At 36.3% G+C, this 83,528-nt stretch carries 57 protein-coding genes; 23 read left to right on the top strand and 34 right to left on the bottom strand.

What is annotated here, in order from left to right; translation table 11 throughout:
- Nucleotides 1-224: 224 nt before the first annotated feature.
- From AC07N0_RS20205 to AC07N0_RS20230, 6 genes are all read right to left on the bottom strand, one after another.
- On the bottom strand, nt 225-1,136 hold the full coding sequence (locus AC07N0_RS20205; RefSeq protein ID WP_494590739.1) for a glycosyltransferase family 2 protein: 912 nt from the start codon (nt 1,134-1,136) through the stop codon (nt 225-227).
- Between the two features lie 15 nt (nt 1,137-1,151).
- Nucleotides 1,152-1,769 (bottom strand): acyltransferase, encoded by a 618-nt coding sequence (locus AC07N0_RS20210; protein ID WP_492804362.1) that lies wholly within the window; start codon nt 1,767-1,769, stop codon nt 1,152-1,154.
- An 8-nt stretch (nt 1,770-1,777) separates the two neighbouring features.
- Entirely contained in the window at nt 1,778-2,644 is an 867-nt protein-coding gene (locus tag AC07N0_RS20215; protein ID WP_492804360.1) for a glycosyltransferase family 2 protein, read from the bottom strand.
- A 45-nt stretch (nt 2,645-2,689) separates the two neighbouring features.
- Nucleotides 2,690-3,898, bottom strand: a complete 1,209-nt coding sequence (locus tag AC07N0_RS20220) for a glycosyltransferase family 2 protein (protein WP_494590740.1) — start codon at nt 3,896-3,898, stop codon at nt 2,690-2,692.
- Between the two features lie 70 nt (nt 3,899-3,968).
- A complete protein-coding gene (locus AC07N0_RS20225) occupies nt 3,969-5,159 on the bottom strand; it encodes a sugar transferase (RefSeq protein WP_492804356.1) in 1,191 nt (396 codons plus the stop codon).
- A gap of 128 nt (nt 5,160-5,287) precedes the next feature.
- Nucleotides 5,288-5,671, bottom strand: a complete 384-nt coding sequence (locus tag AC07N0_RS20230) for a response regulator transcription factor (protein ID WP_492804354.1) — start codon at nt 5,669-5,671, stop codon at nt 5,288-5,290.
- A gap of 545 nt (nt 5,672-6,216) precedes the next feature.
- Here AC07N0_RS20230 and AC07N0_RS20235 point away from each other — a divergent pair.
- The gene (locus AC07N0_RS20235) at nt 6,217-7,632 is read left to right on the top strand and encodes an aldehyde dehydrogenase family protein (RefSeq protein WP_494590741.1); all 1,416 of its coding nucleotides are present in this window, start codon (nt 6,217-6,219) and stop codon (nt 7,630-7,632) included.
- Nucleotides 7,633-7,677: 45 nt separating this feature from the next.
- On the opposite strand, the gene AC07N0_RS20240 is transcribed toward AC07N0_RS20235, so the two are convergent.
- Nucleotides 7,678-9,951 carry a GH92 family glycosyl hydrolase gene (locus tag AC07N0_RS20240; RefSeq protein WP_494590742.1) on the bottom strand — a complete coding sequence of 758 codons (2,274 nt, stop codon included), beginning with the start codon at nt 9,949-9,951 and terminating at the stop codon, nt 7,678-7,680.
- Nucleotides 9,952-10,372: 421 nt separating this feature from the next.
- Between AC07N0_RS20240 and AC07N0_RS20245 the strand changes: the two genes are divergently transcribed.
- Nucleotides 10,373-13,108 (top strand): PQQ-dependent sugar dehydrogenase, encoded by a 2,736-nt coding sequence (locus AC07N0_RS20245; RefSeq protein WP_494590743.1) that lies wholly within the window; start codon nt 10,373-10,375, stop codon nt 13,106-13,108.
- 66 nt (nt 13,109-13,174) lie between these two features.
- Here the strand turns inward: AC07N0_RS20245 and AC07N0_RS20250 are convergent, their stop codons facing one another.
- The 4 genes from AC07N0_RS20250 to AC07N0_RS20265 all read right to left on the bottom strand — a co-directional run bounded on the left by AC07N0_RS20250 (nt 13,175) and on the right by AC07N0_RS20265 (nt 21,762).
- Nucleotides 13,175-15,394: a TonB-dependent receptor gene (locus AC07N0_RS20250; protein WP_494590744.1), complete on the bottom strand. Its 2,220-nt coding sequence runs from the start codon at nt 15,392-15,394 to the stop codon at nt 13,175-13,177.
- A gap of 113 nt (nt 15,395-15,507) precedes the next feature.
- Nucleotides 15,508-16,809: a leucine-rich repeat-containing protein kinase family protein gene (locus AC07N0_RS20255; RefSeq protein WP_494590745.1), complete on the bottom strand. Its 1,302-nt coding sequence runs from the start codon at nt 16,807-16,809 to the stop codon at nt 15,508-15,510.
- 182 nt (nt 16,810-16,991) lie between these two features.
- Nucleotides 16,992-17,999, bottom strand: a complete 1,008-nt coding sequence (locus AC07N0_RS20260; RefSeq protein WP_494590747.1) for a sugar phosphate isomerase/epimerase family protein — start codon at nt 17,997-17,999, stop codon at nt 16,992-16,994.
- A 64-nt stretch (nt 18,000-18,063) separates the two neighbouring features.
- Nucleotides 18,064-21,762 carry a ThuA domain-containing protein gene (locus AC07N0_RS20265; RefSeq protein ID WP_494590816.1) on the bottom strand — a complete coding sequence of 1,233 codons (3,699 nt, stop codon included), beginning with the start codon at nt 21,760-21,762 and terminating at the stop codon, nt 18,064-18,066.
- A 263-nt stretch (nt 21,763-22,025) separates the two neighbouring features.
- Here AC07N0_RS20265 and AC07N0_RS20270 point away from each other — a divergent pair, with 263 nt between their 5' ends.
- The 5 genes from AC07N0_RS20270 (at nt 22,026) to AC07N0_RS20290 (ending at nt 28,773) form a co-directional block, all read left to right on the top strand.
- A complete protein-coding gene (locus AC07N0_RS20270; RefSeq protein ID WP_494590748.1) occupies nt 22,026-22,739 on the top strand; it encodes an NUDIX hydrolase in 714 nt (237 codons plus the stop codon).
- 108 nt (nt 22,740-22,847) lie between these two features.
- A complete protein-coding gene (locus AC07N0_RS20275) occupies nt 22,848-24,311 on the top strand; it encodes an aldehyde dehydrogenase (NADP(+)) (protein ID WP_494590749.1) in 1,464 nt (487 codons plus the stop codon).
- A gap of 466 nt (nt 24,312-24,777) precedes the next feature.
- Nucleotides 24,778-26,709: a glucosamine-6-phosphate deaminase gene (gene nagB / locus AC07N0_RS20280; protein ID WP_494590750.1), complete on the top strand. Its 1,932-nt coding sequence runs from the start codon at nt 24,778-24,780 to the stop codon at nt 26,707-26,709.
- 192 nt (nt 26,710-26,901) lie between these two features.
- The gene (locus tag AC07N0_RS20285) at nt 26,902-28,152 is read left to right on the top strand and encodes a sugar MFS transporter (RefSeq protein WP_492804338.1); all 1,251 of its coding nucleotides are present in this window, start codon (nt 26,902-26,904) and stop codon (nt 28,150-28,152) included.
- A gap of 216 nt (nt 28,153-28,368) precedes the next feature.
- Nucleotides 28,369-28,773: a DUF983 domain-containing protein gene (locus AC07N0_RS20290; protein ID WP_494590751.1), complete on the top strand. Its 405-nt coding sequence runs from the start codon at nt 28,369-28,371 to the stop codon at nt 28,771-28,773.
- Between the two features lie 129 nt (nt 28,774-28,902).
- Here AC07N0_RS20290 and AC07N0_RS20295 read toward each other — a convergent pair whose 3' ends face one another.
- Nucleotides 28,903-29,661 carry a DeoR/GlpR family DNA-binding transcription regulator gene (locus tag AC07N0_RS20295; protein WP_492804335.1) on the bottom strand — a complete coding sequence of 253 codons (759 nt, stop codon included), beginning with the start codon at nt 29,659-29,661 and terminating at the stop codon, nt 28,903-28,905.
- A 254-nt stretch (nt 29,662-29,915) separates the two neighbouring features.
- Here AC07N0_RS20295 and AC07N0_RS20300 point away from each other — a divergent pair, with 254 nt between their 5' ends.
- The 8 genes from AC07N0_RS20300 (at nt 29,916) to AC07N0_RS20335 (ending at nt 42,543) form a co-directional block, all read left to right on the top strand.
- Nucleotides 29,916-33,116 carry a SusC/RagA family TonB-linked outer membrane protein gene (locus tag AC07N0_RS20300; protein ID WP_494590752.1) on the top strand — a complete coding sequence of 1,067 codons (3,201 nt, stop codon included), beginning with the start codon at nt 29,916-29,918 and terminating at the stop codon, nt 33,114-33,116.
- A 14-nt stretch (nt 33,117-33,130) separates the two neighbouring features.
- Nucleotides 33,131-34,675, top strand: a complete 1,545-nt coding sequence (locus AC07N0_RS20305) for a SusD/RagB family nutrient-binding outer membrane lipoprotein (RefSeq protein WP_494590753.1) — start codon at nt 33,131-33,133, stop codon at nt 34,673-34,675.
- 188 nt (nt 34,676-34,863) lie between these two features.
- Nucleotides 34,864-36,177, top strand: coding sequence for an alpha-L-fucosidase (locus AC07N0_RS20310; RefSeq protein WP_494590754.1), 1,314 nt, complete (start codon nt 34,864-34,866; stop codon nt 36,175-36,177).
- 252 nt (nt 36,178-36,429) lie between these two features.
- Entirely contained in the window at nt 36,430-36,915 is a 486-nt protein-coding gene (locus AC07N0_RS20315) for a RidA family protein (RefSeq protein WP_309924478.1), read from the top strand.
- 3 nt (nt 36,916-36,918) lie between these two features.
- Nucleotides 36,919-38,037: a D-TA family PLP-dependent enzyme gene (locus AC07N0_RS20320; protein WP_494590755.1), complete on the top strand. Its 1,119-nt coding sequence runs from the start codon at nt 36,919-36,921 to the stop codon at nt 38,035-38,037.
- Between the two features lie 161 nt (nt 38,038-38,198).
- Nucleotides 38,199-39,272 carry a dipeptidase gene (locus AC07N0_RS20325; RefSeq protein WP_494590756.1) on the top strand — a complete coding sequence of 358 codons (1,074 nt, stop codon included), beginning with the start codon at nt 38,199-38,201 and terminating at the stop codon, nt 39,270-39,272.
- Between the two features lie 101 nt (nt 39,273-39,373).
- The gene (locus tag AC07N0_RS20330; protein ID WP_494590757.1) at nt 39,374-41,653 is read left to right on the top strand and encodes a beta-N-acetylhexosaminidase; all 2,280 of its coding nucleotides are present in this window, start codon (nt 39,374-39,376) and stop codon (nt 41,651-41,653) included.
- Between the two features lie 86 nt (nt 41,654-41,739).
- Nucleotides 41,740-42,543, top strand: a complete 804-nt coding sequence (locus tag AC07N0_RS20335) for an alpha/beta fold hydrolase (RefSeq protein WP_494590758.1) — start codon at nt 41,740-41,742, stop codon at nt 42,541-42,543.
- Nucleotides 42,544-42,670: 127 nt separating this feature from the next.
- Here AC07N0_RS20335 and AC07N0_RS20340 read toward each other — a convergent pair whose 3' ends face one another.
- From AC07N0_RS20340 to AC07N0_RS20360, 5 genes are all read right to left on the bottom strand, one after another.
- Nucleotides 42,671-43,942, bottom strand: a complete 1,272-nt coding sequence (locus tag AC07N0_RS20340; protein WP_494590759.1) for a T9SS type A sorting domain-containing protein — start codon at nt 43,940-43,942, stop codon at nt 42,671-42,673.
- A 345-nt stretch (nt 43,943-44,287) separates the two neighbouring features.
- Nucleotides 44,288-45,172, bottom strand: coding sequence for an AraC family transcriptional regulator (locus AC07N0_RS20345; RefSeq protein ID WP_492804323.1), 885 nt, complete (start codon nt 45,170-45,172; stop codon nt 44,288-44,290).
- 183 nt (nt 45,173-45,355) lie between these two features.
- Entirely contained in the window at nt 45,356-45,973 is a 618-nt protein-coding gene (locus AC07N0_RS20350) for a 3-keto-disaccharide hydrolase (protein WP_492804322.1), read from the bottom strand.
- A gap of 81 nt (nt 45,974-46,054) precedes the next feature.
- Complete coding sequence (locus tag AC07N0_RS20355) at nt 46,055-47,773, bottom strand: GMC oxidoreductase (RefSeq protein WP_494590760.1); 1,719 nt, start codon at nt 47,771-47,773, stop codon at nt 46,055-46,057.
- A gap of 94 nt (nt 47,774-47,867) precedes the next feature.
- Nucleotides 47,868-48,386, bottom strand: a complete 519-nt coding sequence (locus AC07N0_RS20360; protein WP_494590761.1) for a gluconate 2-dehydrogenase subunit 3 family protein — start codon at nt 48,384-48,386, stop codon at nt 47,868-47,870.
- Nucleotides 48,387-48,628: 242 nt separating this feature from the next.
- On the opposite strand from AC07N0_RS20360, the gene AC07N0_RS20365 reads away from it, so the two are divergent.
- Complete coding sequence (locus AC07N0_RS20365) at nt 48,629-49,711, top strand: Gfo/Idh/MocA family protein (protein ID WP_494590762.1); 1,083 nt, start codon at nt 48,629-48,631, stop codon at nt 49,709-49,711.
- Here the strand turns inward: AC07N0_RS20365 and AC07N0_RS20370 are convergent.
- From AC07N0_RS20370 to AC07N0_RS20425, 12 genes are all read right to left on the bottom strand, one after another.
- Nucleotides 49,706-50,539 carry a beta-1,6-N-acetylglucosaminyltransferase gene (locus tag AC07N0_RS20370; RefSeq protein ID WP_494590763.1) on the bottom strand — a complete coding sequence of 278 codons (834 nt, stop codon included), beginning with the start codon at nt 50,537-50,539 and terminating at the stop codon, nt 49,706-49,708. The genes AC07N0_RS20365 and AC07N0_RS20370 overlap by 6 nt on opposite strands.
- The gene (locus AC07N0_RS20375) at nt 50,539-51,900 is read right to left on the bottom strand and encodes an oligosaccharide flippase family protein (protein ID WP_492804316.1); all 1,362 of its coding nucleotides are present in this window, start codon (nt 51,898-51,900) and stop codon (nt 50,539-50,541) included. Before AC07N0_RS20375 ends, AC07N0_RS20370 begins: the two co-directional genes overlap by 1 nt.
- 80 nt (nt 51,901-51,980) lie before the next feature.
- Nucleotides 51,981-53,186 carry a glycosyltransferase gene (locus tag AC07N0_RS20380; protein WP_494590764.1) on the bottom strand — a complete coding sequence of 402 codons (1,206 nt, stop codon included), beginning with the start codon at nt 53,184-53,186 and terminating at the stop codon, nt 51,981-51,983.
- A gap of 97 nt (nt 53,187-53,283) precedes the next feature.
- The gene (locus AC07N0_RS20385) at nt 53,284-54,459 is read right to left on the bottom strand and encodes a glycosyltransferase family 2 protein (protein WP_494590765.1); all 1,176 of its coding nucleotides are present in this window, start codon (nt 54,457-54,459) and stop codon (nt 53,284-53,286) included.
- A gap of 26 nt (nt 54,460-54,485) precedes the next feature.
- Nucleotides 54,486-55,982, bottom strand: coding sequence for an O-antigen ligase family protein (locus AC07N0_RS20390; protein WP_494590766.1), 1,497 nt, complete (start codon nt 55,980-55,982; stop codon nt 54,486-54,488).
- 32 nt (nt 55,983-56,014) lie between these two features.
- On the bottom strand, nt 56,015-58,561 hold the full coding sequence (locus tag AC07N0_RS20395; RefSeq protein WP_494590768.1) for an SPOR domain-containing protein: 2,547 nt from the start codon (nt 58,559-58,561) through the stop codon (nt 56,015-56,017).
- 65 nt (nt 58,562-58,626) lie between these two features.
- Nucleotides 58,627-59,391 carry a TolC family protein gene (locus AC07N0_RS20400; protein ID WP_494590769.1) on the bottom strand — a complete coding sequence of 255 codons (765 nt, stop codon included), beginning with the start codon at nt 59,389-59,391 and terminating at the stop codon, nt 58,627-58,629.
- 135 nt (nt 59,392-59,526) lie between these two features.
- Nucleotides 59,527-59,898: an Hpt domain-containing protein gene (locus tag AC07N0_RS20405; RefSeq protein ID WP_309923882.1), complete on the bottom strand. Its 372-nt coding sequence runs from the start codon at nt 59,896-59,898 to the stop codon at nt 59,527-59,529.
- Between the two features lie 348 nt (nt 59,899-60,246).
- Nucleotides 60,247-61,320 (bottom strand): glycoside hydrolase family 2 TIM barrel-domain containing protein, encoded by a 1,074-nt coding sequence (locus AC07N0_RS20410; RefSeq protein ID WP_494590770.1) that lies wholly within the window; start codon nt 61,318-61,320, stop codon nt 60,247-60,249.
- A gap of 22 nt (nt 61,321-61,342) precedes the next feature.
- Nucleotides 61,343-62,401 (bottom strand): glycoside hydrolase family 43 protein, encoded by a 1,059-nt coding sequence (locus AC07N0_RS20415; RefSeq protein WP_494590771.1) that lies wholly within the window; start codon nt 62,399-62,401, stop codon nt 61,343-61,345.
- A gap of 22 nt (nt 62,402-62,423) precedes the next feature.
- Nucleotides 62,424-64,196 (bottom strand): sugar-binding protein, encoded by a 1,773-nt coding sequence (locus AC07N0_RS20420; protein WP_494590772.1) that lies wholly within the window; start codon nt 64,194-64,196, stop codon nt 62,424-62,426.
- 339 nt (nt 64,197-64,535) lie between these two features.
- Nucleotides 64,536-66,176, bottom strand: a complete 1,641-nt coding sequence (locus tag AC07N0_RS20425; RefSeq protein ID WP_494590773.1) for a carboxylesterase/lipase family protein — start codon at nt 66,174-66,176, stop codon at nt 64,536-64,538.
- Between the two features lie 248 nt (nt 66,177-66,424).
- Here AC07N0_RS20425 and AC07N0_RS20430 point away from each other — a divergent pair, with 248 nt between their 5' ends.
- The 4 genes from AC07N0_RS20430 to ppk1 all read left to right on the top strand — a co-directional run bounded on the left by AC07N0_RS20430 (nt 66,425) and on the right by ppk1 (nt 70,291).
- Nucleotides 66,425-66,661, top strand: a complete 237-nt coding sequence (locus tag AC07N0_RS20430; protein ID WP_494590774.1) for a hypothetical protein — start codon at nt 66,425-66,427, stop codon at nt 66,659-66,661.
- 4 nt (nt 66,662-66,665) lie between these two features.
- Complete coding sequence (locus AC07N0_RS20435) at nt 66,666-67,073, top strand: type II toxin-antitoxin system VapC family toxin (protein WP_494590775.1); 408 nt, start codon at nt 66,666-66,668, stop codon at nt 67,071-67,073.
- 106 nt (nt 67,074-67,179) lie between these two features.
- Complete coding sequence (locus AC07N0_RS20440; RefSeq protein WP_494590776.1) at nt 67,180-68,133, top strand: site-specific integrase; 954 nt, start codon at nt 67,180-67,182, stop codon at nt 68,131-68,133.
- A gap of 109 nt (nt 68,134-68,242) precedes the next feature.
- The gene (gene ppk1, locus AC07N0_RS20445) at nt 68,243-70,291 is read left to right on the top strand and encodes a polyphosphate kinase 1 (protein ID WP_494590777.1); all 2,049 of its coding nucleotides are present in this window, start codon (nt 68,243-68,245) and stop codon (nt 70,289-70,291) included.
- A 43-nt stretch (nt 70,292-70,334) separates the two neighbouring features.
- Here ppk1 and AC07N0_RS20450 read toward each other — a convergent pair whose 3' ends face one another.
- The 4 genes from AC07N0_RS20450 to AC07N0_RS20465 all read right to left on the bottom strand — a co-directional run bounded on the left by AC07N0_RS20450 (nt 70,335) and on the right by AC07N0_RS20465 (nt 77,535).
- The gene (locus AC07N0_RS20450) at nt 70,335-71,405 is read right to left on the bottom strand and encodes an alkaline phosphatase (RefSeq protein WP_494590778.1); all 1,071 of its coding nucleotides are present in this window, start codon (nt 71,403-71,405) and stop codon (nt 70,335-70,337) included.
- 239 nt (nt 71,406-71,644) lie between these two features.
- Nucleotides 71,645-74,803 (bottom strand): efflux RND transporter permease subunit, encoded by a 3,159-nt coding sequence (locus AC07N0_RS20455; protein WP_492804289.1) that lies wholly within the window; start codon nt 74,801-74,803, stop codon nt 71,645-71,647.
- Between the two features lie 130 nt (nt 74,804-74,933).
- The gene (locus tag AC07N0_RS20460; protein ID WP_494590779.1) at nt 74,934-76,064 is read right to left on the bottom strand and encodes an efflux RND transporter periplasmic adaptor subunit; all 1,131 of its coding nucleotides are present in this window, start codon (nt 76,062-76,064) and stop codon (nt 74,934-74,936) included.
- Between the two features lie 103 nt (nt 76,065-76,167).
- A complete protein-coding gene (locus AC07N0_RS20465) occupies nt 76,168-77,535 on the bottom strand; it encodes a TolC family protein (protein ID WP_494590780.1) in 1,368 nt (455 codons plus the stop codon).
- A 935-nt stretch (nt 77,536-78,470) separates the two neighbouring features.
- On the opposite strand from AC07N0_RS20465, the gene AC07N0_RS20470 reads away from it, so the two are divergent.
- Together AC07N0_RS20470 and AC07N0_RS20475 are read left to right on the top strand one after the other, a co-directional pair.
- The gene (locus AC07N0_RS20470; protein WP_492804284.1) at nt 78,471-79,973 is read left to right on the top strand and encodes a malate:quinone oxidoreductase; all 1,503 of its coding nucleotides are present in this window, start codon (nt 78,471-78,473) and stop codon (nt 79,971-79,973) included.
- Between the two features lie 155 nt (nt 79,974-80,128).
- A complete protein-coding gene (locus tag AC07N0_RS20475; protein WP_494590781.1) occupies nt 80,129-80,959 on the top strand; it encodes a ThuA domain-containing protein in 831 nt (276 codons plus the stop codon).
- A gap of 54 nt (nt 80,960-81,013) precedes the next feature.
- Here the strand turns inward: AC07N0_RS20475 and AC07N0_RS20480 are convergent, their stop codons facing one another.
- Nucleotides 81,014-82,258, bottom strand: a complete 1,245-nt coding sequence (locus AC07N0_RS20480) for an MFS transporter (RefSeq protein ID WP_494590782.1) — start codon at nt 82,256-82,258, stop codon at nt 81,014-81,016.
- A 551-nt stretch (nt 82,259-82,809) separates the two neighbouring features.
- On the opposite strand from AC07N0_RS20480, the gene AC07N0_RS20485 reads away from it, so the two are divergent.
- Nucleotides 82,810-83,528 (top strand): hypothetical protein (locus AC07N0_RS20485; RefSeq protein WP_494590783.1); only part of this gene is annotated, 719 nt, incomplete at its 3' end.

The raw sequence follows: 83,528 nt of genomic DNA on the forward strand, positions 1-83,528 counted from the left end.
AGGCTGTGACATGAGGAGACCAAAGCTCAGTTTGAAAGGCGATTTAACCCTATTTAAACCAATTTTATCAATAATTATATCTTCATTTCAACTTTTTTAAAAGATGTGGGTAATCAGTAGGACTTAAGTCATCCCCTAATAGGAAGGTTTCGTAAAAAAGACTTAAAAACTGTAAGAGTAAAACCTAGAGTCTTTAAGTCTTATAATCCTAAAGTCATACATCCTCAAGTCTTCAAGTCATGTTCATCCTTCGAAGAATTACTAAAATTCCAGATAAATCCTTGCCAAAAAGCTTTTAAATGAGGCCAATCTCGTTTTACTAAATATCCTAATAGATTTTTTGGAAGAGCAATAGCAGTATAATATATATACATCAGTATCTTTTGATACCCAAAAGTATTTCTTCGTAAATAAAGTAAGCGATTTCGACTATAATAATAGGTTTTAAGGGTTGAACCTTTGCCCGTACTCATAGACTCCTTATGCCAGACTTTACTGCTTGGCTCGTACCAAATTGTATAACCCGCTCTTTTGAATCTTTCGCAATAATCCATTTCCTCATAATACAAAAAGAATAATTCTGCCATGAATCCAACTTTTTCAAAAGCGACTTTTGAAAAAATCATTGCTGCTCCGTGTGCACGTGATGTCGGCATAGCCTTATCGTGCTGACCTGTATCTTTTTCTAAATAACCAATGCCAAAGCCTCGACCTGATATAGGATTAATAGGCGTATATCCTGCAAATTGTATAACGTCTGGTTCGTCAAAATATAAAATTTTAGGGCAAATTACCCCAATATTAGCATCCGTCTGAAAGCGTGCGATAAGAGGCTCAAGAAAACCTGCATCTACTTCTGTATCATTGTTCAAGAGCAAATAATATTCTCCTGTTGCTATTCTTAATCCTTTGTTATTTCCACCAGCAAAACCAAGGTTTTCTCCAGGTTCAAGATAAGTAATCCAAGGAAAATCTATTGGAAGTTGATAACCAAAATCTTTGGTGCTGTTATCAACGACAATTACTTCAATAGAAGGATAAGTTATTTTTTCTAACGAACGTAATAGCGCAGCAGTAACATCAGTACTGTTAAAATTTATGGTTATTATAGAAACTTTTGGTTGATGATTTGCCATCTTTGTTATTCGTTTTCAGCTTACTTTTTCCCATTGCCCTGATGTAGCATTGTATTGTTTAATTACTTTAGCAGGGTTGCCAACAGCAACGCTAAAAGGAGGAATACTTTTAGTAACAACAGCTCCCCCCGCAATTACACTATGTTTCCCGATAGTTACGCCCGCAGTAATCACCGCATTGGCACCAATCCAACAATCGTCTTCTATCGTGATTTGAGCTGTTGTAACGGGCTGTAAATCAATAGGAAGGGTAACATCAGTGTACACATGATTAAGACCACTCATTACGATATTTTGTGCAAAAATAACGTTATTACCCACTGTTACAGGGCCGATGATTACATTGCCAATACCGACTCTTGAATTATTGCCAATATGAACAGCCCCTACGCCATTATTAATGGTAGCAAAATCTTCTACTGTACTAAAATTGCCCAGTGTAAAAGGCTGAAAAGGCAAAACATCTACTCTTGTTCTTCTGCATATTACAGAGCCTTTCCCTTTTTTATGAAAGAAAGGATTAATAAACCATTTTACCCAAAGTCGCGGTCGTGCCTGATACTTTGGAATTAAACACCAATGCACAAATTTCTTTAAGGCAGGATTTGATTTGATGGTTTGAATAATAGACATAAGAAGAATTATTTTTTGAAAAGATGTTTTTTGATTCTAAATATAAGTGCCTTTTTTAAACCACCATCTATTTGTATTCGTCTATCGCTTGTCCAAACTTTTGCATCATCGCTATCTACCGCCTCAATTTTTCCTCCTGCTTCTTGCAAACGTAATGCCATCATTCCGTCTTCTGTAGCATGACCTGCATCATCAAAAGCAACTCCTCTGAAAGTTCTTTGTACTTCAATATCATAGCCGTTTATGTCGATACCTTTTTGTCTAATAAAGCCAGAATTATACCCTAATACATTCAGAAAAGGTTGTGTACGTTCTTTTTGTTTAATCACAAAACTGCTCAGCATTTCATAGAAAGCATATTGCCAACGTGGGGTAGAAGGAGAAGGAAGAAATGAATAACTACCATGTACACAATATACAGGAACAGGTTTGTCTTGTCCTTTTACTAGTGCATCAGTCATGGCCGTAATCCAACCTGCTGGATATAATGTATCACTATCGCAGGTTAACACATAAGTGCCTTTTGCTTTGTGCAAACCACAAGTTCTGGCATGACCAACGCCTTGCTTGGTCTCCAAAAAGTTTTTTACACCAATTGTATTTAAAAGATTGGCTGTGCCATCGGTTGAATTATTATCAATTACAATTAACTCAACAGGATATTTTGTATTAGTATTTGCCAGCGAAATTAAGGTATGTAAGATACTTTCTTCTTCGTTCCATGCAGGGATTACTACACTAACAATGGGGTTTTCGTTAGAAAATATAGATAATTTTTTCTTTAGCTCTTCAACTTCACTAGCGGTATATTTACTAATGAGTAATGGTTTGCTTAATATTTGCTCTACCCAAGTTGGTAACGAAAAATTAATCATAGTTTTTTCAATTTATGGAATAACAAATCTTTTTAAAGGCAACAATTATTCTGCTCTTTTTACTTTTTCCCAGATACCTGAAGTTAATCCATTCTTGTATCTAAAATACCCTTGGACGGCGCAATAATTCATGAAAGAAAAATAGAAGGGTACAAAAAGTATTTTTACCCTAATCTTCTTGTTTTCAAGGTAATAGCCAAGTAAAGCTAAAATGTAAAAGGCAATTTGAGCAAGCATCAAAAGATGATATATGAAATTATCTAATAATTCGGAACCTGTAAAAAGTAGGATAAAATTGATTAATACCAAAAGAGGAAGGCAAAATGGAGCCACTGCCCAACGCATAGCACGGTGTGAAACATATTGAAACGAAAGTAAGCCATAGCGGAAGATATTCCAAAGGAAACCTAAACGGGCTATTGCCTGAAAACCTCCTGCTGAAATCCTGATTTTCCGCTTCATTTCATCTTGAATAGAGAACGAAGGGCGTTCACTGGCATAAGCATCTGGTTCATAAATTACCCTAAAACCATTGGCAGCAATTCGTAAGGAAATAATGAAGTCATCCAGCAGTGTATCTTTTTCAACGTGTTCAAATAGATTGGTTCTTACAGCAAATAATTCACCTGCTGCCCCTACGACAGAATAAAGCTCAGTATCTAATTTTTTCAGAAAAGATTCATACTTCCAGTATAACCCTTCGCCAGCTCCAGCAGCGGCTTCTGATCCTTCTGTTTGAATACGTTTTTCACCTGCAACTGCCCCGACTACGGGGTCTTGGAAGTGCCTTACGATATTTTTAATAACAGCGTAATTGAGGGTTGTGTTAGCGTCTGTAAAAATAACAATAGGGGTATTGATGGTTTTCATAGCCATATTCATGGCTTCAATTTTACCTCTACGGGTATCGCCTGCAATCATTCTTAGATTACTATATTCTGATTGAAGAGATGCTATGTATTCTGACGTTCCATCATTTGAGCCTTCTGTGACGAAAAGAACTTCGAATTTATCCGATGGATAATCGAGCCCAAATGTATTAATAACCTTGGCTTCAATGCACGACATTTCATTGTAAGCGGGTACCACTAAAGTGACTTCTGGAAGAAAGGTAGGGTCGTTATACTTTTTAAAAGTATACCCAAATATTTTTCTGATTTTTACAAAAATCCAAGCAACTATACCGTAGCCAACATAAGTATAGGCTACTAGCCCTATACAAATCCAGAAACATAGTTCAAGTATGAGTTTCATAGTTTAATATTTTGAGAGATATTAATTTAATTAATACCACAGGGCTGAGCAGTTTTTCTGGGTTGGGTTTTTATACATTTTCAGATTGTAAGAGGGCAGGGAATGTCATAAAAAAGATTTTTAAATCATACTTGAAAGAAAAGTTACGAGCATACTCAATATCCAATTCTATTCTTTCTTGTTCGGTCATATCTTTTTTGCCTTTTCCTCTTTTGGTTACTTGCCAAAGGCCAGTAAGTCCACCCGGACCAGCAAAGCGTTCAATATAATCGTCTGTTGTTAATTTTTCAGCTTCGTATAGTGGCAAAGGTCTATTTCCAATCAGAGACATATCTCCCAAGAAGATATTAAACAATTGAGGTAGCTCATCGATACTACTATTTCTTAAGAAACGGCCTAGTTTTGTAATTCTTGGGTCATTTTGAAATTTCATAAAGGCTACTTTTTCTTTTTTCTTATTCAAGTAAACCTTTTCACAAGTTTCTTCACCATCAAGATATAATCGTTGCTGACAAGAACCAATTAGTGCACACTCATCACAAAGTCCATCTGTTTTGGCTTCAGTTGCTCCTTTGGTGTACATATTCAGCGATTCCATGTTTTTAATTAACTGGTCAGCATCAGTACGCATCGTTCTGAACTTATAAATTTCAAAAATCTTGTAGCCCGCACCCACACGTTTAGATTTATAGACGATAGGGCCTTTAGAATCTAATTTGATTAGGATAGAAATAATAATAAGCAGTGGAGACAGCAACAACAAAGCAAAACCAGTAGTGGAAACATCAATAAAGCGTTTCCAGAATGGAATTTTTACCTCTAAAATATTTGATTTTGTTTGTTGACTGGCAACATAATGACGACGTTTGATGAAGTATTCTAATCGAGTAACTAAATCACCAGAACTGAAATCTTTAGGATAGATATCATCTCCTTGTTTCTCAATGATTTCTTTAATCAGGCCAGGCGTTACATGGTCGCTGGTAAGGATAACAGGCAAATTTTTTGTCCAGTTATCTTTCCTGATTGTTTCTAAAAATTTGATTCCGCCTAGATTTCTAGCAATAATAATGGCATCAGGAGGATAGGTATTTTTCACAAACTCCAGACATTCGTCTAAGTTACTAATAACCTTTATGTGAAGTTTTTGTCCAAATTTTTTCAAAAAATTGACCACTACAAAATCTTCATTTTCAACCAAAATTACTTTAATAGGAAAATCATCCTTTGGTGATGATATAGTCTGTGGGATACTACTCATATTTTAGTGATTTTAATAATTCTATCTCAAGACATACACGATAAACTTTGACCTCATAAGCATTAAGGTAACAAATAATGAGTAAACCTCTTAATATGTTTTATAAAATAAATGGTTAATGGTGGTGTCTATTTTACTCTACGTAAAATAGCTTTTATTTTGGCATGTACTTCCATCGGATTGAATGGTTTTAGCATAAAATCGTCAGCCCCTAAGTTCAAGCATTCTATTCTTTCTTTACTTTCGTCAGTACCAGAAAGAATAATGATTGGTAGGTTACTGAATAAATTACTTGCACGTACTACTTTTACAAACTCTTTACCATCCAAGTTTGGCATGTTAAGGTCAGCAATGATAAAGTCTGTATCGTTTCCTGCATCTAACCAATTCATTCCTTCCATTCCATCGTTTTTAACTGTTACATCAAACTCTTTGTTCAAGAAATGTTCTAATACTTTTCTAGTACTTGCTTCATCATCAACTATTAGAAGTTTCAATTTACTGTTGCTCATTATTTTTAGTTATTGAATTTTTTAGGGCTATTGTGGAAACAATAAAAATATGGTTACTTAAGAAACACTTCCATTAACTGATGTAATGAAAAGCCTTTTTGTATTACTTTTTTTTATACAATAGTAATCAATAGTATAAAATAAATATTATAAAAAAAGATGCAGCAATAGATTAATATTAAAAATGTTATTTTTTTAATATCCTCTCTTAAAGTTACAATCAATTACCTTGCCAAACAAATGTTTTTATGCTTTTAAACAACCTAAACTATATTCAAGGCGGACTTTGTACAATAGAAATTTTGCACTCACATAAAGAATACTGCTATCCACATTTATGCAAACCTTAAATATAAATATATTGACAAAATATTGCTATTTTACAATAAACAAATTTCATTTATACTTTTTTTAGTAGCAACATAGATGTCTCCCTCATCTTTGGTGGCTGATATGTTTAGAATAAATCCTTATTATTTATTCTAATTTAAGGATAATTCTAATTTAATCTAATTTTGTTGGTGTTTGCTAATCATTTATTGATGATGGAAAATAAGGAATGGACTGATGCAATTGATGCTATTTTTAGTAAGCAAATAGAGAACCAATATAATATTGGTCATACAAATGCATTAGAAAGAAAAACTAAATTAAAAAAATTGCTTAAAACGATTCTTCAATATCGAGCAGAGATTCAAAAAGCAATGTTTGATGATTTCAGAAAAGCGCCTGCTGAAGTAGATTTAACGGAAATATACACGATTATTAATGAGCTAAACCACACAATCAAACACCTAAAGCATTGGATGAAGCCGAAGGTTGTGCCAAGTCCAATCTCTCTATTAGGCACTTCATCTTATATTCATTACGAACCAAAGGGTGTTGTATTAATCGTTTCTCCTTGGAATTTTCCGTTTAATTTAACGTTTGGACCATTGGTTTCTGCCATTGCTGCTGGAAACTGTGTCATCATAAAGCCTTCAGAGCATACTCCTCATTCGGCAACGTTGATGAAAAAAATAATAAGAGAAGTATTCTCTGAAAACGAAGTAGCAATATTTGAAGGAAATGCCGAAGTAGCAGCATACATCACCAAATTGCCCTTCAACCATATTTTCTTTACGGGAAGTCCTGCTTTAGGAAAGAAAGTTATGGCAGCAGCGGCTGAAAATTTATGTTCTGTTACGTTAGAATTGGGAGGTAAAACACCTGTCATTGTGGATGAATCCGCTGATTTGGTCAAAGCTGCTAGTAGAATAGCGTGGGCAAAATATTTGAATAATGGACAAGTATGCATCGCCCCAGATTATTTATACATCCAAGAAAGCATAAAGGATGATTTTGTAAAACTATTCAAAGAGCAAGTTTTGAATTTTTATGGAAAAAATCCTGAAGAGTCAAAAGATTATAATCGAATTGTAAATAAAGGGCATTTTAATCGTTTGAAGAGTTATATAGAAGAGGTTAAGGCAACAGGAGCCGTGATAGAAATGGGTGGAGAAACAGATGAAAGCCAAGCATTTATCGCTCCCACACTACTATCAAACGTCAGTAAAGACAGCAAGGTGATGCAAGAAGAAATTTTTGGACCAATCCTACCTTTGATTACTTTTAAGGAACTAGGCGAAGCTATTCAGCATATTCAACAACACGAAAAACCATTGGCTTTGTATATTTTTAGTAAGAATAAGGGCTCAATAAACAGCATAATTAGCCAGACAAGGGCAGGAGGGACGGTAATTAATCATAATACCTTACACTTTTTTAATAACGAATTACCTTTTGGAGGTTCAAATAATAGTGGCATTGGAAAGGGGCATGGGCATTATGGTTTCCTAGCATTTTCTAACCAAAGGGCAATTATGAAACAATGGTCGCCTTTTATTGCGTTAGATTTATTAATGCCTCCTTATACTGATTTTAAGCAGAAGCTAATAGATTTGACGATTAAGTATTTCTAAAAAAATCCCCCAAACAATTAACATTCGTTTGGGGGATTTTGATGATTATTTAGAAAAGGAATAAGGAAAATCTACTGTATTCGTGCCTCGTGCTTTGTTAGGAGAAGCAGACATCTTAAAATCAATCGTAGCACCCTGCATTAACTTCTGGTGACTCAACCAGTTTTTAGTATACGGTAAACCGTTGAATTTAAGGGTTTGTATATACTTGTTTTGTGTATTGTTTTCAGGAGCATTGATAGTAATCTTCTTGCCACTTTCAAGCGATAAAGTTACCTTTTTGAATAGCGGAGCCCCCAAAACGTATTGATCCGTAGCAGGAGCCACAGGATAAAAACCTAAAGAAGAAAATACGTACCAAGCAGAAGTTTGTCCATTATCTTCGTCACCACAGTAACCATCTGGCGTAGGCTGATACATTTTATTCATTACTTCTCTAATCCAATACTGGGTCTTCCATGGTTGTCCTGCATAATTATACAAGTATATCATGTGTTGAATAGGCTGGTTTCCATGGGCATAATTCCCCATATTCATAATTTGCATTTCACGGATTTCATGAATGACAAATCCATAATATGAATCATCAAAAACAGGAGGAACCACAAAGACAGAATCTAACATTTGACTAAAACCTTTATTACCACCCATTAAATTAGAAAGACCATTGATGTCATGAAAAACGCTCCATGTATAATGCCAGCTATTTCCTTCTGTAAAAGCATCTCCCCATTTAAAAGGATTGAATGGACTTTGGAAAGTGCCATCCTGATTTTTACCGCGCATCAATTTTGTACTAGGGTCGAATAAGTTTCTATAATTCTGTGAACGTTTTGCAAAGCGGTCAATTTCATCCTGTGGACGCTTCAAGGCTTTTGCTAATTGATAAATACAGAAATCGTCATAGGCATATTCCAACGTTCTGGCTGCATTTTCATTGATTTTTACATCATAAGGTACATAGCCTAATTGATTGTAATACTTTACGCCTAATCGTCCAACGGAACTCATCGGGCCTTCGTTTTCACTATTTTTCAATAAGGCTTCATACAGTTTATTAATATCAAACCCTCGTCCACCTTTCAAGTATGCATCGGCAATGATAGAAGCCGAGTTAGAACCTACCATACAATCACGATGCCCCGGACTAGCCCACTCAGGCAAGAAACCGCTCTCATCATAAGTATTTGCCAAGCCTTCCATAATTTGTGCATTCAACGAAGGGAACATCAAATTGAAGAAAGGGAAAACTGCTCTAAAAGTATCCCAAAATCCATTGTCAGTAAACATATAGCCAGGCAATGTTTTTCCATTATATGGGCTATAATGAACTACTTTCCCTTGAGCATCTAGCTCATAGAATTTCCTTGGAAACAGCATTGTGCGGTATAAACAAGAGTAAAAAGTACGTGTTTGTTGGTCAGTACCACCTTCAACCTTTAATCTGTTCAAGGATGCATTCCAGATTTTCTCACCTTTGCTTTTTACTTGTTGAAAATTGTCTTTTCCTACTTCTTTTAAATTGATTTCTGCTTGTTCAAAACTGATGAAGGACGAAGCCACTTTTGCTTGAACTTTTTCGCCTTTTTCGGTAGCAAAATCAATTACAGCACCTACATGGTTTTCTTTGATTTCTAACGTATTATCAACCAATTCTTTGCCGTTCCAAGTACTTGTACTGGCAAAAGCCTTATCGAAGATAATCACAAAGTAATTCTTGAAATTCTCAGGAACACCCCCACTATTTTTGGTTGTATAGCCAATGATTTTTCTTTCGCTTGGAATGATTTTGATGTATGAGCCTTTATCTAAAGCATCGATTACGATATGTGCTTTGTCGGTTTTTGGGAATGTAAAACGAAGTACAGCTGCTCTTTCTGTGGGCGTAATTTCGGTTGTTACGTCGTGGTCAGCTAAGTAAACACTGTAATAATGTGGCTTCGCTACTTCTGCTTTATGTGAAAACCAGCTTGCACGGTCATCTTCTTTGAAGACACGCTTGCCTGTAGTTGGCATAATTACAAATTGACCGTAGTCATTAATCCATGGACTTGGCTGGTGTGTCTGTTTAAACCCTCTGATTTTGTCAGCATCATAGGTATATGCCCAACCATCGCCCATTTTACCAGTTTGTGGCATCCAGAAATTCATTCCCCAAGGAAGGGCAATGGCAGGATACGTATTCCCAGCCGATAAACTTGGCTTTGAGGCCGTGCCCATCAATGTATTTACCAAATCAACGGGATGCTCACTTGATTGTGCAAGTGAAACTAAACTGATTGTGATAAAAAGTAAGCAGCAATAAAATCGTTTAATCATTTTTATAAAATTTTATGTTGGATAATCCTTTAAAGATAATGCTTTGATTTTTGTGTTCTGTTTGTATTTATAAGCCTAATTTAATCAGGAATACGCTTGTAATGTCTTCTTCGGAGAAAAATACATTGCCCTCTAAAATATACTCAGTAATGTTAGTAATAAGTTTTCTAAATAAATTTCTATTATACAAGGGTATATTTAAAAAAAAGAGGCCTCTTAGCAATATAAAGTACGATGAAATAACAAAATCGGTATTACCAATATGTCCCCTATTTTTGACGAAAAACAAGACTGATATTTCTATCCTGTCTAATAATTTTGTATTATTCAAATCAAGTCTTGAAGAAATACAACATACTTACTTAAATTTGGTATACTGTACTTTTATTTATCTCTATTATTTAAGTTTAATATACTCTCAATGTTTCATTCTATCGCAAAATACAGTTTGTATCTAGGAGCATTCCTAGGTTTAAGCTCTCTTACCCATGAATCTATGAACACACATACTACAGTCTCAAAGGCTAATGTGTGGGCAGATACCTTAAATCGACCTGAAGAAAATCGCTTTAAAAAAAGCGTACTTTCTAACGACCTTAACGAACCAATGGAATTGGCTGTTGCTCCAGACGGTCGTGTATTCTTCGTAGAAAGAGCAGGTAAATTTTATGTATACGACCCTGTTCAGAAAAAGACTAGATTACTCTATGATTTTCCTGCCAAAGCGGTTGATAAGTACTTAAATGGTTTGTTGGGGATGACCATAGACCCTCACTTTAGTCAGAATCATTATTTGTACTTTTTTTATACCGTACAAGATAAAGAACAAACTAAACAGAGAATTGCAAGATTCAAAGTAAATGATGACAGTACCCTTGATATTGAAAGCGAAAAAGCAATTATTGAGTTTCCTATAGACTTAGAAGTAAGTGCTCATACAGGAGGTTCTATGGCTTGGGATGCGCATGGAAACTTGTTTATCTCAACAGGGGATAATACTGTGCCTTTTGAATCGAATGGTCATGCACCGATAGACTCAAGAGAAGGAAGACCTATTTTTGATGCACAACGCTCGGCAGGTAATCCAAATGATTTACGAGGTAAAATTCTTCGTATTCATGTAGAGACTGATGGTTCTTATACGATTCCAGAAGGGAATTTGTTTCCTAAAGGAACAGTAGGTACTCGCCCAGAAATTTTTGTAATGGGTTGTCGTAACCCTTACCGTATTTCGGTTGACCCAGCAACATCATACCTTTATTGGGGTGAAATTGGTCCTGATGCTGGAACAGATGGTATTCAAGGACCACGTGGCTATGATGAATTTAATCAAGCGAAGAAAGCAGGTAACTATGGCTGGCCATATTTTGTAGGCGATAATAAACCATATTTTCAATATGACTTTGCTACGAAAAAAATAGGTTCTCTTTTTGACCCAAAAGCGCCTGAAAATACTTCTCCCTATAATACAGGGCTTAAAAACTTGCCTCCAGCACAAAAGGCAATGATTTGGTATCCTTATAACCAATCAGCGGAATTTCCTGCTTTAGGCGTAGGTGGTAGATGTGCCATGGGTGGGCCAGTATATCATTTTGATCCTTCAATCGCTAATCCAACAAAATTGCCTGCCTATTACGATAAAGCACTATTTGTATACGACTGGATGCGTAACTGGATTTATGCAGTACGTTTAGATGAGCAACAGAATTATCAATCAATGGAGGCGTTCATGCCAACAACAGGAGATTTCCGTCGCCCAGTAGATATGGAAATAGGGCCTGATGGCAGTGTTTATTTGCTTGAGTATGGCTCAGTTTATGGTATTGATAATGAAGATGCTCGTTTGGTAAAAATAGATTTCAATAGCGGAAACCGTGCCCCTGTAGCAGAAGCTGCTGCGGTAGATACTATTGGATTAGCTCCATTAAAAGTAGCTTTCAAAGGAGATAAAAGCTATGATTTTGACAAAGGAGATCAATTGACATATCAATGGAAATTTGAAGGCAAAGCTGTATCAACAGAAATAAATCCTACTTATACTTTTAGTAAAAATGGCATCTACAAAGTAGTATTAACGGTAAAAGACCAATTAGGAGCAAGCAACACGGATACTTTAAAAATAAAAGTAGGAAATACAACCCCTGAAGTTGCGATTGCTACGACGGATAATAGCACATTCTTTAAGCCTTCGCAAACTACTTTAAAGTATGTCGTAAGTGTAAAAGACAAAGAGGATAAAATAATTGACCCTAAGAAAGTAAAGGTTATCCTTAATTATATTCCTAAAGTGAGCAGAGAGCCATTGATGGGACATCAGCAATTAACATCAACCTTTAGTTTGGGTAAATCATTAATTGCGGGTTCAGACTGTAAGGCTTGTCACCAAGTAAATGCAAAATCTGTAGGACCATCGTTTACTGAAGTTGCCAAACGATATAGAGATGATAAAACAGCAATAGCTAAACTTGCCAATAAAATCATCATCGGTGGTGGTGGTATTTGGGATGAACGTGAGATGAGTGCCCATCCACAACTGTCGCGTGAAGAAACTACCGAAATGGTAAAATACATTTTATCATTAGGCAATGTACCTGTAGAGAATAGAATACCTCAACAAGGGAATTTAACGTTAAAAGAGCACGTAGGTAAGGAGCAAGAAGGACGCTATGTGTTGACGGCTTCTTATACAGACAAAGGGTCATTAGTAGCACCACAAGGCAAAACAAAGGCGGTACTAGCACTTAGTAAGAGTGACGTATTGGTGTTGCGTCCTACGAAAGTATTTGGTAGCGAAGCAGATGTGCTTAATAATATTAGCAGACAAGGAAAACGTTTAGGTAATATCCATAACGGCTCGTACTTTGTGTTGAAAAATATTGACTTAAAGAATATTGAACAACTTACTTATCGTTATTCTTCAAAAGACAAAGGAGCTAAAATTGAAGTACATGCTGATTCACCAACAGGTGAAATTATTAGTACTTTGACGTATGCACCAACAGGTAACTGGAATACTTATACAGAACAGAGTACGGCGATTCAAGCAATTGCAGGAAAACATGATTTGTATTTTGTCTTTATCAAAAACGAAACGCCAAACAAGGATTTGTTTAGTTTAGAATGGATAGATTTTGTATCTGCAAAAAGTCTAAAATAAAGAAAGGTTTAAAATAAAAAATGCCTCAGTTCAATAAAGAGCTGGGGCATTTTTTGTTGGTTTCAACTAAAAACTAATTCCTATTGTGCCTTTTAAAAAGAAAGGAAAACCTGGCGTAAAATGAATTTCAGTGACAGGTTCGCTTTCATTTTTCAATCTTGATTCTGTGGCAAACTGTGTTTCATTCCATTTTACATTCAATAGATTTTCTGCTATTAAACCAAAGTTTACCTTCTTGATTTTATAATTTACATTACAATCTGTAATAGTATAACCTTTGGCTACGATAGCATAATCTTCGTTGGCTGCTCGATTGCCTAAATGTCTAACGCGTAGTCCACCAGAAAACCCAGAAGGGTGAGTAATACTTAATCCGCCTGTTAAGGTAAAATCGGGAGCTAAGGGAATATAATCTGCCCCTTTGGGTTCGTCAATACTTCTGGCTATAGTATTCGTCATGTCGGCATTGAAAAACAGCCAATTGTTTAATTGATAGCGGATGCCTAAATCAATTCCTTTTCGCAATGATTTACCACTCGCTTCAATCACAGCTTCGTCGCCTACATACACAAACTCTTGGTCGAGGTGCAAAATCCACAAAGCAATGTTTAGGATTAAACGTGACTGAGGTTTCCAAATCATGCCTAAATCACTGCCATAAGCGGCTGGTAATACCTCTTTGCTATTACTTGCTAAACTACTTACACGCGTATCATTTGAATGAAAGCCTTTACCTACTTTAAAGAATAGCTGAATGTCGTGGTCTGGATTATAAATCACATTCAATTTCGGACTAGCAATAAATTTTGAAACAGCTTGAACTTGGTTGTTATTAAGCTTGTCGAGGTAATTAAAATTGAAGTAATCAAATCTGATGGCTGGATTAATCAGCCAATTACCACGGTGATATTCTATACCTGTAAATCCGAAAGCATTGGTTTCTTGTACATCTCCAAATTTTAACCTTTCCAAAATCGTCACACGGTTGAGCGTATGCGAAAGCTCAAGGTCGTTCACGGCATCATAACGAAGCCCTAAGCCCGACTGCCAAGATAAACTGCTCCCTGAAAGTGTATAATATTTATGAATTTCTGACTGAAATCCTAGTATATCTCTGGATTCCTTTTGCTTGATTTGGTCGCCATTGACTGAGTCGTTTAAGAAAAAAGTAAAGTTGGAATATAGTTCAAAATTATAGTGACTGTAATAAGCCATATTTTTAAACAGAAGCGATTTACCTACCTTTTTAGTATGCTGAATATTGATGTTTGTTCGGCTGGTATTTCCCCCTTCTTTATCATCAATTGCCCCGAAACGAGTAATCAAACCTTCATCAATGGCTCGCTGTGGTACTTGTCCCGAAGCATTCCATTTGCTGGTAAAATAGGCTACTGAAAAATTGATTTTATGCTGATTGGGCAACTCAAGGGCATATTTCCCCATCAGATTCAATCGATTGAATTTTTGTGGCGAAATAAAAGGGCCATCAGAATACAAATATTCACTGGCGATATAAGCTGATTGTTTTTCTTGTTGACCTAATAAATTGACCAAAGCCATCGCCCTGAAAGTATTAAACATGCCAGCACTTGCCGAAACCTGACTTTCCTTGATACGTTCCTTGGTTTGAAATTCAACATACCCCGCCGTTGTTAAATTGCCTTTATTGGCGAAGTAAGGACCTTTGCCATAATCAATTTTTTCAATGGTTTCTGGAATCAGAAAGTGTAAATCCGCATAGCCTTGTCCGTGTGCGTGTGAAACCATGTTTACGGGCATTCCATCCACGGAAATATTGATGTCTGTGCCGTGGTCTAAATCAAAGCCTCGCAAAAATAATTGTTCAGCCTTGCCACCGCCAGCATGCTGACCGATAAATAGCCCTGGTACTTTGCGTAAAATTTCTTGAGAAGAATTGACAGGATAAGTCTTTAAATCTATTTTAGAGATAATATTCTGGGCATTTACTTCTGGACTAATCGTTACTTCATTCAGCTGAAAAGTACTTTCTTCTAAAACGATTTTTAAAAAATGCTCTGCTGGTGTAAACACAATTTTCTGTGTTTTAAAACCCATGCACGAGATTTCTAAAGTATCGCCTTTGCTGACTTTCTCCAGAACAAAATATCCCAATTTGTTTGAATGTGAATGTTTGTCAATACGTCTGTTTAGAATAAAACTGCCTTCAATGGGGTTTTTGTTAGCATCTGTAATGGTTCCTTCAACTTTTTGGGCAAATAGATTTAGGTTGAAAAATAATAGAATAAATGTAATTGTTTGTTTCATGAATGTTTGATGATGGAAGGTTTATAAAGCTATCAGCTTTGAGCCGAGAGCAATAAGTTTTTTGTAAAATTAAATAGGTTTTGAGATAGAGTGTATAAGAAAGACTAGGTAGTTTAGCAAAGCAGTAAAATTTGCTGATGAATTTCTTTAAAACTTGGTCGTGCCAAAACGATTTCGTTCATACAAGCTTTTACCAAACTTTGAAGGATAACTACAGCCTCTTTTTCTGTTTCAGCAGGCTGAGTGTATCTTAGTAAATCATCTAACAAACAAGCAAAAGCCCTTACTTCTAAACGCTGAATAGCAGGAGCTTTGCTAGAATGTACATGGTAAGTACTGCCCGCACCGAAGTCTCCAAACAATGTATTCGCATTTTCATCTACCAACGTATTATGGGCATATAAGTCACCATGCGAAACACCTAAGGCATGCAAATGTTCGCCAACGCTAGCAATAGAAGAAGATATTTTAATGACTTCTGCCAAGGTAAAGACGGTGTCAGCAGGATAAGTATCTCTGGTACAAGTTTCAAAACTTGGTGGTCCACCAAGATTTCTAAATGTCGGAGGAATCAGTGCCATCAATAAACCATGCTTGTTGCTTGGATGGTTTTTGATTTTGCCTAGTACTGTTACCAAGTTCGGATGCGATCCTGCTGAAATACAAGCATTCATTTCGTCAGTTGGTAGGCCGTCGCTGGTTACTTCTCCTTTATATACTTTTACGGCAACTTCCTTATGATGAGTTTCCCAAACAGCTTTAGCAATAATGCCTGAAGCCCCTTCACCCAATTGCTCTTTAATGGTTAGTTCATCCCAAGAAAATTCCTCTAAGGCTACTTGTTCTTCAGTATTTTCTGAAAAAGGATTGCCTGCAAAAGCTAACCATGAAAGGCGAGGGAACGTTAATAATTCTTCGGGAAATTGTTCAATTTGATTGGCCGAAATGCGGAATAATTCTAGGTTTTTACAGCCTGCTAATTCCTGTGGCAAGGCTTTTAGCCGATTACCAGCCAACATCAACTTTTGCATACGAGTACATTTCCCAATAGAAGCAGGAATGCTTTCAATAGCATTATTCGTCAAAATTAACCAACGAGTATTGATAGGAATGGCATTTTCTGGAATCGTTTTGATAATATTGGCTTTGAAACCAATCATTTCTAAGGCAGGACAGTCAGCTAATACTGCTGGAAACACCGTAAAAAGGTTATCTGAAAAGAAGGCGATTTTTAGATTTTTTAGGATGCCAAAATCATCTGGGAGAGATGAAAGCTCATTGCCTGATAAATCTAAAATTTCTAAGGTATCAGCTAAAGTATAAATCTCCTTTGGAAAGGTCTTTAATCCACAAGATAATTTTAAACGAGTTGTTCCTAATAGTTCTCCTGAGTACAATTGTTGGAGTGTCTGCATGAATGGCAAAAGGTTTGTTTCTGACAAAGATAGTCAGCAATGGGTATTGAGCTTTCAGAGAGAAGCTTTTTTCCGCTAAAGAGAGAGTTCTGAGAAGTGATATAACACTGATGGCATGACTTCAAGTCATGCCATCAGTAGATTCTATAATAATAATTAATAAATACTCAATAGATTAACCCTTACATTCTATACTTTTCCAACAAAGCCTTAGTTGCTCTGATGCCCGCATCCTCGTCCAAATAGTTTTCTTTAGCTCCCATCATTTTCATAAATCCTCCTTCGTATTCAATGCCTACAAACCCTTTGAAATTTTTAGTAATCCCTTTATTGACTATCGGCATTATTTTAGCAAAATCTGTATCTGTGCAAGCTCCACTCTCATCAAAGAAATGCGTTTTAGCACTTACACCTTTGGCAAAAGGCATCAGTTTTTTTACGCCATCGTACTTATCATATTCATGAATTACTTTGGCATCTCTGAATCCCTCCATCGTCATGGCTTTAGGCTTTTCTCTTTGAATAAAATTGCCAAAATCAGGTAAACAACCTGCATAAGGATTATTAACTTGTTTCAGTAAACTTACTAACCAATCAGGATTGGTAGAAATGGTAATATGGTTTTCGATAATTACGCCAATACCTGCTTTTTGTCCATACTCTACCAATTTACCATAACCATCTACGCCTGCTTTCATGATTTCTTCGGGCGTACCGTCGCCATCCATGTTTACACGGATTGAATGACAGCCCAAAAATTTAGCAGCGTCTACCCATTTATAATGATTTTCAATGGCTTTCTGGCGAGCCGATGCATCACTCGCCCCTAAATCACCTTCGGAGTCTACCATAATCAATACATTCTGAACACCCAAATCAGCAGTCCTTTGTTTCAGCTCGTTTAAATAAGCTTGGTCTTTGGCTTTATCAGCCCAAAAAATCGAGACGTATTCCACGGCATTGATACCAAAATCATTTTTAGCTTTGGCAGGAAAATCCATGTTTTTCAGTTTACCACTGAATAATGACCCAGCCAACGAGAATTCAGCCAAAGAAATTTCAAAGTGTGGTTTTGCCGAAGCGAGTATTGTATCAGGAAGAAAACTTGCCGCTGTCAAAAGTCCCATTTGAGCCATAAATTGGCGACGGCTTGAATGATTTTGTTCCAGATTTTCTATGTTATTTTTCATTTGTTTTAAAGGTTTGAAAAAAGGGCAACAAAGTTTTCACCCTGTTGCCCTTCTGTTTTAATACTTATTCTTTTTTACCATCAAAAGCCATTCCCATTGCTTCTAATTTCATTTTAATGACGTTTCCAGTATCGTCTTTTACAAAACTAACCGTTCCTTTACCTCCTGCATCAAACTTGTCAGCAGTGTCGGTTGGAGTCAGTTCTCCTACGTTACCACCTGCATCAATGATTAATTTTCCGTCTTTTGCAGCAATTGAGATAAACTCAAACGGTAAGCCTGTCATTTTATACTTGCCTGCATAAACATTGTAATCTGTTTTAGTCTCAGGCGTCGCAACAGTGGCAGGAGCAGTATCACCTACTTCTGTTTTAAACTCAACACCCATCACTACCATCAACGAGCCTTCCGCTTTTGGGTTTTGGAAGACAACATATAAATCATGCGTTCCTTCGGTAGGAGCAATGTTGATGGCAACTGGTTTGCCCGCAAAGCTCATTTCTTCTGAAGGAGCAAGGAATGGAGATGCTCCTATTACTTTCCCCGTTGGTGAATCAAGGCGTATTTCAATAACTCCGCCTTGGGCATTCAACTGTGCTTTTGGTGTAACAGCTGAGAATGATATTTGCTTAATTTCTGCTAAATCTATCTGATTAAGAGTGACATAAGAACCTGATTTAGAAGGAATAATTAACTCGTTACCACCGAATGACATTTTTGAAACGGCTTCGTATGTATCAAATTTATGCGGACTCATTTTCGCATTACGAAGGGTATATGTTTTTTCAGAAGCTAATGAAGGTATTCCTTTCGAGCCTTGATCTTCGTAAGAAGCACGCAAAATATATACGCCTTGTCCTTTGTCGTTAGCAGGCAATTTAGCCGTATATGCTCCTTTTACAGGCAAAGTATTTGCTTTAGCTTTTTCTTGTGAGAGACTCAAAATATATTTTACCATATCAGATGCATCAGCGGCCGAAAGTTGTGGGTGACCACTCATTGGAACTTCTCCCCAAACGCCACTTCCACCAGAAATGACTTTCTTAGTAAGTCTTTCCAATGCCCCGCCATCGTTTTTGTATTTAGCCGCAACGTCTTTGTACATCGGTCCCACTGATTTTTTATCAATACTGTGGCAAGCCTTACAGTCGCTCGCTTCCATCAATTTTTTGCCTGACGCAAAACTTGCCGAAGCATCTGCTGAACGGTGCCCTTGTGCGATAGCAATTTTATCAAAACCTTCTGCCAGATAGTCAATATTCACAGCTACTTGGTCTGGTTTGATTTTTCCATCTGCCAAGCTTCCATCTTCTTTATCATTTACCCTTACTTCATAATTGAATGGTTTATTCGGGAAGTAAAACGTTTTATTGCTTTTTGGTAAATCAAAAGCCAATGCTGGCGGTTCATTTCCTGCCGTCAATTCCATCGATTGGCTATTGCTTTCGCCTTTACCATCTAAAACTGTAAGCGTTGCTTTATAAACCCCAGCTTTGGTTAATGTCAATGAAGCATCAGGCGTATTGATTACTTTGATAAACCCTTTCTTATCGGTAATTTTCCAAGTATATTTTAATACATCTCCATCAGCATCTACCGTACCTTTTGAACTAAGTGTTACTTTAAAAGGAATAGCGCCCCCCATTTTATCTGCCGCAATTTGTACAATTGGCTTACGATTCCCTCCGTTGTATTCTATGCGAATCAAACGGGCATCATCATTCGCCGTGAACCAGCCTGAGCCGTATTCCAACATATATAAATCACCATTTTCGGCAAATTCCATATCCATCGGATTACTAAATTTATAGCTTGGCATAAAGCGTTCCATCGACACATAATTACCTTCTTTGTCTAGCGTAACTGCCATAATCCAGCCACGCATCCATTCGTAAATCAATAATTTTCCATCATAATATTTCGGAAAAGCATGATTAGCATTTTTGAAAGCTTCACTATAAAATACTGGTCCAGCCATGGCGTTTCTACCGCCACTACCTACTAATGGGAATTCTGGAGATTCGGCATAAGGATACCATATAAATGCTTTTTGTGCTGGAGGTAATACTTTCAAACCTGTGTTGTTTGGGGAAGTATTCGTTGGTGCATTGGCATCCCACAATTCTAATGATTTATTATTAACAAAATCAAATTTATTGTAAGCCTTGTTATCACCTACAAAATGTGGCCAACCATAATTGCCTGCTTTGCGTGCTTGTCCTACTTCGTCATGTCCTGCTGGGCCACGGTCAGCAGCAGGTTTGTTGGCGTCTGGTCCAACTTCTCCCCAATATAAATTGCCATTTTTTTGGTCTACCGAAATACGGAATGGGTTACGATGTCCCATTGTATAAATTTCAGGACGCGTATTTGGTGTACCTTTTGCAAATAAGTTTCCCTCTGGAATAGTATAAGAACCATCAGCAGTAGGCTTAATTCTGATAATTTTACCTCTTAAGTCATTCGTATTAGCAGATGATTTTTGTGCATCCCAAGGACTACGATCTGGACGTTCGTCGCTTGGGCTATAACCACTAGAACCATGTGGGTTAGTATTATCGCCTGTTGAAAGGAAAAGGTTACCAGCTTTATCCCAAGCAATAGAGCCACCAGTGTGACAACATTGTTCTCTTTGTGTAGGGATTTCTAACAGTACCTTTTTAGAAGATAAAACCAATTCATCACCACGTAATTCATAACGCGTCAAGATATTTTTGGCATCATCTCCTGGAGGTGAATAGTACAAGTAAATCCAGTGATTTTGTGCAAAATTAGGGTCTTTGCTTAAGCCTAATAAACCATCTTCTGCTTCTGAAATTTTGCCTTCTTTATCTTTATACTTTGTACTTACAGGAATCGATGCAATCGTTTTCAATTGTTTCGTTTTAGTATTATACAAACGCACATCTCCACGACGCTCGATAAATAAAATACGTCCATCATTCAAGACGCTTAATTCCATTGGCTCGCTCAATTTTTCTTCTAACACTACTTTAGAAAAACGGTTTTCTTCTGGACGAGCTTTTGTGTAATCCAACGGTTTTGGAGCATCACCACCCATTACATAATTTAAGCCAGCCCAAAGGTGTGCCAAGAAAAGAGGCTCGCTATAAGTTTGGTCTGTATGTCCCATGGCTGTATAAAATGAACGCCCACCATCAAACTCGTGATACCAGCTAATTGGGTGATTGTCGCCATTTTTACCTCCTTGGTATGTTTTCTCATCGATTTTTACCAACACATTAATAGTTGGGTCTATTTTCTGAAAACTATAAAATTCATCTTCACGCTCAAACTCGTCAGGCAACATCTTTGTTCCCCAGTGGTTTTTCATCGTTACATAAAACTTCCCTTTTTGAACATTGCTCGGAGTACTTGGATGGTCTAAGAAAAATGCACCTGCCAAACGACCATACCAAGGCCAGTCGTATTCCGTATCTGTTGCCGCATGGATACCCAAGTAGCCACCGCCAGCTTGGATGTAGCGTTCAAATTCTACTTGTTGTTCAGGGTTTAATACATCCCCCGTTGTGCTTAAAAAAACAACAGCACGGTAGCGTTTAAGGTTTTCAGTATTGAATGCAGTTGCATCTTCTGTTAAGTCTACAACAAACCCTTTTTCCTTGGCCATTTTTTGAAAGGCTGCTTGTCCAGCTTCAATAGAAGTATGACGAAAGCTAGCCGTTTTGCTAAAGACCAATACTCTGGGTGCGTTTGTTTGTCCAATAAGTACCTTAGAACCCAATAAAAAAATACCCAACATCAACACAAGGGTATTTATTAAAGGGGGAAACTGGTAGTGTTTTTTGTTCATTTTGACTGATTGTTTTGAATTAGATAATAAAATTAAATGGCTGAAAACAAAGTAAATGGTAGGTAAACGCAAGGATAAATAATTAAAAAATTAAATATTTCATTGATTAAGTATTATCATTGTTTCATTATGGAACAATGATAATTCATTTTCTTGAATCCGCCAAGTTTTTGTATTATTTTTGTGGAAATTAGTATTAGAATAAGACAAGTATGGAATCCGATAAAATAGTGATTGACGAGAGCAAATACATTCAACAATTATCCATTGACTGTGTGATATTTGGGTTTCATGGAGAGCAACTAAAGGTATTATTACCGAAAGTAAAGCAATTAGAATTATGGTCGTTGCCAGGTGGTTATGTCATGAAAAGTGAAGATATTGAAGCCGCTGCACAAAGAATATTGGAAGAAAGAACAGGGCTACAAGACATTTATCTTGAACAATTTTACGTTTTTGGCAGAGCCAATCGTTCTACTGGTGAAACCCTCAAGAAAGTATTAATGGCGAATAGTATTCAAATAGCCGAAGATAGTTGGGTTTTCGAGCGTTTTATTTCAATAGGCTATTATGCATTGGTTGATTTTTCAAAGGTAAATACCAAAATCGGTATCTATGATGAAGCTTGCGAATGGCACGATATTCACCAGTTACCTAATTTAGCTTTTGACCATGCAGAAATAATTCAGAAAGCGTTAGAAACATTGAGATTTATGCTCGATGATAAATTAGTTGGACTTAATTTGTTACCTGAAACGTTTACTATGAAAGAGCTTCAGATTTTATATGAAACTATTCTGGATAAGCCTTTAAGAAGAGATAACTTTCAACGTAAAATATTAACAATGGGCATTTTAGAACGCATTGAAAAAAAATTTACAGGAGCAGCACACAAAGCACCCTATCTTTATAAGTTTGTAAAATAATCATTTATTGATTTTTAGTTTTTGTTCAATAGGTAATTTCTTCCTTTATTTACTTTATATAATATACATAATCAACAGCCTCATCATAAATCGCTGGAATTAAACGAAATGGATAATATTAATGAAATTATGCTTCAATCTGCTGAAGCGTTTAAACAATACCGTAAGGTTTCTGGAAAACAAAAAGCTGTATTTTTAAGAACGATTGCCGAAGAGATTGAAGCGTTGGGCTTGGAGCTCATTCATACTACGATGGAAGAGACCAATCTTCCAGAAGCCCGTTTGTTGGGCGAACGTGGACGTACAATTTTTCAGTTAAGAATGTTTGCTGATTTATTAGAGGAAGGTTCTTGGGTAGAAGCACGCATAGATACTGCTCAATTAGACCGCAAACCATTACCCAAAGTTGACCTTCGTAAAATGTCTGTGCCTCTTGGGACAGTAGTGGTTTTTGGGGCTAGTAATTTCCCTTATGCTTATTCAACCGCGGGTGGCGATACTGCTTCGGCTTTGGCTGCTGGTTGTCCAGTAGTATTAAAAGGTCATCCAGCGCATGCTCGTACTTCAGCTATGGTTGCAGATGCGGTATTACGTGCAGCAGAACGCACAGGAATGCCTAAAGGTACTTTTTCCCATGTAGATGGAGGCAACGGTTTTGAAATCGGGAAAGCCCTAGTAATGCACCCAGTAACTAAAGCGGTTGGTTTTACAGGTTCTTTTGCTGGCGGAAAAGCCTTGTTTGATATGGCGAATCAGCGTCCAGAACCGATTCCCGTATTTTCAGAAATGGGAAGTATCAATCCTGTAGTACTAATGCCTGAAAAAATGGCTGAAAGTGCTGAAAGCATTGCAAAAGAATATGCAGGTTCTATCACTTTAGGTGTTGGTCAGTTTTGTACTAATCCAGGGTTGATTTTAGGCGTTGATAATGCTGACTTGGAGCGTTTCATCAGCGTTCTTGCTACGGAAATAGAAAAAGTGGTCCCTGCAAAGATGCTTAATGCAGGTATTTACCAAAACTATGAAGGCAAAAAAACGGTAGCATTAGCACAAGAGGACGTAAAAACAGAAGCAGAATCGCTTGTTGAGAAAACGGATAGTATTCAAGGATTGGCTACTGTAGCTTCTGTTGATGCTGAGGTGTTTTTAGCAAATCCGACTTTACACCAAGAAGTATTTGGTCCTTTTTCTTTAGTGGTAAAATGTAAAGATGTAGCACAGCTAATAGCAGTGATACAGCATTTAGAAGGACAGCTAACAGCTACATTTATGGCTACCGAAGCTGAATTACAAGCGAATGACGACATATTAGAAGCACTTAGAAATATCAGTGGTCGATTGATTTTTAATGGTGTTCCTACAGGTGTTGAAGTGTGTTTTGCGATGCACCATGGCGGACCATTCCCATCATGTACTGACGCTCGTTTTACTTCAGTTGGACCAGATGCTATTAAACGTTTTGTTCGTCCTGCTAGTTATCAAAGCTTCCCAGATAGCCTTTTGCCAGAAGAATTACAAGAATCTAATCCATTGAATATTTGGAGAATGGTAGATAACGAATGGAAAAAATAATTAATAAATTTTGTTAATCGGAAATATATTTCCAGATGTGTGAAATTTATAATTTTATCAAAATTTCATCAAATGGGTTAAAATATGTCTTTTTAGCCCATTTGATGTTTTCAACGCTCTTCAAGAAATTCTATATCTCTTCTACTATCTCTTGTTTTTCCATTAATTCCTACTTGAATCCTCAATCAATATTGTATTTTACCCATTAAAAATAGGCTTTATGTGCTATTTAATGCATTTTTTGAAAAAATCAATATTTTATTTCCGATTTTTTATCTTTATTGTTCCTCTCTTTTCTAATTAACATTAGGTAATTTTTTAAATTCGGTAATATATTTCAGTAATAATTATTTTACTGTTTTGTATTTTTTATTTTAAAATTCATTGTGTAGTATAATTCTTTTGACATTAAGTTTGTGCTTCTTATTCCATCACTAAGAAATATTTACTCAAAATTGTCATTAAAATGATTGAAGCAACTGAAGCCATAGAATTAGAAAAAGAAGCAATCTCTTTGGAAAGAGTACCCACCAAAATTTATAAAGATGCCTCTGAAGCCTCTAAAGCGGTGGCACAAGAAATCGCAAAAATTATTCGTCACAAAAATGCTTTAGGCAAACCCGCAGTATTGGGCTTAGCCACAGGGTCAACACCTAAAAAAGTATATGCTGAACTTATTCGCCTGCATAAAACAGAAGGACTAAGTTTTGAAAATGTGATTACTTTCAATTTGGATGAATATTATCCGATGCAACCTGACGCCGTACAGAGTTATCATCGCTTTATGAAAGAACAATTGTTTAATCATATAAACATTGCTCCTGAAAACTGCCATATTCCAACAGGTACTTTGCCACTGGAAAAGCTTTCAATTTTTTGTAAAGAATATGAGGCTCAGATTGAAGAATTAGGCGGACTAGATATACAAATATTAGGTATCGGTAGAAACGGACATATTGGGTTTAACGAGCCAGGTTCGTTAGTTAATTCAAGAACCCGTCTAATGACACTTGATATTACTACCCGCATGGATGCTGCTGGCGACTTTGGTTCTTTGGTAAAAGTGCCACGCAGAGCAGTGACAATGGGAATAAAGGCAATCATGGAAGCCAAAAGAGTTGTTCTTTTAGCTTTTGGGGAGCATAAAGCAAAAGTAATCAAGGAGGCAATAGAAGGCCCTGTTTCTGAAAAAATACCAGCTTCGTATTTGCAAGGGCATCAAAATGTAAGGTTTATTTTAGACGAAGCAAGTGCTTCTGAATTGAGTAGCCGTAAAAAACCTTGGTTGTTTGATGAAGTAAATTGGGATAAGATGATGGTGAAAAAGGCCGTTACCAATTTAGCATTGAGTTTGGATAAACCTATCTTGAAATTAACCAATCGTGATTATAATGAAAACGGTTTGAGTGATTTACTAGCGAACTACGGACAGGCTTACGATATTAACTTACAGGTTTTCCAAAGCCTTCAACATACTATTACGGGTTGGCCAGGGGGCAAGTCGCTAGCGAGTGATGCCAACAGACCAGAAAGAGCTTTCCCTGCACAGAAAAGAGTATTGATTTTCAGTCCACACCCTGACGATGATATTATCTCGATGGGGGGAACATTCCAACGTTTAGTTGACCAAGGGCATGATGTGCACGTAGCTTATCAGACTTCTGGAAACATTGCTGTGGCAGACGATGAAGCCCTACGCTTTATCGATTTCTTAGACGATTTCAATAACACCTTCGATATCGAGAACAGAAAATACAATACTGTTTTTGAAGAAGCTCGTGCATTTTTAAGTACTAAAAAAGATAGTGAAATAGATATTCCTGCTGTGCGTTATGTAAAAGGTATTATTCGTCAAGGTGAAGCAAAAGCTACTTGTCGTTTTGTAGGCATTCCTGCTACTAACGTTCACTTTTTGAATATGCCTTTTTACGAAACAGGCGCTATTCAAAAAATGCCATTGGGCGAAGCAGACATCAAGATTGTATCGAATATCATTGCTGAAATAAAACCACATCAAATTTTTGCAGCAGGCGACTTGGCAGACCCACACGGAACGCACAAAGTATGCCTAGATGCTATTTTTGAATCGCTTGACCGTTTGAAAAAAGAAGAGTACATGAATGACTGTTGGGTGTGGTTGTATCGAGGAGCATGGGCAGAATGGGATATTCATGAAATTGAAATGGCTGTGCCAATGAGCCCAACGCAAGTATTGCAGAAGCGTCATGGTATTTTCAAACACCAATCTCAAAAAGATGGGGTAGTTTTTCAAGGGAACGATTCAAGAGAATTCTGGCAACGTGCCGAAGACAGAAATAGCGCTACCGCTGAATTGTACAATAAGTTAGGTTTTGCAGAATATGCAGCCATCGAGGCTTTTGTAAGATATCATTATTGATTTTAGGGTAAGTTTTTCCTTATTATCAATCAAAACAACAAGTATTTAGTTAGAACTGGTTATATATTAATAATGCTTGAACATTAGAATTCACTACGGGCTATGCCTGTAGTGAATTTATTTAATATGTGCCTTTCAAGATTGTCTTCAACTTACTTTATTTATACATTTTGCCCCAAACCAACCACCATTATGACTAAAAATAAATCTTTTCTATCGCCCATTGTTATCATCGGGATGCTGTTTTTCATCTTTGGTTTTATCACTTGGCTCAACGGAACGCTTATCCCATTTCTTAAAATTGCTTGTGAGCTTGAATATGCCGAGGCTCTTTTAGTAACCTTTGCTTTTTATATTGCCTATGTTTTTTTAGCGATTCCATCGTCTTTGATTTTGACAAAAGTAGGCTTTAAAAATGGCATGGCTTGGGGGTTGGTGATAATGGCGATAGGTGCCGTTGTATTTGTGCCTGCTGCCCAAAGTCGTTCTTTTGCTTTATTCCTTACAGGATTATTCATTCAAGGAGCAGGGATTTCTTTATTACAAACGGCATCCAATCCATATATCAGTATTTTAGGCCCGATTGAGAGTGCAGCTCAACGCATTAGTATCATGGGTGTTTGTAATAAAATTGCAGGAGCGTTAAGTCCGCTGATTTTAGGGGCAATCATTTTAGATGGTGCAAGCGACATCGAAAATCAATTAAAAACGAGCCTTGCCAGTGAAAAAGAAATATTATTAAACGAATTGGCTGGACGAGTTATCGTACCTTATATCGTAATGGCTATTGCATTATTGCTTTTGGCATTTATGATTTATAAATCTAGTTTGCCAGAGATTGACACAAGCAAGGATGAAAACGAAGCCGTTCAAGACACAAGTGGAAAAAGTATATTCCAACATGTAAATTTGGTATTAGGAATTTTAGCGATTTTCTGTTGTGTAGGCGTTGAAGTAATTGCTGGAGACACCATCGGGCAATACGGAAGTTCATTAGGCATTAGTTTAGATGTTGCTAAAAACTTTACTTCGCTAACGTTAATTGCTATGCTAGTTGGTTATTTTGTAGGTATCGTGGCTATTCCGAAATACATTCCGCAAAATAAGGCATTGATGTATTGTGGTATTATTGGCGTACTATTTACCATCGGTATCATCTTTACGTCTGGATTTACTTCTGTTGGTTTTGTGGCATTGTTGGGTTTAGCTAATTCTTTAATGTGGCCAGCTATTTTCCCTTTAGCGATTAAAGGATTGGGTAAAAAGACCGAATTTGGTTCTGCTCTATTGATTATGGGTATTGGTGGCGGTGCTATTTTACCATTTTTCTACGGAAAAATCGCTGAGTCAGTAGGTGTTCAACAAGCTTATCTGATATTAATTCCTTGCTATCTATACATACTATACTTCGCAACGATTGGACATAAAAAACAAACGTGGTAAAATAGTTGTGATTTAGTGAATTGTGAATGAGTGATACACTTTAAGATTTAAAACTATTCACAACTCACAATTCACTAACTCACAACTAAAACAAAATAAGTAAAAAGTCCTATAGACAGCTTATTAAATACCATTGGATTGGATGGCTTGGTAGTAGCTTTGTTGTATGATTATTAAATGATAAAAATCATTTAAAGATAATTAAACAATAAAGTTATGAGCCAGTATCAGACCTTGAAATTAGATAGAGAGCGTTCTAAATTTGAAGCCATTGTCGAACAAAGATGTCCACAATGTAGAGAAGGTAAAATGTTTAAATATTCATTCTTACGTGTAGATAAGTTTGATGAAATGCATACAAATTGTCCTGTTTGTAATTTACGTTACGAAGTAGAACCAGGCTTTTGGTATGGAGCGATGTTTGTAAGCTATGGGTTTTCCATATTAATATTAATTGTGTTGGGCGTAGTATTGTATTGGTTTTTTAATGACCCTCCGATTATGGGTTATATCATCCCAATCACAGTAGTATCACTTCTTTCGGTACCTTTTAATTTCAGAATGTCGAGATCTGTATTTTTACACCTCTTCGGCTTTGTAAAATATAAACCAGAGAGATAGTTGTGAATGAGTGAGTTGTGAGTTAGTGATTTTTTGAAAATATTGAGATTAAATGATTTTTAGGAAACTCTATTTGTGTGAATATCCTTCACTAACTCACAACTCACTAACTCACTAACTCACAATTAATTATAACACTTGCAATTTGCTATTTTGATAAGCAGATAATTCTGGAGAATGGGCGGGCAATTCAGTAATTAAGTAGTCGATTTCTTGTAGGTCGGCTACTTTCATTTTCATCACAGAATTTAATTTTTCTGAAATAGCCAATACGGCCACCTTGTCTGATGCCTTCATCATCGCCTTTTTTACTTGTACCGTTTCCCAATCAGAGTCGGTTAAACCTCCTTGAGCATCTAGCGCATTTGTACCCAAAATACATAAATCTGCTTTCATTTCTGAAAGGCGGTGATGTACTTCTCCACCAATAGACATTTGACTGTATCTTGATACTTGTCCACCAATCAGAATAATCTCAATATTAGGTTTATCCAATAATTCAACAGCCGTTAAAGGGTTGACTGTCATGAAGGTAGCCGTAAAATCCTCTGGAATTAGTTTTACAAATTCTCGGATAGTAGTACCCCCACCAATCAGCACTAACATTCCCTCTTTTAACAAAGAAAATGCTTTTTGTCCTATTTCTACTTTATGACTATGGGCATAGGTCTCCTTAAGATTAGAAGAGTGATGGTAAGCTTTTGACATAGCCCCGCCTCTAATCTTGATAATTTCGCCCTCTTCTGCTAATTCATTAATATCTCTTCGAATGGTGTCTTCAGATACACTCAACGCTTCTACTAATTCTCCTAAAGATATTCTTGTATGAACATTGATTTCCTTTAAAATCAAATCTTTACGTTCTTTCTTTAATAAGTTAATCGACATTATAATTATTAAAATTTATCAAATTGAATAGAACAAAGGTATAAAAAAACTGCAAATTATCAGAAGGTTTTAGGGTAAATTATATTGCAAATTTTGCAATTTTTAAGAAAAAATACTCATTTTTATTACAATTTGTTATTATTTTCTTAACAAATTGTTTTTTGTGTGCAAAAAATTTATATGTTTGTTGCAATAAGTGCAATATTTATTTGCGGTTATTGCAGAATCCAATTTACCATAAAAAACTTTTAAGCATGAAAAAAATTAGACTATTAAAAAGCCCTCAACGCTTCTTATGGCTTTCTCTTATTGGAAGTTTAGCAATAAGTGGCTATTCGCATGCTGATGTGAATAAAAATACCGTTACTTATCTTCGAAAACCATCAGAAAAGAGTGTAGCTAAAGAAATAGGGGGGAAAGTTGTTTCTGCAAAAGATGCAAGTCCAGTGATTGGTGCTGCGGTTTTTATCAAAGAAAGTCCAAGAGTTGGAACAAGTACAGATGCAGAAGGAAATTTCAAACTGAATTTGCCAGATAACATCGCTACTAAAAATATTACGTTAGTAGTAAGTAGCGTAGGCTTTGAAACATTTGAAGTAGCTCTTTCAGCAGGACAGACTTCTGTTTCAGTGACATTAAAAGAAAGTGTTCAGCAACTTGGAGAGATTGTCGTAACAGCTTTAGGTGTAAAGAAAGACAAGCGTGCACTTGCCTATTCAGTATCAGAAATAAATGGTGCGGAATTTACACAAGCACGTGAGAATAACGTAGCCAATGGTTTAACAGGAAAAATAGCTGGGGTAAATGCTACTGGTCTATCTACTGGCCCTGGTGGTTCAAGTCGTGTGGTTATTCGTGGTAATGGCTCATTGACAGGCAATAGCCAACCGTTATATGTAATCAACGGGATGCCAATAGATAACAGTGTTCCTGGTGGAAGTTCATTACCTAACGGCTTAGGAACTAAAGCTGGAACAGACCGTGGAGATGGTATTGCAGCCATCAATCCAGACGATATCGAGTCAATGACAGTACTAAAAGGTGGTGCTGCCGCGGCATTGTATGGTTCACGTGGTGCTAATGGGGTAATCTTGATTACTACCAAAAAAGGAAAGCAACAAAAAGGAATTGGCGTAGAATACAATGGTACGTATTCAATGGAAAATATCTCTGTATTTCCAGATTTTCAATATGAATACGGACAAGGAGATGGTGGTGTAAAACCAACAACACTGGCACAGGCACAAGGAACTGGTCGCCGTTCGTTTGGGTCAAAAATCGATGGTTCTACTGATTATGTAGCAGCTGATGGTAAAACTCACCCGTATGTAGCACAAAAGGATAACCTGAAGAATTTTTATCAGACAGGAACAACTTTCACCAACTCAATTGCTTTTTCAGGAGGTAACGACGCGATTTTATACCGTCTTTCTTTAGCAGATATGGATGCGAAAGGCATATTGCCTTCTAATACTTATAATCGTAAAACGGCTAGTTTAAATATTTCAGCTAAACTAAGCGACCGTCTTAGAGCAGAAGCAGTAGTACAGTATAATCTTGAAAAAGGTAATAATAGACCAGTGGCAGGGGATGCTTTGGGTAACCCCAACTGGATGCCATACGAAGTAGCCAATACAGTAGATGTACGTTGGTTGAATCCTGGATATGATACTAATGGTAATGAGATTTTTTGGAATGATGCAGGTATCGTAACCAATGGTTACTTCTTTATCAATAAGTTTAAGCAAACAGATACGAAAGACCGTTTTATTGGACAAGCTTCAATTTCGTATGATATATTAAAAAACCTGACCATAAAAGGTACTACGACACGCGATTTCTATAATTATAATTTCACGAGTATTCAGCCAACAGGCGGGCAGTATATCCCTCAAGGTCAGTACGATGGCATCAAGTCGGATGTATCAGAAACTAATAGCATGATTACGGTTGCTTACAATACCAAATTTGCAGAAACAATTGGATTGTCAGTATTAGCAGGAGGGAATACTCGTCAGTTTAAAAACAATCAATTTGATTTCTATGGACAGGGCTATACGATACCTTATTTCTATAGTTTTTCAAACTTGTCAACATCTACGGCTACTCCAGTTACTAGTAATATCAAAACAAACTCTGTATTTGGTTCAGCAGATTTAGATTATAAAGGAATCTGGTTTTTAACGCTAACAGGTCGTCAGGATTGGTTTTCAACGCTAAGTCCTAAAAACAATAATATCTTCTATCCAAGTGTTGGAACAAGTTTGATTTTATCAGATGTAATCAGAATGCCACAGGCATTTGATCAAGTAAAATTGCGTGGTTCATGGGCACAAGTAGGTGGGGGCGGTCCTGACCCTTATGCTATCAACTTAGCGTATAGTAATGTTCCAAGTGCGAGCTCAGTACCATTACAAAATGTAAGCTCTGCTTCGATTACTAACGCAGAATTAAAACCGTTTACGTCTACAACAGTTGAATTAGGATTAAGTACTCGCGTGTTTGGAGGTCGTTTAAATTTTGATGCCGCTTTATATGACAAAAAATCATCCAATGATATTGTAAGTGTGCCTATTTCAGGAGCATCAGGTTATACAAGTGCTATTTTGAACTCAGGCGAATTAAGTAATAAAGGGATAGAATTGTTGATAGAAGGTACGCCTATTAAATCTGCTGATTTCTCATGGAATACTAGCTTCAACTTCGCCTATAACAAAAGTGAAGTATTAAAGCTGGCTGATGGTATCAGTACGTTTTCAATCGGAACTTCTGCCAATGGTAACGCATTCATTAACAACCAAGTAGGAATGCCTTTTGGTGGAATTTATGGATACCGTAAAAAGACAGATGCTGCGGGAAGAATTATCTATGATACCAACTCTAACCTGCCTTTGCAAACTGATAACAACCAGTTTTTGGGCAATGGTGTTCCTCCTTATACAATGGGTTTAACGAACTCATTCAAATACAAAAACTTCTCATTAGATGTATTGGTTGATGGTAAGTTTGGTAGTAGTATCTTCTCAGTAATGGAAGTATATGCTACTCGTCTAGGATTGTTGAAATCTACCTTGCCAGGTCGTGAAAATGGTTTAGCATTAAGCGGTGTTACTGCTAACGGAGATGCCTATTCTTATACAGTGCCTGTGGCTAATTTACGTAGTGCATACTATAATAACTTAAACAGATATACTGAATTATTTGTGCATGATGCAAGTTTTGTGAAACTACGTCAGGTTATCATTTCTTACCGTCTACCTGCTGGTTTCTTGAAAGCATTGGGTATACAGTCGGCAAGCGTATCATTAGTAGGACGTAACCTTCTGATTCTGTATAAGAAAACAGACAATTTTGATCCAGAGCAAAGCTTGACCAATGGTGCAGCACAAGGTATCGAGTCGGTTGGCTTACCTCGTACTCGTTCATACGGTTTGAACCTGAATTTGAAATTCTAACAAAAAGCAAGACAATGAAACAGTTATTTTCAAGATATACATTCCCTTTACTCGCAGCATGTAGCATATTTCTTACATCCTGCGATGGAGATTTCGCTGAAATCAACACCAATCCCAATGCGGTATCTGTCCCTACTACTCCCTATATATTTAGCAAAGCCCTATACGATGGTGCAGCGAATAGTGGAAACAAGGGGAGCCTTTTGTTTGGGTTGATGCAATATACTACCAGCTATAATGACGTAGAAGGTTTTGGTTCTAAATATACAGCCTCACAAGTGAATGCTACAGGTGGTGTATTTACGAATTCTTATCCAAACCAGATTAATGAAATTGGTGAGGTAATTAAAGCTGTAAAAGATGACCCTACAAAGGTAAACTTGTATGCAACAGCACGTATTTGGCGAGTATATTGCTTCAGTCGCCTTACCGATTTATATGGCGATATTCCTTACTCACAGGCAGGACAAGGCTATAATCTTTCTGTATTTCAGCCTAAATATGATGCTCAGAGTACGATTTATGCAGATATGTTGAAAGAATTAGAGGCGGCAGCTACGGCCTTGACAACTTCTAATACTACTACTTTCGGTAATTCTGATTTGATTTACCAAGGAAATGTTACTCAATGGAAAAAGTTTGCCTATTCATTGATGTTGCGTTTAGGTATGCGTTTGACAAAAGTAGATGCAGCAGGTGCACAAAGCTGGGTGACTAAAGCCGTTGCTGGTGGAATAATCAGAGAGTATGCAGACATTGCCAAAATGAGCTATACCTCTGGGGGACAGAATATTAATAAAAATCCAGTAGCATGGCAGTTACTGAATGATAATTATTTACGTGCAGACGGCGTGAACAATACTGAAGGAGGTAAATATCAGCAAGTATTTATCAATTCATTAAAAGCTAATAATGACCCTCGCTTAGGTGTGCTTTCTGTGATATATGTAAATGGAGCTGCTAGTTCAGATGAAAGTATTCAGAAAGGGATGCCTGCTACGATTAATGGAACCAAGCCTTCTGACTTTGTTACTTATTCAGAGCCAAAGCAAACAACAGTATTAAAAGTAGATGCCCCTTTATTATTATTTACAGCAGCAGAATCTAATTTCTTATTGGCAGAAGCTGCTTTAAGAGGTTGGTATAGTGCCGAAACGGCTACTAGTTTATACGAAGCTGGTATTCGTGCATCGATGAGACAGTGGGATTTGATTAGTGGGACTACCAACGTGATTGACAAAACTCGTATCGATAGTTATGTGGCGGCTCATGCTTTAAAGACTACTGGTTCAGTAGCTACTCAGACGGAACAGATTTACAATGAGGTTTGGGTTGGTCTTTTCCCAGATGCTCAGGAAGTATATAACAACTACCGTCGTACGGGTTATCCAGCTTTGACGCCAAACGTATATCCTGGTAATGCAACAGGTGGTAAAATATTCCGTCGATTCTTATATCCTGTGTTAGAACAGACGCTTAACAGAGCTTCATATAATGATGCTGTACAAAGACAAGGTGTTGACGATTTATTAACCCGAGTTTGGTGGGATAAACAATAGACTATTATCCAATTTTATATAAACACTTCATCCGTATTGACGAACGCCTCGATGTTCGTCAATACGGGGTGAAGTACTTAAAATCAATAAACTTTTGTAATTTCATAAATTGCTCAATCACAATCGTTTATAATAAGATTATGTTTTTAAAAAAGATAGTAATATTCTTGATTTGCATTTGTTTTACGATGCAAATTCAGGCACAAAAAGTACAAGTAAATAATAAGCCAGAACGCATAAATTGGTTTCAAGATTTAGCTTTTGGGATGTTTATTCATTGGAATGTAGATGTCTCTTTAGGAGCAGTTATCAGTCATTCCTTGGCAGGAGCTTCAAACGAATATGTTGAAAAATACATCAACGAATTACCTAAATACTTTAATCCTAACAAATTTAACCCTACTGATTGGGCAAAGAGTGCCAAATTAGCAGGCATGAAGTATGTAGTTTTTACGGCGAAACATCATTCTGGTTTTTGTATGTTTAATACCCAAACTACACCCTTCAATGTGATGAATACTCCTTATGGAAAAGACCTTACCAAAGAAATTATTGATGCTTTCAGAAAAGAAGGAATTGCCATTGGAATTTATTTCTCGCCAGAAGACTTTAACTATTTTCATAAAAACAATATTCAGATAGGTCGTTTACAATTGCCAGAACATTTTCCTGCTAATAATAAAGGGTTGATGGATTATGATAAAAAGCAATTGAAGGAATTATTGACTAATTACGGAAAGGTAGACATTCTTTTTATTGATGGCCCAGGTGATGGATTGCGTGAATATGCTTGGAGTTTGAACCCTGAATTGGTGATTACGCGTGATATCATGACAACGCCTGAGCAAAACACACCCGACGAACCGATGGCGCGTCCTTGGGAGGCTTGTTATACCATGGGCACAGATTGGCAGTACAAACCAACGAATGACCCTCATAAATCTGGGACAGAAATCATCAATATGCTCGTTGAAATTAGGGCAAAAGGGGGCAACTTTTTGTTGAATGTTGGCCCTAAGCAAGATGGTGAGTTGCAAATAGAACAACAAGCACTTTTACAAGAAATAGCCCTTTGGAATTTTGCTAATGCCGAAGCAATTCATGCCGTAAAACCACTTTCTGTCGTGCGTGAAGATAATATTTGGTACACGCAGTCGAACGATGAAAATTACATTTATGCGATTGTGCAAAGAAGTGGATTTGAAGACTGGAGATATGGAACACGCAAAAACTTTGTGCTGACACACATAGAAGGGAATGCCAATACCAAAGTGAGTATTCTAGGCTATAAAAGCGAATTGGTAGAATACAAAAAAGATTTTGATGCTAAAATCTACAATGCTCCTACCACCATTGGGTTAGTTGTAAGTGCCGTCAATGGTCAACGCTTTTACACTAATAATCAATGGAAAAATGCGGTAGTACTGAAAATTGAAAATGCAAAATTCAGAAAAATCAATACCCCCAAAGCAACCCAAAGTTCGATAGACGGTGCGAAGTAGGACGTCAGCATATTATTACTTTCAATCCGTTATTGACAGGATAAAAATTTGTGAAAATAATTTTCTTAATTAATCCTGTAAGATGTTCATTTATAGTAAATTAATAAAATAATTCACGGATTTGCTTCATAGAAAACGTCAGGATTGATAAGGGCAACACTTATATTACTTTTTTAAACCTTGCAAAATGCATGATGAAGGTTTTATGAAAAGCTTCATCAACACAAATTTGAAACAAAAACAATTACTATTATGAACGTTATTGAATTACTTAGTCCAGAACAGTCTTTTGAAACTCTCGGATTATCCCTACCTCCAGCACCGCTTCCTTTGGGTGTTTATAAACCTTATTTAATAGATGGCAAATACCTGTACCTATCTGGACATGGCCCTGTAAGAGACGATAAAAGCTTGATTATTGGCAGAATTGGTAAAGACTTAGATATAGAAGAAGGAAAATTAGCGGCTTGTCAAGTAGGCTTAACCATGCTTTCAACCATCAAAACACATCTTGGTAGTTTAGATAGAGTAAAGCGTGTCATCAAAATTTTAGGCATGGTGAATTGCGTGTCAGAATTTGAACGCCATCCTTATGTTATCAATGGATGTAGTGAGCTTTTTGCCAAAGTATGGGGAACCGAAAATGGCATTGGTGTAAGAAGTGCAGTAGGGATGGGAACACTTCCAGATAATATTCCTGTAGAAATTGAGGCGATGTTTGAACTTCATGAAGACTAGGCCATGAGTAATAACACTACTGGGTACAACATTGAAAATATTCATACGCTTGATACGCCTGCATTGGTAGTTTTCCCAGACATCGTACAGCGTAATATCCAAAAGCTTGTTGCTTCTATTGATGATGTCAGTCGTTTGAGGCCACACATCAAAACACATAAAACCTTAGAAGTGATAAAGTTATTGCAAGAAGCTGGTATCCAGAAATTTAAATGTGCTACCATTGCAGAAACAGAACTCTTGGCAATTGCTAAAGCCAAGGATGTACTCTTGGCATATCAGCCAGTAGGGGCTAAATTGTTACGTTTGATTGAAATCATCAAACACTTTCCTGAAACGAAATTTTCGTGTTTAGTTGATTCTCTGGCGGTAGCAAAAGAGATGGCGAAAGTCGCTCAAGAAAACAACCTTACTTTATCGCTTTATATTGATTTGAATGTTGGTATGAATCGCACAGGGATTTTACCAGAAAATGCGCTTGAATTAATCCTTTCTTTACAAGATATGGAGGCCTTATCAGTTAAAGGCTTTCATATTTATGATGGTAACATCAAAGATGTTGACCTTCAAGTTCGTACTCAACAATGTAATACGGCTTTTCAAGCTGTAAATGATTTAGTAGAAAAACTAACTGAAAAAGGCATTCAAAACCTTACTATTGTAGCGGGAGGAACACCAACGTTTCCGATTCATGCGAAAAGGGATAAGGTAGAATGTAGCCCCGGTACTTTTGTGTATTGGGATAAGGGTTATTTAGATTCTTTCCCTGAGCAAGATTTTGAACCAGCAGCTTTAGTGATAAGTCGGGTAATTTCTTTGCCTGATAAAGATAAAATTTGCTTGGATTTAGGACACAAGTCTGTAGCAGCAGAGAACCCTTTGGATAGAAGAGTATTTTTCTTGAATGCTCCTGACGTAACTTTTATCGGACAAAGTGAAGAACACTTAGTCTTGGGTGTTCCCGAAAACCATACTTATCAAATTGGAGATGTTTTTTATGGGTTACCCATTCATATCTGCCCAACATGTGCTTTGTACGAAAAAGCAAATATTGTAGCGCATGAGGTATTGACAGGTGAAAAATGGAAAATTGTTGCCAGAGACAGACAAATCAATTATTGAGGGCGATTAGTGAATGTTGTTTTATATCATTAAATAATGCTTGACAATTATTATATAGACTTTCCAGAAACTTTTTAGTGCTGGAAAGTCTTTTTGCACATTATATCTAAATTCATTGAAAAATCTGACAAGTTCAAAACTTGTCTTATACGAAATAGCATATGTTTACAATAGACGCACATCTTGACCTTAGCATGAATGCGATGGAATGGAATCGTGATTTAAGATTATCAGTCTCTGAAATTCGTGAGAGAGAAAAAGGTATGACTGATAAGCCAGATCGTGCCAAAGGAACGGTTACTTTTCCTGAATTAAGAAAAGGGAATATAGGCTTGGTAGTTGCTACGCAAATAGCACGTTTTGTAAAACCAGATAGTACCTTACCAGGCTGGGCATCGCCAGAACAAGCGTGGGCACAAAGCCAAGGACAAGTAGCATGGTATAAAAGCATGGAGGAATGTGGCGAGATGGTTCAAATCAATAACCTCGAAACATTAGAAAAACACCTTGCATTATGGAATGATGGCACACCCAACGAAAGTAAGCCTATTGGTTATATTTTAAGCTTAGAGGGAGCAGATTCGCTCGTGACTATCAATCATGTAGAGAGAGCCTATCAATATGGTTTGCGTGCTATTGGTCCTGCACACTATGGCCCAGGGCGTTATGCTCAGGGAACAGATGCTACTGGTTTTATGGGAAAAGCAGGACAGGATTTATTGAAAGAAATGGAAAGACTGAACATCATTCTGGATGCTACGCATTTATGTGATGATAGTTTTTGGGAAGCCATGGATCATTTCAATGGGGCTGTTTGGGCGAGTCATAATTTATGTAGAAGCTTAGTGAACCATAATAGACAGTTTAGCGACGAACAAATAAAGGAATTAATCAGTAGAGATGCCGTAATTGGCGGAGCGTTAGATGCTTGGATGATGGTTCCTAATTGGGTTAGAGGCAAATCAACACCTGAAGGGATGAACTGTAATTTGGCTGTCATGGTAGACCACCTCGACCATATTTGTCAACTGGCGGGCAATGCACTTCATGTGGGCATTGGTTCAGATTTAGATGGAGCTTTTGGACGAGAACAAAGTCCTTATGACTTAGATACTATTGCGGATTTACAGACGATACCAGCTATTTTAGAGAAAAGAGGTTATACTCAAACGGATATAGAAAACATCATGCATGGTAACTGGTTGAGGTTTTTAAGAAAGAACTGGAGTAAATAGCTTTCAGCAATAAGCGTTGATTTTATGTTTTTGAGGTATTAGGAATTTTAAATACCTCAAAAACATTTTTCGTTTTCAATCCATCTCTTCTCATGTCAAAAATGAATAATTTTTTTAGTGTCATCTTGTCTTTAGTGTTGCTTTTGGCATCAAATGCCTCTTTTGCACAAAGCATCGCTATTATTCCCAAGCCCGTTTCTGTTGTTCTTAATAAAGAAATATTTCAGTTAAATAGGAATACTACCATTGTCAAACCATCGTCTTCGCTTGCAAAAAACAGTGATTTACTCCGCGAAGCACTTTCTTCATTAACACGTTATCAATTCCCACTTTCAAATCAAGCAAAAGGAAATTATATTAGCCTTAGTATTGATGCTAGCAAGGTTTTGAAACAGGAGGGTTATCAACTGAATATTACTAAGCAGGGTATTGAGCTAATTGGGCATGACGAAGCAGGTGTTTTTTATGGGATTCAAAGTTTAATTCAAATCGTTTATCAAGCTCAATCAAACGGTTTTAAATTAGCAGGCTGTCATATTAATGATTATCCAAGATTCGCTTATCGTGGTTTGCATTTAGATGTCGGTAGGAATTTATTCCCGTTCTCTTTTCTGAAAAAATACATTGATTTGCTCGCCTTTTATAAAATCAATACCTTTCATTGGCACCTTACAGAAGACCAAGGTTGGCGAATTGAAATTAAAAAATACCCACGCTTACAAAGTGTTTCAGCGTATAGAGACGAAACCATTATTGGGCATAAAAAAGACTCTCCACATCGTTTTGACGGCAAAAAATATGGTGGTTTTTATACACAGGAAGAAGTGAAAGCATTGGTAAAATATGCTTCAGAGAAGTACGTTACCATCATTCCTGAAATAGAAATGCCTGGCCATGCAGTAGCAGCGTTAGCCGCTTATCCAAACTTAGGTTGTACAACAGGCCCTTATAAAACAGCTACTTTTTGGGGTGTTTTTGATGATGTTTATTGTGCTGGAAATGATAGCACATTTATTTTTCTGAAAAATGTATTAGATGAAATAATTCCTCTTTTCCCTTCAAAATACATTCATATTGGTGGAGACGAATGCCCTAAAACACGCTGGAAAGTTTGTCCAAAATGCCAGAGACGTATGATAGAAGAGCATCTAGCTGATGAGCATGAATTGCAAAGCTATTTTATCAGAAAAATAGAAAAATATGTCAATAGCAAAGGGCGTGAAATAATCGGTTGGGATGAAATCTTAGAAGGAGGCTTAAGTCCCAAAGCTACGGTAATGAGTTGGAGAGGTGAAGCAGGGGGCATTGCAGCGGCAAAGCAAAAGCATGATGTGATTATGACGCCTGAGAGTCACTTGTATTTAGATTATTATCAGTCACTACAAGCAAATGAGCCTACGGCAGCAGCGGGCTTTACACCACTTTCAAAAGTATATAGTTATGAACCAATTTCGGCTGAATTGAAACCCGAAGACGAGCAATATATCAAAGGGGTACAAGCAAATGTTTGGTCGGAATATATGCCGACAACCAAACAGGTAGAGTACATGGCTTTTCCAAGAGCGTTGGCTTTATCAGAAATTGCTTGGTCGCAAAAAGAACTTCGTAATTATGATAATTTTTTGCTTCGACTTCGTCAGCATCGTGCTATCCTTCATCATAAAAATGTAAACTTCTTCGACCGCTTTGAGGAAATTACGTATGATTTCTTGATGGATAATTCAGGCAATACTACTGTGCATTTAGCTACTACTTTACCTAATACTACTATTCACTATACGTTAGATGGTAAAATACCAACGATAAATGATAAGGTGTATAGTAAGCAAATAGTTATTAATAAAAGTGCACATTTGAAAGCCCAAATATTTGTGGGGAATAAACCTTATGGACAAGCATTTGAACAGGTATTTAGCTATCATAAAGCCATTGCTAAAAAGGTAACATTAGGCAATCAACCTAAAGCTGGTTATAATCCTGCAATACCTTTTGTATTAGTAAATGGACTAACTGGAAATAGTAGGTATAATAATACACAATGGGTGGGCTTTAGTGGAGAAAATTTAGAAGCAATTGTTGATTTAGAAAGTGTTCAGTCAATTAGTCTGATAGGAATTAATATTTTGAAATATCATTGGCAAAGAATGTGGGAGCCGAATAAGTTGGTTTTTTCATTGTCGGAAGATGGCATTCATTATCAAGAAGTATACAGCACCTCTGATTTTCCTGCTAATGGAATTAACCAAATTCGAGCTAAAATCGCCGCAAAGAAAGCTCGTTTTATAAAAGTGCAGGCAGAAAATAAAGGTATTATTCCAACAGGAGAATATGGGGCTGGTGGTAAAGCTTGGTTGTTGGTTGATGAGATTTTTGTGGAGTAATATTGAAGTACCCAGAGCCGGGGTCGAACCGATCTAGTAATGATTGTATAATAAGTCCAACTTAGAAATAACTAAACACTAATTTAATGAAAAGCATCCAAAAACTATTTCTTTTTTGTGTATTGATTTTTATATCGTTGACTACTAAAGCCCAGCATTTCAAGTATTTAAAAGCTTCTGACGGACAACGCATTGCTTATGAAGATACTGGAAAAGGAAAGCCTGTCGTATTGCTACATGGTTTTATCAATACGGGTGCAAACTGGCGAAAAACATTGTTATATAAAGATTTGATAACAAAAGGCTTCCGTGTTATTGTCCCTGACCTTCGTGGAAATGGTGCTTCCGACAAGCCTCATGAGGATAAGTATTATCAAAATGATGCTGAAATAAAAGATGTAATGAGTATTATTTCTGACTTGAAAATTAAAGACTACATCTTAGTAGGATATTCAAGAGGAGCTATTGTAGCAGCTAAATTATTAACGAAAGATAAAAGAGTAAGCAAATCTGTTTTGGGGGGCGTAGGTCAGTACTTTACGAATCCTGAGTGGGACAGGAGAAAGATGTTTGCTGATGCCTTTAGTGGGAAAGCACATTTGCATCCTGAAACCCAAGGGGCTGTTGCTTATGCTAAATCAATTGGAGTGGATACGATAGCCTTAGGTTTTCTTCAAAAATATCAGCCTGTTACCTTGCCTTCCGAATTAATGAAGTATAAAAAACCAGTACTAATTATTTGTGGAGATGAGGATTTAGATAATGGAGACCCTAAAATACTACAAACATATTTCAAAAATGCTACCTTAAAATTAGTTAAAGGTAATCATAATGGAACTTACAGAACACAGCCTTTTTCGGATGAAATTATGAGCTTTTTAGCAGAATAAAGACATTTTCAATCTTAAAAGTATCGTTATCAAACGAAGTGATAAACTAATAAAAGACATCTTCAAATTACTAAGGAAGATGTCTTTTGTTAGTTTATCGGATAGATGAATTTAATGCTTTTGTCAACTACTGTTCAATAACTACTTTTGTGGAAGCAACCCTATTCCCACGAGTTGATTTAATGATGTAGTTCCCGCCTTTTATATTTTCTAAATCTATTTCTAAAGTTCTATCACATGACTGAACAGTATATGATTTTTGACTGACGACAGTTCCTAACATCGAAACTACCTCAATTTGCACTTGTGCATTATCATCATTAGGGAGTGAAATAGTAGCTTTACTTTTTGCAGGATTTGGATAAAAATATGCTTCATCTTGTGTATCAACTGACTCATAATCAGTTGCCGCAACCCTAGCAAATGGATTACTCGCCGTCAGAGAAGCAGGGCGAACAGAAGTCTTTTGAATACTATAAGCATTATAGAAAACAATATCTTGTGACCATTGACTCACCCAACTTCCATATACGCCATTTGTCGTAATATCATGTGAACGAGCCGCTTGGCAATCGCCATTTTTAACAACTCCCCATGACCAAGCCAGCCAGCCGATTTCATTTGTTTGGCAAATCTGCATGACATATTTATAATCAATGTTAGTATTACAATCCCATGCTTTTTGCTGTGGTCCTTCGCCAAAAATAAATGGCATATTATTGTTTTTAGCATAATTGACCATATCCAAAAACTTAGAATTTCCACCGTCTGTCCAATAGGTATGGGCTGAGAAAATGATTTTCTTCAAAGGGTCATAGTTCAATAATTCACTCCAAGTATCTTTTAACATTTGGATATTTTGACCACAACCACTTGCATCAATCATAATCGGAATCGTATACCCCGCATTGCGTAATTGTGTAATAGCACTTTTATAAGAACTTAAATACGTGGCTTTTGTCACATTGCCATCTCCTGCTTCATTAGCGATGTTCAAGATAGTCCACTTCTTGAAATCCATCATGGCAGCTTTGACATCAGCTTTGAGCCAAAAATTTACACAAGTTTGTAGCTTGCTAAAATCACAAGTAGCATCATTAACGGTAACCACAGGAATAGCAGTACCTCTGGTAACACAGTTATAAATAGAGTTCTTGAGATCTGATACAGAGCCTGTCGTATTCCATGTAATGCGTATCATGTTTGCACCTGATTTTTTGATTTCAGGATAGGTGTTCCAGCCTGATTTATCAGCGGCATAAATAAACATTTCATTAACGCCTCGTGGAATTACCTTCTCATTATTCTGAGTGTATAAAAAACGACCTGTTAATTTCATTTGGGCATCAGCAATAAGCGACAGCCCTACAAAAAGAATTGTAAGTAGTATTGATTTCATAATTAATTTGAGAGTGAATGTTGGTATTATACAGCTGTAATTTTTCGGGATTCAACAGCGATTGATAAGTATATTATTTATTAAATAAATGATGAATGTCGAAAATTACATGACAATATTAATATTAAATAGAACTTTATCGCTAATGGTAAACCCTTGATTTTAAAATCAGGGGTTTACCATTAGTTAAAATGTATTAGCTTATAAATGACGTGTTTGGACAGAAAAGCACGACCATCTCTATGTGTTTCGCTATAGAAATACTAGTATAAATGCTTTATTTGACAATTAATTAGGAGAAAATAGGAGGGAGGAGATTAGTTATTTTGAAAAACGAATACAAGATTATTTTCCCTCATTATTATTAAAATAACGTTCAATGTATTCACTTGGAGACTGAGTAGTGATTCGCTTAAATACTCTATTGAAATTCGTGATACTGTTAAATCCACAACTATATGCCACATTCGCAATGGTTTCGTTGTTGCTGTTGGTTAATTTTTTACAGGCTTCATTGATTCTTACTTCGTTAAGAAACGATAAAAAAGTATGGCGAGTATGTTTTTTGAAATACCTACAAAAGGCGTGGGGCGTCATGTGGGCTTTGTTCGCCGCATCTTCAAGCGTGATAGGCTTTTCGTAGTCTTGCATGATAAAATTATAAATATTACTGATTCTTACACCTTCATTTTCGCTATAGTTCTGCGGTTGAGTACTCATTGAAAGGGGTAAAAGGGAAGGAATCAATGCGATACTTTTAAGCAAATCAATAAAATATAGCATCTGGCTAACCCCAGTACTTTTTTTAATCAGTAGTATTTTATTAATTACTTCCACTACATTTTCTTGCGGAATTTTAAAACCATTGGAATGTTGCTGTAGAAAACGTTTTAGCAGGTTAATTTCTGGTAAGTCGAAAAATGAAGCTAATTGTCCGCTTGGGTTAAAGAAAATAGCAGTAGCGACTACCTTCTTTTTACTTTTTGGATGAAAATACGATGCCTCACTTTTGAAAAGATGAGGTTGATTAGCGCCCAACCAATAGATTTCATTGGAACGAAATCGGTGCATATTATTATCAGCAATCAATGTGCCTTCTCCTTGCTGTATCCACATAATCTGAATTTCCTGATGCCTGTGTAAATGGGGATAAAAATGAGGGAGAACGTCCTTTTGAACAATAATGGTTTTATCATGAGGCACTGGAATGGTAAATGGCAGGACTTTCATATGGATTGTGTTTGTTAATGAATTAGAAGGCATAATGTTCTAATTACATAAAAATAAAACATTGGCTTTATTTTAACAAACACAAGCGGAAATTATTCAAAATGATGTTAATATTCGAGTAGTCATTGCTAAGATACGCTAATTATCAGGCAACAAGTCATTACCTGATAATTAGCAGATTTACTATAAACTTTTCACTTTTATATTACGCCATTTTACCTTTATGCCACCACCGCTATGGATTTGGAGGGCAATAATACCTGCACGTCCTCCAATTTTATCATCATTCAAGGTAATCATTTCTTGTCCATTTACCCAAGTAGTTACTTGATTACCCACTACTTTTATTTTCATGGTATTCCATTCGCCCATTTTCAAGGCTTTGTCTTTATCATCTGTTGGTTTAATCAGCCATCCTCTACCATAAGACTCATAAATCCCACCAGTCCAACGTCCTGGAGGAGCTACTTCTGCTTGCCAACCTGTAATTTTTGTACCTTCAATGCTTGAGTGAAAAAAGACACCACTATTGCCGTCTGCTTCTTGCTTAAACTGAAGACTTAATTCAAAGTCTTGAAAGCTTTGTTCTGTGCCTAGATACCCATATTCTTTGTCTGGTCCACTTTCACAAATTAACTCACCCTTTTCAACATACCATTTTTCGGTACCGTAAATCTTCCAACCACTTAAATCTTTTTGATTGAAAAGGTTAACCCACTTACCTTTTTTAGGAGTTTGAGCCTGTGTAATAAAGCCTACTAACAAGCTTAGAATTATTAAATACGCATTGATTTTTTTCATGTTTATTATGTTAAAATGACTTAAAGCCATCGTTTATTGATTTATTTATCACTTCGCATTCCAAACTCAAAACTCCTCACTTTACAAGTTCCCTTTTCTCAATTCTTTTACAGCATAATCTGCTGCACGGGCAGTAATGGCCATAAAAGTTAATGATGGATTCTGGGTTGACGTTGAGGTCATACAAGCGCCATCTGTCACGAATACATTTTTACAAGTATGTAACTGATTCCACTTATTCAGCAGAGATGTTTTAGGGTCTTTTCCCATGCGTACACCGCCCATTTCATGAATATCTAGTCCCGGTGCTTTATTTGGTTTATCATGAGTTTGGATATTGATAAAACCTGCTTTGGTTAACATCTCAGACATCTCGTTATGAAAATCTACAATCATCTTTTCATCATTATCATCATAAGCCACCGAAATTTTCAATTGAGGAATTCCCCAAGGGTCTACCAGATTGCTATCTAAAGCCACAAAATTACTTTCTTTAGGAATGGTTTCGCCCATCATGTGTGAGCCCACTCGCCAATTTCCGTATTGTTGTTCGTTTAAACTTGCTTTTAACGATTCGCCTATGCCCGAAGTATCATTTGAGGTAATTCTGCTTGAACCAAACCCTGCGGCGTAGCCTCTTAAGAAATCTGTTTCTTGCTTGAAAACATTCCTAAAACGAGGGATATAACTACTGTTTGGGCGAATACCTTCTGTAGTAGTATTTAAAAACCCTTCGTACTCAGCCGTAATAGTAGTTCGGAAATTATGGAAAGCCATGTATTTACCCAACAAACCATTATCATTTCCTAAGCCATTCTGGAAGCGGTTGGATTTAGAATTTAGCAAAATCAAATTAGAATTCAACGTAGCCGCATTCACAAAGATGATTTTAGCATAATACTCTGTCATTTCCTTTGTATGAGCATCAATTACCCTCACGCCTGTAGCCTTGTTTTTCTTTTCATCAAAAATGATTGAATGTACTACTGAATCGGGCTTCAACGTCATTTTGCCAGTACGAGCCGCCCAAGGTAGGGTAGAAGAGTTACTACTGAAATATCCGCCATAAGGACACCCACGTTGACATAAGGAACGGTTTTGACATTGACCTCTACCTTGCTGTAAATGAATAGGTTTTGGTTTGGTAAGGTGCGCACATCGCCCAATAATTACAGGACGAGTATTATTATAATGTTTGGCTGTTTGTTCGCTAAAGTGTTTTTCTACGCAAGACATCTCGTGAGGGGGTAAAAACTCACCATCTGGCAAACTCGCTAAACCATCTTTATTGCCTGAAATCCCTGCAAATTTTTCGACATAACTATACCAAGGAGCAATATCTGCATAACGAATGGGCCAATCTACGGCAAAGCCATCGCGAGCGGGGCCATCAAAATCATGTTCCGACCAGCGTTGTGTACCTCTCGCCCACATTAAAGATTTTCCACCTACTTGATAACCTCTAATCCAATCGAAGGGCTTTTCTTGTACATATGGGTGTTCAGCATCTTTTACGAAAAAATGGGCAGCGTCTTCATTGAAAGCATAACATCTACTGACAATAGGATTGGCATCTTTAAGGGCTTTTGGCAATTGCCCAAGGTGTTCAAACTCCCAAGGGTTCATCATCGTGGTAGGATAGTCGGTAACGTGCTTTACGTCACGGCCACGTTCCAATACTAAGGTTTTTAATCCTTTGCCTGTTAGTTCTTTTGCCGCCCAACCACCACTAATGCCCGAGCCAATCACGATGGCATCAAACGTACGGTCTTTTATAGCGTTAATATTTAAATATGACATCTTATGATACATTTAGTAATTGAGTGAATGAGTGAGTTGTGCATTGACATCACCCTAAAATTCTAAGCCGAAGCTGATGACTGATTACTGAAAGCTATCTAGGAATCGGTACACAGCCATGATAATAACCAGGAGCCATGTTAAATTTCAATTGATTTACCATGTAATATTCTGAATTGGTGTAGCCCTGAATGGTCAATCGTTTAATCATATCTGCAAATTGCTTTGCTATAGGATTTGTATCTGTATTCATTTTAAGCAACACATTGGTACGTTGATTGACGTTGCTTTCCAGAAAAGTCTTATTATTTATTTGTTGAGAAAGCTCGTTAACTAGCACAAGACCTTGCTTAAGCGTATTCTGTGCGACCTCGCCGTAACAATCATTAATCATCCGCATGGCAAACTGATGTACTTTTAATGATTTTGCACCGGGGGTATTTGTTTCTGGAATGATGGTCTCTACAATCTCAGCTAGAAGAGCTTCATCATTGATGGCTAACGTAGAAAATTGTCCGATACTTTGGCTCGTCCAACCCGAAGCCCAAGTAGGTAAACTTACCAAGCCACCTATAGCCATCGATAAGTTTTTAATTGCAGAGCGTCTTTTCATTACATTTAAAGGTTTGTTAATATTAAATCTACACAAATCTATATTTTTTAATCTGTATACCTTACAGTGTTTTGACCTGTATTGTAATATATTGCCGATTGTTTATTTAAAATTAATCATTTTATCGATTAAAAATAGAAAAATGGATACAAATAACATATTTGTGACTAAAACAGGATAATTATTATCTTTGAAGTAATTAGTTTTGATAATCGTAATCTCAATTTTAACATTTAAACTTCATGACACTTCAAAAACAATCTATCAAAGTCCTCGTAGTGGGTTGTGGTAATATGGGAGCTTCTCATGCTATTGCATATCAACATACAGAAGGCTTTGAAATTTGCGGAATCGTTTCTACTGGAAAAAGTAAAGAGGTACTCAACGAACGTTTGGGTGGGGGCTATCCGCTTTTTAGTGATTACGCTGAAGCACTAGTCGCTACAAAGCCTGATGCTGTTTGTATTTCTACTTATCCAGATACACACGAAGCATTTGCAATGATGGCTTTAGAAGCGGATTGTCATGTATTTATCGAAAAGCCTTTGGCGGATACCGTAGAAGGAGCAAAAAGAGTAGCTGATTTTGCTGCTGAGAAAGGAAAGAAAGTAGCAGTAGGGTATATCTTAAGACATCATCCATCTTGGGAAAAATTTGTAGAAATTGCTCAAGAAATGGGAAAACCTTTGGTGATGCGTATGAACTTGAATCAACAAAGTCATGGCGTGATGTGGAATGTACACCGTAACCTGATGAAAAGCTTAAGCCCGATTGTAGACTGTGGGGTGCATTATATTGATGTAATGTGTCAAATGACACGCTCGAAACCAATACAAGTAAATGCGATTGGCGCACGGTTGACAGACGATATCCCTGAAGGAAATTATAACTATGGACAATTACAAATTCGTTTTGAAGATGGTTCTGTAGGTTGGTATGAGGCTGGCTGGGGACCAATGATGAGCGAAACAGCATTTTTTATCAAAGATGTTATCGGCCCAAAAGGTTGTGTATCTATTGTAGCGAAAGAAGCTGGCGGAACTGGTAAGTCAGACAATGTAGATTCACATACCAAAACGGAATCTTTAAGAGTCCATTATTCAGATATTAATTCCGAAAATGCTTTTGTAAAAGCAGATGAATGGATTAACCTTACTGATGAACCAGACCATCAAGAATTGTGTAATCGTGAACAACGATTTTTCTTAAAAGCTATTCAAGAAAATATGGATTTGACAGACCATCTGGAAGACGCTGTAAACAGTCTTCGCATTGCTTTTGCTTGTGACGAATCTGTAAGAACGGGCTTACCTGTGATGTTATAGTAAATCTAGTTTATCCAAAATGGTAGCATCTAATGCTTCATTAAATTTACGCGCAAAGAGTTTTCCTGAGTTAAGAAGGGTTGGTAAGTCGTTGATAGTAAATGTTTTTGGACTAGATTTCCCTTCTGACCAGTCTATATAGCGAAGATTATCATTTACCATATCTTTTTGGTAAATAGAATTATAAAGGAGTGTCTGAAATACGAATTCGTCGCTTCCCCATGTAAGTTCAAAGAATCGTCTTACATGTTTGTTTTGTGCTAAATAATCTACGATATACTTAGCATGTGTTTGAGTAATAGCAAACCATTGAGAACGCCCAACAGGAATCAAATTGTTGGGCATTTTTCTTTTAGGCAAAACCATATTAAGGTATTTTTCTACGGTATGTTTTCGCCAAAAATTATAATTAGTTAAATGATATCTTGTTACCCTTTGTATTGCCTCGTGCCATTCTTTTTCAAAGATTAGCGTTTCCATAAAAGCCTTGCTCGGATTTTGCTCAAAGTATTGGTGTATCTCAGTCGTGGCTTTCAAAGGATAGTCTTGCCCACTTAGCAAATTAATATAATCATATTGTTTTCCAGACTGCAATATTTCTTCCATACTATTTACCGTTGCTTGTACGATACTGTACGCGCCCCAATAAACACTTTCACGTTTTTTGACAAGGGTTACATGGTCATTAGCCAAAGCAAGAAATGGAGTAATATCTGTTTTAAAATCTATATGGATATAAAAATCTGCATCTGGATGAGCCAGACGATTTACTAATCTTTGTAATTGCAAAGGATTTGCATGAGCTAAAATCAAATGGGCAATCTTCATTATCCAACTGTTTTGTTTTTGAATACGTACTCCTGCAATATCATTCTAATCTCGATGAATCCCGTTTTAAAGAAGCCAAATAATGTAAAATCTAGGTATTTTCTTAACCAATAATATCCAAATGCTACACCCGACAAAAATGTAAATAAAGTGGCTAAACCTACCCCGACGATATTTCCGAAAATATAAATACCGATGTAGTCAAAAGAAACATTTATTGCAAGCATTACTAATACTTTATAAAAGTTAATCTTGGGTTGATGGATAATATCCAAGGTAATGCCCAAAAACCTATCTATAGGGAAAAATAGTGCAAACGACATTAAAATACGATAAACAACGACAGCATTTGTACCAGAATATTGTTTACCCCCTAACAACGTAATCGCAAAATCGGCAAATACAATTGCCACGACCGATACAGGGAATAATGCCAACGTAAGCGTTCCAGCATACTTTTGCATGATTTCTACCACTTCTATTTTATTTCCTCTGTTGAATGCCCCTGACATAGATGGCATGGCTGTTGACAAAAAGCTTCTTAAAGGAATTTCTATGATTTCCATCAAACGCATCGGAACAGTGTACATCGTTACAGCGGCTGGTCCTGCTGCTCCTAAAACCGACATAATAATAAAAGTATCCGAGCTTCTAAGTAAGTTTGTGCTAATAGTAGTTCCTACGCTGTATTTACCAAAATGGAATAACTCCATAATACTCTCTTTTGTTCTTTTGCTTAACGTACTAAGGCGTGTCCATCCTCTAAAAATACAATATAAGCTTACAATGCCAGAGCTCAATGCATTGATAATTAATAACATATCAAGGCTTAGCTTCATAAAAAAGATAACAAGTAAAACCATGATAATAAATGCTCCTTGCGTGATAAAACGCAATAATAAAAGCCTATCAAAGCGTTCATCCGACTGCGAAATCCAAGAGGCAATTGCAGAAGGTAAAGTAAATAAGAACGTAATACCAAACCATTTGATAATACTAATAATGCCAATATTATTACTATCAATAAGAGGTAAAAATAATGCAGCTATAATATTTACGCCTACAAGCGTTCCAGTAATCAATAAACTCAAAAACCAAACAGACCCCAATACAGTATCAGCTCTGCTTTTTTCAGCACCAGTATAAAACTTTATCATGGCAATCTGTAAGAAACCAACCCTAAAAGTATCCAGTAAAACAAATACTGACTGAAAGAAAAACCAATAACCAATTTCCCCAGGAAGCATATTACGGAGTAATATACTAACGGTTAGCATTGCCAAAACAGACATTGAACCATTGCCCAGAAGAGACAAGAAATGTTTGTTTTTTAGTTTTAAGATGATATTTTGAATGTTCATATGTGGTAGTAAATATGTTTTGCTGAAAAGTCGGTGTTTGTTTTTGAATAAAAACAGGAATATGTATGTTGATTTTTTATCTAATCCTTCAGCAATTGTTCTTCTACTGAATAAATCTGTGTTACACAAGCTTCCCAAGTATGGCTTTTTGCACAGACAATGGCGGCTTTTCGTGCTTCTTCGCTTTGTGGCAATAAAGCTTTACTAATGGCTTTATTATAACCTTCTACTCCCAAAGCCAGCTCTACATGCGGTAAAAACATTTTCATCGCTGGTGTTTCTGTTGCTACGGTTGGTTTGCCCATAGCCAAGTATTCATCTATTTTCCTTGGGTAATTTCCAATCGTCAAAGCATTTACCAATTGAGGGTTCATACACACATCCAAGTACCGCATATACGATGGTAACTGACTTGAATCTTTGGAACCTAAGAAATGTACATTCTTAATTTTGTGTAAGCGGCTTTGTTGAAACATAATTTCTTCTGGGCCGATTAATACTATTTGCCAAGTAGGGTTGGCATCTGCTATGTTTTCAAGCAATTTAATGTCTAATCTTTCGCCAGTTAGAAAACCTACATAGCCAATTCTAGGATGAGGAATATTGGCCAAATCCGTAGGCTCGGTATAAGTAAAGTCTGCTTGGTAAATATCTGTTTCACATCCTTGACCAATATCTAAACTAAGCGGATTATGCTTTCTGGCATAGTCTGCTAAGTATGCTGAATTGGCAAAAACAGCATCTGCTAATGCAACTGTTTCAGGTTCAAGCCTAGTGCCATGATATTTAAAATAGGGATGTTCAACCAAATTATCTCTGATATAGTAAAAACTCAATAATGGTTGGAGATATTTTTTAGTAAAAAGGCCAGTAAATATTTGGCTATCATTCAGTACTACAACTTTGTCATGATGCCATCCTAATTTTTTAAGGGCACTTTTCAGGCTTTTAAAAAAGCCTTTGCCATTGCGTTCATTTAAGAAATTATAAAGGCTTATATTTTTCAGCTTATTGACAGAATAACTAACAGTAGAAGGCGTATGAACCCATAAGTTCTCGCCGACTTTGACTGTATCTTCCCCAAAACCCAGTGAGATTTTTAATCGCTGTTTTTCATGGGCAGTTTTTGTTTGAGTCAGGAGCGTCTTGATGCCCATTGCTGGATTGACATACAACACAGGCTTAGACTTGCTAAACTCCATCGCCAAATTTCTGGCATTACTTCCCAAGTCTAATGCCCATTCTTGTTGTGCAATGATGATATATGCTTCAACTTTTTCTGACATTTCTTCTGTTTTTAGTTTTTAAACCTTGTATAAAGCCCCATGTGAGGCAAATAATGGCTGGTATGGCAATGATTCCCCAAGGCATATCTTTAACTGTTTAATGCTCACTATCTCCGTGAGGCGTATGGATAAATTGCTTGCGTGCTTTACCGATTTTCATCATGGCTTTCATCATAGAAATTATCGCTCCGGGTATTTGTAAAAATGCCATCAAAAGTTGTTTGTTATACCATCTCGTAGGAATCCCTAATAATAGCGAAATAGCAAAGAGAATGAATAAGCCTATGCTATAATTCAGGTATCTTGAGGAAACAATAAACGAAACCGCCAACCAAAGTAACATAACTGCTACAAGCATTACCCTCGGGAATATCAAGGTTTGAAAGGCCTTGTTGAAGAAGGCTATATTTCCTTTAAAAAGCTGTACCCAACCTTCTACAAAATACTTCTCTAAAACTTCTATTTGCATGGCAAACCATCTACTGCGTTGTTGAACGAATACATCAGATTTAGCTACTTTTTCATCATATACATATTGTCCGTCCAAGAAAGCTATTTGCTTACCTTGTCTGGCAATTCTAAATTCTAATTCTTTGTCTTCACCCGAAGTATCGCCAATATCTTGTATAAAATCTACAAACAATTTCCAGTCAAATGCCATGCCGCTACCAATCAATGCGGAAGGTAAGCCTACTGCTACATGACCACGACGGAAAAAGTTGTTATTCATTTCTTCTGTACAAGCATCCAATAAGGCAAAAGGAGTTTGAAGGTTTTTAGCCGTTCTATGTCCCTGTACTACTTCGTAACCTTGCTCAAAAGCGTCGTTTACGGCATGCAAAAATCCTTGCGCCATGTGGTTATCCGCATCAAGGATTAATAAAATATCGACTGGGTCGTGGATAGTGGCTTCAATGGCTTTTTGTAGGGCTTTTCCTTTGGTGCTTTTCTCAAAGCTTACTTCTATTACTTTGATGGGTAAAGAACGAAGAGTATTGAGGGTCTTTTCACTGAATGAGTCTGCAATGATTACGACTTCAAATAAATCTGCTGGATAGTCTTGTTTAATGGCTTCACGCGCTGTAGCAATGATAACAGCATCCTCTTTATAACCGGGAATGAAAATGCGAATTTTTCTGAGTTTACTTGCCTTTGGAAAATGGGTTTTCTTCGCGAAAGTTCCTGCTAATGCAAAAAAGAGCAAGTAAAATATCTGAATAGATAAGTAAACAAGGATGATTAATTGGATGGCGTTACCTATTTGCTGTATCATTTTGTTATTTAATGGTTTTGGTTCCTTTAAAAATCATTTGAATATTCGTACTTGTCAGATATTTCGGGCGTATTTAAGGCAATATCGTCTGCTTTAGTGACTGGTGTATCCCAACGTGGACTCAGCCAGATTAATGCCCAACTAATATATACAACTGCTGAGGTAGGCATCGTGTTTAATACCTCATTGCCATAGCTACATAATAATATCCCTGTTGAACCAGCACATAAACATATCAACTGGTTTTTAAGGACGGGGTCTCGTGTTTTCCAAATAATCCCTGCTGATTTTCCAGTAATATACAACATTATTCCGAACCAAGTAAGAAAACCAACAATACCATACATACCCCATATTTTTACATATAAACTATCAGGGGCGATATGCGAAATATACTTGTCGCTATTGAAGGATTCCCCCCATTGCCCCATGGTGCCTACTCCTGCTCCAAAAGGTTTAGAACTTAAATAATCGCTTAGTCGCTTTTGATTCATGAACCTTAATTGTAACGAAGGGTCGTCTGGGTCTAGCGAACTTCTAAGACGTACAATCTCGGCGCTACCATTTCCGATAAGAGTATATTTTAGTATTCCGATAAATGTTAGCCCAACGACAGCACCAACAATCAAGATTTCAGTTTGTTTTATCAATACTAAAAAGGCAAATCCCCCTCCAATTAAAGCAAACATTGCACCCCTAGTACCAGAAATCAACATGCCATAAAGGATAAACATCCCTGCGATAAAGTACCATAATTTCTTCTTGAAACTATACGGACCCGTAGCCAAGATAATACACATGATGGCTAATTGAGCTTGAGAAGCTCCAAACTGGGCGGCATCAAAATAGTATGAAAAAATTCTTAATTTCCCGAAGATGACGTGCGTTACTTTCCCTCCATTTTCCAACCAAGTATTTTCGGCATCGTCAAGCCCAATGTACAATTGTTTCATACCATACAATGCGCCAGCAAATGAGAATAAGATAATAATATTAAGAAATAAATCAATGTCTGATCTCTTATTCAGTAATAGTATGGATAACGAAACAGTGAGAATCCAATACAGCAAAAGCGTTCTCATTTCGTAAACCCATCCCAAGATGCTAGGTCTTTCAGGATTCCCAATTTGCAGGATAGTCATAATTCCCCAAGCCACGATTACCCAAAACAAATCTATATTCAAATGTCTTTTTCGGAACCTGTTACTCTGATGAAAGATTACGGCGAATAGGGTAACGAATAATAATGCTTCCATCCCTAAGCCAACTTGTAATCCTGCTATATGCCTCCCAATGGTTGGCATGACAAAACAATAAATCAAAAAACCAATAATGCCGAGGCGTGGTCTAAAGAATATCAAAATCATGAAGCCTGCGGCAAAAGGTAAAACCAATAAGAGAAAGCCAATGGCTATACCTTTTTTAGCAATGACAATGCCCATAAAAACAGCAAACATAATAGCTGGGATAAGCCAGATATTACTTAATTTATTTCTTGAAGTATAAAATAAATTTTTGTCCATGCAGGTTTTTAGTCTTCACATTACAATGATTGCTATTTTTTTTCAGTGTAAACCCAACTCTTTTTACCAAATTTTCTATTAATCTCCTTTGCTTCAGCCAAGGCTTCGCTCTCTGAAGTGAAAGCTGCAAAAGCTACTCGAACAGAACTTTCTCCTTGTTTTGGAGTAATTATTTGAGCATTGGGGAAACCTGTATTATTGAGTTCTTTTACATACGATTTAGCATTGTCTTCACTACTAAAATTACCTGCAACAACAAAATAATTATTAGTAGATGACAAGGGTTCTACTGTATTGGCTGATGTTTGTGCTGGAGTATTAAAATCTGTAGTAGCGCCAAATCCATCATCTGGTTTGGATGCAAATGTAGTATCTGGTTGTTTTTGTACCACTAAAGTATCCGCTTTCACAGCAGTTGAACTGTTTTTACGATACATATAAATGGCAGCTGTAGACAAAAGAACACCCGTTATTACCCCAAAAATGACGATTAAGTTACTTTTTTTAACTTTACGGTTGGGCTCTTCATACCTAACATTGCCTGTATGGGCATTATTTGCAGGTACTATTTTATCGATAGATTTTCTATTGCCAAACTCAAACTTGGCTACTCTTTTAACGAATGCACGTAATAGATTTCTTTTCTTTGGTACTTCACCGATATATTCTTCTGCAAAGTTGATATCAACACCATTTAAAATAAACCAAGGTTTGTTGCCAGTAGTTTTAGTAAAAATAGAAATCATTTCTTTATCTATTTTAGTCCAGATTCTATTGGCTCTACATAATAAAATGGTAGCGTTTAACCTTGGGAACGATTCTGGCTTGATAATCATGTTTTCTAATGGAGGAAACTCAATTAAACAGAAATCTGCGTTTAGGCTTTCTCTAAAATCATAATCATTATTCCAACTATGTGTTTCTACGCTATAGTCTAAGTCTGTCAGCTCTTTCGCTAGCAAGTAGGCAATGGTAGACTTCCCTTCGCTTTTTTGGGTACTAATCAAACCAATCGTAACGGGTTTCTGGGTAAGGTCAACTGTTGCGAGCAATTGTTGCATCAACCTTAAGTTTGATTTTAATAAAAAAGAAGGATTTTCATTTAACAAGGGGTATACGCCCAGTAAGGGCAGACCGACAATATTTTTGGCCCGTTGGGGTTCCATCAAGGTTTTATTGATGAGCGCCTGCGTGAGGATAAGTGCTAAGACTAATACGAACCCAACCAAAAAACCAACGATTACTAAAACCATTCTTTTAGATGCGTTGGCCTTCAATGGTAAGAACGGAGGGTCTACCACATTAAGCTTGGCCGTAATTTCTGTATTTTGTTGATTTAGCTTTGCTGCATTCAAATTGTGGAGTAAATCAAGGTATTCTTGTTCTGAAATAGCAATAAGTCGCTCAATTTTTTTCAGCATTGCCCCCATCGGTGCAAACTTTCTATATTCTTCTTGAAACTCCGCTTTTCGTTTATCCATTACGGTTAAACGCGCTTTGCTTTGTTCAAAAGCAAGTGTTGTAGCTAACCATTGGTCTAATACTGTTTTGGTAGGTATTCCACTCGGCGTCATAGATTCCACATAGAGATTCTCTAAAGATGACTTCAACTTTTTTTCAAGTCGAGCCGCCACTGTTTTTAGGCTATCCATTTGGCCATTTTTCTCACCTTTTTTATTCAGTAAATCTTCAAGGGCAATTTTGCTATAAATATCCGCCAGTTTTTCTCTTTCTTTGATTACATCACTCCCGTATAAAGTCTGATATGTTCGACCCTTAATATTTTCGTTTACTTTAGCTAAAGAAGAGCTTGATGCCATTTTATCCATTTCCAGATTATGGTTCATGGCATATAAAACTTCTCGTTCCCCTGCTACAGCTTTGGTTTGTTCATAATAGTTAATGATATCGTTATCTTTATTGAATGCCAAGAATAGGCGTTCGGCAGAGTCTAGTTTAGAAAACGCTTTTTTGGTTTCAATTTCAAAATAAGTCAATGCACTTGTTGTCTGACCTTCTTTTAACTGGCGATGTTTCAACATAAACACTTGCTCTAATAATTCAAGTGTACGCTTACAGATAAATGGATCATTGGCTTCATACGAAATCTTAATCAAGTCACTGTTACTAATCCTTGAAGACTTTATTTTATTAAGTACATCAATTGAATAGTAATGATTATCTGAGTGAATGAGTTTGTAAATAGGATTCTCTTCACTTTTTGACATATAGGCAACTACAGCATCGCGTGTTTCAGCTACAGTTGACTTAACAAGTCTTCTTTTTAGGGATTCTGGAACTAGCTTTTGTAGTTCATCGTAAGCTCCCCACGTAATGACGTTAGGGTCGTGTTTTTTTAAGAAAAGGTGTTCTGAGAGTAATTGTACCGCTACTTCTTCTTTGGTTTCTCTCGAATCAATTACGGTAAGTAAGTTGTCAAAAGCATTACTAGTAGCGAAATAATCGGCTTTTATAATTCCACTAAGACTGTAGCCAGAGGCTATCCCTGTATAAATAATAGACTCTGAAGAATATACTTTCTTTTCATTTCTGGTAAAGTAAAAAATAGTAAATGCCAAAGCACAAGGGATTAAAATTAACCACTTTAGATTTTTGACAATTAGTCTTATAAAATGTAAAAAGCTCATTTAATCTGTTGTAATAATGTTGTAAGATTTACCCCAACGACAACTTCAAGTTGCATGAAAATTAATTGGAAATTATTGAGGGAAGTCTCGTATTCTACTTTTGCTTTATTAAAGGATTCAAGCACACTTGATACTTGATCGATAGTAATCTGATTCTGTAAAAATTGTTTCTCTGCCAAAGAGCTATTAGACTTAGCAATTTGCAGGTTATTGCTATTGATGATGAATACCTTTCTTGCTAGTCTTAGCTGTTGATACAAACCTATTATTTGCTGTTTAATTTCAAGCGTAAGGTTTTCTTGTTCAGCTAATGCAATATTTACTTGCGCCTGACTCGATTTCAGTAAGTGCTTTCTGTTGATAATATTGGTTATAGGAAGTGATGCCGCAACCCCAAAATTGTAAAACCCAGTTTGTGCTGTCGTAAAAGAATTTGCTCCGGGAACAGTTGTTGCTGTATTATTTACGGCTGAATAGTTTGTACCATAATTGTATGAAGAGATAAGGCCTATTCCACTAAAGAGAACATTTTTGTTGATTTTTAACGTTGATGTTGCGATATCTACACTATTCATACTTCTCTTTATTTGAGGAGACGACTTTGTCGCAGCATCAATCAGCAAGGGCAAAAACTCTTCCGAATCTAAAGCTTTTGCTAATAAGGCATCAGCAGGAAGTGACTGCCCAGTAACCTCTAATTTACTTATCCATAATACCAAAAATAAAAAAATGCTAATAGTATATCTTCGTGACCCAACCATAAAAAATCTATTTAAAGAAATTTAATATTTCCTATCTTCTTTTAGAATCAAGCGATTCATGTTAAAATTTATCATTTACGAATATCAAATATACTCCGATTTTAATAACTAATAAATGGCAAGGTTGTTTTAAGACTATAATCCTTCTTCTTCCATTCTTTTTAAATCTTCTGTTACAATCTCTTTTACTTTAACTACCTCTGGCGAAAGTGCATTATAGCGTCTTATTAATTCGTCTCCTGTCGGATTTCCTTTTGCATAAAGCTCATACTCATGAATTTTCGGGCTAATCTCAGGAAAGCCAATCATCGAAAAACACGGTTTAAATTGATGAGCCAATCCGCCTACTTCGGCAAACTTTTTTTGTTGTAGTTTAGTCTGAATATCCTCCCAAATAGGTAAACTATCTTCTAAAAAAGACTCAAACATTATTTTTACAATTGTTACATCATCACCATAAATATTGTTGAGGTGATTAACATTAACTTGAGAATTAAAGCTGAACATATCTTGGATTGTTTCTTATGACTAATTGACAAAAACTATACCATAAAAATGACTGAATTAAAAAAAACGTGATGTTTGAAGAATTACTTTCTATAAATTAATATCATAATTCTGTTTAACAACTATTTACAACGATTAAAAGTACTGAAAACTCGACAAAATTAAAACTTATCATACAGTATTTTGAAGATTTATTTGCTTTGAACTTCTTAAAAACGCTACCCTCTAAGAATTTATTGAGGTATATTGTCAAAAATCATTAATAATCAATCAGTTATAGAAAATGCCGTTAGTGCTATCGAAAAAATTAGATAGCACTAACGGCATTCTTAAATCTATAAATATCGCTTACTTCTTGCCTGTAAGTGCTTTAATTACTTTTACTTCTTCTGGTTTATAAGCCGTTCCGTCTGGTCTGAAAATATCATGAAACCACAACTCTGGCTCATTTCCAGTAGGCATTGGCTTATCCCAAGCGTAAATCGTGTTGGTTTTTCCTGCTACTAAACCCCAGTTATAGGCTGCAATATTTTCTTTCTTTAATAAAGGCATAATGCTACTGAATAAGCTATTTCTGCTTCTGGCCATGTATTCAGTACAAAGCAATGGACGTTTTGATAATGTTCTTAGCTTGGCTATATCATCTGTGTGATTTTGTAAATCACCATAATTATGATAAGTAGTAACGTCTGAGTTTTTAATCTGGAAATCAGATAATTCTTTCAAGCTCCAGTTCCAAACACCCGCAGAAAGAGGTTGGCTTGGGTTGGCTTCTCTACCCCAAATAAATACCTTTTCTAGCAATGGCATACTCTTATTTCCATAGCCTGAATTGCCAGGTTCATTGTATAAATCCCATAATACTATTCGCTTATCATTCTTGAAAGTTGTCAAAACATCTTTTACATATACTTCTAACTTTTCAATGACTTTCGGGTCGTTGAAAATCAATTCACCTGGATCACGTACCCATCCTGAATTATGAATCCCTGGTTTTGGGGCAGGCTGTTTCCCTGCACTGTATGTCGGATTCCAGCAGTCATCAAATAATACAAAAAGGGTAGAAATATGATGCTTATTAGCAATTGTCAAGTACTGATTTACACGACTTTTAAATCCTTTAGGATCAACTTCCCACGCTAAATGGTGTAGATAAACTCTCATAGAATTCATCCCAATGCTTTCGGCATAACCTAGTTCTCTGTCAATAGTTGTAGGGTCAAAACTCTCTGCTTGCCACATCTCTAATTGATTAATGGCTGTGCTTGGTATAAAATCACTACCACGCAACCAACCTTTTGTTTTGTACCAAGCATTTGCCTTTTCAACTGACCAAATTTCTCTTGGAGCGGATTGTGCCACTATACGTTGAGATAATAAACTGAAAACCAGAAGGCTCAGTAATATTTTGACAATTTTCATGTGATTAAAATTTATTTATGAATTATTTTGAATTGTTTGCTACTGGTTTTTTCAATGCTTGACTTTCTTTTACTGGTATGCCAAAATTAGGAGAGCCATCGGCGTTCCAAGTGAACTTTTGGGCTCTTGGTGAACGAAAACCACCGCATCCCTGTCCTGCCTTTGAATTAGCATGGTAAAGAATCCAATCTTCTTTGCCATCGGGCGATTTAAAAAATGAATTATGCCCTGGAGCAAATACGCCGTTTTCTGGCGATTGCTTAAATACAGGTTTTGGCGACTTTCTCCAACTCTTCGGATTTAGTAAATCTGCACTTGCATCAGCCGTCAACATTCCTAAGGCATAAAAGTCTGTCCAACAGCCACTTGCTGAGTAAATGATAAATAGTTTTTTGTCATGCATTAAAATCTGAGGGCCTTCGTTAACATTTACGTGAGAAAGATTAGGATCTCCTGTAATATCTCCATGTTTCTCCCATTCAAAATCAGAACCTGATATCATTGAACGATTCCCTTCAATCGTCCAAGGGTTTTTCATTTTAGCGATATAAATATTTTGTGCTCCATTCTTATCGCCTTCCCAACCCGACCAAATCATATATAATTGACCAAGGTGTTCGAATACATCGCCATCAATCGCCCATTTGTCTGATGGGTCAGCTACCTTTCCTTTAAAAGTCCACTCTCCTTGCATAGGGTCGATAGACGGGTTTTCTAATACATACATTCGGTGATGATTGTTGTCGCCATCGTCACCAGCAAAATACATATACCATTTCCCCTGAATGAAATGAATTTCAGGAGCCCACAGCTCTTTAGAATACATTGTTCCCGTAGGAGGAATCCATGCCACTTTGCTTTCAGCAGTTTTTAAATCGGCGATGCTCTTTGTTTTAAAAAGCACTAATTTGTTTTGCGAAGTATGGGTATAATAGTAATAACCATCTTTATAAAAACTATAAGGGTCTGCCCCAGATGGCAATAAAGGATTGTTAAAAATACCGCCTTCCTCAACTGATTGAGCGCAACTCACAGCAACAAAGGCAATTAGGCTAAATAATAAGAGTATTGTTTTTTTCATTGAATATGTATGTTAATGCTATTTATTTCAAAAAAATCCCAGACCACGTATAGGGTGCATTTTCTATATTTCCAGCAATGGTTTCGGTATAATCTGCTATGTTTTTTCCTGAATTTTCAGTAAGACTTACATTGAAACCTATCCGTTTTCCTTTAGGTGGTTTTCCACCCAAACTATTCCAAGAGATTGCGATTTCTTGGACGTAACCGCCTGTCACTGTTTTTACAGCAGATTTAATTCCTGACATATTTGCTTTGTCAATCCATTTCCCCTCAGCACCTTCTTTCATAGAAAGTTGATTATTAGTAGCCATAAAAAACCTATAAACACCTTTGTCTGGTGCTTCATAAGCTTTGTTTTGAGCATCAATAAAAATGCTTATTCCATCATTATTTTCCAGTGTAGCAACGTTACTTACAACTTTAGTATCATTTACTTTAACAACTATATAAAGATTTTTTTTATCATAACTTACTGATGCTCTGGCTTGTGTAGCACTTCTTTGACCAATTAATATTGGCAAATCTGATTTCCAAATATTTTCTTGTGTAAGCCCGTCGATGACGAGCGTTTCTTTATTTACCTTCAGTGCTGGAATGACATAACCCTTTATCATCCATATTTCTGATCTGTTGGCGTAAGCATTCGTACTTGTCAGGGCCACTACGCTATTATCATCTAATACGCTAAGACTATTCCATAATCCTGATTTATTATTTGGTATTGAAAATGGGCTAGATTTTCGACTAAAATTATAGGCTTGGTCATTCCCAATAACCACCTTCATTTCTGAAAAATCCATTTTATTGTTTCGTCCTTCTGTTCCCTGATATGAAAGAATCGTTTCTCCTGTTTTTAGTTGTCGTAAATACGGAGCTCCCGCATAAATATCATTCCTTATTTTTTCACTTAGGGCATAAAAGCGATTATCGTTCTTAGCATCTACGACAGTATCCCAATTTTGTGCAAGCGTATTTTTAATAACATAAGGTTTGAAGTTATCAAAACCATTATCTTCAATAGCAAAGGCTATTTCTTTGTGATTGTTCAGTAATACAGGAACAGGCATTCCATCTCTGCTACCTGCTCTGAAACTTACTATTTGCGGTTTTTGAGTCCATGTTAACCCATTATCATTTGAACGGAGCATCGAAATATTTTGCTCTCCTGAAGTGGTGTATATTCCTTCGTTAGCAAAAAAGAGTTGAATTTCCCCATTCGGTAATTGAATAGCAGACGGTTCCCAACAGCCATTTTCAAAACGATAATCAGCTTCATACAAAAGCTGTTCATCTTTCCATATCAATCCACCGTCATAGCTTTTTTTAGTACGAATAGCAAAACGTTTAGTAGGCTCTTTCCCAGAAGGACGAGGATTATAACACACTAAAATAGAAGCGTCTTTTAGTTCTAAAATATCTGGTACTGCCATATTTACACCATCGTGCTTATTAGCAACCACGATAGGCTCACTCCATGTATTCCCACGGTCAGTGCTTTTTACCACTACCACATTGCCGTCTGCTTCATAGACTGCTATTAATGATTTATCAATGCGTTGTATCATTCGTGCGTATCCACAATATCTTTCATTATTAGCAGATGATGAGACTTTTCGCAAAGTATTAAAATCCCATGCTATTCGAATGCCATTGATAGGTAATCGGGACGAGATAGTAGGATTAATCTTAGTGGTGTCTTGCTGAATTTGAGGCATAAGGCTACTACTTTGTCCCCATTCTACAGAAAATAAAAAGAATGCACTAATAAGATAAATACGTTTAAGCAAAATCATTTCAAACAGTTTTATTGGTTCCCCTTTTAAGGGTTTTTCAAGAATATTTTTATATTATTAAAGTATTCTCATAATTAACAGGACAAAGTGAAGAATAATTATTTAATTTTTCTGTTCAAAAGTTATTCAAAATGTCTCAATTTGTGTTAAAAATGAGATTTAGGACACCAAAAGTCTAATTTATCCTTGTATTTGACCTTGAAATTCTATTTTCTTTAGGCTTTGCCAAATAGATGTAATGTGACACCATCAGCATTATCCTTTCCAATGATCCGTTAAATAAAAAAGCGGTTTCGAGGTAAGTCGAAACCGCTTTTCAAATAATATCTAAAGATTAGATTACTTACCTGCCGTTATTTCAAGTAAGTCTTTATCATGATGAAATTTTTGAACACATTCATTATCCAAAATCATAGTTGCACCATTTTCAGCAGAATATTTTTGCCAAGTTGGTAAGCCTTTATGATTTGGATTCCCCGATTTAGCAAAGTTTATCCAAGCCTGACTGATTTTATTGGAAAGAGCATAAGCACCACTTCCGCCTCCAGTCATTTCTTCACAACGAGCGATATTATCAAATACAAAAGGAATTTCGATACAGTGAATAGCCTTGTACATCCCATCCATAATAGGCGACTGCCAAGTAAACATATACATATAAACTGAAGCTGCATCGGCAGTAGCCTTTATATTTGCTTGTTTAACTGCTCCTGGGCGAAACGTTGCCACATCAATATCTATTAAGTCAGATGGTTTGGTCGTATTAGGATACGCTTTCTCCACTGCTTTTAAATAAGCCTCTGTTTTATCTCCGTATTTTTTCTGTAAAAATGCCTTCGCTTCGTCTGTTGAAAAATTTCTAATAGCAGGGTTAATCAGCGATGCCATAAATTCATTCTTAGTTGAACCAATCAGCAAAGGAACGTTTTTTGAAATTTCAATTCCTGCTGGATCTACTTGCTGATAAGGTAAATAGTTTCCATCATGACTTGGACCCCAACTCAAGCCACCCCCCACAAAAGCTTTTCCTTCTGCTTTCATTTTGGCTTGTACTTTTTGCTGCGCTCTTTTGCCTGCTGCATTTAAAACATCGTATGGTATTTTTTGCAAAGAATCTACTTGATTAGGCTGTAAACCTAACTCTTCTAATAAAGCTGCACTTACTTTCTGAGCATCTTCTTTTTCTAAGAAACTAGTTCTGTAACTTCCACTTTGTACAATAGCTTTCTGAAAAAAGCCTTTTGCTGAAGGTGCATACATCAACGTTGTTACTTTAGCACCACCGCCTGATTGTCCGAAAATCGTTACGTTATTAGGGTCGCCACCGAAATTAGCAATATTTGCTTTTACCCAATGTAAAGCCGCCTCTAAATCCATGATGCCAACATTGGCGGAATATTTATATTTATCACCATAAGCCGATAAATCGCAAAAGCCCAAAATATTCAAACGATGATTTAAAGACACAACTACAACATCGCCTTTTTTACTCAAATTTTCACCATCATAAGAAGGGAGTTCAATAGAAGAACCTGCTGTAAAACCACCACCATGTAGCCAAACCATCACTGGACGTTTTTTCTGGTCGTTGATTCCTGAACTCCAAACATTAAGGCTTTGACAATTTTCATTGGTATAACCCCAATTGTGATTAAACGCAAATTCGATTACATCATTTACTGAAGTCGTTGCATCCATCGGACATACTGGTCCATAAGTCATTGAGCTTCTTACACCTTCCCAAGCTTTTGGTTTACTCGGAGGCATAAAGCGTTCTGATACGGCATAAGGAATCCCTTTGTAAGTATAGATACCCTTGTGAACATAGCCTCTTACCTTACCAAATTCAGTCTGTACAACGCCAGTGCTTGAATTGGCTATGATAGGAGTAGGAGCAGCGATTTTTTTCTGGCTAAAACTCAACATAGGAGATAAACCCATGAGCAATAGCGACAGTATTATGGATGTTTTCTTTTTCATTGTAAATAGAAGATTGATATAAAATTGAGTTTTTGAAAGGTAAAATTTATTATTGTCTCAATTTGAGACTTTATAAAACAAAAGTCTGAAAAAATATTGAAATTATTCAATATTTTTTCAGACTAAATAACAAAATTTGTTTAAAGCTTGATTATAAAGGTTTTCATTTAGAGATATTGAGTTAATAATTGCTAAAGTTTAACCAACATATTTTATAATGAAGTAAATTTGATAAAAACAATAATATCATGGAGGCTACTTTTAAAATTCCTGTCAATGCATTACCAAATATTGTAAAATTAATTAAATCATTATTTGGCGCTACTGTAATGATAGACATTACCGTAAAAGAAAGCGAGCAAAATAAGGATATTGATTATACAGAAATGTTTAAAAGAACGGAACAAACAAGATTGAAAAATGAAGCGATTATTGTTCCTGAAGGTTTAGACTTGTCTGCCTTGGCAAATGAAGTAAACTTATAATGTTATGATCTATTTTGATACCGATGTTCTAATCAACTATTTATTTAATCAAAACCAACTTAGCCATAGTAAAGCAATTGCCGTTTACCAACAAGCCATAAAAGATAAGGTATTTTTCACATCACTTCTAACTTTACAGGAGCTTAGCTATGTTGCTAATCGTTTAGGTTGTCGAGAATCTGATGTCGAAATAATGATTCAAGACTTTATGATTGCAAAACCTGTTGCTTATACTACAACAGATTTCATCAGAGGTATTCAACTAGCAAAATTGATAGGTTTCCAAAATATCAATGATTGTCTGCATACAGCAATTGCAGAGAATAATGGTTGTACTGAAATTTACACCTTCAATAAATCTGACTTCCAAAAAATACAACGTCATACCAAAGTAAAAATCACTATTTTATAATTATGTCTTTTATAATGAAGCTTTACAGGTATAATTTTTTACTTCCGATAATTAAACATTATCAGAAGTAAAAGTATATTTGCAAAGCTTAAAACAAAATCAAACCATGCAAGAAATTTCGACCGTTGATAATCATGCTTTGGCAAATGTTCAAACACTTGCTGAAAAAATAAATGCTTATGGTCGCAAAGGTTTAGAAGGTGCAGTAAATACCCAAAGAGCATATAGAGCAGATTTAAAACATCTCAAAGATTGGTGTGAAAAAAATGATTTTACAATGATGCCTATTTCGGTTACTACTTTGGCTGGCTATGCAGCATATTTGGCAGATACACATAAATGGTCAACGATTAATCGTCGTTTTGCGGCTATTGCCAAATTACATCATTTGAATAATATAGATGTTCCCATGCAGGATCGCCAGTTCAGAGCAGTGATGGAAGGAATTAAAAGGACAAATGGTATCCGTCAAAAACAAGCTCCCGCTTTTAACATCAAGGAAATCAAAAATGTATTGCGTAGTATGGAAACAGACACCAATACTTTATTACGAAACAAGGCTCTTTTGTTATTAGGATTTACTGGGGCGTTCAGACGCTCAGAATTGGTGGCTTTAAATTTGGAAGATTTAACTTTTTCGGAAGACGGGCTTATCGTATCAATGGGAACAAGCAAAACCAATCAATATGGTGACTATGAAGAAAAAGCAATATTCTATAGTCCAGAGACAGCGCTTTGTCCAGTACGAACTTTACAAAATTGGATGGCTACGTTAGAAAGAACCAAAGGTCCATTATTCGTTAGGATTAGAAAAGGAGACCGATTAACCGACGAAAGGCTTAACGATAAAACGGTAAACGATTTAGTAAAAAGTTATTTAGGTGAAAAGTATTCTGCCCATTCACTCAGGGCATCTTTTATAACCATTGCTAAACTCAACGGTGCTGACGACAGCGAGGTAATGAGACAAACAAAACATAAAACATCGGCCATGATTATTCGATACACTCGCCTTGAAAATATCAAACAACATAATGCTGCGATGAAACTTGGCTTGTAAACCGATATGATATCCTTTTAAATTAATATCTTGTTAAGAAAATTAAAAGTATTTCAATCTTATTCGATTTATAGTAGCTTTAATCTACTTAATTATTTTCTCATATTTCATGCAAGATTTTACATTTTTCGACAGAGATATTAGCTGGTTATACTTCAACGAACGAGTATTAATCGAAGCTCAACGAAATGAAGTACCATTGTTAGAAAGAATAAAATTTCTTTCTATTTATTCTTCAAACTTAGATGAGTTTTATAGAGTAAGGGTTCCTGCTTTGATGGCGCTAAAAAAGCTTTCGGAAAAAGATGAGCTGGACGATGCAGGAAAGAATAAAGAGGTGCTCAATCAAATCAAAGAGATTGTGAACCATCAATTACAAAGTTTTGGACAAATACTTTCAGCACAAATATTGCCTGCCCTAAAGGAAAACAATATCCATCTTGTTTATAATGAACCCATCCCGACTACTATTTTGGATGCTACAAGAGAGTATTTTTTCACACAAGTACTTGCCTTTTTACAACCCATTTCCTTATTAAAAAGCGAGAAAAGCTTTTTTCCTGAAAACAATAAGCTGTATGCTTTAACGGTATTTTCATCTGAAAAACATCCAGAAGAGCAAATTCAAATCATTAATATTCCATCGAATGATTTACCAAGATTTCACAGCGTAGTTAAAGACAATATACAATACATTGTATTTTTAGAAGATATTATCAAAGAGCATCTTCATCTAGTCTTTAAGAAATCAACCATCTCAGGTTTTTATACTTTTAAAACTACGAGAGATGCCGATTTGGCATTGGAAGATGACTATAAAGGTGATTTAGTAGAAAAGCTAGAAAAACAAATTGCGAAAAGAGATTTGGGCTTTGCCACACGTTTTTTATACGATGCCAAAGTTCCTAAAAACCATTTAGATACGCTAACCGAATACCTTAATCTAAAAAAACAGAGTATCATAGAGGGAGGAAGCTATCATAATTTAAAAGATTTCTTTTCTATTCCCATTCATAATGCTACTTTGAAATACGACAATTGGCCCGCTATTCCTCATCAAATCGCTGAAGACAAAACCCTTTTTGATGAAATTAGTCAGGGAGATATGATTTTCCACCCACCTTATCAGTCTTATGATACTGTACTTCGTTTTTTTAATGAAGCGGCTATCAACCCGAATGTAGAAGAAATTTATGTAACTCTGTATCGAGTTGCCAGCGATTCAAGGATTGTAAATGCATTGATTAGTGCGGCAAAAAATGGCAAAAAAGTTACCGTTTTAGTTGAATTAAAAGCACGATTTGACGAGGAGAATAATATCAAATGGGCAAAAAGAATGAAAGCCGAAGGTGTAAAAATCATCTACAGCGTACCATCTCTGAAAGTCCATGCAAAAATCGCTTTAGTCAAGAAAAAAATGGGTAAGAAAACCTATTACTTCGGCTTACTTGCCACTGGCAATCTCAACGAAAGTACTGCAAGGTTTTACACAGATCATATTTTATTGACAGCTCATCAGGAAATGCTTCAAGAAATGGAGTTGGTCTTTCGCTTTCTCAGTAAAAAGAAACGAAAACCCAATATTTCAGATATTAGTAACTTCAAACATTTATTGGTCGCTCAATTCAATTTACAGCATAAGTTTATCGCTTTAATAGACCGAGAAATTAATAATGCTAAAAATAGATTACCTGCTTCCATTACCCTCAAAATGAACAATTTAGAGGAACGAGTATTGATTAGCAAATTATATGAAGCATCAAACGCTGGTGTAAAAATTAACTTAATTATCAGAGGTATTTGCTGTTTAATCCCTGGTATTATAGGTATGAGTGAGCATATTAGTATACGGAGAATCATTGATAAATACTTAGAACATGGTAGGGTTTTTATCTTCCATAACCAAGGAAATAAAGAAGTATATATGGGCTCTTCAGACTGGATGGATAGAAATATTTATCGAAGAATTGAGGTATGTTTTCCTATTTATAATGAAACCATCAAACAAGAAATATTAAAAATTATTGATTTACAGCTTCGCGACACCATTCAAGCTGTTGCGATTGATGATTCATCAAACAATGTGTTTTTCTCAAAAGATGAAACTGCTTTACGCTTACGTTCACAAGCGGAAATCTATCGTTTGCTAAGTAAATAGTTTTTGGATGGTCATTTTAAATTAAGATGACCATCCAAAAGAATTATTTCTTAAAATTATAGGCATTCAACATTTTATCAAAAATCTGATTGTTGAAATAAATACCAGAAAAAGCTTCTGCTCCTACTCCATAAGCATACACAGGAATCATGACGCCAGTATGACCTTTTGTAGTGAACTTTCCTTCAATATGCCCTTCTTTATCAGCATCAATCAATGAAAAACCTCCTGTTTCATGGTCGGCAGTGATGATTACTAACGTGTTTCCATCTTTATCTGCAAAATCAAATGCCTCACCAATGGCTTTATCAAAATCAGTCATTTCATTGATAATATACTGAGTATCATTAGCATGTCCGCCCCAATCTATTTGTGAACCTTCAATCATTACAAAAAAGCCTTTCTTATTCTGCTTTAAAATATTCAATGCTGTTTTGGTAGATTTCAACAACTGCTCGCCTCTCCCTTCCGATATTTTCACTTGTTCTTCATCTGCTAAAAATCCTGCTAACTTTCCAGATTTTACTTTTTCTACATCTTCAATACTATTGGCTATCTGATAATTTCTAGCGTTCAAGCTATCAATTAAATTTCTACCGTCTTTACGTTTTGCAAAGTGATTTCTACCACCACCTACAAAAACATCAATATCTGTTTTCAAGAAATCATTCGCTATTTCTTCAACCATACTTCTAGAAGGTTGATGTGCAATAAACGAAGCGGGCGTAGCATGTGTAATAGAACAAGTGGCCAGTAATCCTGTTGCTAAGCCATTCTTCTCGGCAATTTCCAAAATACTAAGTTGAGCTTGTTTCAGGCTATCTACTCCAATAGACCCATTGTATGATTTTTGTCCAATAGCCAATGCTGTTGCGCCTGCTCCTGAGTCGGTTACAAACTCATCTGTTGCTTGGTTTTTATGAAAGCCAATATATTGACTTCTTTCGATATTCAAATGTCCCTTGTTAGCCACAATACCCGCATAAACTTGTGCCGCCCCCATACCATCACCAATTAATAAAATGATGTTTTTAGGATGTTTTAGCTGTTTTTTGTTTTGTGAAAAGCTTGAAAAAGAGACAATTATTAATAAAATGCAAAAAATATTTCTCATGAAATTGAAGGATTAAGGTAGTGTTTATTATTCCGAAACCGTTGTCGATTTCTATTTAACAATGCGATAATAAACAATTCTAGATTCAAAAAATAAAGCTAACACAAAACATTATTAATTCTTAATAATGCTTTTATGTTAGCTTATCCATATTGAAGTGTAATTACCTTAAATTTATAGCTAAAATTCATAGGTGTACATTAAAACGCTTTAATGCACAACCATAAATCTTCACTCTTTTACTCTACTTCCACTTTTGGTGAAATTTCATGTTTTTTGTTTCCTCCTGCTATCTTTTCGATTAATACAAAGAGTACTGGTACAACGAAAATCGCTAAAGATGTTGCTGCCAACATACCCCCGAAAACTGTCCAGCCGATAGTTTTACGAGATTCTGCTGCCGCACCACTCGCAAAAGCCAAGGGTAAAACGCCAAGAATAAAGGCAAGGGATGTCATAATAATTGGACGTAAACGCAGTTGAACTGCTTCCAAAGTTGCTGGTATCAGCTCCATTCCTCTATCTACACGCTCTTTGGCAAACTCTACAATCAAGATGGCGTTTTTCGCTGCCAGACCGATTAGTGTAATTAAACCAATCTGCGCATAAATGTTATTAGAAAGATTTGGCAACAATGTAAGTGTCAAGATTGACCCAAACGCCCCAATCGGTACTGCAAACAATACAGAGAAAGGGATAGACCAACTTTCGTATAAAGCCGCTAAGAACAAGAATACGAATACGATAGATATGGCAAAGATAGTCGTGGTACTATCGCCCGCTTTTAATTCTTCGCTACTCATTCCTGAGAATTCATATCCATATCCTGTAGGTAATGTGGTCGCTGCTACTTCTTTTAAAGCCGTAATGGCTTGTCCACTACTAAAGCCTGGTTTTGGTGAACCGTTGATTTCTATCGAACGATATACGTTATAGTGCGAAATTAAGGCCGCATTTTCTACTACTTTTGCTTTCACTAACGTTTTCAACGGCACCATGTTTCCTACATTGTTCCTTACATAAAACTGTTCTATTTTATCTAAAGATGAACGGTAGCTACTATCTGCCTGCACCATTACCCTAAAGTTTCTTCCATACAACGTAAAGTCGTTGATATAAGAACTACCCAATAGCGTAGAAAGTGTACCAAATACATCTGATACTTGTACCCCTTGCTTTTTGGCTTGTTCACGGTCAACATCTATCTGATAACTTGGTGTACGTGAGCTAAAGAAAGTAAATGCCATCCCAATTTCTGGACGTTGATTTACTGCTGCTAAGAACTTACGGGCTACTTTTTCAAACTGTTGTACATTATCTGGACTAGTAGTTTGCAATAATTCAAAGGTAAAACCAGCGGTTTGTCCTAATCCAGGAATTGCTGGCGGTGCAATTGCAAGGACTCTGGCTTCTTTAATATCAGCCGTACTCTTCTTAATTTTTTCAATTACCGCCTGAACGTGGTGTTCTTTTCCTTCTCTATCAGACCAAGGCTTTAGGTTAACAAAGAAAGTACCTACGTTGGTTTTGTTAGAGAAACTCACAATGTTTAAGCCTGAAATACCCCCTACTACTCTTACTTCTGGTAGCACCTCCAAACGCTTCATAATCGTTTGGAATAATGCTACGTTTCTGCTTGTTGAAGTTGCTTCAGGCATTTCATACGTTACATACAAACGCCCTTCATCTTCAGTAGGAATAAACCCTGTTGGTTTAGACTTAAACAAGAACGTTAAACCAACAAACAAACAAATCATCATGATGATAACCATAGGCGTAGCCTTAATCCATTTAGCCACCCCTCTTGTATAAGCAAATGAAAGACTATCAAATTTGGTGTTAAACCATGCGAAGAATTTCTCTAAAACATTCTTTTTAGCATCTTTATCTTTCGATGGTTTTAGCATGATGGTACACAATGCTGGCGTTAACGAAAGCGCAACAAATGCCGAAAGAATTACAGAAACCGCAATCGTAATCGCAAATTGTTGATATAGTCTACCTACAATCCCCGGCACAAAGCTTACTGGTACAAACACCGCCGCAAGGATTAATGCAATGGCAATTACTGGACCAGAGATATCCTTCATAGCCTTCACCGTAGCATCCTTGGGTGTCATATCATGTTCATCCATATTATGCTGTACGGCTTCTACTACCACAATGGCATCATCCACCACAATACCAATCGCTAATACAAAGGCAAATAGTGTAAGCGTATTGATGGTAAATCCAAAAGGAATAAAGAAGATAAACGTACCAATCAACGATACTGGAATAGCCAAAATAGGAATCAAGGTTGCTCTCCAGTTTTGAAGGAATAAGAATACTACCAGAATTACTAATATCAAGGCTTCTACCAAGGTATGTATTACTTCCTCAATAGACACTTTTACTACTGATGCAGATTCTAAAGGCACCACATAGTCGATATCTTTAGGGAAAGTCTTTTTCATTTCCTGTAATGCATTCATCACACCTTCATAGGTATTCAGTGCATTTCCTCCTGGTGCTAAATATATGATTACGAATGCAGCAGGTTTACCAGAAACAAAAGCATTTAAGCCGTAGTCAAATCTTCCTAGTTCTACTCTTGCTACATCTTTCAAATATACAATACTACCATTAGCAGGTGATGTCCGTACAACGATGTTTTCAAACTGATCTTTTGTGTTTAAACGACTGTTTGTCAATACACTATATTCAAACGCCTGCGTTGAAGGTTGTGGATTTCCTCCTACTGTACCCGCCGCAATCTGAAGGTTTTGTTCTGCCAAAGCCGCTGTAATGTCGCTTGGCGTCATTCTCATAGCAGCCAATTTTTCAGGATTTAACCAGATTCTCATCCCAAAATCATCCGCTCTTGATACAATATCACCCACTCCTTTTACCCTTTGTAAGGCATCTTTTACGTAGATATTGGCAAAGTTTCCGATAAATTTTGCATCATGGGTTCCATTGGGCGAATACAAAGCCAAGGCCATCATGATACTTGGGTTACGCTTACGAACCGTTAATCCCAAACGCTTAACAGCATCTGGTAAAGTTGGCTGAGCCACACTTACACGGTTTTGTACATCTAGCGCGGCAATATTAACATCTGTACCAATGTCAAATGTTACGTTGATACTACTTTGTCCACTACTGGTACTGTTACTAGACATGTATGTCATACCTGGTGTACCATTAATTTGGGTTTCAATCGGCGTGGTAGTTGTTTGTTCTACCGTCTGGGCATCTGCTCCCGTGAAATTACCTGTTACAGTAACCGTTGGCGGAGTAATATCTGGATATTGTGAGATAGGCAATGTAGTCAAGGCAATAATTCCTACGATGACTAGCACCAACGAGGTAACAATTGCGGTGATTGGCCTTTTTATAAAAACATCTGCTATCATTTTTATGTCTTATTAAAATTGTATCTGTCAATAGTTGGAAGCTATCAACGTGATATTTATGATGTTAATTTGATGAGTTTAATACATGAGCCAACAATAACGTGAACTCATAAACACTAAGCTCATAAACTTATTTTTTAGCTGGAGGGGTTGCTCCTGGAGTCTCTGTGGTATAAACAGACCCTTCACGTAGGTTTTGAATCCCTTCGATAATGATTTTATCGCCTTCTTTCAAACCGTCTTTTACAATGATATTTGTCCCTAAAGCTGTCCCCAATTGTACTCTCTTTTGCGTTACCTTGCTACTATCACCTGGCACATATACAAAAAATTCACCCAATTGCTCTGAGATAGCTTTGTAAGGAATTACGACTGCTTTTTTAGATGTACTCAATACCCTAACAGTACCCGTCATCCCTGAGCGAAGTAGGTTCTTAGGATTCGGGAAAGCTAATCTCGTCTTTATCGTTCCTGTTTGTGGGTCAACAGCTCTATCCATCAAAAGAAGTTTTCCTGTATAAGGATAAACGTCGCCACCAAAAGCAAGCGTAAAAGTTGAATCATTATTAGCTTTCCCTTTTTGGATTAAGTTGGTGAAGTAGTAAATATCTTTTTGGTCAACATTAAAGTCAACCGCTAATTGATTGTCAGTAGAAACCGTATTCAATATCGTTTGGCCTGCTGTTACAGCTGCACCTTTTTTCACTAATGAAATACCGATAGCTCCGTCAAATGGGGCATATACTTTCGTATAACGTACATTAGTTTGCACACCCTTGATGTTAGCTTTTGAAGCCTCAACTTGTTTTTTAGCTACTTCCAAGGCAGCATCTGCATTATCTACTAATTGCTTGGCAACGGCATCATTTTGAGCTAATTCATGATAACGATTGGCATCTTTTTGTGCTTTTACCAAATTAGCTTCCTGAACACTTAGGTTAGCCACTGCTTGGTCGTAGTTAGCTTCATACAATTGTGTATCAATCGAATACAACAGCTGTCCTTTACGTACTCTACTACCATCACTAAAATGTACTCCTGTAATAAAACCGCTTACTTGTGGTCTTAATTCTACCACATCCAATGCTGTTACGGTGGCTGGATATTCATCATGATACGCAGCATCCATTACTTGTACGGCCTCAATCGTTACAGGAACAGCTGGAGGTGCTGGCATTTGTTGAGCTTTTTTATCACCGCATGAGCTTAATAAAAACAAAGCTGCAATGATTGAATATTGTGTTGATTTATTGGAAAACATGTTGGTTCTATTCGTTTAAGTTGTCTGTTATTTCCCTGCTGTGTTTAGCAGAAGTAAATGATTTAGTATTGAAATGATATATATGCTATCAAAACGTCAGCTATTAATAATTCAACTGACCTAATGCTTTTTGTACATCTACTTTGCTCGCTAGTACCAAATAAAGCGAGTTGTAATAATTAATTCTGGCTGTACGAAGGTCGGTTTCAGAAGTGATTACTTCTAAGTAGGTTTTGATACCAGAACGATATTGCAGTTGAATCAAATCGTACACCTCTTTAGCAAGGTCCATGTTTTCTTTTTGTGAGAGAAACACGGCTAAATTGCTTTTATAATTAGCTAACGCTTGTTGATATTCTGTATTTACGCTTAGTTTCAGATTCTTAACATCTAAGTCTACTCGCTTCAACTGCCATTCGGCCGAGTTGATATTAGCTTTACGTTTTCCTCCTTGAAAAATTGGTAACGAGAGCGTTACGTTAGCAAATGAATTAGGGTAGTTTTTTGAATACAAATCTGTAAAAGTGTTATTCAAGAAGTTAAGATTATAGGCTCCATTGAAGGAAACAGAAGGTAAATAACTCCATTTATTATACTTCAATTCAGCTTCACGAAGGTTTTTTAGCGTAGCTAATTGTTTGTACTCAATGCGTGAGGTAAAATCTGACTGTTGTAAAGTATCAATCATAATATCTCTGTCTACTTGTAGGGTATCATACACAATTACTAATTCTTCATTTTCTGGATAAGCCATCAACGACTTCAAATTTTGTAATCTAGCCTTCAATAACTCTTCATTGCTTTTTTTCAAAGCCAATGTATTGTTCAACGTAATACTTACACGTTTGTAGTCTATTTTGTCGCTTGTTCCAGCAGTGTATTGATTTTTAGTATCTTTCAAGCTCCTCTGCAAACGGATAATGTCTCCTTCTGTCACTTTAATTTGTTGCTTGGTTGCCAATACTGCATAAAATGCTTTTGAAACATTTACCGCCAAATTAATCTTGGTATTTGTCGTAGCCTGACTTGCTTGCAAACGGACATCATTTTGACTTTTATTCGCTAAAAGGGCATCTCGATTAAAGATATTCTGTGAAACAGAAAACTGCGCAGCCGAAGTATTATCAACCCCTAGTTTTACAGGATTGCCCCCGATGATACTTGTTTGAACCAAAAAGTTATGCTGTAAATTGTAGTTAAAGTTAATCTGCGGATACCAGTCAGCTAGTTTACTCTTTATCGTATTTTCAACGATTCGTTGGTCGATAAATGACTGTTGAATTTGTGGGTGATTCTTAATCGCATATTGAACGACATTTTCGAGTGTTGCATCTTCTAATTTAGATGCCGTTTCTGTTTTGCTAGACAGATTTTCTTGAACAACCGTTTGAGCATATAGTTTCGAGGGAATTTTTAAAACCAATAACGTTGTCAAGAACATTATCGGTAGTATTTTTCTAGTCTGGTACATGAACATTGATAGGTAAAATTGATCGTTTTGAGTAAATATTAATGCGTTTTGTATGTTATTTGGATATTAACATGACTTTATAACCTATAAAAAATGATATTCGTTCACGATTTCAAAAAAATAGACAACAAAATTGACTATTTTTTTGAAAATAGGACTATCCCATTTTTATTTTAAATATTTTTTCAATAAATAACCCTTTAATTCTAAATACTTATGCTATTCTTAGCTAAGATTGTGCTTCTTTATTTTCTTAATAAGGTGTTTATTTCCAATAAATAGAAGTTTTATTGAGCATTAATTAACAGGATAAGCATTTTCAGAAAATCAAAGGGTTGTAATAATACAGCTCTCTCTACAAGCATTTTACATTGAAATAAATTGATTATATCAAGGAACAAAGTTCGCTCAATAATCGAAACTAAACGTTATACATATTACTGGAATTCCTACCTATATTCCTGATACTGTTACGTTTTGGCAAATACTTACCCATATTAGGAAAGGGAGTATAGTATTGAATAAATTATACTATTAGAAGGTTACTAAACTTAACCATGAGCCTGATAGCAAGTCATTTTGATAAAATTGGAACATTTACTAAATGATTAAATTTTCACATCATTCGGCTTAATTGCTGATTCACAATGACCTAAACATACTTAAATCTTGTTCCTTCTATTTTTCTTCAAAATAAAATTTCCATAAAATCTTTTCATACCTCTTTGAAGTTTTTGCGCATATTATAGATTAATTCCAATGAGTAATTGGACATAACTTATAAGATTACCCCTAGTAGTTTGTTTAGGATATTTGAGGTAATAACTTTGTTTGATGAACTAAATATTGGATAAATCCTATTATGAATATCCAATTTTCAAACTGATAAAATTCATTTTTTCTTTTTTTCGAGTTGTCCAAAAATTAATTGATTTATGAATAGTACAAATAGTAATTCAGACAAGGTTCTTGATATAGTTTTGATTGGTGCAGGAATTATGAGTGCCACTTTAGGTGCCTTACTCAAAGAACTACAACCAGATTTAAGTATAGAAGTTTTTGAACGCCTAGACATTGCTGCAGCCGAAAGTTCGGATGCTTGGAATAATGCTGGCACAGGCCATTCGGCTTTTTGTGAATTAAATTATACGCCTCAACTTCCTGATGGGTCTGTCGAGATTTCAAAGGCAATTTCTATTGCAGAATCATTTGAAGTATCCAAGCAGTTTTGGTCATACCTTGTACAAAAAAATAAAGATGTGTCGCCAGATACTTTTATCAAAAGTACACCACACATGAGCTTTGTTTGGGGAGAAAAAAATGTAGAATATCTTCGTAAGCGTTATGAACGTCTGCAAGAATCGCATTTATTCAACGGAATGGTATATTCTGAAGACCGTCAGCAAATTAGCGAATGGATACCTTTAGTAATGGAAGGCCGAGATCCTGCGGAAAAAGTAGCGGCTACTCGAATGGACTTAGGAACGGATGTAAACTTCGGTGCTTTAACGAGAATTATGTTTGAAGATTTACAGCATGACCAAAATGTATCTATTCATTTCAATCATGAAGTAAAGAAATTGAAGAAGAAAGATGGCTTCTGGAAAATAAAAGTAAAGGATTTAACAACGGGTGATAAAAGAGTAATCAGGGCCAAATTTGTATTTATTGGTGCTGGTGGTGGTTCGCTTCCTTTATTAGAGAAAGCAGCTATTCCTGAAGGAAATGGTTTTGGAGGTTTTCCCGTAAGTGGACAGTGGTTGAAATGTGTAAATCCAGAAGTTATTGAACGTCATAATGCGAAGGTATATGGAAAAGCTGCCGTTGGGTCTCCTCCAATGTCGGTACCTCACTTAGATACACGCATGATTGATGGTAAAAAAGCATTACTTTTTGGCCCTTATGCTGGTTTCTCTACGAGATTTTTGAAAAATGGTTCTTTGTTAGATTTACCATTATCTATCAAACCCAATAATATTGTTCCGATGATTTCGGCAGGTTTAGATAATATTCCCCTTACAAAATATTTAATCGACCAAGTTCGTCAATCTCCAGAAGACCGTCTGGAAGCTCTTAAAGACTATCTACCTAATGCTAAAATGGAAGATTGGGAGTTGGAAACGGCTGGACAGCGTGTACAAGTAATTAAGAAAGACCCAAAACATGGTGGAATCTTAGAATTTGGAACAGAAGTAGTTAGCGCTGCTGATGGCTCTATTGCCGCTTTGTTAGGAGCATCTCCAGGAGCATCAACGGCAGTTTCTATCATGCTTACTTTATTAGAGCGTTGCTACCCTGAGCAATTAAGTACGCCAGCATGGCAAGCAAAATTAAAAGAAATGATTCCTTCATTTGGTGAATCGCTGAGCAAAAACGTTGAGCTAAGTGAAAGCGTAAGAGAGCATACAGCAGAAACCTTACAGTTAATAAACGAATAATTATTCCAATATGAAAATCCATCAGAGATATATCTCTGGTGGATTTTTTGCTTCAAGTCTCCTGTTTAATAAAACAATACCAATTAAAAGAGGATAGAAAAAAGATGAGTATATACTTAAATTTAGCCTAACTAAATTTATACTTAACTATATCCATGATTCAGCGCAGACTATTATTAATCACCTACTTGTTTTGCTGTATGATAGCTTCTTTTGAAAGCAATGCACAAAAACGCTCTTCAAGTTTCAAAGTAATAGGCTTTTATACAGCCAAAAATGACCAAGCACATATTAGCTATGTTCACGAGGCTAATAAATGGTTTGCTAAAATGGCCGAAGAGCATCATTTTGTGTATGACTCTACCAATAATTGGCAAAATCTTAACCTTGATTTCCTTTCACAATATCAGGTATTGCTATTTTTAGACACTCGTCCCGAAGCACCAGAACAACGAATCGCTTTTCAGCAATATATGGAAAAAGGTGGTGCATGGATGGGCTTTCACTTCGCAGGTTTTGCCCTTAATAATTCAACCTATCCGCAAAATTGGGATTGGTATCATGAACAGTTTTTAGGGTCAGGTGAATACAAAAGCAATACTTGGCGACCAACGTCGGCAGTGTTGAGCATCGAAAACCCTAAACATCCTGCCGTAAAGCATTTACCAAAAACATTTAGTGCTGCTCCTAATGAATGGTATCGATGGACAAACGATTTAAGGAAAAATGCCAACATTGAAGTACTTCTTTCTATTCATCCTAGTAGTTTCCCTTTAGGCACAGGCCCTAAAGCACATGAGATTTGGCATAGTGGCGATTATCCTGTGGCTTGGACAAACAAAAACTATAAAATGCTTTATGTTAATATGGGTCATAATGATATCGATTATGAGCATAAAACGAATAAAGATTTATCAAATACCTTTCAAAATAAAACACAAAGCCAATTTATACTAGATGCTCTTTTGTGGTTGGGCAGAAAATAAAAAATCCCAAATGGTCATGATGACCATTTGGGAAATATTTATTAAAATCAGCTTTTAATCTTCTTCTAAATAATCCAAATCTTTCCCATGGGTTTCAGGAATGGTTAAAATAGAATAGAATGCTAGGGTAAAACAAATTATGCCAACAATAGCGGCGGCATGAAATACTCCTATTCCTCCTTTCAAATTTGCATAAAGTAAGGTCATCCCAATTACCGTTCCGCGTACCATATTCGGAACAGTTGTAGCGGCTGTTGCTCTAAGGTTTGTTCCAAATTGTTCTGCACCGATAGTAACGAACATCGCCCAGTATCCTACTGAAAAACCCATACAAATACATAATATATATAACCCAGATGCTGTAGAAATACCCGCATAAAGGAAGATAATGCTACAAATCAATGAAAGGACCAAAAGAATGGTAACGGCTTTCTTTCTAGATTGTAACACTTGGCTTATTACACCGCTAGATAAGTCACCTATGGCAAGCCCTACATAGCAAAACATAATAGCTTTCCCTGGTTCAATGTTTTCTGGAATACCCAATTTCTTGCCAAATTCATTGGCGAATGTTGCCAAAATACCTATTACAAACCATGTAGGCATACCTATGGCAATGCATTTTAAGTATCGTTTTAATCTATCAGCATTTGTAAAGAGAGCAAAGAAATTGCCTTTGCTGACATGTTTTTGCTTCTTAGCATTTTCAAACATACCCGATTCAAAAACGCTTATTCTCATCAATAAAAGGATAATCCCTAATCCACCGCCAATAAAATAAGCGTTGCGCCATCCTCCAAATTGGGTTACAGTAAAATAAGCAGCCACGGCTCCGAACAAACCAACACCAGCGACTAAAGAAGAGCCTAATGCTCTTAACTCTTTAGGCAATACCTCAGAAACTAATGTAATCCCTGCTCCTAATTCTCCTGCTAAACCTACGCCCGCTACAAATCTTAAAATAGCATAAGTAGTAGGGTCTTGAATAAACCCACACGCGATATTAGCAATAGAATAAGTAATGATTGACCCAAACAATACAGACAACCTCCCTCTTTTATCGCCTAAAACGCCCCATAAAATTCCGCCAATTAATAATCCGCCCATTTGCCAATTAAGGATATCTTTTCCGACCGACGATATTTCCTCTTCATTCAATCCTAAGTCGCGTAAACTTGAAACCCGAACAATGCCAAATAGCAGAAGATCATAGATATCTACAAAATATCCTAAAGAAGCCACAATCACTGGAATACTTAAAAGATGTTGTAAGGGAGTTTTTGAAAGCGTGGTAGTCATATTCAATTTGTTAAAAACGGGTTTGTTACAAAAATCGTAAGGAAAATGAATCAATCCTATTTTATTTTCAACATTTATAGTACTAGTCAGTCTTTATTTATGACTTTAATCAGATTTAATATAAGATAATATCATAGCCATGTATAACCTTTATATAGTACTATTGTAAAGACAATTTATAATAAGTGTTTTTTTGTTACTCTTTTCAATGAATTTGCGACTAACACCTTTGAAATCTCGTATGTATTTTTGAAAGTAGTTTTTTTAGCAAAATTTTCTAAAAAATAGAGATTAGAAGAATAAAGGTTATGAAAATAACTATAATTAAGCTCAGCGTTAAGAAATCATTTTTTTTAGCCCTTAAAATACACTTTTTGTTAAAAATTTTAATATTTTTTTACGAATTTTATAAAAATTGCAAACTTAATTTCTTAACTTGGAATAATAAATTCTTCATTTGCTTCAAAAAGGCAAATAATAGTTATAAATATTATTGAATTTATCTTATTTTTTCTTTTTTTATTCACTCCATTTTTAACCGCCAATAAACAATGGAAAGACGCTTACTTTTACTTGTGCTATTTTTAATAGCACCATTTGCTGTTTTTTGCCAAAGCCCTGAACGCATTAAAATTTCTTCTATCACTGCTAGTGAAAACACAGGTCAAGATTTTAGCCCTTGGTTGAATGACGATTTAAACAATCTTGTTGAATTTGTTTGGTCTGGTAATTTCAAATGGGTAGATGTTACCTTGAAATTAGAAAAACGCAGTAAAATCACTAAAGTTTCTTTATTCGACCACCAAGGTTCATTCGAAGATACTCCTGTTTCTGTTTATGCTTTAGACGGAACTACTAAAACTTTATTGGGAACATTCAATGGAACTTCCTATATGTCTTTTGTGGATATTGTAGTAAAAACCCCATTAGATGCTGATGCTATCATCATTCACAAATATGCTAATGCTATTCCGCAAAAAGTACAGATATATGGTACTGCGGCTACTACAGTAGCTGCAAAACCAGCAGAGCCAGTAGTTACAACGCCTGAACCAGTGGTTGTAGTAACGCCTACGCCAGCTCCTGTTGTTTCTACAGTTGCTATTCCTGAGCGTCTTAAAATTTCTTCTATTACTCCTAGCGAAAACACAGGTCAAGATTATACTCCTTGGTTGAATGATGACTTAAATAACCTTGTTGAATTTGTTTGGTCTGGTAATTTCAAATGGGTAGATGTTACCTTGAAATTAGAAAAACGCAGTAAAATCAC

It is taken from the genome of Arcicella sp. GW821-FHT09D11 (assembly GCF_059416265.1).

Coding starts and splice junctions, on each gene's coding strand:
- AC07N0_RS20205 (WP_494590739.1), bottom strand. CDS start 1,136: ATGGCAAATCATCAACCAAAAGTTTCTATAATAACCATAAATTTTAAC.
- AC07N0_RS20210 (WP_492804362.1), bottom strand. CDS start 1,769: ATGTCTATTATTCAAACCATCAAATCAAATCCTGCCTTAAAGAAATTT.
- AC07N0_RS20215 (WP_492804360.1), bottom strand. CDS start 2,644: ATGATTAATTTTTCGTTACCAACTTGGGTAGAGCAAATATTAAGCAAA.
- AC07N0_RS20220 (WP_494590740.1), bottom strand. CDS start 3,898: ATGAAACTCATACTTGAACTATGTTTCTGGATTTGTATAGGGCTAGTA.
- AC07N0_RS20225 (WP_492804356.1), bottom strand. CDS start 5,159: ATGAGTAGTATCCCACAGACTATATCATCACCAAAGGATGATTTTCCT.
- AC07N0_RS20230 (WP_492804354.1), bottom strand. CDS start 5,671: ATGAGCAACAGTAAATTGAAACTTCTAATAGTTGATGATGAAGCAAGT.
- AC07N0_RS20235 (WP_494590741.1), top strand. CDS start 6,217: ATGGAAAATAAGGAATGGACTGATGCAATTGATGCTATTTTTAGTAAG.
- AC07N0_RS20240 (WP_494590742.1), bottom strand. CDS start 9,951: ATGATTAAACGATTTTATTGCTGCTTACTTTTTATCACAATCAGTTTA.
- AC07N0_RS20245 (WP_494590743.1), top strand. CDS start 10,373: ATGTTTCATTCTATCGCAAAATACAGTTTGTATCTAGGAGCATTCCTA.
- AC07N0_RS20250 (WP_494590744.1), bottom strand. CDS start 15,394: ATGAAACAAACAATTACATTTATTCTATTATTTTTCAACCTAAATCTA.
- AC07N0_RS20255 (WP_494590745.1), bottom strand. CDS start 16,809: ATGCAGACACTCCAACAATTGTACTCAGGAGAACTATTAGGAACAACT.
- AC07N0_RS20260 (WP_494590747.1), bottom strand. CDS start 17,999: ATGAAAAATAACATAGAAAATCTGGAACAAAATCATTCAAGCCGTCGC.
- AC07N0_RS20265 (WP_494590816.1), bottom strand. CDS start 21,762: ATGTTGGGTATTTTTTTATTGGGTTCTAAGGTACTTATTGGACAAACA.
- AC07N0_RS20270 (WP_494590748.1), top strand. CDS start 22,026: ATGGAATCCGATAAAATAGTGATTGACGAGAGCAAATACATTCAACAA.
- AC07N0_RS20275 (WP_494590749.1), top strand. CDS start 22,848: ATGGATAATATTAATGAAATTATGCTTCAATCTGCTGAAGCGTTTAAA.
- nagB (WP_494590750.1), top strand. CDS start 24,778: ATGATTGAAGCAACTGAAGCCATAGAATTAGAAAAAGAAGCAATCTCT.
- AC07N0_RS20285 (WP_492804338.1), top strand. CDS start 26,902: ATGACTAAAAATAAATCTTTTCTATCGCCCATTGTTATCATCGGGATG.
- AC07N0_RS20290 (WP_494590751.1), top strand. CDS start 28,369: ATGAGCCAGTATCAGACCTTGAAATTAGATAGAGAGCGTTCTAAATTT.
- AC07N0_RS20295 (WP_492804335.1), bottom strand. CDS start 29,661: ATGTCGATTAACTTATTAAAGAAAGAACGTAAAGATTTGATTTTAAAG.
- AC07N0_RS20300 (WP_494590752.1), top strand. CDS start 29,916: ATGAAAAAAATTAGACTATTAAAAAGCCCTCAACGCTTCTTATGGCTT.
- AC07N0_RS20305 (WP_494590753.1), top strand. CDS start 33,131: ATGAAACAGTTATTTTCAAGATATACATTCCCTTTACTCGCAGCATGT.
- AC07N0_RS20310 (WP_494590754.1), top strand. CDS start 34,864: ATGCAAATTCAGGCACAAAAAGTACAAGTAAATAATAAGCCAGAACGC.
- AC07N0_RS20315 (WP_309924478.1), top strand. CDS start 36,430: ATGAACGTTATTGAATTACTTAGTCCAGAACAGTCTTTTGAAACTCTC.
- AC07N0_RS20320 (WP_494590755.1), top strand. CDS start 36,919: ATGAGTAATAACACTACTGGGTACAACATTGAAAATATTCATACGCTT.
- AC07N0_RS20325 (WP_494590756.1), top strand. CDS start 38,199: ATGTTTACAATAGACGCACATCTTGACCTTAGCATGAATGCGATGGAA.
- AC07N0_RS20330 (WP_494590757.1), top strand. CDS start 39,374: ATGAATAATTTTTTTAGTGTCATCTTGTCTTTAGTGTTGCTTTTGGCA.
- AC07N0_RS20335 (WP_494590758.1), top strand. CDS start 41,740: ATGAAAAGCATCCAAAAACTATTTCTTTTTTGTGTATTGATTTTTATA.
- AC07N0_RS20340 (WP_494590759.1), bottom strand. CDS start 43,942: ATGAAATCAATACTACTTACAATTCTTTTTGTAGGGCTGTCGCTTATT.
- AC07N0_RS20345 (WP_492804323.1), bottom strand. CDS start 45,172: ATGAAAGTCCTGCCATTTACCATTCCAGTGCCTCATGATAAAACCATT.
- AC07N0_RS20350 (WP_492804322.1), bottom strand. CDS start 45,973: ATGAAAAAAATCAATGCGTATTTAATAATTCTAAGCTTGTTAGTAGGC.
- AC07N0_RS20355 (WP_494590760.1), bottom strand. CDS start 47,773: ATGTCATATTTAAATATTAACGCTATAAAAGACCGTACGTTTGATGCC.
- AC07N0_RS20360 (WP_494590761.1), bottom strand. CDS start 48,386: ATGAAAAGACGCTCTGCAATTAAAAACTTATCGATGGCTATAGGTGGC.
- AC07N0_RS20365 (WP_494590762.1), top strand. CDS start 48,629: ATGACACTTCAAAAACAATCTATCAAAGTCCTCGTAGTGGGTTGTGGT.
- AC07N0_RS20370 (WP_494590763.1), bottom strand. CDS start 50,539: ATGAAGATTGCCCATTTGATTTTAGCTCATGCAAATCCTTTGCAATTA.
- AC07N0_RS20375 (WP_492804316.1), bottom strand. CDS start 51,900: ATGAACATTCAAAATATCATCTTAAAACTAAAAAACAAACATTTCTTG.
- AC07N0_RS20380 (WP_494590764.1), bottom strand. CDS start 53,186: ATGTCAGAAAAAGTTGAAGCATATATCATCATTGCACAACAAGAATGG.
- AC07N0_RS20385 (WP_494590765.1), bottom strand. CDS start 54,459: ATGATACAGCAAATAGGTAACGCCATCCAATTAATCATCCTTGTTTAC.
- AC07N0_RS20390 (WP_494590766.1), bottom strand. CDS start 55,982: ATGGACAAAAATTTATTTTATACTTCAAGAAATAAATTAAGTAATATC.
- AC07N0_RS20400 (WP_494590769.1), bottom strand. CDS start 59,391: ATGGTTGGGTCACGAAGATATACTATTAGCATTTTTTTATTTTTGGTA.
- AC07N0_RS20405 (WP_309923882.1), bottom strand. CDS start 59,898: ATGTTCAGCTTTAATTCTCAAGTTAATGTTAATCACCTCAACAATATT.
- AC07N0_RS20410 (WP_494590770.1), bottom strand. CDS start 61,320: ATGAAAATTGTCAAAATATTACTGAGCCTTCTGGTTTTCAGTTTATTA.
- AC07N0_RS20415 (WP_494590771.1), bottom strand. CDS start 62,401: ATGAAAAAAACAATACTCTTATTATTTAGCCTAATTGCCTTTGTTGCT.
- AC07N0_RS20420 (WP_494590772.1), bottom strand. CDS start 64,196: ATGATTTTGCTTAAACGTATTTATCTTATTAGTGCATTCTTTTTATTT.
- AC07N0_RS20425 (WP_494590773.1), bottom strand. CDS start 66,176: ATGAAAAAGAAAACATCCATAATACTGTCGCTATTGCTCATGGGTTTA.
- AC07N0_RS20430 (WP_494590774.1), top strand. CDS start 66,425: ATGGAGGCTACTTTTAAAATTCCTGTCAATGCATTACCAAATATTGTA.
- AC07N0_RS20435 (WP_494590775.1), top strand. CDS start 66,666: ATGATCTATTTTGATACCGATGTTCTAATCAACTATTTATTTAATCAA.
- AC07N0_RS20440 (WP_494590776.1), top strand. CDS start 67,180: ATGCAAGAAATTTCGACCGTTGATAATCATGCTTTGGCAAATGTTCAA.
- ppk1 (WP_494590777.1), top strand. CDS start 68,243: ATGCAAGATTTTACATTTTTCGACAGAGATATTAGCTGGTTATACTTC.
- AC07N0_RS20450 (WP_494590778.1), bottom strand. CDS start 71,405: ATGAGAAATATTTTTTGCATTTTATTAATAATTGTCTCTTTTTCAAGC.
- AC07N0_RS20455 (WP_492804289.1), bottom strand. CDS start 74,803: ATGATAGCAGATGTTTTTATAAAAAGGCCAATCACCGCAATTGTTACC.
- AC07N0_RS20460 (WP_494590779.1), bottom strand. CDS start 76,064: ATGTTTTCCAATAAATCAACACAATATTCAATCATTGCAGCTTTGTTT.
- AC07N0_RS20465 (WP_494590780.1), bottom strand. CDS start 77,535: ATGTACCAGACTAGAAAAATACTACCGATAATGTTCTTGACAACGTTA.
- AC07N0_RS20470 (WP_492804284.1), top strand. CDS start 78,471: ATGAATAGTACAAATAGTAATTCAGACAAGGTTCTTGATATAGTTTTG.
- AC07N0_RS20475 (WP_494590781.1), top strand. CDS start 80,129: ATGATTCAGCGCAGACTATTATTAATCACCTACTTGTTTTGCTGTATG.
- AC07N0_RS20480 (WP_494590782.1), bottom strand. CDS start 82,258: ATGACTACCACGCTTTCAAAAACTCCCTTACAACATCTTTTAAGTATT.